Genomic DNA, 114,423 nt, shown 5'->3' with positions numbered 1-114,423 from the left:
GGTCGATTTCGGCCTGATCAACCCGGAGGACGATCCGCGCTACCGCCACTATGTCGACCTCCTGATCGAACTCGCCGGCCGCCGCGGCGTGACGACGGAGGCCGCACGCACCATGGTGCGCACCGACAACACGGTGATCGCCGCACTTGCGCTGAAGCGCGGCGATGCCGACGCCATGGTCTGCGGCCTCGAAGGCCGTTTCGAGCGGCATCTGCGCAATGTGACGCTGATCATTGGGCCGCGCACCGGCATCAAGGACCGAGACCTGTCGACGCTATCCATGCTGATCTCGCAACGCGGCATCATCTTCCTCACCGACACCCACGTCTCCGTCGACCCGACGGCCGACGAGATCGCCGAGATGACCGTGCTGGCGGCGGAAGAAATCCAGCGTTTCGGCATCGAGCCGAAGGCGGCGCTCTTGTCGCATTCGGATTTCGGCTCGCGCGATTCGCCGAGCGCCCTGAAGATGCGTCAGGCCGCGGCGATCCTGGCGCGCATCGCGCCGGAGCTGCAATGCGACGGCGAAATGCACGCCGATTCCGCTTTGTCGGAGCATCTGCGCCAGCGCGTCTATCCGCATTCGCGCCTGAAGGGCGAAGCCAATCTCCTGGTGTTCCCGAACCTCGATTCGGCCAACATCACGCTGACGGCGCTGCGGGCCATGATGGATGCCTTGCATGTCGGCCCCATCCTGCTCGGCACCGACAAGCCGGCGCACATATTGACTCCCTCGGTGACCTCGCGCGGTGTGGTCAACATGACGGCGCTGGCGGTGGTCGAAGCCGCGCATAAGGCCCAGGCGATCGCCAATCTGGACTGAACCGGCGGTCGCGATCGGATTGATCCGGCCCCGATTGAGGTGTGGTGGCGACGCGCCACGGACCGCATTGGCGGGATCGAGTGTTGCGAACCGACAACTCTTAACCGAGTAATCCGGCATCGGACGAATGCGGATTTCTCGGACCGGGTCAATTTGATATGGTCACACCGTCTGATCGGGCGGTGAAAATGTCATGAGAGCCCTGTTGCTCGCTTCGGCAATGCTGACTGTGATTGGCGGACAGGCGTTCGCCGCCGACGCCATCGGGCTGGGCCCGGCCGCGCATGACTGGTCCGGCGTCTATGTCGGCGGGCATCTCGGCTATGGTTTCGGCAAAACCGACGCGACCTACAACCTGCCAAATACGCCAGCGATCCGCGGCACGCAGGACTACGACATCGACGGCTTTCTGGGCGGTGTCCAGATCGGCTACAATTACCAGGTCCATTCCGCGGTTCTGGGGATCGAGGCCGATATTTCGGGCGCCGATATCAAGGGGCATTCCGACGAGGTCAATGTCGGCGGAGGCGATGTCTACGACACCAAGGTGGATTGGTTCGGATCGATCAGCGCCAGGGCAGGCTATGCGTTCGGCAGCACCCTTGTCTACGGGACCGGCGGCCTCGCTATAGGAGGTGTCGAGAACCGGTATCTCGATGGCCCCGCCGACAGCTATTCCGAAAAGAACACCAAAATTGGCTGGACGATTGGCGCCGGGCTGGAGCAGGCAATCACCGATCATTGGTCGGCAAATGCCGAATACCGATATGTCGACCTGCGGGATCAGACGATCAACTACGCGCCCAACTCCAATACGACTTTCGACAACACGTTCAGTACCGTCAGGATCGGGATGAACTACAAGTTCTGATGGCCCACCCGGCCATTGCCGGACTGATGGGCACACCGAATGCGCGCGGCTTTTTTCAGCCGGCAACTAAGCAACTTCCGAAATAGACGCTTAACCGCGAACGGGGTAGCCTTGGCGACCACAGGCAAGCGGGATCGAGGCGGATGGCGAGCGGAGGTTTGAAGCAGGCGCATGCTGCCGTGCTGCTTGGCCTTCTGCTGTCCGGCGCCGTGGTCAGCGAGCCGCAGGCCGCTTCGCGGGTCTGCCGTCGACTGGAGGCCGAGCTCGCCGCGGCTTCGCGTGGCGGCGGCGGTCCGACATTGGTCCGGAAATACGATGCCGCGATCGAGAGGCAGCGCCAACAGATCTCGAAAGCTCGCGGTCAGGCGAGCGGCGCCGGTTGCGGGTTTTCACTGTTTTCCCGCAACATCAACCAGTGTGCCGGGCTGAACGCCACCATCGAGCGCATGAGCGCCAATCTCGACAGTCTGCAAGCCAAGCGCGCCCAACTCGCCGGCGGCAGTTCACGCCGCGACCGGGGCCGTATCCTGGCGGCGCTCGATGCCAATGACTGTCGTGACGATGCGGTTGCGCCGCGCCGCGAGCCTCCGCTGGAAGCGAATCGTGAAGATGGAGGCAATGCCAATCTCTTCGACCAGCTTTTCGGCGGCGACGACCGCCAGATCGATACATTGGACCAGCCTGACGATTCCGGGGAGGAACGCGATGTCGGCCGCGTCCTGAACCAGCCCGGCAGTCCGGACGTTGCGAGCAGCGGCGGCGAGTTCCACACCAGTTGCGTGCGCACTTGCGACGGCTATTTCTTCCCCATGTCGAATGCCGCCTCGGCCGGCGATTTCGAGCGCGACCAGAAGAATTGCGAATCGGCCTGCCCCGGCACCGAGATGCAGGTCTTCTATTCGCGCGGCATGGACGACGATTCGGCATCGATGATGTCATCGGTCACCGGCAGGCCCTACGGCGAATTGCCGACCGCCTATCTCTACAAGCAGCCCGACATGTCGCGGCCGCCCGCGTGCGGCTGCAACGCCGCGCAGAATTTCCAGATCATTGGCGGCAACTCGCCAAGCCCCCAACAGTCACAGCCCGAACCGGAAGCGGCACCGCTCGTTCCGGTGCCGGCCTTAAAGCCCGATCCGGGTGCCGACCCGGAGACCCTGGCCAACAGGGACGGCGGGCTCGACCGTGAGGCCATCAAGCGCCTCTCGGCCAAGCCTGTGACATCGCCGGTTTCTGCCGTGCCTCCGGACCAGCGCAAGGTCAGGGTCGTCGGGCCAACGTTCCTTCCCGACCCATCAGGGGCAATAGATCTGCAAGCTCCGGCCCCGAAGGCAGTCCAGTAAGGGCAAGCCTGAGCGGCATGAACAGCGCCTTGCCCTTGCGGCCGGTCGCTTCCCTGATCTTGCCGGTCCAATCCTTCCAGACCGTCCCGTTCCACGGCTCCTCAGGCAGGAGATCGAGCGCCTGGTGCAGAAAATCGCGGTCGTCGTCGGAAAAGTCGGGCTTCTCCCGCGGCCCTTCGCGCAGGACGCGCCACCAGGCAACCGCATCGGCCAGTCGGTCGAGATTGCCGCGCACCGCCAGCCAGAATGGTTCGGCCTGTTCGCCGGAAATGCCCAGCACCATCAGCCGGTCCCGCGCCTCGTCGAACGGCATGTGATGCAGCAGCACCCGGTTGAGCACGAACAATTCGGCCGGATCGAACTTGGAGGACGATTTCGAGGTCGCGGCCGGGTCGAAATGGCCGGCGAGTTCGGTCAGGTCATGCGCGGCCGCGACATTCTCCGACGTGCCGACCAGTACGGCCAGCGAAGCGACGGCCATCGGCTCGATGCCGTCTTCACGCAGGCTCTCGATGGAAAGTGCGCCGGTGCGCTTCGACAGCCCCTCGCCCGAGACGGTGGTCAGGAGATTGTGGTGGCCGAAGACGGGCGGCTCGGCACCCAGCGCCTTGAACAGGGCGATTTGCACGCCGGTGTTCGTGACATGATCGTCGCCGCGGATGACATGGCTGACACCCATCTCCATGTCGTCGACGACGGAGGGCAGCGTGTAGAGATAGGTGCCGTCCTCACGCACCAGCACCGGATCGGACAGCGAGGCCAGATCCACCATCTCCTCGCCACGCACCAAATCGTCCCAGCGGATCTCGGTGCGCTCCGGCTGCAGCGGATCGCCGGAGAAATTGGGCAGCAGGAAACGCCAGTGGGGCCGGCGTCCATCGGCCTGATATTCGGCCACCTGCTCTGTCGTCAGCGCCAATGCCTCGCGGCCATAGACCGGCGGCAGGCCCCGCGTGCGGCGCACCTTGCGCCTGAGATCGAGTTCTTCCGGCGTTTCGTAGCAGGCGTAAAGAACGCCCGCCGCCTTCAGCCGCTCCACCGCCGCGTCATAGATTTCGAAGCGCCGCGACTGATACTCGGTGGCATCCGGGAAAATGCCCAGCCAGTGCAGGTCGTAAAGGATGGCGTCGGCGAATTCCTGCTTCGAGCGGGCAATGTCGGTGTCGTCGAAGCGCTGGATGAAGCGGCCCTTGTTGTTGAGGGCAAACAGCCAGTTGAACAGAGCGGTGCGCGCATTGCCGATATGGATGCGGCCGGTCGGTGACGGGGCGAAACGAACGGTAACTGTCATGAGCGGGGCGTACCGGATGCCTTTATGATTGACAAGATGCGCCCCCGCGCCGTGCCGCAGACATAGAACATGGCGGCTGGAATGAAAAGACCGGGCCGGCACGCCTCAGCTGGCGCAAGACCCCGCCGTGAGAGGGCAAGCGGCCAGCGGAGCCGACGAACAGGTGGTTGACGACGATCAGCGGCCGAAGTCGTCTGAACTCAGGCGGGTCCAGCGGTCGCCCATCAAGCCGCCGATAGCGATGTCGCCGGAACGGACCGCTTGCGTGACCTCGGCGATTCGCGAGCGAACCATCGTCCCGCCGGCATAGCGGAAGAAGACATTCCTGTAGCCGAAAAGGTGAGGCATGAACTTGTCCTGGGTCTGCCCGGTGATGCCTGCGCAGCCCATATCCCGCGCTGCCGCGACGAGGCCGTCCAGCGTCGCGCCCCAGTGGTGTCCGGAAGCCTGGATTTGCAGCAGGACCGCCATGTCTCCGACCCGGCCGTAAAAGGCATAGCAACCGAGCATTTTGCCTGTCTCATCGTAAGTCCCGCCGAAATGAAGTGGTCCGTCGGCCCGCTTCTCGGCCGCCAGCGCGAGCAGCCGCGGCAGTTCGCCGTCCTTCCAACTCGGCCGAAGAGCGTAATCGGAGAGAAGGGTCGGCAGCCGCTCGGCAAACTGCGCGGCATTGATCGGCTCGGCATGGACCCGATGCGACGATGAAGCCTGGAAAGGCGATCCGAACCTTCGCTTCGCGACAGCGTCGAATGCTCTCGCACAGGGATCGAGTGCCAAGCGAGGCAGGCCGGGCCATTTACGGTGCAGCGCGGCGGCGGCCATCGCGGCTGGCCGGAAGATGCAGGTCCATCCCAGGCAATGGACCGGCAGGAGCTGGTATTTCATCGGTCGCGCGAAGGCCAGGGAGACCCGGTTGGCCGAATCCGTCAGTTGCAGATCGAATTCGCCTTGGTGCAAGGCGCGCAGCAATTGCGGTCCTGCCGAGCCATCGTCGGCGCCAGTGTCGGCCATGAACGGACCGATGATCGCCGCATTCAATCCAGCGCCGTTGAACTCGTAACGGGCTTTCAGGACGCCGAGGAACCCGCCCAGATCCCCCTGCCGGTTGATCTGGACAAGAGCGCTCGCACCGGGCTGGCCGGCGGGGTCAAGATAGATCTTTCTCATGTATTCGGCCGTCTCCTCGATAGCGCGATCGAGGAGGTGACGCCGGCGGCGGCGAAACTTCGTCAGGAAGAGTGCCGCGACGCGCTCGAGATCTTCGGCGGCGAGTGGCCGAACCGAGCCGTGCTGGGAGTCCAGCACCGACGGGGCCGTCACCTTTTGCGCGCCGGCATTTGCGGAAACGAGATGCATCGTAAACACCGAACAGGTTGCTTTTACAGAGTACAGCAACCAAAAGTGGAAACAACGAATCTCGGCCGGTAACGTAAACAGACGTCCCGCACTCGGGACTTTGGCTTCGCGCTGCGATTGCGAGCGCCATATGGCTCGCCGGCTTATGGCAACCGATAGAGGTGGCCCCCGGCAGGAGCCGGAGGCCACCTCGGATCACATCACGAGGCCCTTGGTAAGTTCCAGCGCCTGGCGCTCGAACAGGCGGCGGTAGATACCGCCCTTCAGCCGGATCAACTCGTCATGCGAGCCTTCCTCGGCGATCTTGCCGCGATCGAAGACCAGCAGCCTGTCGAGCGCCCGCACCGTCGAAAGCCGATGCGCGATGACCAGTGTCGTGCGGCCGACCATCAGCCGTTCCATCGCCTGCTGGATGAGCACCTCCGATTCCGAATCGAGGCTCGACGTCGCCTCGTCCAGGATCAGGATCCGCGCATCGGCCAGGAAAGCGCGGGCGATCGCCACGCGCTGGCGCTCGCCGCCCGACAGTTTCACGCCACGTTCGCCGACCAGCGTGCCATAGCCCTTCGGCAGGCTGGTGATGAAGTCGTGCGCGCTCGCCAGCCTGGCGGCATGCTCGATCTCCCCCTGCGTCGCGCTTGGCCTGGCATAGGCGATGTTTTCGGCCAGCGACCGGTGGAACAGGATCGGTTCCTGCTGAACGATGGCGATCTGGCCGCGCAGCGACGCCTGGGCGACCTGTGAGATATCCTGGCCATCGATCACGATCTTTCCCGCATTCACGTCATAGAGCCGCTGGATGAGCTTGACGAATGTGGTCTTGCCCGAACCCGAGTGACCGACGAGCCCGACACGCTCGCCCGGCGCGATATCCACCGAAAAGTCACGGTAGAGCGGCGACCGGTGATTGCCGTAGTGAAAGGTGACGTTGTCGAAGGCGATGTGGCCCTGCGTGATGGCAATCGGTTCGGCGCCGGGCCTGTCTTCGATGCCGAGCGGTTCGGACTGGAAATCGACCAGTTCCTCCATGTCGTTGATCGAACGCTGCAAATTGCGGATATGCGTGCCGATATCGCGCAAATAGCCTTGCAGCACGAAGAACGAGGTCAGCACGAAAGCGACATCGCCGGCGCTCGCCTGCCCCCACGACCACAGCATCAGCGCCAGGCCGATCACGGCGGCCCGCATGACCAGCAGCAGCGCCCCTTGGGTGGTGCCGTTGATGGTGCCGCGCACCCAGGTGCGCCGCGTGCGCTCGCGCCATTTGGCGACCACCCTGGCCAGGCGGCGCTCTTCGCGCGTCTCGGCGCCAAAGCCCTTGACCACGGCATTGCAGCTGACCGCGTCGGCCAGCGAGCCGCCGAGGCGCGTGTCCCAGGTGTTCGCAAGCCTTGCCGCGGGCGCGACATAGCCAAGCGACAACATGGCCGTCACCGTGATGAACAGCAGGGAGCCGGCCGCGACGACCACGCCCATCAGCGGCCAGAACCAGCCGAGCAGCAGCGTCGAGCCGGCGAGCATGACCACCGACGGCAGCAGCGCGATCAGGATCGTGTCGTTGAGCAGGTCGAGCGCCCACATGCCGCGCGTCACCTTGCGCACCGTCGAGCCGGCAAACGAGTTGGCATGCCAGTCGGTCGAAAAGCGCTGAACGCGATGGAAGGCGTCGGCCGCGATGTCGGCCATCATCTTGAGTGTCAGCTCCACGATGCCCATGAAGGCAAGATTGCGCAACACGACGCCAGTCAGCGCCAGCGCCATCAAGAAGAAAAATGCCGTCATCGCGGCGTTCCAGGCAATGGCATCCGCTCCGGCGCTGCTGGCGACAGCATCGACCAGCCGACCGGAGTAGAGCGGCGTCAGCACGTCGGCCAGCGTCGACAGCAGGAAACCGCCAATGATGAGCGAGAGCCGCCAAGGCTGACGCCGCCAATGGGTAAGTGTGAAGCCAAGAACGCTGCGAAAGGCGCTCGCGCGCAAATCGATCTTGAAACGAGCCATGATGTCATTCGGGCGCAAAACGAGCCCGATCCCAAATAAAGGTCGAAGGTTGAAAAACCGCGCCGGGGCGAATTGCCCATGAATGCGGAGGTTCGGCGTTGGTCGCCTGCCCATGGGCGGCGACCGGCAGCGGCAAATGCCTTTTCTACGCCCGGTATGGTTCCGATACTTCGGAACACCGGCGCAGACCTAGGCCTCGCGGCCTCGCATAACGATGTCAAATCCTGGCATTCGGTCCTCCCTGAAGGGAATCGCGGAAAGGCTCTTATAGGGGTGCTTCGATTGCGCGCCAAGGCAAGCCATGGCCAAAAGCATCTCTGGCCCAGCCGATGAGGCGATTTTGCAACAGTCGCTATCCCTGCCTATCGCCGTCGCACGTCGTTCACCCGGCATGCGGCGCACGATCGAGGCGCATGTATCGCCCATCCATCGATGCCTTGAAACCCAGCTTTTCATAGACCCCATGCGCGTCGCTGGTCGACAGGCTCCAATGCGAGACGGTGCTGAGTTCAGGATGGTCGATGAGTGCCCGCACCAGCCGCAAGCCGACGCCCTGCCCGCGATGCACGGGCCAGACGATGATATCCGCGAGATAGGCGAATACCGTGCGGTCGGTGATCGCCCTGCCGAAACCGACCTGTTTGCCAGCGATGTAGGCGGCGGCGCAGAACGAGTTGGCAAAGGCCCGCCGATGGAACTCGTCGCTGCGTCCAGCTCCCCAGTAGCTTTCCATCAACAGGTCGGAGGTCGCACGAAAGTCGATCCGTGAGAGGTCGAAGCTGATTTCACAGTCGGGCATGCTGGTATCCCTATCCCGCCATGCCGCGTATTTTCGTCCAGCAGACGAACTGCGCTTCAGCCACGATCCCTGAAACGATTGGTGATGGGATAGCGGCGGTCGCGGCCAAAATTCTTCCTGGTGATCTTCACACCCGGTGCCGCCTGCCTGCGCTTGTACTCGGCGATGTAGAGCAGGTGTTCGATGCGCGCCACCGTCGCCCGGTCATGGCCGCGCGAGACGATGTCGTCGACGCCCATCTCGTTCTCGACCAGGCATTCGAGGATGTCGTCCAGCACCGGATAGGGCGGCAGCGAATCCTGGTCGGTCTGGTTCTCGCGCAATTCGGCCGATGGCGCCTTGTCGATGATGTTCTTCGGGATCACCTCGCCCGAAGGCCCGAGCGCACCCGGCGGCACATGGCTGTTGCGCCAGCGCGAGAGCGCGTAGACCTGCATCTTGTAAAGGTCCTTGATCGGATTGAAGCCGCCATTCATGTCGCCGTAGAGGGTGGCGTAGCCGACCGACATCTCGCTCTTGTTGCCCGTAGTGACGACCATCGAGCCGAATTTGTTGGAGATTGCCATCAAGATGGTGCCGCGCGCGCGGCTCTGCAAATTCTCCTCGGTGATGCCTTCCTTGGTGCCTTCGAACAATTGCGTCAGCGCATGCAAAAAGCCTTCGACGGGCTCGAAGATCGGCACGATGTCATAGCGGCAGCCGAGGGCGCGGGCGCAGTCCTCGGCGTCCTTGAGGGAATCCTTCGAAGTGTAGCGATAAGGCATCATGACGGCACGCAGCCGTTCCTCGCCCAGCGCATCGACGGCCAATGCGGCACAGATCGCGGAATCGATGCCGCCGGAAAGGCCAAGCACCACATTCTTGAAGCCGTTCTTGTTGACGTAATCGCGCAGGCCGAGCATGCAGGCGCGGTAGTCGGCCTCCTCCTTGTCCGGGATTTTCGACATCGGTCCTTCCGAACAGACCCAGCCATCATCGGTACGTTTCCAGGTGGTGACGTCGACCGCATCCTCGAACTGACTCATCTGGAAGGCGAGCGTCTTGTCCGCCCCGATGGCGAAGGAGGCGCCGTCGAAGATCAGCTCGTCCTGGCCGCCGAGCTGGTTGGCATAGATCATCGGCAGGCCGCATTCGATGACTTGCTTGATCACGACCTGGTGGCGAACGTCGATCTTGGCGCGATAATAGGGCGACCCGTTCGGCACCAGCAGGATTTCCGCGCCGCTTTCGGCCAGCGTCTCGCAGACCGCGACGTCGCCCCAGATGTCCTCGCAGATCGGTATGCCGATGCGCACGCCGCGGAAGTTGACCGGTCCCTGGATCTCGGGCCCGGCCTGGAAGACGCGCTTCTCGTCGAATTCGCCGTAATTGGGCAGGTCGAGCTTGTAGCGTTCGGCGATGATCTTGCCGCCATCGGCGAAGACGATGGAATTATGCGTGCCGCTCTTGCGCTTCAGCGGCGTGCCGATGATGACGCCGGGACCGCCATCGGCGGTGTCCGCGGCAAAATCCTGTGCTGCCCGCTCGCATGCCTTGAGGAAGGCCGGCTTGAGCACCAGATCCTCCGGCGGATAGCCGGCGAGGAAAAGCTCGGTATAGAGCACGAGATCGGCGCCCTGGCGGGCGGCATCCGCCCTCGCCTCGCGCGCCTTGGCGAGGTTGCCGGCGACGTCGCCGACAGTCGGGTTGAGCTGGGCGATGGCGATACGCAGTATGTCGAGCTTCTTGGTCATGCTGCTGACTTAGCGCGGCGGAATTCACCTCGCAATGGCGTTCGTTTGGACCAATTCAGCCCGTCAATCGTCGCCCATATACTCGCGCAGCGATTGCGGAGAGTGGTTTTCGCCGATCGACATGGCCAGGATGCGCGAGAGATGCCGGCGCGGCAGCCCTGTCTCGTCGGCCCATCGGTTGATCTGGACCTGGATCTTGTCGAGGTCCTTCTTCGATGTCGGGTTGTCCGCGATGTCGAGGCCCGCGTCGCGAAGGGCTGCCGCCATGTCGGCCGAAATGACGAAAGCATCCCAGCCCAGCCAGCGCAAAAAATACTGGCCGGTGTTGCCGCCGAGCCGGCTGCCATGCCTGCCGAGATAGGCCATCAGCCCGACCTGGTCATCGGCGGGCCATTCGGCGAGAAAATTGCCGAAGCCGCCATGTTCCCGGGACACGCGCTCGACGAAGGCGGCGTTGTCGCGAACGGACCTGATCTTCTGCGGATTGCGCACGATGCGCTGGTCCGAGGCCAGATCGTGCCAGAAATCGTCGGGCTGGAACAAAAGCCGCTTCGGCTCGAAGCGCAGGAACGCTTCCTCGAAACCGGGCCATTTCTGCTCGATGACGCGCCAGACGAAACCGGCGGCAAAGACGCGCTCGGCCATGGTCGAAAGGATGCGGGCGTCGGCAATGTCGGCGACGGCGGCATTGTCGGGTATCGGACCCAACAGCGAGGTCAGTTCCGCCTCACCGCCCTTGCGATTTGCCGCCCGAGCGCGAATTTTCTTGAAGTCGGCCATCGGTCCCCTCGGTTCGCCTCAATCTAGCACTTCCCGCCCGGGCCGGCAGCCTCTACCTCTAATGCATGTCGCCCAAAAGTGACCTCGGTTTTGGGAAGACGACATGCATAAAAGCAAAAACCTAAAGCGCGTCGCCTCAATCCGCTTCGACGCGACGCGCTTTAGCGCAGCAAAGCGCTTGGAGACGGCCATGAACAAGACCATCGACGACCTGGCGAACCGTTGGCTGAAGCGGAAGCCGGATGGGCTGAGCCAGTTGGAAAACCGGGTGCTGCAAAGCACCATCGAGCGTACCACCATCACCAGGGACACCAACAAGGCCGTCGCTTTCCACCAGACTTTTGGCGACCGCCTTGCCGATACGATCGCCCGCATCGGCGGCTCCTGGTCGTTCATCCTGACCTTCATCGCCTTCCTGATCGTGTGGACATCAGCCAATGTCTGGCTGTTGTCGCGCGATGCATTCGACCCCTACCCCTTCATCTTCCTCAACCTCGTCCTGTCGATGGTCGCCGCATTGCAGGCGCCGGTGATCATGATGGCGCAGAACCGCCAGACCGAACGCGACCGCATCGATGCCGCCCATGATTACGAGGTCAATCTGAAGGCCGAGATCGAGATCATGGCGCTGCATGAGAAGCTGGACGAACTGCGCCACAGCCAGATCATCGGCATGCGCGACGAAATCGTGCGGCTGGCCGAACTGGTCAAGCGGATCGACGAAAGACTGTCACAGCAGTCGGCCTCATGACCGAAGCGATCCACCATTTCATCGAGCAATACGGGTTGCTGGCGGTTTTTCTCGGCTGCGTGGCCGAAGGCGAAAGTGCCGCGATCCTGGGAGGCTTCTTCGCCCACCAGCATGTTTTCGTGCTGTGGCATGCCTTTGTCGCGGCAGCGCTGGGCGCCTTCGCTGGCGACACCTTTTTCTTCATCCTCGGCAGGAGTTTCGCCGATAATCGCCATGTCGTCAGGCTGCGCCGGCGGTCCGGCTTTCGCCGCGCCTACCGTCTGCTCAACACTCATCCCAACATCTTCGTGCTGTCGAACCGCTATGTCTACGGCATGCGCCTGGTCGGCGGCATCGCGGCCGGCCTTTCGACCATAGCGGCACCGCGCTTCGTCATCCTCAACGCCATTTCCTCGGTCATCTGGGCGGTCCTGTTCAGCACGATCGGCTATGTCTTCGGATTGGGAGCCGAGCAGTTGATTGGCCAGGCGGTGATCCAGCACGAGCGGCTGTTCGTCGGGCTCGGCATCGGCCTTGCCGTGGCCGTGCTTGCCTGGTTTGTCGCCCGCCATGTCGCCAAGCGGGAGCGCGACAAGGAGTTTTGACCGTCAGTCGATGCCGAGCGCCTGGTCCCCCCGATCGAGGATGAGCGGGATGATCAGGTCCTCCTCATCGGCCAGATGCCGGGTCAGCATCGCGATCAGACGGTTGTTTTCGTCGGCATAGGCATCGGCGGCGAAGCGCTGCTTGTCCTCACTCTCCTGAAGTGTACGGATGAACGCGTTCGCCGCCTCGGCGTTGCGCTCCAATCCTACATGGATGGTGTGGTGGTCGGCATCGAGAATCTCGAAACCGCGCTTCAGACGGGGCTCCGCCTTGGTGAAGGCTGGGAAATACTGGTAGTCCTCGACATTGTGGTGGCCGTCGAGATGCCCGAGAAAATGGTTGAGGCGCGGCGCGAACCAGCGCGCGAAATCGGGGGCCGTCAGTCTGCCTTCGCGATAGTTGCCAATGCCGCCGGTGAGCATGCCGCCGAGTTCGCGGAACATGTCGTGCCGCTGCAGCCACATATTGGCCATGCCGTGAATGTTGGCGTGAGCCTGCCAGTTTTCGCGGGGATATTTGTCGGCCAGCCAGCGCAGGTCGTCCGGCAGGCCCAGGCGTTCGAGAAGCGATGAATTCGTGACCTCTGCCATGACGGTCTCCTTTGGTGACCGTCATAAGGCATCAAAGCTTCAGATCGGCACCCCCGTTATGCGCTCGATGAGAGCGATGCCCCAGACGCCGCCGGCAATCACCACAGAAATCAGCACCGCCAGCGAGCCACAATCCTTGGCGAGCTGGATATCGATATGGAATTCACGAGAAATTGCGTCGCACGCCGCCTCGATGCCCGTGTTCAGCACTTCGACCATGATCAAGAGGAGCACCGCGCCGATCAGCAGCGCGTAACCGCGCCACGACACCGAAACGAACCAGCCAGCGGGCAAGGCCAGCACCAGCAGCATCAGTTCCTGCTGGAAAGCCTTCTCGCTAACCGCAAGCTTGCGAAATGCCCGCACCGAATTGATAAAAGCATCGATCAGCCGCTGCATGCCAAGGCCCCTCTCGGAATCACCGGCCCGGGATAAAGCAATGCCCCGATCAATGGAATAAGGCGGATCGTCCAAATTTCATTCGGCTACCGGTATGGCCGGTGTCGACTTTTCAAACTGCGGCAGCCCATCGTCGATCGAATAATAGTCGCCCTTGTCGCCGACGAAGATATGACATTCGCCCTCGAGCGCTGTCGGCTTGTCGAACGATCCCGCCATGACCGAGATATGGTCTTGGTCCATTGCCTTCCAGAACAGCAGCGACCCGCATGTCTTGCAAAAGCCGCGCCTGGCGAAGCCGGACGCTTCATACCAGGTGATGCTTTCCGTGCCTTCGATCACGATGTCGGTATCGGCAACATTGGTCGCGGCATAGAAATGCCCGCTCTGTTTGCGGCATTGCGAACAATGGCAGTAGACGACGCCACGCAGTGCCCCACTTGTCCGGAAGCGGACCGCTCCGCACAGGCATGATCCCTGGTGACTCTCCCGCACTGGGTTTCTCCCCTAAACTGTAGTCTGGCGAAGGCACCAGCATTCCAGCTTTGCGGCCGTCATGCGTAAGCAATTGCGACATCTGTTGTTGTGGAAAATCCGAAGTTCAGTTTCGCTCAGCCGCGAATTTGCATGCAACGCCGCCAATCAGCGCTGCCTGGAGGTTGATAGTCTGGTTGGACGCATGCAGCCTGATGTAGCGAAAAGGCGTGAGTTCTGCCGATTAAGGAAACTTTAGCGCTACTGCATCTATGGTGATCTCCATCGAAGGTCGCGTGTGGGGACGCGCCTTTTCGTGTGTCGGCTTCGAATGGGTGGCGTCCCCGCGTCAGCGATGATGGATATGCGTCAAGTTCAGGCGCGTTCCCAAGGGAAGAGCGAACAACCATGCAGCCGGCGGCCACCCAGACCGAACGAAACACTGAGATCGCAAGCACCGTCGTGGCGACCATGCGCCAGCTTGGCGTGCTCGGCCTGCCGCGCAACTATGAGATTTTCTATGAGGCCTTGAGCGGCACCAACCGCGAGCTCGGTCTTGCCGTCTTGTCGCTGAGCAGCCGGCCGACGCAGGATGAGCTGGATCAGATCGGGCGCGCCTTCTTTGCCCATAATCATGGCCCCGGCATCATCGAGCATGCCCGGGACGTCATCGCCAAGGAGCTTGAGGAGGTCGCGTCGCTTCTGCGCAGCGAGCGCAGCCATATCGAAAAATACGGCAGGATCCTCGACGAGACATCCAGCGGCCTGAGCAACCGCAGCCTTCTCTCCCAGGATCTTCTGCAAAAGATCGCCAACGCAATGACGATCGCGACCAATTCGACGATCGATCACGGCCGGCAGGTCGCCTCGACGCTTAGCGACAAGACGGCGGAGCTTGAGAGCGTCAAGTCGAAGCTCGAGGAATACAAGCGGCTGGCCCATACGGATCCGTTGACCCAGATCTGGAATCGTCGCGCTTTCGACAAGGAAATCACCAGGATCTACAACAGCAACAAGGGTATTCTGTTCAATGCCCTTGTCCTTGTCGACATCGACCGGTTCAAGGACATCAATGACCGCTATGGCCATCCTGTCGGCGACAAGATCATCCAGATCATCGCCGAGATTTTCCAGACCAGCATTCGCGGAGACATGTTCGTCGCCCGAACCGGCGGCGAGGAGTTCGCGCTGATCATCGAGGGCGCCAGCGAGGACGCAACCTACGAGATCGCGGAACGCATTCGCGCCCTGATCGAGCAGACGCCGTTCACCAGCAGCCAGACCGGCATGAATTACGGGACCGTGACGGTATCGATGGGCATCTGCATGGCATCAGAGGCTGAAGGCCCCGAAGACCTCTACACCAAGGCGGATCGGGCGCTCTACCGCTCCAAGGTCAGCGGGCGCAACCGCGTCAGCAGGCATTCAGCCATGGCAGGGCGCGCCGGCAAAAGCTGGCTGCTCTACAAGAAAGACTGACAACCGACGGGATGGGGTTTCAGGCGCGCTTTCCTGATAGCCCGACCTCTCGGCGGGCTCCCGTCATCAGCGATACTGGCCCTCTTCGAAACGCGGCGGCCCAATGTCTTTTTCGGATATTTGGTCCGATTTGAAGATCAGCTCCGCGCCTTGTGCGGTGTGCAGCAATTGTTGCAGGTCGGGCGCGACCAGCGGCGCGTCTTCGTCGAGAAACAAGGATCCGGTGTCGACCAGATAGGTGGCCAGCCCCGCGGGTCCCACGCCATGAACCAGCAATTCGCCGCCGCCATTGTCGCCATAGGGCATCGCCCCGGGGATTGCCGCCGACACGCCATAGGCCTGGTCCATCACCACGACTTGCTCGGGACCCCAGAGGCGCAATTCGCCGTGGCGGTTCCACAGCAGGACCAAGTTGGTCATTTCCTTGACCATCTCAAAATAGCCGGCGGGAATGTCCGGATAGATCTGGCACAGCCGCTTTATATCGTCCGGCCGGGCCGGCAGGCCATAGGAATAGACCTGAAAGACGGTCGCTAGGTCCATGGCGCCCCCGGCTGCGCGGCTGCTCTTCAATTTGGCAAGGCCGTGGCGGATCAGCCGTTGACCGCTTGCTTGTGCTGCACCGGATGGCTCTTCTTCAAGAGGTCCGAGACCAGGAAGGCCAGTTCGATCGCCTGGTCGGCATTGAGGCGCGGATCGCAATGGGTGTGGTAGCGGTCCTGCAACTCCTCGGCGGTGATGGCACGGGCGCCACCGGTGCATTCGGTGACGTTCTTGCCGGTCATCTCGACATGGATGCCGCCGGGATGCGTGCCTTCGGCGCGGTGCACCTCGAAGAAGGTCTGAACTTCCTTCAGGATGCGGTCGAAGGGCCGTGTCTTGTAGCCGGCGGCCTCGATCGTGTTGCCATGCATCGGATCCGAGGACCAGACCACGCTGCGGCCTTCCTTCTGCACAGCGCGCACCAGCTTCGGCAGATGGTCGGCAACCTTGTCCGAACCGAAGCGGGCGATCAGCGTCAGCCGGCCCGGCTCGTTCTCGGGGTTCAGCAGGTCGATCAGTTCCAGGAGGCCGTCCGGCGTCAGCGACGGACCGCATTTCAGGCCGAGCGGGTTCTTGATGCCGCGGCAATATTCGACATGGGCATGGTCAGGTTGACGCGTGCGGTCGCCGATCCAGATCATGTGACCCGACGTGGCGTACCAGTCGCCGGAGGTGGAATCGACACGCGTCAGCGCCTCCTCATAGCCGAGCAGCAGGGCCTCGTGGCTGGTGTAGAAGTCGGTTTCGCGCAGCGCGAAATTGGTTTCGGACGTAATGCCGACCGCGCGCATGAAATCCATCGTCTCGGTGATGCGGTTGGCAAGCGACTCGTATTTCTCGCCCTGCGGGCTGTCGGAGACGAAGCCGAGCATCCAGCGATGCACATTCTCCAGGCTGGCATAACCGCCCTGCGCGAAGGCACGCAGGAGGTTGAGCGTGGCCGCCGACTGGCGGTAGGCCATTTCCTGGCGGGCGGGATCGGGAATGCGCGACTTCTGGTCGAACTCGATGCCGTTGATGATGTCGCCGCGATAGCTCGGCAGCGTCACTTCGCCCTTGGTCTCGTTGTCGGACGAGCGCGGCTTGGCGAACTGGCCGGCGACACGGCCAACCTTCACCACCGGCTGCGCACCGGCGAAGGTCAGCACCACGGACATCTGCAGGAAAACGCGGAAGAAGTCGCGGATGTTGTCGGCGCCATGCTCGGCAAAACTCTCCGCGCAATCACCACCCTGGAGCAGGAAGGCTTCGCCGGCGGCAACCGCCGCCAACTGCTTCTTCAGCTTGCGCGCTTCGCCGGCAAAGACCAGCGGCGGGAAGGTGGCGAGTTGGGCTTCCGTATTCTTCAGCGCGGCAAGGTCCGGATAGGCGGGAACTTGCTTGATCGGCTTTGCTCTCCACGAATTCGGCGACCATTTCGTCATCGCTGCACCCAACGCTCTTTCCGGCGGACACCCTCGCCCGCCATTTCCCGCCCCAAACTGGGGTGGCGGCTCCATACACGAAGCCGATTTCCTATTCTAGACCGGAATTTCGGTGCTGGCGAATGGCTGACGCGCCCAGGACGGCCCGAAAGGCGAGATCAGGCTGCCTTCTCCACCAGTCGCGCCAGCTGCGTCATGACCACAGCCGAGCCCGCCAGACGCTTCTCCGCCGTCGGCCAGTCGCGGATGAAGACCACGCTATGGTCGGCCCTGATCTTGGCCAGCGAACCCTGCTCGCCAATATACTTGACCAGCCCGATCGGGTTCGAGAACTCGCGCTTGCGGAAATGGATGACGATACCCTTCGGCCCGGCATCGAGCTTCTCGACATTGGCCTTGCGGCACAGCGCCTTGATGAAGACGATCTTGAGGAGATGTTTCACTTCCTCCGGCAACGGGCCGAAACGGTCGATCAGTTCGGCGCCGAAAGCGTCGATCTCCTCGGTGTTTTCGAGATCGCCGAGGCGGCGGTAAAGCGCCAGCCTGAGCTGCAGGTCCGGCACGTAGCCTTCCGGGATCATCACCGCCGTGCCGACGGCGATCTGCGGCGACCAGCCGCCATCCTGCACCTCGCCGAAATCCTTCACCTCAGCGACCGCTTCCTCCAGCATCTGCTGGTAGAGCTCGAAACCGACCTCCTTGATGTGCCCGGACTGCTCCTCCCCCAGCAGGTTGCCGGCGCCCCTGATATCCAGGTCATGGCTGGCGAGCTGGAAGCCGGCGCCGAGCGTGTCGAGCGACTGCAGTACCTTCAGACGGCGCTCGGCAGTGTCGGTGAGCTTGCGGTTGGCCGGCAGTGTGAACAGCGCATAGGCGCGCACCTTCGAGCGCCCGACGCGGCCGCGCAACTGGTAGAGCTGCGACAGGCCGAACATGTCGGCGCGGTGGATGATCAGCGTGTTTGCGGTCGGGATGTCGAGTCCGGATTCGACGATGGTCGTCGACAAAAGCACATCATACTGGCCGTCATAGAACGCGTTCATGATGTCGTCGAGTTCGCCCGGTGGCATCTGCCCATGCGCCACCGCTACCTTCAGCTCAGGAACTGATTCCTTCAGGAAATCATGGATTTCCGCCAGATCGCTGATACGCGGAACGACATAGAAGGAATGGCCCCCTCGGTAGCGCTCGCGCAACAACGTCTCGCGAATGACCAGCGGGTCGAAGGGCGAGATGAAGGTGCGCACCGCCATGCGGTCGACCGGTGGCGTGGCGATCAGCGACAGTTCGCGCACGCCCGTCAGCGCCAGTTGCAGCGTGCGCGGGATCGGCGTCGCCGACAGGGTCAGAACATGGACGTCGGTCTTCAGGTCCTTCAGCCGTTCCTTATGCTTGACGCCAAAATGCTGCTCCTCGTCGATGATCAGCAGGCCGAGATTCTTGAACGAAATCGCGGAGCCCAGCAGCGCATGGGTGCCGATAACGATATCGACCTGCCCTTCGGCAATGCCCTTCTTGGTCTCCGCTAATTCCTTTGAGCCCACCAGCCGTGACGCCTGGGCGACACGGATGGGAAGCCCTGAGAAACGCTGCGAGAATGTCTTGAAATGCTGACGCGACAACAGGGTCGTCGGCACCACCACCGCGACCTGAAACCCTTCCATCGCCGCGATAAAGGCGGCGCGCAGCGCCACTTCGGTCTTGCCGAAGCCGACATCGCCGCAGATCAGCCGGTCCATTGGCCTACCCGCGCCGAGATCGTCACGTACCGAGTCGATGGCCGTCTGCTGGTCGTCGGTTTCCTCGTATGGGAACCGGGCGGCGAACTCGTCATAGAGGCCTTCGACCGGCACCAGGGCCGGTGCGGCCCGCATCTGCCGCTCGGCGGCGATGCGGATCAGTTGTCCGGCCATGTCGAGCAGGCGCCGCTTCAGCTTCGCCTTGCGCGACTGCCAGGCACCGCCGCCCAGCTTGTCCAGCGTCGCTTCGGCCGTGTCGGAGCCGTAGCGCGACAGCAGCTCGATGTTTTCCACCGGCAGGAACAGCCGGTCGTCGCCGGCATAGTGGATTTCCAGGCAGTCATGCGGCGCGCCGACCGCCTCAATGGTGCGCAGGCCGATGAAACGGCCAATTCCATGGTCGGCATGGACGACAATATCGCCGGCCGACAAGGCCGAGGCTTCGGCAATGAAGTCGGACGCGCGCTTCTTGCGCTTCGAACGGCGGATCAGCCGGTCGCCCAGAATGTCCTGTTCCGCGACGACGACCAGCTTTTCAGTCTCAAAACCGGATTCCAGCGGCAAAACCGCCAATGCGGCCTGTCCCGGCTCGAGCTGTTCGGCCTCCGCCAACGTCTCGACCTGCTTGAGATTGCCGAGATGGTGCTCGGCCAGGATCTGGCCAAGGCGGTCGAGCGAGCCCTCGGTCCAGCCAGCGATGACGACCCGGCGGCGCGCCGCGCGCTCGTCGGCTATGTGCCGGACGACCACATCGAAGACATTGACGTTCGGATCGGCTCGCTCCTCGACGAAGCTGCGGCCATGGCGCGAGCCGGCGTGGAAGACTTTCTTGCTCCCCAGGTCCGGCGCGTCGAACACGGTAAAGTCAATGTCTTCGCGCTCGCCAAGCGAAGCCTTCAGATTCTCCGGCGAGAGATAGAGCAGATCCGGCGCCACCGGCTTGTAGGGGACCGCATCCTTGAGCGCCGCGTCAGCCTGCTTTTTGCGCGCCTCGTAGTGATCGAGGATCAGCGTATGGCGCTCGGCCAGCGCCTCATGTGCCAGATGGTCGAAAACCACGGGTGCGTCGGGCAGGTAATCGAACACCGTCTCCAGCCGCTCGTAGAAGAACGGCAGCCAATGCTCCATGCCCGCGAAACGCCGGCCTTCGCTGACCGCCGCATAGAGGCCGTCGTCACGCTGGGGTGCGCCGAAAGCCTCGATATAGGAGCGGCGGAAGCGGCTGATGGTTTCGGGCGTCAGCGCCACCTCGCTCATCGCCTGAAGCGCCATCGACTTGCGCTGGCCGGTGGTGCGCTGCGTGGCGGCATCGAAGACGCGGATCGATTCCAGCGTGTCGCCGAAGAAATCAAGCCTTAGCGCCTCGCTCCAGCCGGGTGCAAAGAGGTCGAGAATGCCGCCGCGCACCGCGAATTCGCCGATGCCGCGCACGGTCGGCACCCGCTCGAATCCCGACGTCTCCAGCCGCGCGATCAGCGCATTCATGTCGATCTGGTTGCCGGGCCTGGCGTGGAAGGTTTGGGCTTCGACAAGCTCCGCGGGCGGAATGCGCTGCAGCAGCGCATTGGCGGTGGTGAGAATGACGGCACGGTGCGGTTTCTTCGCCAGTGCGATCATGGCGGTCAGCGCATCGAGGCGCTTGGCGGCGGCATCCGAACCAGGCGAGACACGGTCGTATGGCAGGCAGTCCCAGGCAGGCAGTTCCAGCACAGGCAGGCCCGGCGCGACGAAGGACAGCGCCTCGATGATCGAAGGCAGGCGCTGGCCGTCGCGGGCCACGAACAGCACCGGCTTGTCGGGCGCGATCTCGAGCGCCGTCTGCACCAGTGCGAAAGCCTCGTAGCCGTCGGCGACACCGTCGACGATGAACTGGCCGGCGCGGCCCTTCGGCAAGCCAATGGTGGGAATGAGAGCCATCAAATCACGGTCTTGTTTGTCGCAATTCCCATGGGAAAACGCTTCGCACTTTTCCTGGAATTGCTTGTGTTCAGAAAGTCATGGTCCGGCGGGACGCCAGGATTTTTTGCAGGACGGCACAGTCGATCTCCGCCGGCACCGGGCGTTCGCCCGTGACCAGCGGCAGGAATTCCGTGTCGACAATATCGAGGAGCCTCTCATATTGGTCGATTTCGTCGGCGGTCAAGGTGCCGATCTCGGCATCGGCGAAGGTGCCGAGGATGAGATCCATCTCGCGCATGCCGCGATGCCAGGAACGGAACAACAGCTTGCGGCGATGGGCGTCCAGCCCCTCGCTTGATCGTTTCGTTCCGGTCATTGTGCCGCATCCTCGCTTCAAGCGGCGCATATAGCGTGGATAGTGGGCGCTGTCAGCCTTGCGCTGCGGCCGTCGCGACATAAGCTGACATCATGCGTCCTTCCATCCTCGATCCCCTATTTGTCCCGATCACCTCGCTTGCCGGCGTCGGGCCGAAGGTTGGCGCGCTGATCGAGAAGGTCGTTGCCGCCGATCTCGGCGACCGCGCCGCACGCGCCGGCGACCTCCTGTTCGTGCTGCCGCACACCGTCATCGACCGCCGAAACCGGCCGGGCATCGCACTCGCGGCCGAAGGCGCCATCGTCACGCTTGAGCTGCGCATAGACCGTCACCAGCCGCCACCGCGCGGCAACAGGTCGGTGCCCTACCGGGTCTACGCCCATGACGACACGGGCGAAATCGGCCTGACCTTCTTCCATGCCCATGCCGCCTATCTCGAAAAGGCAATGCCTGTGGGCGAGCATGTCGTGGTGTCAGGCCGGATGGAATGGTTCAACGGCCGCCCGACCATGGTCCACCCCGACCATATCGCGCTCGCCAGCGAAGCGGAAAACCTGCCGCTGGTCGAACCGGTCTATCCGCTGACCGCCGGCCTCTCGGGCAAGGTGCTGCGCCGGACGATCGGCCAGGCGCTCGGCCGCCTGCCGGAGCTGCCGGAATGGCAGGATGATGCCTTCATGCGCCGCCAGAGCTTTGCGTCCTTCGGCGACGCGCTGACCCGCATCCATTATCCCGCTGATCCGATCGATGTCGCGGTCGAAGGGGCTGCATGGCGCCGCCTCGCCTATGATGAATTGCTCGCCGGCCAGGTCTCGCTGGCTCTGGTGCGGGCAAAGGTGCGGCGCCTGTCAGGCCGCCCTCTCGTCGGCGATGGGCGCATCGTCGAGAAGCTGCGTACAGCCCTTCCCTATTCGCTTACGCCCTCGCAGGAATTCGCGCTCGCCGAAATCAACGCTGATCTCGCCGATCCGGAGCGCATGCTGCGGCTGCTGCAAGGTGACGTCGGCTCGGGCAAGACGGTGGTGGCGCTGCTTGCCATGGCACGCGCTGTCGAGGCCGGCGGCCAGGCGGCGCTGATGGCGCCGACCGAAATCCTCGCGCGCCAGCATCTGGCGACGATCACCCCGCTTGCCGCCAAGGTCGGCTTGCGCATCGCCATCCTGACCGGCCGTGAAAAGGGTCGCGAGCGAGCCGAAACGCTGGCGGGTCTTGCCAGCGGCGAGATCGACATCGTCGTCGGCACCCATGCGCTGTTTCAGGAAACGGTCAGCTTCCACGACCTGGTCCTGGCCGTCATCGATGAGCAGCATCGCTTCGGCGTCCACCAGCGGCTTGCCATCACCGCCAAGGGCGACGCCCCCGACATGCTGGTCATGACCGCGACCCCCATCCCGCGCACGCTGGTGCTGACCGCCTTCGGCGACATGGACGTGTCGAAGCTGACGGAAAAACCCGCCGGCCGCCAGCCGATCCGCACCGTCACGCTGCCGCTGGAGCGGCTCGACGAGCTGGTCGGCCGCATGCTCGATGCCGTCGCGGATGGCCAGAAGATCTACTGGATTTGCCCGCTGGTCGAGGAATCCGAAGAAATAAAACTGATGTCGGCCGAGGATCGCTTTGCCTCGCTGAAGCCGCTGTTCGGCGATCGCATCGGCCTTGTCCACGGCCGCATGAAGGGTGTCGAGAAGGACGAGGCGATGCGCGCCTTCAAGCAAGGCGAGACGCGCATCCTGATCGCCACCACGGTGATCGAGGTCGGCGTCGACGTTCCTGACGCCACGATCATGGTCATCGAGCATGCCGAACGCTTCGGCCTCGCTCAGTTGCACCAGCTGCGCGGCCGGGTCGGACGCGGCGACAAGCCCTCGTCCTGCGTGCTGCTGTACAAGGATCCGCTTGGCGAGACCGCAAAACGCCGGCTGTCGGTGATGCGCGAGACCGAGGACGGTTTCCTGATCGCCGAGGAGGACCTGAAATTGCGCGGCGAAGGCGAACTGCTGGGCACCCGCCAGTCCGGCACGCCGGGTTTCCAGGTGGCGCGCATCGAGGTGCATGCCGACCTACTGGAGGCCGCCCGTGACGACGCCAGGCTGATCCTGTCGCGCGACCCAGAACTGCAATCGGACCGCGGCGAGGCGCTGCGGCTCCTGCTCTACTTGTTCGGCCGCGACGAGGCCGTGCGGCTCCTGCGCGCCGGGTGAGGCCCTAGCGGCGGATTGGCCAGGGTTCCGTTGATCGGCTCGCCGTTCAGCGTCACCAGTTTCGTCTTCACCTCGGGAGCCACCAGCCCGGCTGATACGATCAGCTTGGCACCGTCCTCGATCGTCATGTCGAGCGGCACGATGTCCGACTTCAGCACATACATCAGGAAACCGGTCGTCGGGTTCGGCGTGCACGGCATGAACACGGCAATCAGCGGATCACCTTCCTGGTCGAGCTTCTGGTTGATCTCGGTTTCCTTTTCGCTGGCGACGAACACCAGCGACCACACGCCCTTGCGTGGATATTCGACCAGCCCAACCTGGCGGAACATGTCGCCCTTGTTCGACAGCACGGTCTCGAAAATCTGCTTCAGCGAGCCGTATATGCCGCGCACCAGCGGCATGCGGCCAAGCAAGCGCTCGCCAAAGCCGACTATGGCGCGGCCGACAATGTTGGCGGTCAGAAAACCGATCAGCGTGATCAGGATGAGCGCAACGATGAGCCCGAACCCTGGAACCGGAAACGGCAGATAGGTGTCGGGGCTGTAGCGCGCCGGAATATACGGTTTCACCCAGGAATCGACCCAGCCGATGAACGACCAGGCGATATAGGCGGTGATCGCCAGCGGCGCGCAGACGATGAAGCCCGTGAGGAAATAGTTCCTCAGCCGTGTCATGCCGGAAGTCTTGGGAGCGTCTGACATGGTTCACCGGAGGCGCTATTGCGACGCGACATTAGTGAACCGGAAGACGCTTTGGAACTGCGAAGTTTTTAAAGGCGCCTGTTTACAAGAGCCTATTCCACCGTCACCGACTTCGCCAGATTGCGCGGCTGGTCGACGTCGGTGCCCATGAACACGGCGGCGAAATAGGCGAGCATCTGGATCGGCAGCGCATAGATGATCGGCGAGATGATTTCCGGCACATCCGGCAGCACGATCGTCTCCATCGTCTTCAGGCTCACCTGTGCCGCGCCCTTGGCGTCGGTGATCAGGATGATCTTGCCGCCACGCGCCGCCACTTCCTGCATGTTGGACACGGTCTTTTCGAAGATGCGGTCGTGCGGCGCGATCACGATCACCGGCATGTTCTCGTCGATCAGCGCGATCGGCCCATGCTTCAGCTCTCCGGCGGCATAGCCTTCGGCGTGGATGTAGGAAATCTCCTTCAGCTTCAGCGCGCCTTCCATGGCGAGCGGGAAATTGGTGTCCCGTCCGAGATAGAGCACGTCCTTGTAACGCGACAGTTCCCGCGCGATCCGTTCGATCTGCTCTTCGAGCTTCAGCACCTGGTTGGCATAGCGCGGCGCTTCCGAAAGCGCTCGCACCAGCGTTTTCTCTTGCTCATTCGAGATCGCTCCGCGCGCCACGCCAGCGCGCACGGCAAGCGACGCGAGCACGGACAGCTGGCAGGTGAAAGCCTTGGTCGAAGCGACGCCAATCTCTGGCCCGGCCAGCGTCGGCAGCACGACGTCGGATTCGCGCGCCATGGTCGATTCCCGCACGTTGACGACGGCGCCGATCTTCATCCCGGCCTTGCGGCAATAGCGCAACGAGGCCAGTGTATCGGCGGTCTCGCCCGATTGCGAGATGAAGAAGGCGGCGTCGTTGGCCGACAACGGCATCTCGCGGTAACGGAATTCCGACGCGACATCGATATCGACCGGGAGCCGCGCATAGCGCTCGAACCAGTATTTGCCGATCAGGCCGGCGAGATAGGCGGTGCCACAGGCGGAGATCGCCAGCCGGCCGATCTTGGCAAAGTCGAATGGCAGATCGAGCGGCTTGGAGACGCCGGAGACGAAATCCACATAATGAGCTAGCGTGTGCGAGATCACCTCGGGCTGCTCATGGATCTCCTTCTCCATGAAATGGCGGCGGTTGCCCTTGTCGACCATGAAGCTGGTCGAGAGCGACTGCTGGCGCTTGCGGTCGACTTTTTTGCCGTCGATGTCGAAGATGGCGACGCCGTCGCGACGCACCACCGCCCAGTCGCCGTCCTCGAGATAGGTGATCGAATTGGTGAACGGAGCGAGCGCGATGGCGTCGGACCCCAAAAACATCTCGCCGTCGCCATGGCCAACGGCCAAAGGCGGGCCATTGCGCGCGCCGACGATCAGGTCCTCGTCACCCTTGAACATGATGGCTAGCGCAAAGGCGCCTTCCAGCCGCTTCAGCGCCTTATGCGCGGCTTCGACCGGCTTTAGCCCCCTGGCGAGTTCGCGCGCCACCAGATGCGCCACGACCTCGGTGTCGGTCTGCGACGAGAAGGAATAGCCGTCGCGGATCAGCTCCTCGCGCAGTTCGGCGAAATTCTCGATGATGCCGTTGTGGACGATGGCGACGCCGTCCGAAAAATGCGGGTGCGCATTGGTCTCGTTGGGCACGCCGTGGGTTGCCCAGCGCGTATGGCCGATACCGATCCTGCCGTCGAGCGGCTCATCCTTGAGCCGGCGTTCGAGGTTGACCAGCTTGCCCTCGGCACGGCGGCGGCCCAGCTCGCCCTTCTCAATGGTGGCGACGCCGGCGGAGTCATAGCCGCGATATTCGAGCCGCTTCAGTGCGTCGACGATGAGCGGCGCAACCTGCGAGTGGCCGACGATTCCAACGATACCGCACATGCAGACAGTCCCCGATTGCCCACGGAAAACCAGCGATATTTAGGCGTGGCCGGCCTGCCGCGAAAGTCACATTGCATTTCGTCCGCTGTAACGGACGCTTCAGCAGGCATGCACCATGACAGCCCGCTCTTGCAATCCGGTTACGGCAATCGTTCGGTTTTTTCGATTGCTTCGGCGAAAAAGCAGACCGTCGACCAATCGCTAGTGGTCGGCGCCAGCCGCTTTCTTCTTCGCGGCCGCCGCGGAAGCAAAGCGTTCGCGCAATTCCTTGCCCTTGCCGGGGATCGTCTTCTGGCGAGCCCGGCCGAAGGCCAGCGCATCGTCGGGCACGCTTTCGGTGATGACACTGCCCGAGGCGATATAGCCGCCATTGCCGATGGTGACCGGCGCCACGAGCGAGGAATTGGAGCCGATGAAGGCACCCTCGCCGATGTCCGTGAAGAACTTTGAGTAGCCGTCGTAGTTGCAGGTGATGGTGCCCGCCCCGATATTGGCGCCCGCGCCGACACGCGCGTCGCCAATATAGGTCAAATGGTTGACCTTGGCGCCGTCCTCGATAACGGCTTGCTTGACCTCGCAGAAATTGCCGACCTTGGCCTTGTTCCTGAGATCGGCGCCTGGCCGCAGCCGGGCGAACGGCCCGACATCGCAATTGGAAGCGATGGTGGCGCCCTCGACGTGGCTGAAGGCGTGGATTTTGGCGCCGCTGGCGATCCTCACGCCCGGACCAAACCAGACGTTGGGTTCGACGATGGTGTCGGCGCCAATTTCGGTGTCGTGCGAGAAAAACACGGTTTCCGGGGCGATCAGAGTCACGCCCGACAGCATCGCGTCATGGCGCCGGCGCTGTTGCCAGATGGCTTCGGCTTGCGCCAATTCGGCGCGATTGTTGATGCCGAGCGCGCTTTCGAAGCTGGCTTCGGTGGCAACGACATCGAGATTTTGTGCACTGGCGATCTCGACGATATCGGTCAGATAATACTCGCCCTTGGCATTCTCGTTGCCGACCGCGTCGAGCAGTTTCAGCGCGTGCGCGCCGGCCACCGCCATCATGCCGGCATTGCAGAAGCCGATTTTCTTCTCCTCTTCGGAGCAGTCTTTTTCCTCGCGGATAGCTGTGAGCTTGCCATCCCTTTCGATCAACCGGCCATAGCCGGCCGGATTGGGTGGGCGGAATCCGATCACCACGACGGCAGCACCTTCCGCCAATCTCCGCCGCGCCACCGTGAGCGCATCCGCATCGATCAGTGGCGTGTCGCCAAACATCACGAGGACGTCGTCATAACCCCTTGATATCGCTGCGCGGGCAGCGATAACGGCATGCGCCGTACCCAAGCGCTTTTCCTGCTCGAAGGTTTCCGCCTTCGGTGCAAACTTCGCCGCCGCCTTGCGCATCTCGTCGGCGCCATGGCCAATCACCAGCGCCAGCCCGCTCGCACCCGCGGCTTCGGCCGCCTTGACCACATGGGCCACCATCGGCAACCCGGCGATCTGATGCAGCACCTTCGGCTGCGCGCTCTTCATGCGCGTGCCTTCGCCGGCTGCGAGGATGACGGACAGGCAGGATCTCTGGCTCATGGACGGGCAACCGTATGAAAGGGTTGGGAATCAATACAGGATAGCAGTGGCGCCATGCTGCACCAATGCGGTTAAATTCCGGTGAGATGATAGAGCAGCTGACTCTTAATCAACGGGTCCTCAGTTGAGTCCCATAGCTCGCCCCAAGTCGACAATCGTCAGCCCAGCCGCCCCAGCACCGGGAAATTCTCCAGCAGCCAGTACGACACCGTCTGCACGCCGCCGGTGAGGAAAAACACGCCGGCGACCACCAGCAACGCGCCGATCGCCTTTTCGACGCGGCCGAGATGGACGCGGAATTTGCCGAGGAAGCGCATGAAAGCGCCGGAGAACAGCGCCGCGATCAGGAACGGGATGCCGAGGCCGAGCGAATAGGCGGCGAGCAGAAGGGCCCCCTCGCCGACCGTCTCGCGGCCACCGGCCAGCGTCAGGATCGGCCCCAGCACCGGGCCGATGCAGGGCGTCCAGCCGAAGGCGAACGCAAGGCCCATGACATAGGCGGCGACGGCACTGGCCGGCTTGCCCTGCGACTGGAAGCGGGCCTCGCGTGACAGAAGCGGGATGCGCAGGATGCCCAAAAAGTTCAGGCCCATCAGGATGATCAGCACGCCGGCGCCCATCGCCAGCGGCTCCTGCCAGACGCGCAGCAGCCGGCCGATGGTCGACGCGCCGGCGCCCAGCGCGACGAACACGGTGGAAAAACCGAGCACGAAGGCGATCGAGGAATAGAGCAGCGCGCCGCGCGCGCCCTCGCGTGCCGTCGCACCTGCATTGCCGCGGAAATCGTCGACGGAGACGCCGGCCATGTAGCAGAGATAAGGCGGCACCAGCGGCAGCACGCATGGCGACAGGAAGGAGATGGCCCCCGCCCCGACCGCGCTGACATAGCCGATATCCAATGCCATTCCAAAACTCCAACCTTTGGCGTCCGATATAGCGGCACGCCGGTTTGTCCGCCAATCACCATCGTGTGGCAAGTCATCGCGGGCGGGGAAGAAAGCATCGGCGCAAGGCGTTGACACGACGAGGCCGCGATTTGCCGCGCGCCTTCGAATATCAGCCACGGAGATTTCCATGAAAACGATAACCGCAGCGCTGGCCGCGCTCCTGCTCAGCACCGCCGCATCCTTTGCCGCCGAAGCGTGGAAGGAAGCCGAGGTCAATGGCACCAAGATCTACACCGACGCCAATGGCATGACGCTCTACACCTATGACAAGGACCAGAAGGGCAAGACCAACTGCTACGACAAGTGCGCCACCAACTGGCCGCCGCTGAAGGCCAAGGCCGGCGCCAAGGCGGACGATGAATGGAGCGTCGTCGACCGTACCGACGGCACCAAGATGTGGGCCTATGACGGCAAGCCGGTCTACACCTTCATCAAGGACAAGAAGGCCGGCGACGTGACCGGTGATGGCGTCGCCGGCGTCTGGCACGTCGTCAAGGCGGACTGATTTCCCCATCGGGAGGTCCGCCAAACGGGACTTCTCACCGGCCGCCGGGCATCCCTCCAAGTCCGGCGGCCGGGCCGTCGCGGACTCGACCTGACCCATTCCAGGCCGGTTGGACCAGCAACAAATTGAACCTCTCCCAATCTTCCGAGGCTTGCGCCCACTCATTCTAAAATATGTGATGTTCTCCATACACTCTTAGAGTGTATTGCTGTCGGCGGCCCCGCAATTTGGGCGCTTGCCCTTGACCGGATGCAAAAGCGCGGCCATGTGAGCGACGAACAGAACCGAGATTTCGTCGCGCGCAGCGGAATTCTTCTGCCGCATCACAGCTGATATGAGACCTCATGGACGTCGTCGTCGTCGAATCGCCGGCCAAGGCAAAAACAATCAACAAATATCTGGGCAGGAACTACAAGGTTCTGGCCTCGTTCGGCCATGTCCGCGATTTGCCGGCCAAGGATGGCTCGGTGCGCCCGGATGAGGATTTTGCCATGTCCTGGGCGGTCGACACCGCCTCCGGCAAGCGGCTCGCCGACATCGCCAAGGCAGTCAAGGACGCCGACGGCCTGATCCTCGCCACCGACCCGGATCGCGAAGGTGAAGCCATCTCCTGGCACGTTCTGGAAGTGCTCAAGCAGAAGCGCGCGCTGAAGGACAAGCCGGTCAGCCGCGTCGTCTTCAACGCCATCACCAAATCGTCGGTGCTGGAGGCGATGGCCAATCCGCGCCAGATCGATGCGCCGCTGGTCGACGCTTATCTGGCCCGCCGCGCGCTCGACTATCTCGTCGGCTTCACCCTGTCGCCTGTCCTGTGGCGCAAATTGCCGGGCGCCCGCTCCGCCGGCCGCGTCCAGTCGGTAGCGCTGCGCCTGGTCTGCGACCGCGAATCCGAGATCGAGCGCTTCATCCGCGAGGAATACTGGCAGATATCAGCTCTCCTCGGCACACCGCGCAACGAGACCTTCGAAGCCCGCCTCACCGCCTTCGAACGCAAGAAGCTGCAAAAGCTCGACATTGCCAACAAGGCACAGGCCGACGACATCAAGGCGATGCTCGAAGGCGCCACCTTCAAGGCGCTGTCCGTCGAAGCCAAGCCGACCAAGCGCAACCCCGGCCCGCCCTTCACCACCTCGACATTGCAGCAGGCTGCTTCATCGGGCCTCGGCTTCTCGGCCACGCGCACGATGCAGGTGGCCCAGCGGCTCTATGAGGGCATGGAGATCGGCGGCGAGACCACCGGCCTGATCACCTATATGCGAACCGACGGCGTGCAGATGGCCCCCGAGGCGATCGACGCCGCGCGCGATGCCATCGCCAAGGAATTCGGCCCGAAATACCTGCCGGAGAAGCCGCGCCAATACACCGCCAAGGCCAAGAACGCGCAGGAAGCGCACGAGGCCATCCGGCCGACGGATTTCATGCGCACCCCTGCATCGGTCAGGCAATATCTCGATTCCGACCAGATGCGGCTTTATGAACTGATCTGGAAGCGCGCCATCGCAAGCCAGATGCAGTCGGCCGAGATCGAACGTACCACAGTCGAGATCGAGGCGCTGAATGGCGCCCGCACCGCGGAACTTCGCGCTGTCGGCTCGGTCGTTCGCTTCGACGGCTTCATCGCCGCCTACACCGATCAGAAGGAGGACGACGCCGAAGACGAGGAAAACCGCCGTCTGCCGGAGATCCGCTCCGGCGAGCAGCTTGCCCGCCGCGCGATCAATGCCACCCAGCACACGACCGAGCCGCCGCCGCGCTACTCCGAGGCGTCGCTGATCAAGAAGCTGGAAGAACTCGGCATCGGCCGCCCCTCGACCTACACCGCGATCCTGAAGACGCTCGAGGACCGAGACTACGTCACCATCGACAAGCGCCGGCTGGTGCCGCAGGCCAAGGGCCGCCTGCTGTCGGCCTTCCTGGAAAGCTTCTTCGAGCGCTATGTAGAGTATGACTTCACGGCATCGCTGGAAGAAAAGCTCGACGAGATCTCCGACGGCAAGCTCGCCTGGAAGGACGTGCTGCGCGATTTCTGGAAGGATTTTTCGGGCGCCGTCGCCGACATCAAGGAGCTGCGCGTCACCGATGTGCTCGATGCGCTGAACGAGGAACTGGCGCCGCTGGTTTTTCCCGCCCGCGAGGACGGTTCCAACCCGCGCATCTGCCCCAAATGCGGCACCGGTAATCTGTCGCTGAAGCTCGGCAAGTTCGGCGCTTTCGTCGGCTGCTCGAATTATCCTGAATGCTCCTTCACCCGCCAGCTCGGCGACGCCGCCAATCCCAATGGCGAGAATGGCGGCGGCGAGGACGGCACCAAGGTGCTGGGCAAGGATCCTTACACGGCCGAGGAAATCACGCTGCGCTCCGGCCGCTTCGGCCCCTACATCCAGCGCGGCGACGGCAAGGAGGCAAAACGTTCGAGCCTGCCCAAGGGCTGGACGCCTGATTCCATCGACCATGAGAAGGCGCTCGCCTTGCTGGGGCTGCCGCGCGACGTGGGCAAACATCCCGAATCCGGCAAGATGATCTCGGCCGGCCTCGGCCGTTACGGGCCGTTCGTGCTGCACGATGGCACCTACGCCAATCTCGACAGCATCGAGGATGTGTTTTCCATTGGCCTCAACCGTGCCGTCACGGTGATTGCCGAGAAGCAGTCCAAGGGCAAGGGTGGCCGCAATGGTGGCACGGCTGCGGCTCTGAAGGAGCTTGGCGACCATCCGGATGGCGGCGGCAAGATCGTCGTGCGCGACGGCAAGTACGGCCCCTACGTCAATTTCGGCAAGGTCAACGCCACGCTGCCCAAGGGCAAGGATCCGCAATCGGTGACGATCGAGGATGCGCTGGCGCTGATCGCCGAAAAGGAAGCCAAGGGCGGCGGTGGCAAGAAGCCGTTCCGCAAGGCGGCGGCAACCAAAGCCCCCGCCGCCAAGAAAACAGCGGCCAAGAAGCCGGCCGCGAAGAAAAAAGGGTAGAACGGCGTGGCGCGCAGGATCACCGGAAGAAGTCACGGCGATCCCCGCACCGCCGACACCCGGGCCAAGGTCAAGGACGATTATCGGCCCTCGCGCGACGAAATCCTGCGCTATATCGCCGAAAACCCAGATCGCGCCGGAAAGCGCGACATCGCCAAGGCGTTCGCGCTGCGCGGCGACGACCGCATCTGGCTGAAGGATCTCCTGCGCGACCTGCAGGACGAAGGCGTTCTGACCAAGGAGCGCAAGCGGTTAGCCTGGGTCGGCGCCCTACCCCATGTCGCCGTGCTCGACATCTTTGGCCGCGACGGCGATGGCATCTTGCTGGCGCACCCGGCCGAGGCAGTCGGTCCGGGCGAGCCTCCCGTGGTCTCGATCCGTGTTTCGCGCAGCGGCAATGGTCCCGCGCCAGGCATCGGCGACCGCGTGCTGGCCAAAACCTTCCCGACCGACGATCCGTCAGGGCCCGCCTATACCGGCCGGGTGATCAAGATCTTTGAGAAGCGCACGGACGCCGTTCTCGGTGTCTTTCGCGTGCTTCAGGACGGCAGCTTCCGCATCGAGCCGGTGGAACGGCGCCAGCCCGAGCTGATCGTCGACAAGGAATTCCAGAACGGCGCCAAAAACGGCGATCTTGTCGAAGTCGAGCCAGCGCGAGCCTCCCGCTTTGGGTTGCCCCGCGCCAAGGTGCTGAATGTGCTGGGTTCGCTGACCAGCGAAAAGGCGGTTTCGATGATCGCCATCCACGCGCACGACATTCCCCACATTTTCCCGGCCGACGTCATTGCCGAATCCGAGGCGGTGAAGCCCGCGACGCTTGACCATCGCGAGGACTGGCGCGACCTGCCGCTGGTTACCATCGATCCGGCCGACGCCAAGGACCATGACGACGCGGTCTTCGCCACCCCTGATCTCGACGAGAAGAATCCCGGCGGCGTCATCGCGACGGTCGCCATCGCGGATGTCGCGGCCTATGTCCGCCATGGCACGGCGCTCGACCGCGAAGCGCTGAAGCGCGGCAATTCGGTTTATTTCCCAGATCGCGTCGTGCCGATGCTGCCCGAGCGCATCTCCAACGATCTCTGTTCGCTGCGCGAGGGTCAGGATCGCCCGGCACTCGCGGTGCGCATGACTTTCTCCGCCGAGGGCAGAAAGATCAGGCACTCCTTCCACCGCGTCATGATGAAGTCGGCGGCCAAGCTGGCCTATAGCCAGGCCCAGGCCGCGATCGACGGTGTACCGGACGACAAGACCGGCCCGATCCTCGACACTGTGCTGAGGCCGCTGTGGGAGGCCTATGCGATCCTCAAGCGCGGCCGCGACGGCCGCCAGCCGCTGGAACTCGACCTGCCGGAGCGCAAGATCCTGCTCAAGCCGGATGGCACGGTCGACCGCGTCATCGTGCCGGAGCGGCTCGACGCCCACAAGCTGATCGAAGAGTTCATGATCCAGGCCAATGTCGCCGCGGCCGAAACGCTGGAAGGCAAGAAGCAGGCGCTGGTCTATCGAGTTCATGACGCGCCGTCGCTGGCCAAGCAGGAATCGCTGCGCGAATTCCTGCAGACGCTTAGCTTGTCATTGGCACGCGGCGCCCAGATGCGGCCCAGCCAGTTCAACGGCATTCTTGAGCGTGTGCGCGGCGCCGACAATGAGGCGCTGGTCAACGAAGTGGTGCTGCGCTCGCAGAGCCAGGCCGAATATTCGCCCAAGAACATCGGCCACTTCGGCCTCAACCTCAGCCGTTACGCCCATTTTACCTCGCCGATCCGCCGCTACGCCGACCTGATCGTGCATCGCGGACTTATTGCCGCGCTCGGTCTCGGCCCCGGCGGGCTGACGCAGGATGAGGAGGCCCGCCTCGAAGATGTTGCGGTGCTGATCTCCGGCACCGAGCGGCGCGCGATGGCTGCCGAGCGCGACACGGTCGACCGGCTGATCTCGGCCTACCTCGCCGAGCGCATCGACGACCGCTTCGACGCCCGCATCTCCGGCGTTACCAAATCAGGACTTTTTGTCCAATTGCCGCAGTATGGCGCCGATGGTTTCATCCCGGTGTCAACTTTGGGCGGCGATTACTATATATACGACGAAACGGCACGCTCCCTGTTCGGAGAACGCTCGGGCAAAGGCTACCAGCTCGCGGACCGCGTCGAGGTCCGGCTCGTCGAGGTGGCGCCAATGGCCGGCGCGATGCGCTTCGAGATGTTGACCGACCCAAAGCCCCTGCCAGGCTCCAGCAGGTCGTTTCACAAGGCTAAGGGCCGCGCCCGTGCGTCGCAAACGCGACCGGGGCCGCGCGGCAGGAGACGATGATGGAACAACAGATTTTTGGCGGCGAACATCACTCTGGCCGGGTTGCCCGCCCATTGTGGACGGCGATGAGGCGGGGCTTCTTGGGCCGCTGCCCCAACTGTGGCGAAGGCAAGCTGTTCCGCGGCTTCACCAAGACTGTCGAAACCTGCAGCGTCTGCGGCGAGGAGATCCATCACCATCGCGCCGACGATCTGCCGGCCTACCTGGTCATCGTCATCGTCGGCCATATCGTTCTCGGTGCCTTCATGGGCGTGGAAGCGACCTCGACGCTCTCCACCTGGCAGCACATTGCCATATGGGTGCCTTTGACCATCCTGCTCTCCATCGCGCTGCTGCAACCGGTCAAGGGTGCCGTCATCGGACTGCAATGGGCGTTCTATATGCACGGGTTCGGTGGCGAAAAGGATGGGACGGAGTCCCACCACGGCGCCTAAGGCGCCGCTGGCGCAACACGCCAATCGTCAAGGCCACTTTCGCATGCAAGAAGTTTCCGCTAGGTCCCTGCGCATGGAAGCATTGACCAAGGCGGATGCCGACAAGCTCGACAAGGGTCTTGCCACTCATGGCGGCGGGCGCCTGCGTCCGCGTGACGCCGCGACGCTCATTCTCCTCGACCGCAAGGGCGACGACGTCCTGGTGTTGATGGGACGCCGCCACGCCGCACACGCTTTCATGCCAGGCAAGTTCGTGTTCCCCGGCGGTCGAACCGACCCTGCCGACAGCCGCATACCGACAGCAACGGCACTCGACCAGCACGAAGAAGCCAAGCTGACGGCCGGCCCCGGCCGCACCAGCCACGCCCGCGCCCGCGCCATTGCTTTGTCGGCGGTCCGCGAGACCTACGAGGAAGCCGGCCTGCTGATCGGCCGCAAAGGCGCCTTTGCCACGACCAGGCGCGATTGGCAGGGTTTCGTCGAACATGGCGTGGCACCGTCGCTGGAGGCATTGCGCTTCGTCGCGCGCGCCATCACTCCGCCGAACCGGGTGCGCCGCTTCGACACCCGCTTCTTCAGCGCCTGGCGTGGCGACGTCGCCGTCGAACTGCCCGATGGCGGTCCGACCAACGAATTGGAGGAACTGGTCTGGCTGCCGCTCGCCAAGGCCAAGCAGGCCGACATACCCGACATCACCCGCATGATCCTGGACGAGCTGGAAAAGCGGCTCGCCGACGATCCGCCGCTTCGGCCGGGCGGACCTGTCCCTTTCTACCGACTTGTCCGCAACCGCTTCACCCGCGAACTTCTCTAAAGCAATTCCAGGAAAACTGTGCCGCGGTTTCCCACGGGAATTGCGCAAGATCAAAAAGACAGAGTATTCAGCATCCCATGACGGTCGATACCCAACCACAGGGCGACGAACGCGTACACTGGCTGCCGATGGTGGCGGCCATTTCGTCGATCAGCGTCGTCGGCATCGCCATTGGCCTCGGCATGCCCTTGCTCAGCGTCATCCTGGAAACACGCGGTCATTCGGCCTCGATGATCGGCCTGAACACGGCTGTCGCCGGCCTGGCCTCGATCGCCGGGGCGCCGCTGGCCACGCCGCTCGCCATGCGCTTCGGCGTCGCCTGGACCATGATCGCCATGATCGTCACCGGCGCGCTCGCCTTCGTCGGTTTCCATTTCGCGCCCGATTTCTGGATGTGGTTTCCGCTGCGCGTCGTTCTGCACGTCGCGCTGACCGTGCTGTTCATCCTGTCGGAATTCTGGATCAGCACCTCGGCGCCGCCACACCGGCGCGGCCTTGTGCTTGGCATCTATGCCACCGTCCTGTCGCTCGGCTTTGCCGCCGGGCCGTGGCTGTTCGCCCATCTCGGCAGCTCCGGCTTCAGGCCGTTCGGCGTCATCATTGCCCTGGTGACGCTGGCTGCCATACCGGTGCTCGCCGCGCGCAACGAAAGCCCGACCATCGTGGCCGACAGCGAAACCAGCCACTTCCTGCGTTATATCTGGCTGGTGCCGACCGCGACTTTCGCCGTGCTCGTGTTCGGCGCGGTTGAGACAGGCGGCTTCGCGCTGTTCCCGGTCTACGGCAACCGCATCGGTTATTCCGAGGCCGACGCGGCGCTGCTGCTGACCATGATCGGCCTCGGCAATGTGCTGTTGCAGATTCCGATCGGCATGATCAGCGACCGCGTCTCCGACCGGCGTTATCTCTTGCTCGCCTGCGCCACGGTCGGCCTCGTCGGCACGATATTCATGCCGTTCTTTGCCGCGAACTGGCATTTGATGGCCGCGCTACTCTTCGTCTGGGGCGGTGTCGTCGCCGCCATGTACACGATCGGCCTCGCCCATCTCGGCTCGCAGCTCTCCGGCCACGAACTGGCCTCCGCCAACGCCGCCTTCGTGCTCTGCTACGGCGTCGGCATGGTGCTTGGCCCGCAGGCGATCGGCATCGGAATGGACAGTTTCGGGCCTTCCGGATTCGGCTGGTCACTCGGCCTGTTCTTCGGCGCCTACATCGCCCTGGTCTGCTTCAGGCTCGTGCGCAAGCTCCTGCTGTAACGCTGTGCCGTCGAGTGCCCTTATCCGCCGCGCCGCGGCGGATGCTGACAGAACCGTGTCAGGAGCGTCCGGTTAAAAGAGTGTCCCCTGATACCCGAAGTTGAGGACACTGCCATGATCGACAGCGGCTTTGAGACCACATCACTGCGAATGACGCTTCTGCTGCTTGTAACCTTCCAGGCTCCAGCTGCCGATGTTGACCGCATCATGGACGCGGTTGTCGCGATCGCACCGCTCGCCATGGGCAAATATGACCGCAACGCGTATCAGTCGGCACACGGCATCGAGCGCTACAGGCCGCTTGAAGGGGCCGCGGCCGGCGCCGAGACCGAATTGCGCCGCCGCCCGGGCACGGTCGAGGTTTCGTTCGAACTGCCCGACGACCAGACGCTGGCGGCCCGCGTCGTCGAAGCGATCTTCCAGGCGCATTCCTATCAGGAACCGGTGATCCGCATCCAGCCGATCCTTGCCAGCCGCTCCAAGGGGCTGGACGACCGTGCCAATCCGAATCGCTGGTGGAACACGACCGGAGACTGGAAGAAGGTTGCGGTATCCGAGGCGGAAACCGCCTGATTTATGCATTCTGGGCAGCTTGGGCTGGCCACATCAGGTTGGCCGGGCTTGACTTTCCAGGCACGTTCTTTATGTGTCGCGCCAAGTTTCCCGCGTCCGGGTGTTTTCCCGTGCTCCAGCGGCCAAAACCCCACGAACATAACGGACTGAGATCATGGCCAAAGCCGCAAACATCAAGATCAAGCTTCTGTCGACCGCCGACACCGGTTTCTTCTACGTCACCAGCAAGAACAGCCGTACCAAGACCGACAAGCTGTCGTTCCGCAAGTACGACCCGGTCGCCAAGAAGCACGTCGAATTCAAGGAAACCAAGATCAAGTAATCTGGTTTTTCCTCTGGAATGCCAAACGCCGCCCATCGGGCGGCGTTTTCGTTTGGGCGGGCGGCTGAAGTCCGTCAGCCCGGCTGAGCGCCTTAGAGTCTTTCATGTTTTGATGGCAGCGTATCCAGCATTCGCGAAGTAGTTGCCGCATTCTTCAGGCTCGATCGTTGCGACGAGGTGGCCGATGTGGCGCCACGTGTCCTCGACGGTTCGTTTCTGCGCTTGGCGCATCCAGTGTTTGATCTTGGCGAAGGCCTGCTCGATGGGATTGAGATCCGGGGAGTAGGGCGGCAGGTACCAAAGCCTTGCGCCTGCAGCCTTGATCATCTGCCTGATGGCCGCCGACTTATGGCTTCCAAGATTGTCCATGATGACGATATCGCCGGGCTTGAGCACACTGATGAGTTGCTGCTCGACATAGGCGCGGAAGCATTGGCCGTTGATCGGTCCGTCGAAGACGCAAGGTGCCGCGAGCCGATCCCAGCGCAGCGCACCGAGGAAAGTCAGCGTGCGCCAGTGGCCATGCGGAGCCAGGCCGCGCAGTCGCTTGCCCTTGGCCCCCCAACCGCGCAGCGGGGCCATGTTGGTCTTGATCCAGGTCTCGTCGATGAAGACGAGGCACTGCGGATCCAGGCCAGGCTGCCAGGCTCGCCACCGCTGTCGCCTGCGGGCAACATCAGCGCGCGCCTGCTCAAGAGCGAACAGCGTTTTTTTTGAAGCTCAGCCCCTCGCGGCACAGGAACTGCCACACTGCGTTGTGCGAAACCGTGACCCCGCGACCGGCCAGTTCATCCTTAAGGCCGTGCAACGTCAGATGCGGCGTCTCACGCATGCGCGCCTCGATGAAGGCACGGTGTGGCTCCAGCACTCTCTTGCGATGTCCACCCATCTTGCCAGGCGCTATCGAACCGGTCGCCTGATGGCGCTGCAACAACTTCACTGCCGTCGAATTCGCGATACTGAACCGCTTGGCGGCCGACCGGCGGCTCTCGCCACTCAAAACCGCCGCCACAACCCGCTCGCGAAGATCCTCGGAAAGAGGTCGAACCATCTGATGCTGGCCTCCAATCCAGCCAGCATCTTGAATCACAAATCCAACCGAGCGGGAATCCCTTCCGATTCTATCAAGCGATGAACCGCTCTAGAGCCGGATGATTTCAGGTCGAGTCGACCTGAAATCTGAATCCGTCTCTAAATCAAAGAGATAGAGCATGATGTCGTCCGAAAACCGCTTCACACTTTTCGGCATCATGCTCTAGCCGATGCGGTCGCCGCTCTTCCCGTCGAACAAATGCAGCGATGCCGGATCGGCCGACAGGCGCACCATGTCGCCAGGCTTCACGGCCGCGCGCCCCATCGCAAAGACGCAAAGCTGCTGGCCGGCCAGCTTGACGTAGAACTGCGTCGACAGGCCGAGCGGCTCCACCACTCCTACTTCGCCTTGCAGCGTGCCGTCGTCAGCCAGCCGGATATGCTCGGGCCGCAGGCCGACGGTGATGACGTCACCGTCCCTGAGCGGCAGGCCGTCCGGCAGCCGAAGCTTCTGGCCATCGGACAACACGGCGTTCACCTTGCCGCCCTTCTCCACCGTGGCCGGCAGGAAATTCATTCCAGGCGAGCCAATGAAGCCGGCGACGAACATATTGGCCGGCCGGTCATAGAGATCGAGCGGCGCCCCCACCTGCTGGATCAGCCCGTCATGCATGACGACGATGCGGTCGGCCATGGTCATCGCCTCGATCTGGTCGTGGGTGACGTAGACCGAAGTGGTCTTCAACTGCTGGTGCAGCGCCTTGATCTCGGCGCGCATATGAACGCGCAGCTTGGCATCGAGGTTCGACAGCGGCTCGTCGAAGAGAAAAACCTTGGGATCGCGCACGATGGCGCGGCCCATGGCGACGCGCTGGCGCTGGCCACCAGACAATTGCCTGGGCAGGCGTTGCAGGAACGTATCGAGCCCCAGCCGCTTGGCGGCACCATCGACGCGCGCATCGATCGCCGGCTTCTCGGCCTTTCGCAGCATCAGGCTGAAGCCCATGTTCTTCGAGACGTCCATATGCGGATAGAGCGCATAGGACTGGAACACCATGGCGATGTCGCGGTCCTTGGGCGCCACGTCATTGACCAGCCGCTCGCCGATGCGGATCTCGCCGCCCGAGGCTTCCTCGAGCCCGGCGATCATGCGCAACAGCGTGGACTTGCCGCAGCCGGACGGTCCGACCAGCACGACGAACTCGCCATCGGCGATTTCGAGATCGACCCCGTGCAGGACGCGCACGGCGCCATAATCCTTGCGGACCTTTTCGAGCGTGACAGAGGCCATCGGTCTATCCTTTGACGGCGCCGGCGGTCAGGCCGGTGACGAGATAGCGTTGCAGGAAAGCGAAGAAGATGCAGACCGGGATCAGCGCCAGGATCGACGCCGCCATCATCTGTCCCCAGTCGACGGCGAACTTGCCGATGAAGGTGAGCAGGCCGACGGCGAAGGTTTTCTGGTCGTCGCTGGAAATCAGCATCAGCGCGAACAGCAGCTCGCTCCAGGCGGCGGTAAAGACGAAGCCAAGTGTCGCGCCCATGCCGGGCAGCGTCAGCGGCACGATCACCTTGCGCATCGCCTGCGCGCGCGTGCAGCCGTCGATCATCGCCGCCTCCTCCAGGTCCTTGGGGATGCCGTCGAAGAAGGACTGCATCAGGAAGGTGGCGAAGGCGGTGTTGAAGGCGGTGTAGATGATGATCAGCCCGGTCAGGCTGTTGATCAGGCCGATCTGCCCCATCACGCGGTAGATAGGCGGAATGACCATCACCAGCGGAAAGGTCTGGGTCAGCAGCAACATGAGAGCCAGTGCGGCCTTGCCGCGAAAGGTGAAACGCGACATGGCGTAGCCGGCAAGCGTGGCGATGACCGTGACCAGTGCCGCAGTGGACACCGAGACGATGACGCTGTTGAGGAAATAGCGCGGGAAATCGGTGGCTTCGAGCACGGTCACGAAATTCTGCAATGTCATGTTCGACGGCCAGAAAGTGATGCCTTCGGAATAGAGCAGCCGCTCCGGCGTGACCGAGATCTTCAGCGTCCAGTAGATCGGGAACAGAGCGAAGACGACGTAGGCGGCGATCGCGGCGTAAAGGCCGATGCCACCGAAGAAGCGCTGTGAAGCTGAGCGTCCGGCAATCATCAGACGTGCCTCACCAGCGAGCGGCGGATGGCGATCAGCACGATCGCGTAGGCGATGAGCAGCACCAGCAGCAGCACGGCCACAGCCGAGGCATAGCCTTTGTCCAGCGACTTGAAGGCGCTGACATAGATGTAGACCGGCACCGTGTTGGTCGACCCGGCCGGCCCGCCCTCGGTCATGACGAAGATCAGGTCGGCGAAGGTGGCGATCCAGATCGTGCGCAACATCACCGTGATGGCGATGGTCGGGGCCAGGAAAGGCAGCGTCACCTTGGTGAAACGTTGCCACGGCGAAGCGCCGTCGATCGCCGCCGCTTCATGCAGTTCCGAGGGAATGGACTTCAGCGCCGCCAGCAGCGTTATGGCGAAGAACGGAATGCCGAACCAGACATTGGCGATGATCGGCCCCCACATGGCGGTGGAGGGATCGGACAGGACGTTGGTCGGTTCGGCTTTCAGCCCCAAGGCGAACAGCCAGTGCGGCAGCGGACCGACGATCGGGTTGAACAGCCAGGCCCAGGTCAGGCCCGACAGGAAGGACGGCACCGCCCAGGGCAGGAACACCAGCGCCTGCACCGCCTTGCGGCCTGGAAAAGGCTTGTCGAGCAGCAGCGCCAGGCCAAGGCCGAGGAAGAACTGGAAGAACAGGCTGGCCGCCGTCCACCACAACGTGTTGATCAGCGCCTGGCCCAGCACCTGGTCCGACAGCATCGCCTGATACTGCCCGAGCCCGACATACTCGGACTTGAAAGCCGAAAATTTGCGGAAGGAATAGCTGATGCCGATGACCAGCGGCACGAGCAGCACCACGACCAGCAGGATGATCGCCGGGCTGAGGTAGAGCCAAGGCTCGATCGTCGCGTAGGAGAGCCGCTTTTTTCGCGGCGCCGCTGCGGATCGAATTTCGGATACGGCATAGGTCATTTGGCTGAGAAATGGCTCCCTGGAGCGGCTGGATGGACAATGAGCGTCCTTCTCCCCGTTCACGGGGAGAAGGGAAGAAAAGCTACTTCTTGTTCTTCGCCAGCCAGTCCTGCTGTTCCTTGGTCAGGAAGGCAGCCCACTGGTCGGCGACCTCCTTGGCCGTCTTCTGGCCGAGCAGCACTTCCTGGAAGTTCTTGATCGCGACCTGGTCGACGAAATTGCCGAGGTTTTCCAGATGCGTCGGCGGCGTCACCATTTCATATTTGGAGCTGTCGCTGAGTTCCGTGAACCAGCCCTTGAACTGCTCGGTCTTGAAATGGGGATCCTGGTCGGCACCGTTGTGGATCGGCACGACGCCGACTTCCTTGGCCCATTCCAGATTGTCCTTCGGCGACAGAAGCGTCGCCATCAGCTTCCAGGCATCATCCTTGTGCTGCGAGTTGGCGAACATCGCCCAGCCGGCATAGCCGAGCGTCGGATAGGACTTTCCGCTTGGTCCGACCGGCAGCGGCGCCACGGCGAAGTCGTCGGCGCTCATCTTGTCGGCGATGCCGAGAAGCGCGTCCGGATCCTGATTGAGCATGGCGCAAGTGCCGGAGTAGAAACCGGTGACGGTTTCGTTGAAGCCCCAGCTTACGGAATCCTTCGGCGCGAGACCATTCTTGTACATGTCGGCCAGCATCTGCAGGCCCTTGACCGAGCCCTCTTCATTGATGGTCGAGGTGCCGTCCTCGTTGAAATAGCCGCCCTTGCCCTGAGCGATGTTCATGAACATGTGCATGCCGTTGAAGGCGCCCGGCCCGCCGCGCAGGCAGTAGCCGTATTTTCCGGGAATGGCCGAGATCTTCTTGGAATCGGCGACAAACTCGTCGAGCGTCGCTGGCGGGCCGTCGAGACCAGCCTCCTTGAACAGCTTCTTGTTCCAGAACAGCGCGTTCACATAGTAGCCATAGGGGATCATGAACTGGGTGTTGTTGACGGTCGAGCCGAACTGTTTGGCACGGTCGCCGAGCGTCTTGGCGTCGTCCCACTTGGCCATATAGGGGCCGAGATCCTCGAGCTGGGCATTGTTGGCGTAAAGCCCCATCCAGCGTTCCGGCATCTCGACCACATCGGGCGTGTCACCGGCCTGCACCATGGTCAGGAATTTCTCGAAAGCCTGGCCCCAGGGCAGCGAGACCAGTTCGACCTTGACGCCTGGATTGGCCGCCTCGAACTCGGCGATCTGCTTCTTGAGGAATTCGGTGCGTGGCGGGCTGGTGATCACCTCGACCATTTTCAGGGTTGAATCGGCGAGGGCGCCACCGGCGGAAATCGCCAGCCCCGCGACGGTGGCAAGCAAGACGGTCAGTTTTTTCATGTTCAAGACTCCCATTTTGAACCCGCTTGTTATTTTCTGGCTTTTTCGAGGGCCTGGGCGACATCCGCCCAGAGATCCTCGACACTTTCCAATCCGACATTGAAGCGGATGGTTCGGGGGCTGACGCCGAAGCGCGCCATCGAATTCAGTCCTGGCGTCTGCTCCAGCGACGCCTTGGCCGGTACGACCAGGCTCTCATGCCCACCCCAGCTGACGCCGATGCGGAAATATTTCAGCGCGTCGACGAAGGCGGGAATGTCGATGTCCTCGGTAACCTCGAACGAGAACAACCCGCCATAGCCGGCAAGCGTCGCCTTGCCCGGATGGTTCGAATAGGCCGGATGGTTCACCCGCTCGACATCGCCATGCGCCTTCAGCCGCTCGGCGATGGCAAGCCCGCTCTTCATATGGTGCGGCAGGCGCAGCGGCAGCGTGCGCAGGCCGCGCAGCAAAAGCCAGGCCTCGAACGGCGACAGCTTGCCGCCGAGATAGGAATAGGTCTGCTCGTTGATCTGCTTGATATGCGCTGCCGAGCCAGCCACCACGCCGGCGACCGTGTCGCTGTGGCCGCCGAGATATTTCGAGGCCGAGTGCAGCACGAGGTCGACGCCGTGCGAGATCGGCTTCTGGAACACCGGCGTCGCCCAGGAATTGTCGATGGTGGTGACGATGCCCTGCTCTTTTGCCAGCCGGGTCAGATGCGGCAGGTCCTGGAGCTCGAACACCATCGAGGTCGGGCTTTCCAGATAGAGCAGCTTGGCGCCGGGAAGCGCCGCCGCGACCGCGTCCGGGTCGGAACCATCGACATAGTCGACCTTGATGTTGAGCCGCGGCAGGAGCCGCTCGAACAGCCGGTAGGCATCGCCATAGCAGTTGCGTACAGCAACGATGCGCTCGCCCGCCCCGACGAAGGCAAGCACGGTGGCGCTGATCGCCGCCATGCCGCTGGAGAAGCCGCGTGCGGCCTCTGCACCCTCGAGCGCGGCGACACGAGCCTCGAACTCCATGACCGTCGGATTGTCGCCGCGGGAATAGATCGGCTGCTTTCGTTTGCCGGCAAAGGTATCCGCCATTTCCGCATAATTGGCGAAAGTGAACAACGAGGTCTGGTAGATCGGCGGCACGACGGCGCCGCCGGGAAACGGTTCGTCATGCGCCAAAAGCGTCGCCGCCTCGGCGAGATAATCGTGGTCGAAACCGTCTGGATGCCCGTTCATTTCAGGTCCGAAAGCTTGAGTTTGGCCGCACCGCGCTTGAGGTCGTCCTCGACGGTGGCGATGAGCTTGAGCGCCTCGTCGCGGGCGCCCTGCGGATCCCGCGCGGCGATACGTTCGTAGATGGTGCGGTGATAGGGAAAGCTGGCATGGCCGAAATCGCGCACACCGAGCGGATGCTCCCAGAAGCGATGGAACAGTTCGTGCATGGCCGCGATGATCTGTTCGAACAGTGGATTGCCGGAAACCCGGTAGATCGCCTGGTGGAATTCCCAGTCCTCTTCCGACGACATGCCATCAAGGGTGCGAAACGCCTGCTCCATGATATCGAGCTTGCCCTCGATCTCGGCAATGTCGGCCGGGCTTGCCCGCTCGGCGCACAGTGCCGCTGCTTCCGCCTCCAGCGCGCGGCGTATTTCCAGCGTCTGCATCAGGCTGGTGAAGTCATTGCCGCCCGCCAGCGTCAGCGGCAAATGCAGCATGTCGGGCGAGACGGCCACCTTGAGAAACGTGCCGCTGCCTTGCCGGCGTTCGACCAGGCCCAATCCTTCCCACCGCGTCAGCGCCTCGCGCACCGTGTTGCGGCTGACCTTGAGCCGTTCGGCTAGAATGCGCTCGGTCGGCAGTCGCTCGCCAGGCCGCAAGGCCTCGGCGCGGACGAAGCCCACCAATGCCTTCAGCACGGCGTCGTCACGCGCCGTCGTCTGGATGGGTGGCAGGCTGTTCTGGTCCACATTTCCTCCAAGTGGTCCAATGGTCCAACCAATTTCTGCATAGATGGAACCTCCTGTCAATCGCTTGTCAGGAGGCAGCCGGCCTTTCAGGCCGTGAAGGTGACGCGCTGCGTTCGGAGGGGCGCCCGGCTCCGGCATCCGGTCCGAACCATCTGGTCAGCGCATCGGCCAATCCCTGTCCATCCTCAACGCCAACCCAGGCCACGTATCCATCGGGCCGGATCAAGACCGCGTCGGGTGCGGCGACCGTTCCGAGTACGGGAAGCTCCCAGGCACCGGCATACGATGCGTCGATCTGCCGGATCCGGTCGGCCCAAGGCGCAATGTCCAGCCTGCCTGGCTCACCGAAATTGAGGAGCAGCGGCCGCGCGTCGTGGAGCAACGTGAACAGTCGCAACGGCCCATCAGCGGTGGAGAGATCGAGGTCGGGAATTCGTCGCCCAAGCAGCGCGTGCCCCTCCCCGAGATCGTAGTGGACACCCAGGCCAGACATCTCCGCGGCGATCCGTTTGCGTGGCCCATCCATGGCGAGCAGTTCGGCGAATGTGTCGCTCAAGGCCTTGGTGCGAGCATCCATCCGGCGAAGCGCGACCTGCGCCATCGCGTTGCGCAGCACGCGGGCGGCGACCGGATGGCGTTCGGCATGGTAGCTGTCGAGCAGGCCTTCCAGTGACATCCGCTTGACCACCTGGGCCAGCTTCCACCCCAGGTTCACCGCGTCCTGCACGCCGATATTGAGGCCCTGTCCGCCCATTGGGGGATGGATATGCGCGGCGTCACCGGCCAGCAGAACACGTCTGTCGCGGTAAGCGGCAGCCTGCCGCGTCATGTCGGTGAACCGGGAAATCCAGGTCGGACTGTGGACCCCGTAATCGGTGCCGTAGACACCGACAAGCGCCTCGCTGAGATCGCGCAGTGTCGGTTCGCCACCAATGGTCAGTTGTCGCTCGGTCAGCACGATACCCACCCGGCCGTCTTCCTCAATCTTGCCGATCGCATGGATACCATGGGCGTCACTGCGAAAGCCCAATGCTGGTTCCTCCGCCGTCTCGACCTCGGCGATCATCCAGCTCATCGTCGGATCCCATCCTTCGAACGCGATCCCCGCGGCCTTGCGGATCATGCTGCGTCCTCCGTCGCAGCCGACGAGATACTGCGTCCGCAGCCGCTGGCCGCCAGACAGATCGATGTCGACGCCACCATCATCCTGTGCGAAGCCCGTGACGTCCTGCCGGCGATAGATCGGCACGCCGAACTCGCTGATCCAGTCGGCCAATATCCGCTCGATGTGGTTTTGCCGCAGTGCCAGCAGATAGTTGTGCCGCGTGGGAAAGTCGCTGATGTCCAATCGGATCATGTGGAAGCCCACCGACGGCGATGTCTGTCCCTGCGAGAGGAACCGGTCGGCAATTCCGCGCTGGTCGAGCACCTCGATGGTGCGTGCGTGCAGGCCGCCCGCGCGCAAACCGACGAGTTCCTGGTTTGGCCGCCGCTCGACAACGGCCACATCGACGCCCGCCAATGCGAGTTCGCCAGCCAGCATCAACCCGGTCGGACCGCCTCCGGCGATCACCACCGCATGATCCCGACGCACTCGGCCTCCTGGCAACAATTCCGGCATTTCGCCACTCCCGTTTCCTGGGTCGTGGTTCTACGGGAACAGCCGGGTCTTGCCGCAAGCCCCTTGCGCGCCATATGTATGAAATGGAGGGGGCTGGCTCCTCTTCTCCACTTATGCATATGGCGGCGAAAAAGTCGCGGTGTTGCCAAGCAATAGCACGCGAGGGTGCAACCGAAGCCGTTACAGTCCAGAAAAGCGGGACCTGCCGCAAAAAAGCCCCGGTTCTTCCGGGGCTTGACGCAGATTCCTGATGTCATATCGGGCAAAGGGGGCCGGTCGGCGTTTGGCAGCGGTACGAGGAGGCCACTATGTGCCAGCGCCGGCCGGCCGACCCCACGGACCCAGGAGATGCGGCGGACCTGAGCATCATGGGGTATTCGAGGATCGAGCCGGCTGTCTACCTCGTGCCGGCTTCGTCTTGGCCTTCACATTTGCGCAAGAGCTTATGGAAATCAACAGTTTCTTAACCAAGGCTCGCGAATCGCTTGGATTAAGGTAAATGGGTAACCCTGTTGGGGTTGACCGGATTATCGGGGCCGGAGCGTCAAGCTGCCTTGGCAACGACGCGGTTGCGGCCGCCGCTCTTGGCTTCGTAGAGCGCGAGATCGGCGCGTTTCATCAATGCCGCCACCGTGTCCACGCCCTTCAGCACCGATGACACGCCAACACTGACGGTGACCTCGATCGTCTTGCCCTCGGCGCCGATGGCGAACGGCATCTGGGCGATTTCGGCACGAATGCGCTCGGCCACCTTCTCGGCCACTGCGCCGTCGGTATCGGGCATTACCACCACGAACTCCTCGCCGCCGAACCGGCAGGCAAGGTCGATACCCCGGACGTTCTTGCGCAGCCGCCGCGCGAATTCGCGCAGCACCTCGTCGCCGCCGTCATGCCCATGCGCATCATTGATGGACTTGAAGCGGTCGAGATCGGTGATCATTACCGACAGCGGCCGGCGCCGCGCCACGGCGCGATCGAACAGCGTCTGCAGATGGCTGTCTAGATAGCGGCGATTGTGCAGCCCGGTGAGGCCGTCGGTCACGGCCATTTCGATGGTCTGGGTGACACTGGCGCGCAATTGGTCATTGTAGCGCTTGCGGCGCACCTGGGTACGCAGCCGCGCCGTCAGTTCCTGCTGGTCGATCGGCCGCATCAGATAGTCGTTGATGCCGAGTTCGAGCCCTCGGATGATGCGCTCCTCCTCGCCCTCCTCCGCCAGCAGGATGATCGGCACGAAACGGGTGCGGTCGAGCGAGCGCAGTTGCGAGCAGAGCCTGAGCGGATCGAAATCGGCGAAAGCCGTCGAGATCATCACGCATTCATAGGGCGTCTCCGCGGCCTGGAAGAACCCGGCATGCGGATCGCCGGTGACGTCGAGGTCGGCACGGTCGCGCAGCATCTTCTGGATGCGCTCGACCGACGATTTGCGCTCGTCGATCAAAAGCACCTTCGGCGTCTTGTCCTCGGACGCGAAATTGCGGCTCAAAAGTTCTTCGATGCCGATGTTGCGCGTGGTCGAGGCGCGCAGCCGAAGCTCGTCGGTCAACGACTTCAGGCGAACCAAGCTCTTGACGCGCGTCATCAGCTGCAAGTCGTTGACCGGCTTGGTCAGGAAATCGTCGGCGCCGGCCTCGAGCCCGCGCACGCGGTCGGTGACCTGATCGAGCGCGGTGATCATCACCACCGGAATGTGCGACGTCGCCGGATCGCTCTTCAATCGCCGGCAGACCTCGAACCCGTCCATGTCGGGCATCATCACGTCGAGCAGCACGACATCGACCTTGCCGTTCTCGCAGGTCTCGATCGCATCGGACCCATTGGTGGCGGTCAGAACCTCGAAATACTCGGCCAGCAGCCGGACTTCCAGCAGCCTCACATTGGCAGGGATGTCGTCGACGACGAGGATCCGCGCAGTCATTTCACAACGCTCCGGCTCGGCTGGAAGGGTACATCAGGCATCGCCCAGATAAGATTTGATGGTTTCGATGAAACGCGGCACCGAGATCGGCTTCGAAATATACGCCTCGCAGCCGCCTTGGCGGATGCGTTCCTCGTCGCCTTTCATCGCAAAGGCAGTCACCGCAATCACCGGGATGACGTGCAGATCGTCGTCCTCTTTCAGCCATTTGGTCACTTCCAGTCCCGACACTTCGGGCAGCTGGATGTCCATCAGGATGAGGTCCGGCCGGTGCTGGCGCGCCAGGTCGAGCGCCTCCAGACCGTTGCGGGTGCGCACCGTCTCGTAACCGCTTGCTTCGATGAGGTCCCGAAAGAGCTTCATATTGAGCTCATTGTCCTCGACGATCATCACCTTCTTAGGCATCGGCATCCCGTCCCGGCCGTCCTCCACCCGGGGGTGGCCGTCATGCGCTCTTTCCTTGAACGCACCAAACCCTGCTGCACTATACGGCAATATGATTGACGAAACGGAAACCCGAAGCCTGCAAAGCAGCACGAATTCCGCCTCGCCTCCCTGCGCGTCCAAAAGGCGCGCCACGCGCTAATGGCTTGCCGCAAGCAATTCTTGCCATTACTGCGGGAGAGACTCATTCCACGCACCGAAGGTAGTGATGGCAAACGCAGCGTCAATGCGCGAAGAGGCGGAAACCATTGCCGTCAAGGCACTGGGCTTCGTTGCCACCGATCCGGAGCTTTTACCGCGCTTTCTGGCAATCACGGGAATAGAGGCGCATTCGATCCGCCGGGCGGCCGGCGAGCCGGGTTTCCTGGCCGGCGTCCTGCAGTTCATTCTTGCCCACGAGCCGACCTTGATGCGCTTCGCCGAGGAAACCGGCACGCCACCAGCGGCTGTCGGCAAGGCGTTGCGCGCCTTGCCGCTCGGCGATGACAATCACGAGCACTCCACATGAGCGATGATCCCGAAACCGCGCGCCAGATCGAGGAACTGGCGGCTGACGACCGACCGCTGCTGGTGCTCGATGTCGACGACGTGGTGCTCGAATTCATCCGGCCCTTCCCGCATTTCCTCAAGGCGCGCGGCTATGGCCTGACGCTGGCGTCCTTCCGGCTGACCGGCAACATTGCCGAGACAGCCAGCGGCCGCCTGATCGAACAACCCGAAGTTACCGCACTCCTGGGGGATTTCTTCGACGCGCAAGCCGATTGGCAAGGCATCACCGATGGCGCCGCGGAAGCCCTGACCGGGCTTGGAGACCGTGCCGAAATCATATTGCTGACAGCCATGCCGCACCGGCATCGCGCCGTGCGACGCGCCCATCTCGATGCACTGGGGCTGGCCTATCCGCTGCTGACCACCGAAATGGCCAAGGGGCCGGCGGTAGCCAAACTGCGCGGCAGGAGCGGGCGGCCGGTGGTCTTCGTCGACGATCAGCCAGCCAATCTGGCGTCGGTGCGTGACTCGGTCGCCGACGCAAACCTATTCCATCTGATGGCCGACAATTCGCTGCGTACGTTCCTGCCATCGGTCCCGGACGATGTCATCGTCGTCCAGGATTGGCACGAAGCCGCGCCTAAGATCGCTGGCGCGCTGGGGTTCTAATCCAGGCGTTTTGGTGCGATCCCGGACGAAAAAACCGGTTCGCACTGTTCCGGATTTGCTCAAGGGCAGAACACTCAAGGATTGAGCTTCGCCCCTGCCCCGCCGTTAGCGCCGCCGCCGTTATCGCTACCGCCATTATCGCCGCCGCTCTCATCGTCCGAACCGTCACCGTCGTCGACGCTATCGTCCACCGCCGGGTCGGCGGGCTTCAGCATGACGCCGTTGACGGTGACCGAGCCGTCGGCCTTGGTGTTGATAGCCCATTCCAGCTTGCCGTCCGGCAGCGTCTTGGCAAAACCCTTCGCCATGAGAGCGACAGGCACGTACTGCCCGACTTCCGGCTCCGCCTTCGCCGCTTCCTGCAGATGCTCCATGATCTTGTCGAAGCCAGCGACGTCGACAGTGAGATTTGCGTCGGGTTTCTGGCCGAAGCTTGTCATCTCGCCTTCCAGTGCGATCTCCATGTCCTTGTTCTTCACGGTACTGTGGCCGATGACGACCTTCGGCGTCTTGGCCAGGAATTCGGCTTTGAGCTGGTCGCCGAACTCGGCCGGCAGCGGCGGATCCTGGTTGAGATCAAAGGCTTCGATGGCCTTCTTTGCCATGCTGTCGAGATCGATGTTGGCGCCGCCGAAATTCAGGTCGATATCGGTGGGCAGCAGCGCCACGCTCCAGCTCGGCAAAAGCTGCTGCGGCACGGTCAGCCCCGAAGCCTTGATGCCATAGCTGACCTTTCCGTTCTGGGCGACGCCGTCGGAACCGAACGCTATGCCGAACTGGGTTGCTCCGAACGTGCCGATAGGGCTGTCGACCGCGAAGTCCTTGAAGCCATAGGTTCCGTCGATACGCTCCCACACCGGAAGCGCTGCAAGCAGAAGCGACTTGAGCTGCGCCTGGTTTGCCTTCAGCGTCTTCTCGTCCTCATTGGCCACGGCAAACGCCAGGAGATCGAGCAGAGGCTTGGTCTGCACGCCCTTGCCGCTGGCCTCCACGGAAAATTCCGGCGACTTCACGGTGACGGGAAAATTCAGCCCGCTCTCGGCATCGTTGAATTTTATCGCTTCCACGAAGTTCGAAATCTTTTGCGACGTCGTGAAATCAACGCCGCCATTGGTCGCCTTGGTCGCGGAAAGCGTCACGGTGCCGGCACCGGCGGTCACATCCATCTTTTGCTTGGCGTCCTGCGACGACATCGTCATCCCGGCCATCGAGCTCGTGGCGCTGGTGAAGGCCGCCAACTTGGGGTCGTAGACGCCGTTGCCCTTGCCATCCTTGATCGAGAACTGCGTGCTCTGCTTTCCCTGAGGGCCGTTGAATTCAAAGGAGGCGCTCTGCGAAAAATCCATCGAGACATCCCAGGACCCGTCGCTGCGCGGCTTGACCAGCAGGGCATAGGGCGCAAAGTCGAATTTCACCAGCTTCTCGTCGGGAAAGCTGCTGGCCAGCGCCTTGAAATCGACCACGATCTTGTAGGCGGCGCCTTCGGCCGAAACCTTCAGGATGCCCTTGTCGAGCGCCTGTTTGCCGACATAGCGCGACAGATCATCGGACAACTGCTTGGCGCCCTGACTGTCGACGGTCTGGCCGAAAGCAGGCGCGCTCAGCAGGAACGCGGTAAAGGCAATAGGCAGCATACGGTTCACGGGAATTCTCCGTTCGTCAAAAAGGCAAAAATGGTTTCGTATCTCTGGTAGGGAAATACCATCGCGACCGCAAGACGATGACAGTCAGGCAATCGGCTTCAACACCAGCCGCATCAGCGGCCGACCGGCCTTGCGCTCCACAAGCCTTTCGAACCCGGCTTTCTCGAACACCCCCGATGACCCGACAAACAGGCCGATCGAACGCGAATCGCGCGACAGGTCGATCGGGCAGGCCTCTACGAGTCGCGCCCCGTTCCTGCGGGCGAACTCGATGCCGCCTTCGACGAGGCGGTGGGTGATGCCCCTGCCGCGCGCCTTGGCGCGGATGAAAAAGCACGAGATCGCCCAAACGGCCGGATCGGACGCGTCGGCGGGATCGATCGGCGCCGAGCCCCTGCCCTTGTTGTTCCACTCGGGCACGTCGGCGCGTGGCCCGATCTGCATCCAGCCGACCGCCTTATCGTCCTCGAAAGCCAGCAGGCCGGGCGGCGGGCCGGCCTCGATGCGCGCCTTGATGTGATCCTTGTTGCGTTCACGGCTGCTCTCGCGCCGCGCCGCCGGCGCCAGCCGGAAATGCGTACACCAGCAGCCGTAGCAGGCGCCCTGCTTGCCGAAAAGGTCCTCGAATTCAGGCCAGAGCTCTGGCGCCAGCGGCACTACGGTCGTGCTCATGCGTTCTCCCCAGGCCAGGCTTGTCGCTGGCCTTGCGCTGTCGTACCATTGGTTTTGTTCTCTTTATGTTCGCAGTGATGGCGGCCCCTGTCAACAATCCCGACCACGGTTTTTGTCGTGACTGCCTGACCTTTCAGCGCAGTGAAACGCGCCGTTGCGAACGCTGCGGCAGCCCTCGCCTTGCGCGCCATCCCGAGCTTTATCGGCTGCACCTCGCCCATATCGATTGCGACGCCTTCTACGCGGCCATCGAAAAGCGCGACAACCCTGCGCTCAAGGACAAGCCGCTGATCATCGGCGGCGGCAAGCGCGGTGTCGTCTCCACCGCCTGCTACATCGCTCGCATCCGCGGCGTGCGCTCCGCCATGCCGATGTTCAAGGCGCTCGAGGCCTGCCCGGAGGCGGTCGTGATCGCGCCCAACATGGAAAAGTACGTGGCCGTCGGCCGCGAGGTGCGCGCCATGATGCAGGCTTTGACACCGCTGGTCGAGCCGTTGTCGATCGATGAGGCCTTCCTCGACCTCGCCGGCACCGAGCGCCTGCACGGACTGCCACCGGCCGTGGTGCTGGCGCGCTTTTCGCTGGCGGTGGAGAAGGAGATCGGCATCACCGTTTCATCAGGCCTGTCCTATTGCAAATTCCTCGCCAAGATAGCGTCCGATTTCCGCAAACCGCGCGGCTTTTCCGTCATCGGCGAGGCGGAGGCGGTCGGCTTTCTGGCCACGCAGCCGGTGACCATGATCTGGGGCGTCGGCAAGGCGTTCAATGCCACGCTGGAACAGGATGGCATCCGCACCATCGGCCAGCTCCAGAAGATGGAGCGTGGCGACCTGATGCGCCGCTATGGGGTGATGGGCGAACGGCTCTACCGGCTTTCGCGCGGTGAGGATGTCCGCCGCGTCGACCCCGACCAGGACGCAAAGAGCGTATCGGCCGAAACCACTTTCGACACCGATATCGCCTCACTGGACGAGCTTGTCTCGGTGCTGAGGGGCCTTTCGGAAAAAGTCTCGGCGAGGCTGAAGAAATCAGGCATCGCCGGGCGCACCGTGGTGCTGAAGCTGAAGACCCAGGACTTCAGGCTGCGCACGCGCAACCGTCAGCTCGGCGACCCGACCCGGCTCGCCGACCGCATCTTTTCGACCGGCGTGGAACTTCTTCGCAAGGAGACCGACGGAACGAAATTCCGATTGCTCGGCATCGGCGTCAGCGACCTCTCCGACGACGACAAGGCCGACCCGCCGGATTTGGTCGATGTGCAGTCGCGCAAGCGCGCCATGGCCGAAGGCGCCATCGATGCGCTACGCGACAAGTTCGGCCGCAAGGCGGTGCAAACCGGCTACACCTTCGGCAAGGGCCGCGACGCCCATCCGCCGGAGCCGCTGGAAGATTGAACCCGATCAGCTGCGTCGAAGATCGATGCGGCTGGTCACCACGCTCTTGCCGGTCTTGGGATCGCGGTCGACCACGGTCAAGACTATGCCGTCCGCACCGTTTTTCTGCACGGTAAGCTGCGCGGCGCGGTCGCCATTGACCTCCTTGGCCCAGCGGATGGCGAGGTTTATCGCATTGCCGGAACGGCTTCCGTTCAACTGCGCCGGTCCGGTGCGCGATCCCACATAGACACCGCTGTATTTGGCGCCGCTGGTCTTCAGGCGAGCACTGATGGCGCGTGTCACCAGGATCAGGCCGCGGCAGTTGCCGTCGAGGGACAGCGAAGACGATGTCGCATTCGATTTGAACGTGCAGGAAACGCTGACCGTTGGCGCCTGCGTCGTCACCTGAACGGTTCCCTTGCCGGCGAAATTGCCCTTGAAGGATTGGAGAAATTTGCTCTCGTCCGCATGCGCGGCTGTGGCCGCGACGGCCAGGCACCCGGCAAGCACAAACCGCGTGAGTAATGTCATCGAAGGTCTCCTTGTGACGGGTGGAACGGCGATCGGTGATGCTCAAGCGGACATCGCGACTCAACGCGGCTTGCCATGTCAGGTTCCGCCCGCGACAGGGCTGTTTTGCAACGTCGCGCCAATATCTCTGGCCCAGTCAAATGCGGCGGCTAGTGGTTGCGGCAAAAACCCCGGCTTGCGAGATAGCTGACATGGCACCTACCCCCTCGATCCCCAAGGCCGCTTTCTGGATGGCGCTGTCGATCGCCTCGTTCCTGGCGATGTCGGTCGCCGGCCGCGCCACGACCGCCGAGCTCAACGTCTTCCAGGTGCTGGAACTGCGCTCGGTCATCGGGTTCTTCATTCTGCTGCCGCTGGTGATGATGAGCGGCGGCTTCGCGGCGATGCGCACGCAGCGGCCCGTCGCTCATATCGCCAGAAACGTCATCCACTATACCGGGCAGGCGGCATGGCTCTACGCATTGACCTTGATTCCGTTGGCCGTGCTGATTTCGATCGAATTCACCACACCGATCTGGACGGCTATCCTGGCGGTGACCTTTCTTGGTGAAAGGTTGTCCCGGCCAAAGCTTGCCGCGATCGTGCTGGGCCTGATCGGGGTGGTAATCATCGTTCGCCCCGGTGTGGGCTCGGTCGATCCGGGCCATCTCATCGTGCTCGGCGCCGCGGTTTGCTTCGGCATCTCGGTGGTCCTGGTCAAGTCGCTGACGCGGACGGACAGCGTCGTGCGCATTATCTTCTGGATGCTGATCATCCAGTCGGTGGTCGGCCTCGTTCCAGCCCTTTACGAGTGGCGCAACCCGCCGCTGGAACTGTGGCCATGGATCGTGCTGATCGCCTTCACCGGCATGTCGTCGCATTTTTGCATGGCCCGTGCGCTTGGCTATGCCGACGCCACCGTCATTTCGCCGATGGATTTCCTGCGTGTACCGTTGTCGGCGCTCATCGGCTGGCTGCTTTACAGCGAGCAGATCGACGCCTTCACCGCTGGCGGTGCATTGCTGATCCTGATGGGCAATCTGCTCAACTTGCAGCGCAAGGCAGTCAAGCCGGCAGAAGTCGCGGCGTCATAGCGTTGCCAGTCAGTTCCCTTCGTCTGGAATGTTGAGCACGTGTCCGCACGCCTTGCAGTGTACGGCGTCCGGCTCGTGACGCTGCAACCCGCATTGCGGACAGGGAAAGAACACCTTGGCCGGCCGAAAGATCGCCTGCGCCAGCCTGACGAACAGCGATATGCCGATGATCATGGTTACGATCGCCGTCAGCTTGCCGGCGATGCCCGGCAGCACGATGTCTCCGAAGCCTGTCGTCGTCACGGTCGCGACGGTGAAGTAAAGCGCGTCGATGTAGTTTTCCAGTCCGGCTCCGTTGCGAAAAAAGAACGTGTAGACGAAGCCCGTGATGACAAAGAGAAAGGTCAAAAGGTTGATCACCGCGTGGCTTGCCTCGCGCCAGGGCCGCAGGCCACGCATCTCGAAATGCCGCCAGATCGAACCGCTGCGCGACAGCGACCATAGCCGCAGGATGCGCAGAAAGCCGAGGCTCGCGAGAGCCGTCGGCATCAGCAGCGTCAGAAGGATGAAGGCATCCACCCAAAAGGTCGGCTGCTTCGTCAGGCGCAGCATGTCGTTGGAGGCGAGCAGCCTGGCAATCAGATCGGCGGCGACGAGAGCCGCCACGGCATAGTCTAGCCACAGAAACGAGGGCGACTGCTGGATGACCGGGGTGGCGATGAAAAAAGCGATGATGGCGAGGTCGATGATGACAGCCACCAGTTGGAACCGGAACGCGGCCGGCGAGCGTCCGTGATAGAGCCTGCGCAGCCTGTCGCGTAATCGCGCCGTCGCGGAAAGGTTCTGCGATGGACGCCTCTCCTTGGCCTTCATGCTGGCATGAGCAGCCGGTGCCGGCCCGCGGAGTGCCGCCTGGTAAGCGCGCAGATCACACCAGTTCCACTTCAATCACGCCCGGCACGGCGCGCATTGCCGAGGCGATCTGTGGCGAGACGCGATAGCCGCCTTGCAGAGCGATCTCGACCTCGCCCTGCGCCTCTTCCTTGATCACGATGATGCTCACCTGGCTTTCACCCCGCTGCGTGAGTTGGGATTGGATCATCGAGGCAGGTCCATCGTTCCTGACGAAGATGCGCAGCGCCTTCTGGATGCGGCTTGCCTCGTCCTCCAGCGATTGCACGGAGTTGATGCGCAGGTTGACGCCCTCGGGCCTGTCCTCCGCCGCGACAGTGATGACAACCGAGCGGCCGGCTTCGAGGAGGTCGCGATACTGGGCCAAACCTTCTGAAAACAATACGGCCTCGTATTGGCCGGAGGTGTCCGAAAAGGCCACCACGCCCATCTTGTTGCCGGTGCGCGTCTTGCGCTCCTGCTTGCTGGTAACGGTGCCGGCAAGCCGGCCGGCGGAAGCACCGCGCTTGACGGCGGCGGAGAACTCCGCCCAGTTCTGCACCCGCATCTTCTGCAGCGCCGCCTTGTACTCGTCGAGCGGATGCGCCGAGAGATAGAAGCCGACGACCTGGAACTCGCGGTGCAGGCGGTCGGCAGCGAGCCACGGATCGGTCGCCGGCAGATTGAGCGCCTGCGACTGTGCGCCGAGCGAGGCGCCGAAGATGTCGGCCTGACCCGAAACGGCGTTCTGCTGGGCGAGCGACGCCAGCCCCATCATCCGCTCGACGCCGGCCAACATCTGGGCGCGGTCGTGGCCGAAGCAGTCGAGCGCGCCGGCCATGATCAGGCTTTCGAAAACCCGTTTGCCGACGATCTTCGGGTCGACCCTCTCGCAGAAATCGGCCAGGCTCTTGAACGGCTTTTCGCCGCGAACGGCGACGATGTGCTCCACCGCGGCATCGCCGACGCCCTTCAGCGCGGCCATCGAATAATAGATCCGGTTCTCCCCGACCTCGAAGGCACGGAAACTCGTCATCACCGAGGGCGCCAGGACTTCGATGCCGAGGCGCAGCGCATCCTGGCGGAAGTCGGCGAGCTTGTCGGTGTTGCCCATGTCGAGCGTCATCGACGCTGCCAGGAACTCGACCGGATAATGCGCCTTGAGATAGGCGGTCTGGTAGGAGACGACAGCGTAGGCGGCCGCATGAGACTTGTTGAAACCGTAGTCGGCGAACTTTGCCAGCAGGTCGAAAATGAAGTCGGCTTGCGGCTTTGCGACGCCGCGCTCGACCGCGCCGGAGACAAAGCGTTCGCGCTGCTTGTCCATCTCGGCGCGGATCTTCTTGCCCATGGCGCGCCGCAGAAGGTCGGCTTCGCCAAGCGAATAGCCGGACAGCTCCTGCGCGATCTGCATCACCTGTTCCTGGTAGACGATGACGCCTTGCGTCTCCTTCACAAGATGGTCGATCTTGGGATGGATCGAGGCCATCTCCTCCTCGCCATGCTTTCTGGCGTTGTAGGTCGGGATGTTCTCCATCGGTCCCGGCCGGTAGAGGGCAACCAGCGCGATGATGTCCTCGATGCAGTCGGGCCGCATGCCGATCAGCGCCTTGCGCATGCCGGCACTTTCCACCTGGAACACGCCGACCACCTCGCCGCGCGACAGCATCGCATAGGTCTCGGGGTCGTCGAGCGGGATGGTCGCCAGATCGATGTCGATGCCGCGCCGGCGGATCAACTTGACGGCCGTCTCCAGCACCGTCAGCGTCTTCAGGCCGAGGAAGTCGAACTTCACTAACCCCGCCTGCTCGACATATTTCATGTTGAACTGGGTGACAGGCATGTCCGAACGCGGATCGCGGTACATCGGCACCAGTTCCGACAACGGTCTGTCGCCAATGACGATGCCGGCGGCGTGCGTCGAGGCGTGGCGGTAGAGGCCCTCCAGTTTCTGCGCCATGTCGAGCAGCGTCTGCACGATCGGCTCTTTCTCGGCCTCCTCGGCAAAGCGCGGCTCGTTGGCGATGGCATCGGCGAGCTTGACCGGATTGGCCGGGTTCTGCGGCACCATTTTCGACAGCTTGTCGACCTGGCCGTACGGCATCTGCAGCACGCGGCCGACGTCGCGCAGCACGGCGCGCGCCTGCAGCGTACCGAAAGTGATGATCTGGCCGACCTGGTCGCGGCCGTATTTCTGCTGGACGTAGCGGATCACCTCCTCGCGGCGGTCCTGGCAGAAATCGATGTCGAAATCGGGCATCGACACGCGGTCCGGATTGAGGAAGCGTTCGAACAGCAGCGAGAAACGCAGCGGGTCGATGTCGGTGATGGTGGTCGAATAGGCAACCAGCGAACCGGCGCCCGAACCACGCCCCGGCCCGACCGGAATGCCTTGCGCCTTGGCCCATTTGATGAAGTCGGCAACGATCAGGAAGTAGCCGGGGAATTTCATCTTCTCGATGATGCCAAGCTCGAATTCGAGCCTCTCACGATACTGCTCGACCGTGTAGCCCGGTGTCGGTCCGTGCAAGGCGAGCCGTGCATCAAGCCCCTCGCGCGCCTGACGGGCCAGTTCCTCGGCCTCGGCCTTTTCGGCGGCGTCCTTGTCGGAGGTATCGCCGCCCGTGAAACGCGGCAGGATCGGACTGCGGGTTTTTGGATAGTAGGAGCAGCGCAGCGCGATCTCGACAGTGTTGTCGATGGCTTCAGGCAGGTCGGCGAACAATTTCGCCATATCGGCCTGACTGCGCAGGAAATTGTCCGGCGACAGCCGGCGGCGGGTGTCGACGGCGACAACCGACCCCTCGGCGATGGCGATCAACGCATCATGCGCCTCATACTCGTCGCGCGACGAGAAGAAGGCCTCGTTGGTGGCAACCAGCGGCAATTCATGGGCATAGGCGAGATCGATCGAGGATTTCTCGATCATCCGGTCGTACCCCGAAACCCGGTCCAGCTCGACATAGAGCCGGTCGCCGAACATCGCCTTGAGCGTTACCAGCCGCGCTTCGGCAAGATCGCGGCGATCTTCCTTCAGGGCCATGCCGATCGGGCCGCGCGGCCCGCCACTAAGACAAATCAGGCCGTCACATTGGCCGTCCATCATTTCGGTGGTCAGGTGCACCGCCTCGCCGGGCGGTGTTTCAAGGTAAACACGGCTGACCAGCCGGACCAGATTGGAATAGCCGGCTTCGGTCGCCGCGATCAGCACGACGGGCCGCATATCGGGACCTTGCCGGCGGCGGTCACGCTGGCCGTCGCTGTTTTCGCCGGAAAAGGCGAGCGCGATCTGGCAGCCGATGATCGGCTGGATGCCATCCTTCACCGCCTTCTGGGCGAACTCCAAGGCGCCGAACAAATTGTTGGTGTCGGTCACCGCGATCGCTGGCGCTTCGTCCTTGACGGCATGGCCGACGATCTTGCCGAGTTGCAGCGCGCCTTCCAGCAGCGAATAGGCCGAGTGCACGCGCAGATGGACGAACGGCCGCGCCGGCACCTCCGGCCGCGCGGCCGCGATCGCGGCCTCGCGCTTCAGGGGATCGCGTGGAAGTCTCTCATCCGCCATGGTTTCTCGCGCTGTCCGTAAGACTTGAGTCGATGGAGATGTATTGTCCGGGACCGGGCGATACCAGTCCAGCACAAACGACTACCGACCCACAGGCTTCCAGCCGTTCAGGCGAATTCCATGATCACCGCGTCGACGGCAAGGCTGTCGCCCGGCTTGGCGTTGAGTTTCGCCACGACGAGGTCGCGCTCGGCGCGCAGAACGTTTTCCATCTTCATCGCCTCGACCACGGCCAGCGTCTCGCCCGCCTTGACCTCCTGGCCTTCGACAACGGCGATCGACACGACGAGGCCCGGCATCGGGCAGAGCAGCAGTTTCGACGTGTCCGGCGCTATTTTCTCCGGCATCAGCCTTTCCAATTCGGCGGTGCGCGGCAGCATGGCGCGCGCGGTCACCGACATGCCTTTCCAGGCGATGCGGAGGCCATTGGCGACAGAACGGATCTGGGCGGCAACCCTGCGCTTGCCGACAGTGCCGCGCCAGATGAGATCGCCGGGCCGCCAATCGGACGAAACGGTCAGCGCCTTGCCGCCATCGATGGACAGGTCCATTTCCATCGGGATGAAAATCATGCCTTCGAGGATCGACGCCGACAAATACTCTTCGCCGATCTTCACCACCCAGTCGCGCTTGAGCGCTCCCGAATGCGGCGCCAGCCGCCCGCCCAGCCGGTCGAGACGGTCGCGGCGCAGCAGTTCCACGGCCGTGACGATCGATGCCAGAACGGCTTTTTCCTCGCTGTTCGGCACGACGGGGGCAAAACCGTCGGGATATTCCTCCGCGATGAAGCCGGTCGATATCGCCCCTTCCCGCCAGCGTGGATGCTGCATCAGCGCCGCCAGGAACGGTATGTTGTGCTCGATGCCGTCGACGACAAAGCTGTCCAGCGCTTCCGACATGGCGTCGATGGCCTCGAGCCGAGTCGGCGCCCAGGTGCACAGCTTGGCCAGCATCGGATCGTAGAACATGGAGATTTCCGAGCCTTCGGTGACACCGGTGTCGTTGCGGATGACGACATCGCCGAAGCGGCCTTCCTCGGGTGGCCGGTAGCGTGTCAGCCGGCCGATCGAGGGCAGGAAATTGCGATAGGGATCCTCGGCGTAGAGCCGGCTTTCCACCGCCCAGCCGTTCAGCTTGATGTCGCTCTGCTTGATGGCGAGCTCTTCGCCGGCGGCGACGCGGATCATCTGCTCGACCAGATCGATGCCGGTGACGAGTTCGGTCACCGGATGCTCAACCTGCAATCGTGTATTCATTTCAAGGAAATAGAAGTTCTTGTCCTTGTCGACGATGAACTCGACGGTGCCGGCGCTCTGGTAGTCGACAGCCCTGGCCAACGCCACCGACTGCTCGCCCATCGCCTTGCGCGTCCTGGCATCGAGGAAGGGCGATGGCGCCTCTTCCGCCACCTTCTGGTTGCGGCGCTGGATCGAGCATTCGCGTTCGCCAAGATAGAGCGCGTTGCCATGCCCGTCGGCCAGCACCTGGATTTCGACGTGACGCGGGTCGACCACGAACTTTTCGATGAAGACACGGTCGTCGCCGAACGAACTCTTGGCTTCCGAGCGCGCCCGGTCAAATCCGTCGCGTACTTCCGACTGGTCCCAGGCGATGCGCATGCCTTTGCCACCGCCACCGGCCGAGGCCTTGATCATCACGGGATAGCCGATCTCGCCGGCGATCTTTTCGGCGTGATCGGCATTCTCGATGACGCCGAGCCAACCCGGAACCGTCGAAACCTCGGCGGCGTTGGCGAATTTCTTCGACTCGATCTTGTCGCCCATCGCCTTGATGGCCTTGGGCTTCGGCCCGATGAAGACGATGCCTTCCGCTTCCAGGGCTTCGCAGAACGCGGCTCGCTCGGACAGGAAGCCATAGCCGGGGTGCACGGCCTGAGCGCCCGTCGCCTTGCAGGCCGCGATGATCTTTTCAGGAACGAGGTAGCTCTGCGCGGCAGGCGACGGCCCGATATGCACCGCCTCGTCGGCCATTTCGACATGCACGGCATCGCGATCGGCGTCGGAATAGACGGCGACCGTGGCAATGCCCATCTTGCGCGCCGTCCTGATGACGCGGCAGGCGATCTCGCCACGATTGGCGATCAGGATCTTGGTGAACATGCGGGCAGAATTCCCCTCCGGCAGATGGTTCAGTTCTATGGACTATGTCGCCAGGTCTCAAGTGCCGCAGCGGACGACATGACGGGCGTCCCTCCCAATGCTTCCGTCGCACTCCCCTGCCGAGCCGGGCTGGTTGTCGACGGTGTGCTATCTGCGTCAAGAAAGCCAAGATTTCGTCTCATCTGAGAGTTGATGAGCAGCTCAAAACCTGAAACCTTGGCTCAAAATCGCCTTTGGAGGAATTGCCCGATGAAAACCCGCGCCGCTGTCGCTGTCGCCGCCGGAAAGCCGCTGGAGATCATGGAGGTCGACCTTGATGGACCGCGCGATGGCGAGGTGCTGGTCGAGATCAAGGCGACCGGCATCTGCCACACCGACGAATTCACGCTGTCGGGCGCCGATCCCGAAGGCCTGTTTCCCGCCATCCTCGGCCATGAGGGCGCCGGCATCGTCGTCGATGTCGGGAAGGGCGTCACCTCGGTCAGGAAGGGCGACCATGTCATCCCGCTCTATACGCCCGAATGCCGTCAGTGCCCGTCGTGTTTGTCGAGGAAGACCAATCTGTGCACCGCCATCCGTGCCACCCAGGGGCAAGGGTTGATGCCGGACGGCTCGTCGCGCTTCTCGATCGGCAAGGACAAGATCTTCCACTACATGGGCTGCTCGACCTTCTCCAACTTCACCGTGCTGCCGGAGATCGCGGTGGCCAAGGTCAACCCCGACGCCCCCTTCGACAAGATCTGCTACATCGGCTGCGGCGTCACCACCGGCATTGGTGCGGTCATCAACACCGCCAAGGTCGAGCAAGGCGCCACCGCCGTCGTCTTCGGCCTCGGCGGCATCGGCCTCAACGTCATCCAGGGCCTGAAGCTTGCCGGCGCCGACATGATCATCGGTGTCGACCTGAACAACGACAAGAAGGAATGGGGCGAGCGATTCGGCATGACGCATTTCGTCAATCCGAAGGAGATCGACGGCGACATCGTGCCTTATCTCGTCAACATGACCAAGCGCGGAGCCGACCAGATCGGCGGCGCCGACTACACATTCGACTGCACCGGCAACACCAAGGTCATGCGCCAGGCACTCGAGGCCTCACATCGCGGCTGGGGCAAGTCGGTCGTCATCGGCGTCGCCGGTGCTGGCCAGGAGATTTCGACCCGGCCGTTCCAACTGGTCACCGGGCGCAGCTGGATGGGCACCGCCTTCGGCGGCGCGCGCGGCCGCACCGACGTGCCGAAGATCGTCGACTGGTACATGGACGGCAAGATCCAGATCGACCCGATGATCACCCACACGCTGAAGCTCGAGGACATCAACAGGGGATTCGACCTCATGCATGAGGGCAAATCGATCCGGAGTGTCGTGGTTTACTAAAAGACAGCCACACGCCGCCGGCCATCCGGCCAGCGACCCCTGTGGTGAAACATGGGAGGAGAGAAAAAATGGCGGAGAAACTGCATCCAAAGATCGACAATGGGCTGCCCAGGGAGAGCGCCAGCTTTGCCGGCGGCACGCTGGTCTGCGCCTGCACCAGCAAGCCGGTCAAGGTGAAGGTCAAGGGCCAGATCGCCCACAACCATGCCTGCGGCTGCACCAAATGCTGGAAGCCGGACGGTGCTGTATTCTCGGTGGTCGCCGTCGCCGGCACCGGCGATGTCACCGTCACCGAGAACGGCGACAAGCTCAAGGTGGTCGACCCCTCGGCGCTGATCCAGCGTCATGCCTGCACCGGCTGCGGCGTCCACATGCACGGACCGGTCGAGCGCGACCATCCGTTCAAGGGCCTGTCCTTCATCCATCCCGAGCGCTTCGAGGAAGACGGCTGGTCGCCTCCGGGCTTCACCGCCTTCGTCTCCTCGATCATTGAATCCGGTGTCGACCCAAGCCGCATGGACGGTATTCGCACCCAGCTGAAGACAATCGGGCTGGAACCCTATGACTGCCTCAATCCGGGCCTGATGGATTATATCGCCACCTGGACGGCCAAGAAGTCCGGCGCCCTGCCGGCCTGACGACCGAGAGATTTCAGGCAGGGGCCGGATATGTTTCCGGCCCCTGCTCGTTTCCGGAGAGACAATGCCCGCACCCGCCATCTACGTCGACGCCGACGCCTGCCCGGTCAAGGCGGAGGTAGAAAAGGTCGCCGAGCGCCATGGCGTCATCGTCACCTATGTCTCCAATGGCGGTCTGCGCCCCTCCCGCGACCCGATGATCCGCAATGTCGTGGTCTCCAAGAGTGCCGATGCCGCCGACGACTGGATCGTCGAGAACACCAAGCCCAACGACATCGTGGTGACGGCGGACATTCCGCTCGCCGCCCGCACGGTGGCGCTCGGCGCGCATGTGCTTGGACCGACCGGGCGGCCGTTCACGCCCGAGACGATCGGCATGGCGGTGGCGATGCGGGACCTCAAACAGCATTTGCGCGAAACCGGCGAGAGCAAGGGCTACAATGCCAGCTTCGCGCCGCAGGATCGTTCCCGGTTCCTGGGTGAACTTGACCGCATCTTGCGGCGCGCGCTGAAATCCGCCACACCGGGCTAGCAACAAAGCGCCATCCAGGTGGAGACCGCCATGGCCGCCGAAACCCCGATCGAGAAACCGATGCAGCGCCACATGCTGTTCGCGGTGTCGGCCTGTATCGGTGCGTTTGCGCTGCTTGTGGCGCTGCTGCTGCACGCCCCACTCGCCTATTCGATCGGCGCCAACATATTTTTTGCCGCTTACGTCCTTCTTGTCGTCAGCCAGATGCCCAAATTCACCGGCAAGTACCTGAGCAAGAATGCACGCGCCACCGATCAGCCGGTGCTGGTGATCTTCGCGGTCACGCTCGTTGTCGTCGGCGTTGCCCTTGTCTCCCTGTTCCTGCTGATCAATCGCAAGGATGGGGATCACCCGATCGAACTCGGCTTCGCACTGCTGTCGATCCCGCTCGGCTGGTTCACCATCCATGCCATGGCAGCGCTCCACTATGCCCATGTCTACTGGATGGACGGCGACGCGGTCGACGCCGGCACCAATAAGAAGATTCCGGTCGGCGGCCTGCTGTTCCCGGGCGACAAACGCCCCGAAGGCTGGGATTTCCTCTATTTCTCTACCGTCATCGGCATGACGGCGCAGACCGCCGACACCAACATCTCGACGACGCACATGCGCTGCGTCGTGCTTGTCCACTCGGTCCTGTCGTTCTTCTTCAACACGGTCATCGTCGCCGCCGCCGTCAATCTCGCCGTCAGCCTGGGCGGTCCGTAATAAATCCGTGATCGCATGAAACATCGGTTTGGATCGCGACGTATCAAGAGGACAATGAACGCTTAGGACAAGCCGCAAGGCCGGGAGACCAGACAACATGGAATCGGTTGCCAGAAGCCAATCCGAAATTGGACCGGGCGCCCCCGCGTCAAAAGAGAAAACATTGATCTACCGGCAGTCGCGCTGGACGCGGCTGACACACTGGCTCTGGGCCATCTCGTTGTTTTTCATGCTGCTGTCCGGCCTGCAGATCTTCAATGCCCGGCCGCAGCTCTACATCGGCAAGCAATCCGGCTTCGACTACAACAACACCATTTTCGCCATAGGCGCCGAAAACACCAATGCCGGGCCGCGCGGCTACACCGAAATCTTCGGCCACCGCTTCGACACGACAGGCGTCCTTGGCTGGTCGGGCCCGACCGGTAACGAGACGGCGCGCGGTTTCCCGTCCTGGGCGACGATCCCGTCCTACTATGACCTCGGCACCGCCCGCGTGATCCATTTCTTCTTCGCCTGGATATTGACGACGACCTTGATCGTCTGGCTCGTCGCCAGCCTGATCAACGGCCACATCCGCCGCGATCTGGCGCCTCGCCTGGATGACCTCAAACGCTTGCCCCGGGACATCGCCAACCACGCCAGGCTGAAATTCCACCACACGCGCGAATACAACACGCTGCAGAAGATGGCCTATGGCGGCGTGCTGTTCGTGCTCTTGCCACTGATGATCATCACCGGCCTTGCAATGTCGCCGAGCATGAATTCGGTGCTGCCCTTCCTCAATGAATTGACCGGTGGCCGGCAGACGGCACGCACCATCCATTTCACCGTCATGGTGCTGCTGGTCGCCTTCTTCGTCATTCACATCCTGATGATCCTCGCCGCCGGCCCGATCAACGAACTGCGCTCGATCATTACCGGCTGGTACCGCACTGATCCTCCCGTGCATGACGACAAAACGTCCGAGAGGAGTGCCTGAGATGGCGAAATTTGAGATAAGCCGCCGAAAGTTCCTCACCGCCGCCGGCCTCGGCGCGTCCGGCATCATGCTGTCGGGCTGCGACGCCTTCGACAGCCAGCTCAGCATCGGCAGCGGCCTGCGCAGCTTCCTCGAAAACGCCAATGGCCTGACCCACAAGGCACAACGGTTGCTCGGCGGCGGCAATTCGCTGGCGCCCGAATTCACCGAGGCTGATATCCGTCAGCCAATGCGGCCGAACGGCGTGACCGCGCCGGACGACGACGCTTACAAGGCCCTGCTCGCCAACAACTTCGCCGATTGGCGACTGGAGGTGTCAGGCCTCGTGGAAAAGCCGCTGTCACTCACCCGCGAGCAGCTCATGAACATGCCGAGCCGCACCCAGATCACCCGACACGATTGCGTCGAAGGCTGGAGTTGCATCGCCAAATGGACCGGCACGCCACTGGCGCTGCTGCTCGACCAGGCGGTGGTCAAGCCACAGGCCCGCTATGTCATGTTCCATTGCCTCGACACGATCGACCGCAGCCTGTCAGGCGACATCAAATATTACGGCACGATCGACCTCATCGATGCGCGCCATCCGCAAACGATCCTTGCCTACGGCCTGAACGGCAAGCCGCTGCCGGTCGAGAACGGCGCGCCGCTGCGTGTCCGCGTCGAGCGCCAGCTCGGCTACAAAATGCCGAAATATCTCTACAAGATCGAACTGGTCGATGGCTTCGCCACTATCGGCGGCGGCCGGGGCGGCTATTGGGAAGACAACGGCTATGACTGGTATGGCGGGATTTGACGGTCCCTCGCATACGGGCCGAGCACGACTTGTCCCCCATGGAATTGAGTTCGCTCGAGGATCGTCTCAACCGCGATAACCGACGTATGATCGACCGCGATGATGACCGAGGGCTGACCTTTGTCATCCGCGATGGTGCGGGACACGCGGTCGGAGTAGCCGCCGGCTATTCCTGGGCGGGCACGTCCGAACTGACCTTGATGTGGATAGACGAGGCTCACCGAGGTCGCGGCTACGCAAGGCAGTTGCTAGACGCCTTTGTCGCGGAGGCCGCCGATCGCGGTGTCAGGAAAATCTGGGTCTCCAGCCACGACTTCCAGGCACCAGATCTCTATGAAAAGGCTGGCTTCGAGCGTATGGCCGAATTCTCGGGATGGCCCGAAGGCCATTCCAATATCATTCTTTGCAAAACGATAGCAGCGGACGGCGGGGCTTAGGCAACCTTGTCGAGCAACGGCTTCAGCGCCGGATGAATTTCCGGCGAGGCATGCTTGATCAGGGTCAGCAGCGCACGCTCATTCTCGTAAAGAGGCCGGTTCACCCCGATATGTCCGACCAGCCACTTTGCCTCACAGGCATCGATCGTCTCGGCACGGCGGGCCAGCGCCTCGGCGGCCCTGTTCTTGGCCTCCCATTCGGTCTCTATGTCGTCAGGAGAGCGGTAGGCCTCGATGACACCGGCAAGACCGCCGGAGACCATGCGGCTGAAGAAGCCGCCGATTTCCGGATCGGCATGATCGAGGAAAGTTTCCTGGCGCAGCGCCACCTCGCGGGTGGGCGCCTCATAACCGGCCGAGCACATGACGAAATTGGCGATCGCCTTGACGAACAGGTCGTTCCACGACGGATCGTTATTGGCCTGGGCGGTCCGCTCGTTGATCCTGAACAGCACCTCGGCCTCGGCCTGGGTGATGGCGATGTTGCCGTCGCCACCATGGGCATGGAGGATGCGGCGCAAAAGCTCGACTTCGGCCCCGGCGATCAGTCCGGGCACCAGCGCGCCGCCGAGCATCAGCGGTCCCTTACCGTCGACGACGGCGTGGGCGACCTGCTCCAGCGCGTAGACGCAAAGCCGGCTCGGCGAGGATTTCGCCTCTTCCAGCACATGGACCAGCAATTCGAGTTCGGTCCGGCTGTCGACCATGCCGTCGCGCGAAATCGTGCGGACCAGCCAGTCGGCATTCTCCCCCGAAATGTAGCCCAAGGGCTTTTCCTGATGAACGATGTAGTCGGTGACCGCCTCGACGAAGAACGGCGCCCATTCCGCGCATTTGTCCCGCGCCGTCTGGTTGAGCGCGAACAAGGCCTCGGCTTCGCCCCGGCTCACCACGCCGTCGGCGAACACGTCGCGGCGCAGCATCACGACGTCCTCTGAAGCAATGCGGTTCTTCGAAGTCAGCCCCGCCACCGGAGCACTCATGATCAACTCGCCCATCTGTCGTCCCCGTCCGCCCCAACGCGTCACATCGGTCAGCTTTATCAGGAGTGTCTTGAAAAACCGGCAAACGGCGTGGTTAGCGAAGACTTGTCAGAACAATGTCGCTGGGAGGTGACAAGGTGTCGTCGACGGGCTATGGATGGCGCGTCGAGGGCTCAGGGTTCTGAGTCCTACCTGTTTGCGGGAGAGAGCAGCGAGAGCTGCCGCCGAAGGGGAAATCGCCCGAAATCTCTCAGGCAAAAGAACCGTAGACGGGAAAGACACTCTGGAAAGTCGGGGCTTGCCCCCGCGCCGAAGGTGTAAGCGCCGCTGACAGAGTTCCGGCTGCGCGAGTCTCTCAGGCTTCAGACAGAGGGGCACGGACTGGTCGCCATCAGCGGCCGATTGCGTGCGACTCTGGAGGCGACATGACGGGCGACGACGACAAACACCTTCCCCTCGAAGATATTCATGCGGCTGCCGGAGCGCGCTTCGGCGCCTTTGCCGGCTGGTCGATGCCACTGACCTATCCGGCCGGCGTCATGAAAGAGCATCTTCACACCCGCGAGCATGCGGGGTTGTTCGACATCTCGCATATGAAACTGTTCGAGGTCAGTGGCCCGGAAGCGGTTGCGCTGTTGAACCGCGCCTGCCCGCTGGACGCCGGCGCGCTCGAAATCTCGCAGTCAAAGCTATCCTTTTTCCTGAACGAAGCAGGCGGCATTCTCGACGACCTGATCGTCACCCGACTCGGCGACACCAGGTTCATGGTGGTCGCCAATGCCGGCAATGCCGTCGCCGACGAAAAGCATTTGCGCGCCCTGGCGACCGATTTCGAGGTGAAGGTCGAGCCGCTCGACCGCGTCTTCCTGGCGATCCAGGGTCCCGAAGCCTGGGCTGCACTCTCCCGCGCCGGCATCCAGACCGGCTCGCTGCTGTTCATGCATGGGGTCGAGCCGCGAAAAAACTGGTTCATGAGCCGGTCCGGCTACACCGGCGAGGACGGTTTCGAGATCGGCCTGCCGGAAGCCGATGCGCGTGACCTTGTCACCAAGCTGCTGGAGGATGAACGCGTGCTTTGGATCGGCCTTGCCGCGCGCGACAGCCTGCGGCTGGAGGCCGGCCTCTGCCTGCACGGCCAGGACATCACGCCCGAGACCGACCCGGCCGCGGCGGCGCTGATGTGGGCGATCCCGAAAGAAATCCGTGCCTCCGGCACCTTCATTGGCGCCGACGCCTTGCGCGCCGCCGTGGAACGTGGTCCGGCGCAGAAGCGCGTCGGGCTGAAACCGGAGGGTCGCCAGCCGGTGCGCGCCGGTGCCGCGCTGTTCGAAGCCGACGGCAATCCTGCCGGCCATGTCACATCGGGCGGCTTCGGCCCTTCCGCCGGCCATCCGGTCGCCATGGGTTATGTCTCCACGCCGCTGGCAAAGCCCGGAACGCGGATTTTCGCCGACGTGCGCGGCACGAAGATCCCAGTCGATGTCAGTTCTCTGCCCTTCACCCCTCATCGCTACCGCAAAGGATGAATTCCATGGCAACAACCTATTTCACATCGGATCACGAGTGGCTCAGCGTCGAGGGCGGCATCGCCACCGTCGGCATCACCGACTACGCGCAGGAGCAGCTCGGCGACCTCGTCTTCGTGGAACTGCCGGAAACGGGAAAGAAGCTCGCCAAGGGCGACACCGCCGTCGTGGTCGAATCCGTCAAGGCAGCCTCGGACGTTTATGCGCCGGTCGATGGCGAGATCACCGAAGCCAATGGCATGCTGTCGTCCGACCCCTCGCTGGTCAACTCGGCGGCAACCGGGGCCGGATGGCTGTGGAAGATGAAGCTCGCCGACGAAAGTCAGCTCGCCAGCCTCATGGATGAGGCCGCCTACAAAGCCCATATCGCCTGACATCGGGACGTATTGACATGACCGCCGCTCCCTACCCCTTCTCGGCCCGCCACATTGGACCCGGCCTTGCCGACGTCAGAGCCATGCTCGCCGTCATCGGTGTTCCCTCCGTCGAGACACTGATCAGCCAGGCCGTGCCGAGATCGATCCGCCTCGACCAGCCGCTGGACCTCCCCGCGCCGGCCAGCGAAGCCGAAGCTCTCGCCGAATTGTCGGTGATCATGGCAAGAAATACGGTGCTGAAAAGCTTTATCGGCGCCGGTTACCACGGCGTCCACGTGCCGCCGGTCATCCAGCGCAATCTGTTCGAGAATCCGGCCTGGTACACCGCCTACACGCCCTATCAGGCCGAGATCAGCCAGGGCCGGCTCGAAATGCTGTTCAACTTCCAGACGCTGGTCACCGAACTGACCGGCCTGCCGGTGGCATCGGCTTCACTGCTCGACGAGGCGACCGCCGTCGCCGAAGCGGTTGGCATTGCGCTGCGCCACCACCGCGACAAGCGCACCAAGGTGGCGCTTGCGGGCACGCCGCACCCGCAGACGCTGGACGTCGTGCGCACCCGCGCCGAGCCGCTCGGCATCGAGATCGACGGCGAGACGATCGACGACAACACCGCCGCCCTGCTCGTCTCCTGGCCTGACACCTTTGGCGTCTATGGCGACCACAAGGCGGCGATCGAAAAAGCGCGCGCCACCGGCGCCATTGTCGTCTTCATCGCCGACCCGCTTGGTCTGACGCTGACCGACGCGCCGGCGAAACTCGGCGCCGACATCGCGGTCGGCCCGATGCAGCGCTTTGGCGTGCCGATGGGCTTTGGCGGCCCGCATGCGGCCTATTGCGCGGTCTCCGACAAGCTGACGCGGCTGATGCCCGGCCGCCTGGTCGGTCAGTCGACCGACAGCAAGGGCCGTCCCGGCTACCGCCTCGCCTTGCAGACGCGCGAGCAGCATATCCGCCGCGACAAGGCAACGTCCAACATCTGCACCGCACAGGCCCTGCTTGCCAATATGGCCACCGCCTATGCCATCTGGCACGGCCCGGTCGGCCTGCAGGCGATCGCCGGGCGCATACACGCGCTGGCCAACCGCTTGGCAAGCGGCCTCGAGGCGGCGGGCGTATCGGTGCTCGGCTCCAGCCGCTTCGACACGGTGACGGTGGAGACCAACGGCAAGGCCGCCCAGATCGCGGTCGCCGCCGAAAAGACCGGCCGGCTGCTGCGTGTGCTCGATGCCGACCATGTCGGCATCAGTTTCGACGAGACCTCGACCGACACCGATCTCGACGCGATCGCGGCCTTGTTCGATGCCAAGGCTGTCGCTTCCGCCGGCAGCACGGTGCCCGGCAAGCCACGTGGCAAGGAGTTTTTGACCCAGCCGGTCTTTCACGAGAACAAGTCGGAAACCGAGATAATGCGCTTTCTGCGCCGGCTGGCCGACAAGGACCTGGCGCTCGACCGCGCCATGATCCCGCTGGGCTCCTGCACCATGAAGCTCAACGCCGCGGCGGAAATGATGCCGGTGAGTTGGCCAAGCATCGCCAATTTGCATCCCTTCGCGCCGGCAAGCCATTCGGCCGGCTACCGCGCCATGATCGGCGAACTGGAAGGCTGGCTGTCGGAAATCACCGGTTTCGACGCCGTGACCTTGCAGCCCAATGCCGGCAGCCAGGGCGAATATGCCGGGCTGCTCGCCATTCGCGCCTATCACCGCTCGCGCGGCGAGGGCCATCGTACCGTCTGCCTGATCCCGTCTTCCGCGCATGGCACCAATCCGGCGAGTGCCGCGATGGCCGGCATGAGCGTCGTCGTCGTGCGCTGCCTGGAAGACGGCAACATCGACATGGACGATATGCGCGCCAAGGCCAACGAGCATTCCAAGAATCTCGCGGCGCTGATGTTCACCTATCCCTCCACCCATGGCGTTTACGAGGAAGGCGCCCGCCACCTCTGCGCCCTCATCCACGAGCATGGCGGCCAGGTCTATTTCGATGGCGCCAACCTCAACGCGCTGGTCGGCCTTGCTCGGCCAGGCGACATCGGCGCCGACGTCTGTCACATGAACCTGCACAAGACCTTCTGCATCCCGCATGGCGGCGGTGGCCCGGGTGTCGGTCCGATCGGTGTCAGGGCGCATCTGAAGCCCTATCTGCCCGGCCATGTCAGCGAAGGCTCGGCTCATGCCGTGGCCGCCGCTCCCTTCGGCAGCGCTTCCATCCTGCCGATCACCTGGATGTACATCCGCATGATGGGCGCTTCCGGCCTGAAGCAGGCGACCGAGACAGCGATCGTTTCGGCCAACTATGTGGCGACGAGGCTCGCCCCGCATTTCCCGCTGCTTTACAAGGGCAGGAGCGATCGCGTCGCCCACGAATGCATCCTCGACACCCGCGTGCTCAAGGAGAGCGCCGGCATCAGTGTCGAGGACATCGCCAAGCGCCTGATCGATTATGGTTTCCACGCGCCGACGATGTCGTTTCCGGTCGCCGGCACGCTGATGGTGGAGCCGACCGAGTCCGAACCCAAGCGCGAGTTGGATCGCTTCTGCGAGGCCATGATCGCCATTGCCGGCGAAGCGGCGAAAGTGGCCAAAGGCGAATGGCCCTTGGCCGACAATCCGCTGGTCAACGCACCGCACACATCGGCCGAGGCGCTGGCCGGTCAATGGACCCATCCGTATTCGCGTCTGGAGGCGGCCTATCCCGCCGGCGATGCCGACACGGCGACGAAGTACTGGCCGCCGGTGTCGCGCATCGACAATGTCGCCGGCGACCGTAATCTGGTCTGCTCCTGCCCGCCGCTGTCGGATTACCTCGGCGCGGCCGAATAGCTACGCGGAACGCAAGGCCGGCTCGGCCGCGTCGGCCTTGCCCGTCCTTTTGCGGCCGATGACGCAATTTCGCCCCGCACGCTTGGCGGCATAGAGCATGGCGTCGGCCCTGGCCAGCACCTCGTCGAGGGTGCTGCCGTCGGCCTCGCCGAAGCCAATCCCGCCGCTGACCGTGCTGCGCAAGGGCCCGAGCGCAGTGGGCACGACTTCCGTGCCGAAAGCGACGCCGATCTTGCTGGCGAGGTCATAGGCCCGCTCTTCCGTCACGCGCGACATGACGATTGCGAACTCCTCGCCGCCCAGGCGAAAGGCGTCGACCCCGGTTCTGGCATATCTCCTGATGACGGCGGCGAAGCGGCACAGGACCTGGTCCCCGACCGGGTGTCCATAGATGTCGTTCGTCCGCTTGAAATGATCGAGATCGAACATGACGATCGCCATGAACGGGCCGAAGGTGCGCTCGCCATAAAGCGACGCTAGCCCCCGACGGTTCATCAGTCCGGTCAACGGGTCGGTCATGGTCTCGGCCTTGAGCTCGATCTGCGCCTGCAGATGGTGGAGCGAAAGCGTCAACGCGCCAAGGCCTGTCATACAGGCCACCGCCACGACCGAGTTAAGGCGTTCGGCCCAATTGTCGGGCGCGACGCCGAGCGTCCACTGGCCTTTGGCCATCAGAACCACGCCGCAAAGGGCAAACGACAGCGCACAGGTGCCGCTCAGGACCGATACCACCAGGAGAATACGGCGATCGTGACTGCCATTGATCCAGAACATGGCCCCGATCGTCGAGAGCAGCGCGGTAACCGTCGCGTAGGTGATCACGAAGCCGACCCCGTCAAGGCCCATGAAAGTCACGGCCGCGCAGACAGCCATGGCGGCAAATGTCGGCGCGATTGCACGCCTGTGCTCGCGCACGCCGAGATACTGCATGGCCGAAATGCAGATGATGAGAAAACCCAGGCTGAGTAGCGCCAGCGCGATCTGGCAAAGCAGCGGATCGGGCTCCCTGGTATAGCGCCAGAACAGGATCACATGCGCGACGAGCACGATAATGCCGCACGCCACTGTCAGCACGAAGCCCGCCCGCGGCGCCGTGAGCCAGATCGCAACCATGGTAGCGGCTAGACAGGTACCCGACAGCGCGGCTGCGAGCAGGAGCGAACTGAAATCCAGCATATCAGGCGGAGGCCTCTCGAGCGTCGGCGGTTGCGCCGCATTCTAGGTCAGCGGCAGCCCTCGGACATGGTTTTCGGGCGATCTCTCGACCCAAGCTGCGGATAGGGTTTACAAAGCGTCGATGCCACCTGTACCAAAATCGCACCCCTTGACGGGGCGACCATCAACCGGCATCAGCCCTTGTTCAGCAAGGCGAGGTTGGCGTCGACAACGGTGGGATCGGTCATGCCGGCCTTCGCCTCGAGCAGCAGCGCCCGGGCCTTCTTCTTGTTGCCGCGCAACAGTTGCGAATAACCCATATTGTTGACGATCTGCGGCTTGCGGCCGGCAACCTTCAGGAGCTGGCCGTAGGCGCGGTCGGCGAAGTCGAAGCGGCCAAGTTCGTCATAGGAAGCCGCAAGCCCCATCCAGGCCTCGGCATTGTCGGCCTTCAGTTCGACGGCCTTGCGGAAATGCGCTTCGGCAAGACCATAATTGGCATCGCGAAACTGTGCCTTGCCTTCCGCCAGGTCGGATGTGGCGACACCCTTCCCTGCAGGCTGGATCGCAGTGGTCTTGGTCGTGTCGACGTTATTGTTCGTCGTACACCCGCTGATCACTAGGACGGCTGCCATCATGGCCATCGCCGCAAATTTTATCTGACGCATGCCCTGCCCCGTCGCCCGATTTGCCGGGTCGTTCTTCGGGAAAGAGACTACAGAAGAGCGATTAAGCTTCGGTGCCGAAATGCAGCTAACTTTCAGTTTCCGGAATAGCAATCATTAACCACCGGGCGTGCCATCTCACTCCAAAGTAGAGCTAATGGGCCGTCATTTTGACGATGATGGGAATGACCGCGATCATCAGCACCACCGGCAAGATGCAGACCACGACCGGCACGGACATCTTGGCCGGCAAGGCATGGGCCTTCTCCTCGGCCAGCGACATGCGCTTGTGGCGCATTTCGTCTGAAAACACCCTGAGCGCGCCCGACAGGCTGGTGCCGAGTTCCTTCGACTGCTGCAGGAGCGTGGCGAAGGAGCGTACCTCGTCCAGGCTGAGGCGATCGGCGAGCGCCTTCAGCGCGTCGTCAAGGCTGCGTCCCGCCCGAAGTTCCAAGCACACGAGCTGCAGGTTCTGGCTGAGCGACGGATAGCTCTTGGCGAGTTCTTTCGAAACGCGCTCGACGCCGGCTTCCATGCTCATGCCGGCGTCCGAACAGACGATCATCAGGTCCATGAAATCGGGGAAGCCGTTGCGGTATTCGCGCATCTTCTCGCGCACCTTCTGGGTCAGCACGAGACCCGGCAAAAAATAGCCGGCGGCCCCCGACAGGATGATGAAGGTCCACCGGCTGGTCATGGTCGCGTCGGGACTGGCCATCCACCGGTTGAGCACGAAGACCGCGAACGTCGTGCCGATCATTGCCGTGAACCGGATGAGGAAGAACATGCCGACGGCGCGCGGCTCCATGTAGCCCGCCTGGATGAGCTTCAAGCGCAGGCGAGCGACATTTTCCGGGTCGCTCTTGGCATAGAATTCCTGCGCCCTCTTTACCGCTTGCTCGCGCACGACGCCGCTATTCTTCTTCTGCACCGGTTCGGGTCTGGCGGCCACCGGACCCTGGTCGACCTTGAGCCGGCGCTTGACGTCGTTGCGGTCGCCCTTCGCCACCACCATCGGCCAGGCGACAGCGGCCGCTCCCGCGGCAAGCAGGAGGACGGCCACCGGCATCAGCGAGGTCGGCGCGAGGGAAGCGAGGAATTCAATGACGCTTTGCATGTCAGAACTTGAAATTCGACATTTTGAACATGATCAGATTGCCCAGCATCAGCCAGCTGACCGAGCCGCCGATCATGTACCATGTCTTCGGCACGCCCCAGACGTCGCTGTAATATCCCGGCATCATGGCCATGATGGCGGTGAACAGCAGCGCCGGTACGGCCGTCAAAATGTAGGCCGAGAGGCGGCCCTCCGTCGAAATGGCGCGCACCTTGCGTCGCAGCTTGCCGCGTTCACGGATCGTCGTCGACAACCCATCAAGGATCTCGCGCAGATTGCCGCCCGAACTGGTCTGGATCGACACGGCGGTGATGAACAGCGGCAGATCCTCGTGGCCGACCCGGTCGAACAGTGCATTCAGCGCCGTGACCAGGTCGGAACCATAAGTGACTTCGTCGGCAATGACGCCGAATTCCGTGCCGATCGGATCGGGCATCTCGCGCGACACCATGGCGATGGCCACCGGCACCGGATGACCGGCCTTGAGGCCGCGCGTGATCAGCTCCAGCGCTTCCGGCAGTTGCATGCCGAAACGCTTCAGCCGGCGCTTGCGCATGGAGCGCATCGCCATGACCGGCAGCAACGGCACCAGCACGACGAACAGGATGAGCCCCATCAGCAGCGGCAGCCCGCGCCAGATCGCGGCCAGGGCAACGGCCGTCGCCACACCGCAGGTGATCGTCAGGAATTTCGAAAGCGGCATCACCATGCCCGACTGCGTGCGCAGGGCACGGAACCGGTCGGGCGAAAACAGCGACGTTCCCGCGTCGAGACCGCGCTCCTTGCGCAGCTGGATCAGAACCTGTTCCTGGCTGATCTTGTTTTCCTGCAGTTTCATGCGCCGGTTGATGGCGGTGCGCTTGTCGCTGCGTCCGGCATAGAGCAGGTAAATCGCCTCGGCCACCATGATGCCGGTCAGTGCGGCTCCGGCATAGACGACATATATCGCGCTGAACCCGTCGAACACGCCGGCTACTCCTGCGGCCGGCCGGGTTCGAAATAACGTCCGGGAAAGTCGATGCCCATGGCGCGCAGGTCTTCCAGGAAACGCGGTCGAATGCCGGTCGCCTCGTAGTAGCCAAGGATCTTGCCATCGGCCTCCATGCCGGTGCGCACGAAGCGGAAGATCTCCTGCATCTGGATGACATCGCCTTCCATGCCGGTCACCTCGGCGACGCTCGTCACCTTGCGCTTGCCGTCGGAAAGTCGGGTCAGCTGGACGATGATGTCGATGGCGCTGGCGATCTGGCTGCGGATCGACTGCACCGTCATCGGCATGCCGGTCATGCCCAGCATCTGCTCGAGGCGCGAAATGCAGTCGCGCGGCGTATTGGCGTGGATGGTCGCCATCGAGCCTTCGTGGCCGGTGTTCATGGCCTGCAGCATGTCGAAGGCTTCCTCGCCGCGGCACTCGCCGAGGATGACGCGGTCGGGACGCATGCGCAGCGCGTTCTTGACTAGGTCGCGCTGTTTGAGCTCGCCATGGCCTTCGATGTTGGCGGGACGCGTCTCCATGCGTGCGACATGCGGCTGCTGCAATTGAAGTTCCGCCGCGTCCTCGATGGTGATCAGCCGCTCGTCTTCCGGAATGAACGCCGACAGCGCGTTGAGCATCGTCGTCTTGCCTGTGCCGGTGCCGCCCGAAATGATCGTCGTCTTGCGGGCGTGGACGGCCGCGGCCAGCACTTCGGCCATGTTCTGTGTGATGGCGCCGAATTCGACCAGCCTGTGCAGGCCAAGCTTGTTCTTGGAGAACTTGCGGATCGACACCAGCGGGCCGTCGACGGCCACCGGGCGGATGGCTGCGTTGAACCGCGAGCCGTCCAGCATGCGAGCGTCGACCATCGGTTGCGATTCATCGACGCGGCGGCCGACGGCGGCCACGATCTTGTTGACGATTCTGAGCAGATGCGCCTCGTCCTTGAACGGGATATGGACCTGCTGCAGCTTGCCTTTCTTTTCGACGAAGCAGTTCTGATGGCCGTTGATCAGGATATCGTTGATTTCGGGATCCTTGAGCAGCGGCTCGAGCGGGCCGAGGCCGACCATCTCGTCGACGATGTCGTCAACCAGCGCGTCGAGTTCGGCGGTGTTGATCGCCATCCGCTCCTGGCGGGTCTTTTCCGATACGAAATCATGCACTTGCCTGCGCATCTCCTCCTTGGGCAAGCGCTCCAGCGCGACGAGATTGATCTCCTCGAGCAGCATCCGGTGGATGCGCACGCGGGCATCGAGCACCTTGTTGGCATTCTTTGCCGGCGCCGCCTCCGCCTTCGCCGGCAAAGCCTTCCGGCTGGTCGGGATGACGACTGCATGATGCGCGACCGGCGTCGATTCTGCCGGGCGGGGACGCGCGTCACGGTTCTGCAGGGTGGAAAAACGGCTGGTCATCCAGCTTTCCTTTTCAAGAGGCCCCTGCCGAAGCCGAACAGCGACTTCGACTTGCTCGCGGTTGCCACCGCCTCTTCCGGAAGAATGATCTTCTTCAGGTCGTTGACGACATTGGCGTTGGGATCGATCTCGTGCAGCGGCACGCCGCGGTCGACCGCCTCGCGCACCAGCCGGTAGTTGTTGGCGATGCCGCCGACAAAATGCTCGCCAAGGATTTCCTGGACGTCCGCCTGCTTGATGCCGTTGTCGAACATCTTCTGCTCGAAACGGTTGACGATCACGTTCGGCTTCACTTCCTTGCCGGCGGTCTCGTAGACGGCCTGGATCAGCCGCTGCGTATGGCGCAGGCACGGCACCGTCATTTCGGCAACGATGTAAAGCTTGTTGGAACCGAGCAGCACAGTTTCCGTCCACGGAAACCAGGTGCGCGGCATGTCGATGACGACATTGTCGAAATAGGCCGAAACGAGGTCCAGCATGCGCACCACGACATCGGTCTTGAATGAGCGCATTTCGGACGGATGCGTCGGCGCCGCCAGCACACACAGTCCGCTGGCGTGCTTGGACAGCATCACATCGAGCAGTTGCCGGTCGAGGCGCTCAGGCTGGTTCTCGATTTCGGTGATGTCGAAACGCGGCTCGAGATCGAGATATTCGGCGCAGGCACCTTGCTGGAAATTGAGGTCGACCACGCAGGTCGAGGCGCCGCGCGTCACCGAATGATGCAGCTGGAACGCGGTCTGCAGTGCCAACGTCGTGGTGCCGACGCCGCCGGCGGCGGGCATGAAGGTATAGATCTGCGACTCGGTGTTTTCCTCGCGCCCGGGCCCCTGTAGAGCCCGCACGACCGAACGCACCAGATCGGCCGTGGTGATTGGCTTGACCAGGAAATCGGCGACCTTGAGCTGCACCAGGATGCGCACGGCCGCGGCGTTGAACTCCTGGGTGACCACGACCACCGGTGCCTTGCCCTCGAGCCGGCGCATGACGCGCTGCAGGGACTCGATCTCCTCGAGTTTCGCTGCATCCATGTCGACGATGACGACGCCGAACTCGGCCTCCTGGACCTCGCCGCGCAGCTCGGTAACGTTCTTCTCCACCGTCATGAGCTGGATGATCTCGGAGGCGGCAAAGGCCGTCTTCGTGTCCTGCGCGAAGGCCCGGTCTGTCGAGACGAGCAGGATTTTCTTGGTGCTGTTTGCCATTCTCGCCGCCTGTGAGATCGATCGCCGTCTGGATCAGTTGTCGGTGGTCGTTTGCGCTGCCTTGGCACCGGCCGCCTGATCGGGCGTGACGGGTCCGGCACTGCCACGCTTGGCAGGCACGAGAAGTCTCGTGTTCTGGACGCCGTACTTCCACGGGTCGACCATCTGCATGACGGTGTTGGCGGCCTGCGCCTCGCCGGCGCCGGACGTCACCCCTTCGCTGCGCACGTAGTCGTCGCTGGTGCAGCCGCTTGCCAGGCCGGCAAGAAGCAGGCCGATGCACGATCTCAGGATCAGACGCATGGCTCAGTCCTTCGGCAGGTCGAGGAAATGACCGACTTTGGTGGCAGGAGCGGCCCGTGCGGCACTGCCGTCGGCCAGCGCCAGCGCGCGGCCCGTATCCGGCGCCTTCACCTCCTCGGTGTTGTTGAGGAAATAGTCGACATTGCTGGCTGGCTGCGTGCCATCGGTCGGCTCAGCCATTTTCTTCGACGGATCGACCGGCTTGACCAGATAGGGCGTGACGATGATGACCAGGTCGGTCTCGCGCCGCTGATAGGATTTCGACGAAAACAGCGCTCCAAGCACCGGCATCTTGCCAAGGCCGGGAATGCGAGACGTGGTAATGTCGTTCTGGGACTGCAAAAGCCCGGCGATCATGAAGCTCTGGCCGTTCTTCAGGTCGACCGAGGTCTTGGCGCGGCGCACGATGAAGCCGGGCACGGAAATGTTGCCGATATTGTAGGACGCCGACGCATCGATCGAGGAGACTTCCGGCGCGATGTCGAGGCTGACCAACCCGTCCTTGAGTACGGTCGGCTTGAAATCCAGGCTAACGCCATATTTCTTGTAGCTGACCGAAATCTTGCCGTTGTCCTCCGAAACCGGGATCGGAAATTCGCCGCCGGCCAGGAAGCTCGCTGTCTCCCCTGAACGCGCGATCAGGTTCGGCTCAGCCAGCCGACGGGCAAGGCCGCGCTCTTCCAGCGCCTTAATGGCAATGTCGATCGAGACGCCGTTCGACAGCAGTCGGCCGATGATCTCGCCGGTCCCCGCCGCTGGGACCGTGCCCGGATCCAGTGAAATGTCGCGACCGCCGAAGCCGTAGGCGAAATTGGCGCTGTATTTCGCGCCCAGGTCCTGCCCTGCCTGACGGTTGATCTCGACGAACCGGACATTGAGCTGAACCTGCTGCGACGAAGAGATATTGACCGAGTTGATCACTTCCTCATTGCCGGAAAAGCGGCTGGCGATCTTGCTTGCCTTATCCGCTGCAACCGCGTCATCCGCCTCACCCGACAGCACGACACGGCCGTTGGCCGAGCCGACCTTGATCTTGGCGTCCGGCACACTGGCACGGATAGTGTTCGCCAATTGGTCGGTGTCGAGCGTCACCTCGATGTCCACGGTGCCGACGAGCTGCTTGTTCTGGTCGAACAGCGCAATGCCGGTGGTGCCGAGATTGTTGCCCAGCACATAGAAGGATTTGTCGGTCAGCGGGTTGACGTTGGCGATCTCCGGATCACCGATGACGATCTGGTAGAAGGCCGCGCTCGTCATGATCGTCTTGGGCTTGCCCTTGGCAACCTTGATCGACGCATTCTTGGTCGACGAGACATAGACGATGTCGTTGTCCGCCTTCGCCGCTCCGGGCAAGGCAAGCACGCCGCTCGCAGCCAGGGTAAACGCCATTGCCAGGGCGCGCACCAAGCGCGACCGAGCCGTCATTCGATATAGGGTACGCATCAACATTGTCCCGTCCCGCCCGGTCCCCACCGGTCTTTACTTCTGGTCCCGCGTTGGAACCTGATATTCCTCGGCCTGCGTGCCGCGCGTCACGATGATCGTCTTGAATTTCGGCTTCTCCGGCTCCTTCGCTATGGCATCGAACAAGGAGCCGGCCACGGCCTGCGTCTTGGAAGCGACGGATCCGCCGAAGGAAGAGATGGTGGTGACGCCGTTCTTGCCATCGCCGCCTTCGCTGGCGGAGCGAAGCGACAGCGACAGCGTTCCGACGGTGCGGGCAAGCGCCACTTTCTGCGCGCCGTCGCTCGTCACCTCGAGGGTCACGGAATTGGCCACCTGCGGCGTCGTCTGGCGCTCGTCGGCGCCCTGCCCGACGCTGAGCACCTTGGCGTCGGCAACGACGATCTCCGAGGTGATGGTCGAACCGGCAGCCCCTTGCGCGTTCTTGGCGACTTCCTGGATTTCGCCGGCATCGCGCGTCAGCACGACATCGACCCGGTCGCCCGGCGTCACGAAGCCACCGACGCCGGCGATCTCGTCGGTGCGGATGGTGACCGCCCGCATTCCGGGCGTCAGCATGTTGGACAGCGTCGCGCGGCCGTTCGGTCCCGACAGCTTGGCGAGCAGCACCGGCTCGTTGATCTCGATCGGCGACAGCGCGACCCGGCCGCCTTCGCCGAGCAATCCATCGATGGTGGCAAAGGCGCCCTGCGGAAGGGAATCCTGCGGCCACGGGATTTCGCTGAGCTTGGCGCGGTCGAGCTCCATGCCGTAGCGCAACGGCGCGTTCGCCACCACGATGGTCTTGAACTCGATCCTGGGCGCGGCCGGAGCGGCGATCGAGGCCGTTTTCTCCTGGGCATCGGCCTTCGCTTGGCTCTTGACCCAGAAATCCGCGGCAAAGATCGAGATCGCGCCGAAAACGGCGGCGATGCCGATCATCGTTATGGCCTTGCCCCTCACGCCGAAAACCCCTGATGCCCGTCGTTTCTTGTTATGTTGGGCTCACGCTAGGCGGCATTGTTAAAGAATCAGGAATATTGCGCGGCGGCATTTGACCTATTTCCGCCCGCTTGGTTATCGAATGGTTTTAGGGTAAGAGCAGTTAAATCCCCGAACGTAACAGGAACCTCCGTCGCTTGGCGCTGAAAAGCGTGGCAGTATCGACGGGGTGATTCGCAGCTTGGACTCTATGGCAGGCATGGACGACAACAACGATCTTTTCGGCAATCTGGAAAAACAGCCGCAGCCGGTTCGCACGCCGGCGCGCCCGGCGGATCCGCTGGTACAGGCGGCCGCCAGGCGTCCAGCCGCAACCAAGGATGGCAGCGAGGGCTACAGCGCCGCCGACATCGAGGTGCTTGAGGGCCTTGAGCCGGTGCGCCGCCGGCCAGGCATGTATATTGGCGGCACTGACGACAAGGCGATGCACCATCTGTTCGCCGAGGTCATCGACAATTCGATGGACGAAGCGGTTGCCGGCCACGCCACCTTCATCGATGTCGAACTCTCCGCCGACGGCCATCTCACGGTTACCGACAATGGCCGCGGCATTCCGGTCGACATGCACCCAAAATTCAAGAAGCCGGCGCTCGAAGTCATCATGACGACGCTGCATTCGGGCGGCAAGTTCGACTCCAAGGTCTACGAAACATCCGGCGGCCTGCACGGCGTTGGCGTCTCCGTCGTCAACGCCCTGTCGGATCATCTCGAGGTCGAGGTGGCACGTGGGCGCCAGCTTTATCGCCAGCGCTTTTCGCGCGGCGTCCCGGTGACCGGACTGGAGCAGCTCGGCGAAGTCCACAACCGTCGCGGCACAAAAATCCGCTTCCACCCCGACGAACAGATTTTCGGCAAGGGCGCGGCCTTCGAGCCGGCGCGTCTCTACCGCATGACGCGTTCGAAGGCTTACCTGTTTGGCGGCGTCGAGATCCGCTGGACCTGCGATCCCTCCCTGATCAGGGAAAAGGATCAGACACCGGCCAAGGCGGAATTCCATTTCCCAGGCGGCCTCAAGGATTATCTGAAGGCGTCGCTCGGCGATGAATTCCAGGTGACGCGCGAAATCTTCGCCGGCAAGAGCGATAAGCAAGGCGGCCATGGCTCGCTCGAATGGGCGGTGACCTGGTTCGGTGGCGACGGCTTCATCAATTCCTACTGCAACACCATCCCGACCGGTGAAGGCGGCACCCACGAAGCCGGCTTCCGAAACGTGCTGACGCGCGGCCTGCGCGCCTATGCCGACCTCGTCGGCAACAAGCGCGCCTCGATCGTCACCTCGGAAGACGTCATGATCTCGGCCGCCGGCATGCTGTCGGTGTTCATTCGCGAGCCGGAATTCGTCGGCCAGACCAAGGACAGGCTGGCGACGATCGAGGCGATACGCATCGTCGAGACCGCGATCCGCGACCCGTTCGACCACTGGCTGGCCGACAATCCGCAGGAAGCCTCGAAGCTGCTCGACTGGGTGATCGCGCGCGCCGACGAACGGGTGCGCCGCCGCCAGGAAAAGGAAGTGTCGCGCAAGAGCGCGGTGCGCAAGCTGCGCTTGCCGGGCAAGCTCGCCGACTGCACGCAGAACGCGGCGGCGGGTGCCGAACTCTTCATCGTCGAAGGCGATTCCGCCGGCGGCTCGGCCAAGCAGGCGCGCGATCGTGCCAGCCAGGCTGTCTTGCCGCTGCGCGGAAAAATCCTCAACGTCGCCAGCGCCGGCAATGACAAGCTGGCCGCCAACCAGCAGATATCGGACCTGATCCAGGCGCTCGGCTGCGGCACGCGGTCAAAATACCGTGACGAGGATTTGCGCTACGACCGCGTCATCATCATGACCGACGCCGACGTCGACGGCGCACACATCGCTTCGCTGCTGATCACCTTCTTCTACCAGGAGATGCCGGCGCTGGTGCGCGGCGGCCATCTCTATCTGGCGGTGCCGCCGCTTTACTCGATCAGGCAAGGCGGCAAGGTCGCCTATGCCCGCGACGACGCCCACAAGGACGAGCTTCTGCGCACCGAATTCACCGGGCGCGGCAAGGTCGAGCTTGGCCGCTTCAAGGGCCTGGGCGAAATGATGGCCGCGCAGCTCAAGGAAACCACCATGGATCCAAGGAAGCGCACCTTGCTCAGGGTCGATGTGAACGAAGTCGATTCCGCCACCAAGGACAGGGTCGACGAGCTGATGGGCACCAAACCCGAAGCCCGCTTCCGCTTCATCCAGGAACGCGCCGAATTCGCCGAGACGGAAGTGCTGGATATCTAGCCGCTGGCGCGTTTAGCTTGCGTTCCTGACATGGAGACCAGCATGTGACCTGGGCGCGGCTGAAAACCTATTTCGAGACGAGCCTGGCCGGGCTGACGCAACCGACACGCTCGGACTGGATTTTCGCGCTGCGCACCGTTTCGGCCGGCATGATCGCATTGCTGGCCGCTTACGCGCTGAAGCTCGACCATCCGCAATGGGCGATGATGACGGTGTTCATCGTCGCCCAGCCGGTTGCCGGCATGGTGCTGGCGAAAGGCTTCTACCGCCTGCTCGGCACGCTGGCCGGCGGTGTCGCGGCAATCGGCATCACCACGGCATTCGGCACCGGCCCCTGGATTCTGGTGACGGTGCTTGCTGTCTGGATTGGCATTTGCACCTTCGTCTCGTCGCTGCTGCGCAATCCCGAAGCCTATGGCGCGGCTCTTGCAGGCTACACCGCAATGATCATCGGCCTGCCCGCTTTCGGACAACCGCATCTGGTCGTAGACCTCGCGGTCGCGCGTTGTGCCGAGATCGTGCTCGGCATCGTCTGCGCCGGCCTGACCAGCCGACTGATCCTGCCAAAACTGGCCAGCGACGCCATCGTCTCGCGGCTGAAACGCTGCATTCTCGACCTCGCCACCTATGCCGGCGGTGCGTTTTCAGGCGGCGACCGGGCAACGCTGATCGGCCTGCACCGGAAGCTTGTCGCCGATACCCAGACGCTTGGCGAGATGCGCGCCTATGCCAGGCTCGAAGCGTCGAGCTTCGCGCCGCGCGCGCATCCGGTGCGGCGCACTATCGGACAACTGCTTTCGGCACTTTCGGCGGCGCGCGCGCTCTATTCGCATGCCGCTCCCAAAAACGCCGCCCTCATCCCGGTGCGCTCGGAACTGCAGGCCCTTGTCAGCGAACTGGCAGCCAAGCCGGGAGCGCTGGACGATACCTCATCCTGGGTGGCGCGGCTCGACGCGATCTCGATCAGGGCCAGGCAAATGCCCGACGCCTCGATAGAGCCGGGTGAGGACAGGGTCGGCACCATTACCCGCCTTACCATAGCGGCCGATTTCGCCGAGGCGCTGAAACAGGTGCTGCGTGGCCTCGACGCCTTGCGCGCGCCGGTCACGCGCCGTCCAGGTCCCGGCAGCCAGCAGCCGGCCCTGGTGGTGCATCGCGACTATCCCGGTGCAGCGCGCAACGCCATCCGCGCGGCCGTTGCCACGCTGCTGGTGGCGGCTTTCTGGCTGACGACGAAGTGGTCGGAGGCGGCCGGCACCGTCATCCTCGTTGCCGTCGTGTCGAGCCTGTTTGCCGCTCGCCCCGACCCCGTGCAGGTATCCTGGGGGTTCTTCAAGGGAACGCTGCTCGCTTTGCCTTTTGCCTTTCTCGTCGGCCAGGTTGCGCTCCCCGCTCTGCCCGGCTTCGGCTGGTTCATGCTGTTCGTCGTGCCCATCATGGTGCCGGCGGCACTCGCCATGGCCAATCCGCGCTATGTCGGCGTGGCGACGGCCTTCGCCATCAACTTCCTGGCCTTCCTCAGCCCACATCAGGCGATGACCTACGATCCCGGCCCCTTCTTCGCCGGCTCGGCATCGATCCTGGTCGGCATCCTCTTGGCCATCGGCGTCTTCATGGTCGTATTGCCGGCCGATCCATGGCTCGCAGCCGACCGCATCGTGCGGGCCATGCGCGAGGATCTGGCGCGGCTTTGCCTGCATGGGCGCGTGCCGAGGCGCTCGGCCTTCGAGAGCCTCGCTTACGACCGGGTCAATCAGTTGATGCCGCTGGTGCAGAATTCCGGCAGGAAGGGCGAGGCGGTGCTGGGCGGCGGCGTCGCTTCCGTCACGGTCGGCCTGGAAATCCTGCGGCTGCGCACTGCCAGCCAAAACCATGCCCTCCCATCGGAAACGACGCTTTCAATCGCCACCTTCCTGAGGGGACTGGCGCGCGAGCTGCTTTTCCGAGCCCCTGGGGATCCGCAAACAGCGACCATTGCCGTCGCCCGGCAGTATGCGGCAGGCATCGCCCAGCGAAACGCCACCAGCGACATGCTGCAGATCGCAGCGTCCCTGCGCATCATCGCCGCGGCGATGGAAGATTTCCCGGATTTCTTCGCGAGGGAGAAAACCTAAGCCGCGGCGATCGCCAGTGCATGGCCGCGTGCGTTCTCACGCAGGGCGTCCAGGTGGATCGCTTTGACCAATGCGGCAAGATCGCCTTCGGCGGATTGCCCGCCTAATTCCTTGAGCATCAGCCAACTGACTTCCTGCACGCCAGCAACGCGCTTGCCGTTGGCGACCTCGCGCCAGATCTTCAGGGCGCGCAGGATGACGGCATGCGTGGCGGCAGCCATGCCGGCGCTGCGGAACAGCGCCTGCAGGGCCACGTCGTGCCCGCCGGCCAGCAGCGCCCTCACCCGTGGTTCGGACTGCTGGCTGAGCGCCACCAGCGCCGAGCCGAAGAAATCGACCTTGCCGTGCGCGATGGTGCGGATCAGGAAGCTCGCGGTCAGATCGCCGCGCAGCCTGAGATGCTCGATCAGCGCCGCGTGCTCTTCTTGGCGCGTGCCCTCGATCAGCGTCACCGAGGCCTTGACGCAAGCATCGCGCATGACCCTGTCGGCACGCGCGGCTCCCATCAATGCCATGACCAGCGGCGATGTCTTCAATGTCTCGCCGAGCTTGACGAGCAGCATATGCCGGCAATCGGCAGGCAGCCTGATATCCGATATCAGCGCCTCGCGCACCAGAGGCAGATGCCCGTGGCGTTCCGCCATGCGCCTGAAGCTGAGTGACGCGATGTCGGCGCCGCTATTGGCCAAAAGCACGGCGCAGGCCTCCGCCTCGCCGACCTCGGCGATGGCCGCCGAAAGCGCCATCGAGACTACAGGCCGGTCGGCGATCAGCTTCTGCGTTGCCTTCTGGCTCGCCGCCACACGGTTGATCAGGTCGGCGTCGGTGAGCAGCGGCGAGCGCGCCAGCACGACACCGGCGACCTCCGGCTGGTCGGCGGCAAGCGCACTTATGATCTGCAACGGCGCGTGATGGCTCATCGAGAACGCTTCCGCCATCGCCAGCCGCACTTTCGACGAGGCGTCGTCGAGCAGCAGCGTCAGCGCGGCCTCGGCGGCACAGCGGTCCTCGAACGGCAATTCGCAATTGACATAGGCTCGGGCCAGCGCATGAGCGGCGGCGGCGCGCTCCGAAACCCTGGCCGTGTAGATCCATTTCAGGAAATGCGAAACAACTACCATGCCCGTCTGCTTACGCCCCATGCCGGAAGGTTTCCGGCCCCGTGAGAAGGGTAGGCAGAAATGGTTTACGAACGGTTCACCATGTTCATTAACTGGCTTGCGAGCGCCTGAAGCAGCGCCTATCAACCGTCAGACAGCGCAGGAGGCGGAAGATGGCTGGGCTATATCTGGAGGAGTTTGTCGTCGGCCATGTCTTCCAGCACACGCTGCGCAAGACTGTCACCGAGAGCGACAACATGCTGTTTTCGGTGATGACGCTGAACCCGCAGCCGCTGCATATCGACTTCGATTTCGCCGCTAGGAGCGAATGGGGCAAGCCGCTGGTCAACTCGCTGTTCACGCTCGGCCTGATGATCGGCATTTCGGTCAGCGACATCACGGTCGGCACGACGGTCGCCAATCTGGGCATGAAGGAAACCGTGTTTCCTCACCCGGTCTTCCACGGCGACACCATCCGCGTCGAAACATCTGTCGTCTCGGTGCGCGAATCCAGGTCGAAGCCCGATCGCGGCATTGTCGAATTCGAGCACCGCGCCTACAACCAGCATGGCGATCTGGTCGCGAAATGCATCAGGCAAGCGATGATGCTGAAGAAGGCAGACTGATGCGCTCGCTGCTGTTCGTTCCAGGCGATTCCGAACGGAAGCTGGAGAAGGGATTTGGCGCCGGCGCCGACGTGGTCATCGTCGATCTCGAGGACTCCGTGGCGCCGCAGAACAAGGCGCGGGCGCGCGAGATCGCGGCGCGCTTTATCCTCGAACGCAGGGGGCAAACCAACTCGGCGCTTTATGTCAGGGTCAACGACCTCTCGACCGGAATGACGGACGATGATCTTGCCAAGCTCGTTCCGGCAAGACCGGACGGCATCATGCTGCCTAAATCGAACAGCGGCCAGGATGTGCAGCAGCTCGCGGCCAAGCTCAGGGTTTGGGAAGCCGAAAACGGCCTGCCCGACGGGTCGATAAAAATCCTGCCGATCATCACCGAAACTCCGGCGGGCGTGCTCGCCGCCGCCACCTATGCGGGGACAAGCGCACGGCTCGCCGGTCTCACCTGGGGCGCGGAAGACCTTTCGGCCGCGATCGGCGCACGCTCTGCCCGCGACGAGCACGGCCGCTACACCGATCTCTTCCGTCACGCCCGCCTGACGACCATTCTCGCGGCCGGAGCCGCGGAAGTCGCCGCGATCGACACCGTATTTCCTGGCTTTCGCGACATGGTGGCCTTCGCCGCGGAATGTGCCGACGCCGAGCGTGACGGTTTCACCGGCAAAATGGCGATCCACCCCGATCAGGTGCCCGTCATCAACACCGCCTTCACGCCCTCTGCCGAGGCGGTGAGACAATCGGCGGCTATCGTGGCGGCCTTCGAGGCGGCCGGAAATCCGGGCGTCGTCGGCATCGACGGCAAGATGTTCGACCGTCCGCATCTGCGGCTGGCCGAACGCCTTCTGGCCCGCGCGAAAGCGGCCGGGATATCCGCCTGACGGCTACTCCTTGCCCCAGCGTGGCCGCCGCATCGAAAAGACCTCGTCGACGCTGGCGTAATCCATGTAACCGAGACGCGCGACATTGCCGGCCTTGGTGATGTCGAACAGGCCGTCTTTCAGGAAAGCATCGTCGATGTGAACGCCGATCACCTCACCGGCGACGACAAAGGCACTCGTCGGTGATCCGTCCAGCGCCTTCGGGCGAAACACTTCCGTCACCCGGCATTCGAGCGCCGCTGGTGCAGCCGCCACGCGCGGCGGCTTGACGAGACGCGAGGGCGCCATGGCGAGATCGGCATAGACGAACTCGTTGACGCCACGCGGTGCATCGACGGATGTGTAGTTCATCTTGTCCGCAAGATCGCGGCTGACCAGATTGGCGACGAACTCGCCGGTTTCCTGGGCAAACGAGGCGCTGTCCTTCTCACCCTCCGAGGAAAACCAGACAATGAAAGGTCGCGTCGAAAAGGCGTTGAAGAAGGAGTATGGCGCCAGATTGACCTCGCCGGCCTGGTTCAGCGTCGATATCCAGCCTATCGGGCGCGGCGCGACGATCGCCTTCGAAGGATCGTGCGGCAGGCCATGCCCCTTGGACGGCTCGTAGAACATTCAGCCCGCCCAAGGTCCGGCGTAATCGGTGTAGAGCTTGGCCGGATCGGGCCGTGGCCGCTCCGGCGCCGGACCGGCGTAGGAGCCGATATGGACGAAACCGACGACGCGCTCCTGCGGCGCCAGTCCGAGAATCGCCCTGCCCTCCGGCACGTCGGAATACCAGTTGCTGATCATGTTCGTGCCGTAGCCCAGCGCATTGGCCGCGATCATCAGGTTCATCGCCGCCATGCCTCCGGACAGGAACATCTCCCATTGGGGGATTTTTGGGTTCTCCCTCGGAATGGATACGACACCGATCACCAGCGGGGCGCGCGAGAACCGCGCCAGTTCCTGGTTGCGACGGCCTTCCGGCAACGGCCCCTCGCGCTGTTCGGCCAAGGCCGCTAGTTTTTTGCCGATCTCGATGCGGGCTTCGCCGCGATAAAGGATGAAGCGCCAGGGTTCGAGCCGTCCATGGTCGGGCACGCGTGTGGCGGCGGTGATCATCGTGGCGATATCGGCGTCGCTGGGCGCCGGTTCCCTGAGGTCGGGTATCGGCGCTGAATTTCGGGTCAATAGAAAGTCGATGATCGGCGACGCCATGGGCGCAAGTCTCCTGAAACACTCTGTTTTGAGCTGAAGCGCACCATCGGGAATTCGGGCGGCTCGGGCAAAGGCGCGCAAACGCCGGGCTGAGGAGTCCCGGATCGGACTCTTAAGCCTTGAAATTGCCACCGCCATGGGCTTCAACGCAAGGCATGTTTGAGGGGCGACTGCGTCTTTTCCTGGTTCGGCTCTGCGCCGCGCTGTTCCTGCTGCCGGTCTCCATGGCTGTCGCGCAGGAAAAGGACGGCGTCGGCGACCTGAAACTTCCCGGAATTTCGAGCTATGCAACGCCGAAGAGCGAGACCCCGCTGGCGCTTGGCGGCGGTGGCGCCATCACGCTCTCGGCCCAGTTGACCGACAAGGGCACCGACATCACCCGTGGACTCGTCTGGCGTGTCTTCAAGCCCGAAGCGGTGAACGGCAAATTGCCGATGGTCGCCTCCTCCCATGGCGGCAGCGCCGTCTTCCAGCTCGAGCCCGGCAGTTACCTGGTCCACGCTTCCTATGGCCGCGCCGGCGCCACCAAGCGCATCACCGTCGGCAAGGAAGCCAAGCGAGAAAGCCTCGTGCTCGATGCCGGCGGCCTGAAGCTGGACGCGGTTCTGTCCGGCGGCGTGCGCATACCGCCGAAGAAACTGCGCTTTTCGATCTATGAGGGCACCGCCGAGGCCAATGGCGACCGCGCGCTGATCATTCCCGATGTCGAACCCAACAGCGTCGTGCGGCTCAATGCCGGCATCTATCATGTCGTCTCGACTTACGGCGCGGTCAACGCCGTCATCCGATCCGACATCCGCGTCGAGGCGGGCAAGCTGACGGAAGCCACCGTCGAGCATCACGCCGCTGAAATCACCATGAAGCTGGTACGCGAGACGGGCGGCGAAGCGATTGCCGACACCTCGTGGTCGCTGCTCAACGAATCCGGCGATCCGATCAAGGAAACCGTCGGCGCCTTCGCCTCGATGGTGCTGGCCGAAGGCGACTACACCATCATCGCCAAGAACCGCGACCGCATCTACCAGAAGGATTTCACGGTCGTTGGCGGGCAGAACCAGGAAATCGAGGTTCTCGCCACCGAAGCAGCGGCGATGGATCCCGAGGAAGGCGCCGATTAGCCTTCAGGCGGCGAGCTTGGTTCGCGCCGGGAGGAACGGAATGCGACGGCGCGGCAGGCTCGGCGCCAGATCGAATACACCGCGATAGAGACGGTCGAGCAATGTTTTGCGGTCGCGCAACGGCTCCAGTTCGCTCCAGCTCAGCACGTTGCCAACGCGCACGTCGATCGCCCTGCCGGACAGCCGCGCGAATTCACGAATGAGCAGCGAGGTGCGCAAGGTCAGCGAGGCCTTGCCGACGAATTTGGCCACACGCCCGTCGCGCTCTGCCATGTTCATCGGCCCGCTGACGAGATGGAAAAGCCTGCCGTTCTGGCCGGAGAAATGCATCGGGATGACCGATGCCTTGGCCTCCTGGACGAGACGGGCCGGAAACATCTTCCACGGCAGGTCGCGCGCGCGGCCAAAACCCTTGGGCGCAGTGGCCACGCCGCCGGCCGGAAACACCACAATGGTGACACCTTCCCTGAGCAGCCGGACCGCCTCATGGCGCACCGCCATGTTGTTCTTCACCGCGTCCTTGGTCTCGGAAAAGTCGATCGGCAGCGAATAGGGCTCCATCTCGCGGATCCTGAGCAGGTCCTTGTGGATCATCACCCGGAAAGGCCGGCCGAGTTGCTCTGCCAGCGATAGCACGGCAATGCCGTCGCCGATGCCGAAGGGATGGTTGGCGACGATTACCAGTGGCGTGTCGGGCAATTGCTCGGGCGGCCATTGGTCGGGAATTCGGACGCCCACGTCAATGAGGTCCAGCATGCGGCTGAACACACGCTCGCCCGTCGGCACCACCTGGCGGCGCCAGAAATCATAAAGCGCGGCAAAGCGATCGCGGCCCGACAGGCCTTCGACCGAATGGATGAACCAGCGCGCCAGCGCCGGCTGGTGCGGATTGGCGTAGGAAAGCTCTGGGAACGGTCGTTCGCGCGATTTCAGCTTGAGCATAGGGGCTCGTTACAACGTTGCCGTGACAGGGATATGAAAATGGCGGTGGATCGCTCCACCGCCATTCGATCGAAAAACACTCCGATTCAAGCAGCGCGCTTGCGTCGGCGGTCAGGTGTAATCGCCTCTTCGGTCAGCCGTTCGATTGCTTCGGCAAGACCAAGCGATTCCTGATCGCGCGAGCCGAGCCGGCGGATGTTGACCGTCTGCTCCTCCGCCTCGCGCTTGCCGCAGACGAGGATGACCGGCACCTTGGCCAGGCTGTGCTCACGGACTTTGTAGTTGATCTTCTCGTTGCGCAGATCGGCTTCCGCCAACAGCCCGGCGGTCTTCAGCTTTGCCACGACCTCGGTCGCATAGCTGTCGGCGTCCGAAGTGATCGTCGCCACCACCACCTGCAGCGGAGCGAACCATAGCGGGAAATGGCCGGAATAGTTCTCGATCAGGATGCCGAGGAAACGCTCCATCGAACCGCATATGGCGCGGTGCACCATGACCGGCTGCTTCTTCTCCGAATCCGAGCCGATGTAGAAAGCGCCAAAACGCTCCGGCAGGTTGAAGTCGACCTGCGTCGTCCCGCATTGCCATTCGCGGCCGATGGCATCCTTCAACACATATTCGAACTTCGGCCCGTAGAAGGCGCCCTCACCCGGATTGATCGAGGTCTTGATCCGGTTGCCGGACCTTGTCCTGATCGTCTCCAGCACGCCGCCCATGATCGCCTCGGCATGATCCCAGGCCTCGTCCGTGCCGACACGCTTTTCGGGCCGTGTCGACAGTTTGACGCTGATTTCGTCGAAACCGAAATCGGCATAGGTCGACAGGATCAGGTCATTGATGCGCAGGCACTCGGCCGCCAGCTGTTCCTCGGTGCAGAAGATATGCGCATCGTCTTGCGTGAAGCCGCGCACGCGCATCAGCCCGTGCAGCGCGCCCGACGGCTCGTAACGATGCACATTACCGAACTCCGCCAGCTTCACCGGCAGATCGCGATAGGATTTCAGCCCATGCTTGAAAATCTGCACGTGGCCCGGGCAGTTCATCGGCTTCAGCGCAAAGATGCGGTCATCGTCGGTTTCATCGCCGGCGACCGTCACCTTGAACATGGCGTCGCGGTACCAGCCCCAGTGGCCCGACGTCTCCCACAGGCTCTTGTCGAGCACCTGCGGGGCGTTGACCTCCTGGTAGCCCTGCTCGTCGAGCCGGCGCCGCATGTAGTTCACCAGGTTCTGGAACATCTTCCAGCCCTTGGCGTGCCAGAAGACCACGCCGGGCCCCTCTTCCTGGAAATGGAAAAGGTCCATTTCGCGGCCGAGCTTGCGGTGGTCGCGCTTCTCGGCCTCTTCCAGCATCGTTTGGTAGGCTTCGAGCTGCGCCTGGTCGGCCCAGGCCGTGCCGTAGATGCGCGTCAGCATCGGATTGTTGGAATCGCCGCGCCAATAGGCACCGGCCACCTTCATCAACTTGAAGGCGTTGCCGATCTGGCCGGTCGAGGCCATGTGCGGACCGCGGCAGAGATCGAACCAGTCGCCCTGCGCATAGATCTTGAGATCCTGGTCCTCGGGAATGGCATCGATCAGCTCGAGCTTGTAGCGCTCGCCCTTGTCGGCAAAGACCTTTTTTGCCTTGTCGCGCGACCAGACCTCCTTGGTGAACGGCTTGTTGCGCGCGATGATCTCGCGCATCTTCTTCTCGATCACCGGGAAATCGTCCGGGGTGAACGGCTCGTTGCGGGCAAAGTCGTAATAAAATCCGTTCTCGATCACCGGTCCGATGGTCACCTGCGTTCCCGGCCATATCTCCTGCACGGCTTCCGCCAGCACATGCGCGGTGTCATGGCGGATGAGTTCCAGCGCGCGCGGATCTTCGCGGGTGATGATCTCCACCTTGCCGGATTTTCCGAGCGGGTCCGAGAGATCGCGCACGGTGCCATCGATGGCATAGGCCACGGCCTTCTTGGCCAGCGACTTCGAGATCGATTCGGCGAGACCCGCACCGGTCATCGCCGCGTCGTAGTCGCGCACGGAGCCATCGGGAAATGTCAAGGAAACGGAATTCAGCATATGGTTCTCCTATCCAGTCCCGCAAACGAGCGCGGGTGGTAAATGCAGATCATCAGCGGTTCGGGGCTGCGACCTGCCAGGGTGCCGGATGCGTCCGGCGGCGGCAGTCTTTTATGAGCAGATGCCGCCGCCGTAAAGCCCGGCTCACTTAATCAGCCGTGGCAGGTCCTTCAGGAACGCGGCCCGTGTCGCCAACCCCTTCGGCATGTCGGTGCGTTTCGTATCGACGACGAGCCGGGCGAACACGATCTGGCGGCCGTCTTTCCCAGCCCAGCCGACAAACCATCCGAGCGAGCGCTTGTCCTTGCCGCCCGCGCCCAGCCTGGTCGTGCCGGTCTTGCCCTGAACGGCCCAGTCCCCAGCCTTGAAGTTCGGCATGATGGCGCGTGTCATTTCATGCGCCTTGGCCGACACCGGCATTGTGCCGGCGAGCAGTTGCCGCAGGAAGGCAACCTGTTCGACTGGCGTGATCTTAAGCGAGGAGTTGACCCAGGAATGGGTGAGCCCGTCATCCTTGCCAGGATTGCCGGAAACGTCACCATTGCCATAGTTGAACTTCGATACGTAGCCGGCAAATTTCTGAGTTCCGAGCTTGCGGGTGATCTCGCGCGAGAACCAGATGATGGAATCGCGTTCCCAGATCGTCGGATCGACGGTTTTCTGGTCGCGTTTCACCGCGTTGAACTCAGGCTTGTAGTCCCATGCCGGGGTATGTTCATCGGCAAGGATGCCTGCGTCGTAGCCGATCAGCGAAAGCGGCACCTTGAACGTCGAGGCCGGGCTGAAGCGCTGGTCGCAGGTACCGTCCTGGTAAAGCGTCTTGCCGCTCTGGGCATCGGCGATCAGCGTGCACTGCACATCCGCTAGCGGCGCGGACTGCGCGCGCATCGGAAATCCCAGCAGCCAGGCGAGCAGGAACAGGACACCAGCCATGATAAAGGGAAGACGATCGACATTGCGCATTTTCTGCTCGCTCCAGAAGGGGGTTCGCGAGCGGGCTTAGCGGGGTCTCTTGTCTCGATTTTGTCTCAAATGCGCAGTTGTTGTGCAGGCTTGCGTTAACCCTACCGGAGCGTAAACAGCGCGGCGTGACCAGCCACCCTAGCCCTGCGCTTCGCCGCGCTTGCGGCCGACCCGCCAATAACGCCAGGGCATGAACCAGACGTAACGGTCCGCCAGCGCTTCCGGAACCAGATCGATGCCATGCGTGCCGAATGGGCCGCAGCGCAGCACGCGGAACAACCCCATCCAGCCGCCGGCCCAAAGGCCATGGCGGGCGATCGCCTCATGCGCGTATTCTGAACAGGTCGGCAGATGGCGGCAGGAATTGCCGACAAAGCCGGACAGCGTCAGCTGGTAAAACCGCACGACCGAGGTGCCGAGCAAGCGGCCCGGCGTCTTGCGCCAGGGGCCGGGCCAGTTGCGGCCGCGCCTCGACGCTCCGGCTGTATGCGCATGCCTGTGCTGGTCGCCCACTGCGATCTCCGCGTTTTCCAGCTGATAGATGTGCGCTTGCACCGGAGAACGCAATCCCGATCGCCGTGCGGTCACGGGCGGGAACGGCGAAATGGCCGTCGGTCGGCTGGCGGCGCCCAGCGGCCAGGATGAGACCATTCTTCGTGATGCCTTGTAGCGCGTCTTTCGTCGCGCCATTGAAACGTCGCGATCCGTATGACGTCGCCAAGGATCTCAAGCAACTGCATCATGGCGGCATCTCCTTGAAGACGATTAGACCGCCGCTGGCCTTCGCCTTCAAACGAGTATAATTTCCGTTTCGGATAATCTTGGGTTATGCGAAATGAAGCGTGGACGCTTGCCCCTTACGGCGTTGAGGAGCTTCGAGGCGGCGGGGCGGCATTTGAGCTTCAGCAACGCCGCCGAGGAGCTTTTCGTCTCGCAGGCGGCGATCAGCCGGCAGATCCGCGAACTCGAAACCTTCCTGCGCCAACCGCTTTTCGAACGGCACCATCGCCGCGTCGAACTGACGGATGCAGGCCGTCGGCTGCTTGCTCAACTGGTCAAAAGTTTCGACGACATCGACAAACTACTCTCGGAACTGGTCGCGGTTCCCGCGCAGGCCGTGGTTCGTGTCAGCGTCGAGCCGTCGATTGCATCCGTCTGGCTGGTACCCCGGCTCAACCGGTTTCGCCAGTTGCGGCCCGATATCGACGTCTCCCTCGAAGTGGACCCAAGGCTGATCGAGTTCCGCAGCGACCAGCCCGAACTTGCCTTACGTTTCAGCTCGAACGCGACGTCATGGCCCCGCAGCGAAGCCGAGCGGCTGGCCTCGACAGTCGATTCGCCGGTTCTGTCGCCGGCGCTGCTTTCATCGAGCCCAGCCCTCGATAAGCCGGCCGATCTTGCTCGCTTCACGCTTTTGCACGAGGAAAACCGCCAGGGTTGGACGCGCTGGTTCGAGGCGGCGGGCGTACCCGCCAACGCCATGCCCACGCGCGGGCCGATGCTTGCGGACGCCTCACTCTCCAAGCAGGCCGCGCTGCTCGGCCACGGCGTGGCGCTCGGCGATCTCCTGCAGATTGGAGAAGAATTGGAGACCGGGGCACTGGTCAAACCGTTCGACATCGATGTCGCATCCGGGGCCTATTGGCTGGTGGCCAGGAGTTTGCACAGTCTCTCCGAACCGGCCGCGGCCTTCGCCGACTGGCTAAGAAGCGAATTCAGCGAAAGCAGGCGAGCGCTGAAAGCTCCGGCCTGAGCCGTGCGCTGGCCGGAGCCGGCTACTTTACCTTCTTGTATTTTCCGAGAAGTTTATCGAGGTCGTTGATGTCCATGGACGGATGTCCCGCCGCCGGGTCGACTGCTGGGTAGAATGTGACGACGATGTCGCGCCACAAATCATAGTCGGCGCCGTAGGACGCCAGCCCGGGAAACGGCGCGCAACGCGTGATCGCGCGAATGGCGGCTTCGGCAACCTTATGCCTTGCCGATGTCACGGGGCCGACGATTTTTGGCGGGCCGGCGAGCGATCCGTCCTTGTTCAGGCTGATCCGGACGCGTGCAGTACTTGTGGCATTTGCGGGCACGTTCCAATAGGGCTGGACGGCCCTCATGAGATAGTCGCCGATATCGCGCTGGACTGCTGGTTCCGCCCCGCTTGAGCCACCGGCCGACACAAGTGAAGCGGCAAGAGTACCGGCGAACACAAAGCCATGGCATGAACGACCGCTCTGGCGGGATCCGCTCACCGTAAGCTCGAAGACCACTCTCAGGCCGCTTCGTCGGCGCGCTTCTTCTCGATCTGGCCGATGGCGTCGACCACGGCGTCGAAAGTCAGCATGGTCGACGCATGACGCGCCTTGTAGTCGCGCACCGGCTCCAGATAGCCGAGGTCGGCGAAGCGGCCTTCCGGCGGCGCGCCGTTCTCCTTCAGCATCTTCAGCATGGTCTCGCGCACCGCGCGCAATTCCTCGGCGCTGGCGCCGACGACATGTTGCGCCATGATCGAGGACGATGCCTGGCCGAGCGCACAGGCCTTCACGTCGTGGGCGAAGTCGGTGACCACGCCGTCCTCCATCTTGAGGTCGACGGTAACGGTCGACCCGCACAGCTTGGAATGCGCCTTCGCAGTCGCGTCGGGATGATCGAGCCGGCCGATGCGGGCAATATTTCCGGCAAAACCGAGAATTTTCGCGTTGTAGACGTCGTTGATCATTATTTTCCAATCCGTCGCCGCCAAGCGAACAGCGATTGCCGTTGTTGCGTCTTTCATTCGCTCGGCACGACCATATATAATGCTGGCAGTCCGGTATCGACAAGGCGGCGAACGCCACTGTCCTTGCCGGGAAGTTCACGCCGCTTACGGGGCTGGAAACGGGGCGAGTTTCCGACACCGAAAGGTCGTGGTCCGTTCAACTCGTTCCTCCTCAGAGAGGAACTACGGGAGACGCCTTTTATGGATGCCGTCATCAAGAAACTAATGCCCCAGTCCGCCTATATGGAAAAGCCGGTCACCGACCGCCCGAGCGAGGCCGAAGTCGAGGCCGCCGTACGCACCTTGCTGCGCTGGACCGGCGACAATCCGGATCGCGAGGGTTTGATCGACACGCCCAAGCGCGTGACCAAGGCCTATCGCGAAATGTTCGGCGGCTACGACATGTGCCCGGCCGAGGAGCTTGGCCGTACTTTCGAGGAGGTCGCCGGCTACGATGACCTGGTCATCGTCAAGGACATCCAGTTCCATTCGCATTGCGAACATCACATGGTGCCGATCATCGGCAAGGCGCATGTCGGCTACCTGCCCGATGGCAAGGTCGTCGGCCTGTCCAAGATCGCGCGCGTCGTCGATATCTTTGCCCATCGGCTGCAGACACAGGAAGCCCTGACCGCCCAGATTGCCGGCGTCATCCAAGACGTGCTCAACCCGCGCGGCGTTGCCGTCATGATCGAGGCCGAGCACATGTGCATGGCCATGCGCGGCATCCGCAAGCAAGGTTCCACCACGCTGACCTCCACCTTCACAGGCGTCTTCAAGGATACGCCCGAAGAGCAGGTTCGTTTTGTCACCATGGTGCGCGGCGGCAGGGCGTAAGCCCTTTGCCGACGTCGCGGTCAACAGGAAGATAGACCGGCAATGTCGGCACTGGAATTTCCGGAAGCTCCCTCGGACAAGAAAGCCTTGGAGGAAGGCGCGGTGTTTTCGCCGCGCTTTGATGCCGCCGGTCTTGTCACCGTCGTCGTCACCGATGCCGCCGACGGCATGCTGCTGATGGTCGCGCATATGAATGCACGGGCGCTGGCTCTGACGCTGGAAACAGGCATTGCCCACTACTGGTCGCGCTCGCGCAACAGGCTCTGGAAGAAGGGCGAAACCTCGGGCAATTTCCAGCATGTTGTCGAGATGCTCACGGATTGTGACCAGGATGCGGTGTGGCTTCGCGTGAAAGTGTTGGGCCACGACGCAACCTGTCACACCGGCCGGCGTTCATGCTTTTATCGGACGGTGGGGCTGATCGACGGCAAGGGGACGCTTGCCGACGACGGCAGCAAGCCGCTGTTCGATGCGGAAAACACGTATCGGAAGCCATCAGCTTGAACCTTCTGCCTGACACCGACCACATAGATTCATCATTTCGATACGGCCCGTCCGTATACTAGCCTGGGACAAGGGAGATCATGATGCTCGAATGGGCGTCATTGCGTAACAGACCAGATGTCAGGGAGGCCAACGGCCTGTCCTCGGCAGGCGGCGCATCCGAAACAACCTCCCCCAAAAAAACAGGTATTTCGCTCGCGCTCGGTGGCGGTTGCGCCAGAGGCTGGGCTCATATCGGCGTGCTGCGCGCGCTCGATGAAGCCGGCATCGAAGTCTCGATGATCGCTGGCACCTCGATCGGCGCCCTGGTCGGAGGCTGTTATCTGGCCGGCAAACTGGATGAGCTGGAAGAGTTCGCCCGCAGCCTCACCAGACGACGTATCTTCGGCCTGCTCGATCTCAACCTGCGCGGCAGCGGCCTCTTCGGCGGGATGAAGCTGGACGCGCGCCTGCGCGAGCACGTGGCCGGCATCCGCTTCGACGATCTGCCCAAGCCATTTGTCTGCGTCGCGTCGGAAATCCGCACCGGCCACGAGATCTGGCTGTCGAGCGGATCGCTGATCACCGCCATGCGCGCGTCCTACGCGCTGCCTGGCGTGTTCGAGCCTGTCGATTGCAACGGCCGCGTGCTGGTGGACGGAGCGCTGGTCAACCCGGTGCCCGTTTCGGTCTGCCGCGCCTACGAGCAGCCGCTCGTCGTGGCGGTCAACCTCCACTACGACCTGTTCGGCCGCGCCGCCGTGATCAAGCACAGCGCTGGCGAGCTGGTTATCGAAAAGGATGCGCCAAGGCCCGGCCAGGTCGACGCCCAACACCAATCGCACCAGACGCGTTTGGGCATCACCGGCGTGATGGTCGAAGCCTTCAACATCATCCAGGACCGTATTTCACGGGCGAGACTTGCCGGCGATCCGCCTGACATGTCGCTGCAACCCAAGCTCAGCCATATCGGCCTTACCGAATTCCACCGGGCCGACGAGGCGATCCAGCTCGGCTACCAGGCGACGATGGCGCAGATCGGCGAACTGACGCGGCTGCAGACGGTTCTCGCCTAGACCGTTCCTCAAGTTGTATTGGCCTCAGGACAAACTGATTGCAAAACGCAATTGGTTATGGTGATCTGCGTCGATCGAGGCGGAGGTGCCGATGGCCAGGATTGTCTATTCCATGCTGACGTCGTTGGACGGCTATATCGCCCGATCGAACGGGGACATCGGCTTGCCAGTGCCCGAGGCGGAACTGCACCAGCACTTCAACGACATGATGAGGCAGGCTTCCGCCGTGCTCGCCGGACGGCGCATGTACGAAACCATGCGCTTCTGGGACAGCCCTGAACGCGAGACCGGCGCCACCGAGGTCGAGCGGAATTTTGCCCATGGCGCGAAACGCCGAAGATCGTCTTCTCGACCACGCTTCGGCAAGTCGGGCTCAATGCCCGGCTGATGGATGGCGATGCGGAGGATGCGGTACGATCTCTCAAGGCGCAGGCCGATGGCCTCGTCATCCTTGGCGGCGCCGATCTTGCCGCCTCTCTGGCACGAGCCGGCCTCATCGACGAATACCGGCTCTATATGCATCCCGTGGTGCTGGGTGGCGGCAAGCCATATTTTCAATCCGGCCTGTCGCTGGCGCTGACCCCGCTCGGCACGCAAAGTCTCCCCCAGGGCGTGACGTTGCTGCGTTATGCGCCGGCCGGCTGAATTGCGCGGGTTTCCGGCGCGCCCTACGCCCGCGCGGCGTCGATGATGCGAAACTGCACCGTACGGTTGCCGTTCCAGTAATTGCCCGACAGCGAGCCGGCGACATGCACCGTCTTGCCGCGGTTCTTGGACAGGAACTCGCCAAGCACCGTATCGACGGCGCGAAAGGCGATCGCCTGGATGCGGCCGCCGCTCTCCGACTGTAAATCGGCGCGAATATGGTTGGTGCCGACCGGCCTGATGTCGGCCAGCCGATGGCGCGGCAGCACGAAAACAGGCGCGACATGCCCGGCACCGAAGGGCCCCGCCTTTTCCAACGCATCGAGCAGGCCGAGCGTCGCGCCTTCGGCGGCAAGCGCGCCGTCTATCGCCAGGCTTTCCTCATCCTGCAACCTGAAAACGTCGGCGGCTGCCCGCTCCTCGAAGAAGGCCCTGAGCTCACCCAGTCTTGCCCGCTCGACGGTGATGCCGGCAGCCATGCCATGGCCGCCGCCCTTGACGATGAGCCCGGCATTGGCGGCTTCGCGCACCAGCCGGCCAAGGTCGAAACCCGACACCGAACGGCCCGAGCCCGTGCCGGTGCCGTTGGCGTTGAAGGCGATGGCAAAGGCCGGCCGCCGTGCGTGATCCTTCAGTCGTGAGGCAAGCAGGCCTACGATGCCGGGGTGCCAGCTGTTGCTGGCGGTGACGACGATCGCCGGGCCGCTGCCGCCCGCGAGCTCGGCATCGGCCTCGGCGCGCGCGGCGGCGAGCATCTCCTGCTCCATCAACTGCCGCTCCTGGTTCAGCCGGTCGAGCGTCTCGGCGATGGTCTGCGCCTCGACCGGATCGTCCGTTGCAAGCAGCCGGCTGCCGAGTGCTGCATCGCCTATGCGCCCACCGGCATTGATACGCGGACCGATCAGGTAGGCGAGATGGAAGGTGCTGATCGGCTCGCCAACGCGTGACACCCGTGCCAGCGCGGCCATGCCTTCATTCTTCTGCTGCCGCGCCACTTGCAAACCCTTGACGACGAAGGCGCGATTGACGCCCGTGAGCGGCACCACGTCGCAGACGGTGGCAAGCGCCACGAGATCGAGCAGGGAAAGCAGGTCGGGCGGCGTGACATCGCTCAGGCCACGCAGCACCTTTGCGGTGTGTACCAAGGCGAGGAACACGACACCGGCGGCACAGAGATGGCCCTGTCCGGAAAGGTCGTCGTCGCGATTTGGATTGACGACGGCAATTGCCGCAGGCAAGACGCCGCCGACCTGGTGGTGGTCGAGCACCACGACATCGGCGCCGGCGGCATTGGCCGCGTCGATCGAAACGGCGCTGTTGGTGCCGCAATCGACTGTGACGATCAGCGTCGCGCCGCGCGATACCAGTTCGCGCATGGCATCGGGATTGGGACCGTAGCCCTCGAAAATACGATCCGGGATATAGATTTCCGACGGCACCGAGAAATGCGTGAGAAACCGCTTCAGCAAGGCCGACGAGGCCGCGCCATCGACGTCGTAATCGCCGAAGATCGCAATTTTCTCCCGCGCCATGACGGCGGCGGCGATGCGGATGGCGGCCTTGTCCATATCGGTCAGCGAGGCCGGGTTCGGCAACAGGTCGCGGATCGTCGGGTCGAGAAACCGCTCGGTCTCATCGGCGGCCACGCCGCGTCCGGCAAGAACGCGCGCGACGATGTCGGGCACGCCATGACCCTGCGCGATGGCGAGCGCGATCATGTCCTGCCGTTCGGTCAGCCGGTGCTCCCAGGAGAGACCGGTTGCCGACTGCCTGACATCGAGGAAGAGGCGCCTTTCGCCCATCATGCGCTTTGCCAACTCATGGTTGGCGGCAGGATAAGCCAAACGCCGCGGGAGACTTCAAGAAAAACTACGCTTTCCGCCTTTCAGCCGTGCACCCACCGTTCGCTGGCCGCCCGAGACATCAGAGGCCGCATGCCGGTCGGGCGGTGTCATCGTTAAACCCTTGCCGCCATCGGAGGCAGCCAGATGGCTAACAACTGCGGCCCGGCTTCGCAAGCGGGTCTAGAACTTATCCATATCCTGGTGCCTGGCCTTGATCTCGCGCACGGTCCGCGATGACGATCGCAGCACGATCGTGTGGGTGGTGATGTATGTGCGGCCGAACTTGACGCCAGCCAGCATGTTGCCATCGGTGACACCGGTGGCCGCGAACAGCACGTCGCCGCGCGCCATGTCTTCCGCTTGATAGATCCGCTTCGGATTGGAAATGCCCATCTTTGCGGCACGTGCGACCTTTTCCGGCGTATCGAGGATCAGCCTGCCTTGCATCTGGCCGCCGGTGCAGCGCAACGCCGCCGCGGCCAGCACGCCTTCCGGCGCGCCCCCGGTGCCGAGATAGATATCGATGCCGGTTTCTTCCGCGTCCGTGGTGTGGATGACGCCGGCGACGTCGCCGTCGCCGATCAGCCGGATCGCGGCGCCCGTGGCGCGCACGGCATCGATCAGCTTGGCGTGGCGCGGACGGTCGAGAATGCAGGCCGTGATGTCGGACACAGCAACGCCCTTCGCTCGCGCAAGGCTGGCGACGTTTTCGGCCGGCGAGGCGTCGATATCGATGACCCCGTCGGCGTAACCGGGACCGACCGCGATCTTGTCCATGTAGACGTCGGGCGCGAACAGCAGGCTGCCCTTCTCGGCGATCGCGATCACGGCGAGCGCGTTCGGCAGGTTCTTGGCGCAGATCGTCGTGCCTTCGAGCGGATCAAGCGCGATATCGACCGCGGGCCCTTTGCCGGTCCCGACCTCCTCGCCGATATAGAGCATCGGCGCCTCGTCCCGCTCGCCCTCGCCGATCACCACCGTGCCCTTGATCGCGAGGCGGTTGAGCTCCTCACGCATGGCATCGACGGCGACCTGGTCGGCAGCCTTTTCGTCGCCGCGGCCGCGCAGCCTGGCGGCCGCGACCGCGGCCCGTTCGGTGACGCGCACCAGTTCCATGGTGAGTATCCGGTCAAGGCCGGCGACGATGTTCTGGGCCACATTCATTCGGCAAATCCTCGTTTGATGCCGCCTCCCGCCAGAGGCGTGCTTGTTTTGTCAAACGACCATGACAACGGCAAGACCTGCCGGATGGTTTATCGAAAGGATAGCAATATCAATCGATTGAACCGAATTTTTGAAAACAATGCCGGCCCGGTTTGAGATGAACCGAGCCGGCACGAAACAGAAATTGCCGTCTTCGTGGTCCTAGAAAACCGCGAGGTATTTGAGCAGCGAAATAATGCCGATGATGATGACGATGACCTGGACGATCTGCCTCATCCTGGCATCAAGCGGCAGCCGCTGCACCAGGTAGAGAACGAGAATGATGACGAGAAATGTGATCAGGATGCCGATTAACACGGACGAAGCCATAGTGCCCTCCCTAAATGACTTGCTGAAACGGAGAAATGAGCCGGCATTGCCGGCTCAATATCGGCGCGGTCAATACCAGCGGCGCGAGGTGTCGTTCATCGACTGGCCGACGGCAATCCCGGCCAGAAACCCGAGCAGGCCGATCACGCCAACCACGGCGGTCGTCGTGCCCGGATTTTCACGCGCGACTTCCGAAACGGACTGGGCCTGGCTGCGCAACTGCTGCGCTGTCCGCGAGGCGCGAGAAGCGGCAATATCGTAGAAATCCGATGCTTGCTCACTGGCATCATCGAGCATTTCCGCGCTGCGCTGCGAAATGCTCTTGTTGATCTTGGTGATCTCCTTGCGCAGGTCGGCGATCTGCTTTTCCAGCGTCTTCTGGATGTCGCCGATGTCAGGGGCGTCGGATTTGTTGGTATCGGCCATGAAGCGGCTCCCTTGGTTGCTGACCAAGAGAACGGTACCGACGCCAATTCGTTCCGGCGGCAGCTGGATGTCCTCACCGAACCGAGATACACCGCCGATGGTTATGCCCACGGCAACGAGGCTGCCTGCTACCCTGCCCGCTCGATGCGGATGACCTGTGGCTTGTCGGTCAGATGTCCGTCCTTGGTGATGCCGTCGACAGCCTTGCGCACGGCGGCCTCGGTGGTCTCGTGGGTAACGAGGATCACCGTCTTCTGCGCCGCCGCCTCGCCGCTGACCGCATGCTGGACAATCGATTCCAGCGAAATATCGTTGTCGGCCATGCGCTTGGCGATCGCCGCGAACACGCCGATGCGGTCGTGCACGGTCAGCCGGATGAAGTAGCCGCCGGCATGGCTGCGCATCTGCGCCTTCTTATACGGTCTCAGCTCCTTCGCCGGCCGGCCGAAGACGGGACCATGCTGGAAGCCGGGCCGGCTCTTGGCGATGTCGGCGATGTCGCCGATGACCGCCGAGGCGGTGGCATTGCCGCCGGCGCCGGGGCCCGAGAGCAGCAACTCGCCCAGGATATCGGTCTCGATCGCCACCGCGTTGGTGACACCATGCACCTGCGCGATGACCGAAGCAGTCGGCACCATGGTTGGGTGCACACGCTGCTCGATGCCGCTTTCGGTGCGCTGGGCGACACCGAGCAGCTTGATCCGGTAGCCGAGATCGCCGGCGGCACGGATGTCGGCCTGGGTAATGTTAGAAATGCCTTCCATGTAGATGTCGTTGGCGGCGATTTTGGTGCCGAAGGCAAGGCTGGTCAGGATCGACAGCTTGTGCGCGGTGTCATGGCCCTCGATGTCGAAGGTCGGGTCGGCTTCGGCATAACCCAGCCGCTGCGCGTCCTTCAGCACGACGTCGAAGGAAACGCCCTCGGCCTCCATGCGGGTCAGGATATAGTTGCAGGTGCCGTTGAGGATGCCGAAGACACGAGTGACGGAATTGCCGGCCATCGCCTCGCGCATCGTCTTGATGACCGGGATGCCGCCTGCCACCGCGGCCTCGTAATTGAGCAGCACGCCCTTCTTCTCGGCGATTTCGGCAAGCGCCACGCCATGCTTGGCAAGCAGCGCCTTGTTGGCGGTGACGACATGGCGGCCGGCTTCGAGCGCGGCCTTCACCGAGGCGCGCGCCGACCCCTCATCGCCGCCGATCAGCTCGACGAACACGTCGATCTCGGCGGTCTGCGCCATCTTGACCGGATCGTCGAACCAATTCGCGGAGCTCAGATCGATGCCACGCTCGCGTTTCCGGTCGCGTGCGGAAATCGCCGACACGATGATGTCGCGCCCGCATTGGCGGGTCAGTTCCGCCGCCTTGTCGCGCAACACGCGCGCCACCGATGCACCGACCGTGCCAAGTCCAGCAATTCCAACACGCAGTGCTTCAGCCATGGAAGGCGACGCCCCTCAAATAAGATCGAATTTGTATTTACCGGTGGGCGGACAGCGGCACCACATTGTTGGGCTGCTTGGCGCTGGCCGACAGGAAGCGCTTGATGTTGCGTGCCGCCTGGCGAATCCGGTGTTCGTTCTCGACCAGTGCTACGCGCACGAAATCGTCGCCATGTTCGCCGAAGCCGACACCGGGCGCCACCGCCACATCGGCGTGCTCGATGAGCAGCTTGGAGAATTCGAGCGAGCCCAGATGACGGAACGGCTCAGGGATCGGCGCCCAGGCAAACATCGAGGCCGCGGGGGCCGGAATGGTCCATCCCGCGCGGCCGAACGCATCGACCATCACGTCGCGGCGTTTGTGATAGATGTCGCGCACCTCGGCGATATCGGCGCCGTCGCCATTGAGCGCGTGCGCCGCCGCCACCTGGATCGGCGTGAAGGCACCGTAGTCGAGATAGGATTTGACCCGGGTCAGCGCCGAGATCAGCCGTTCGTTTCCGACGGCGAAGCCCATGCGCCAGCCGGGCATGGAGAAGGTCTTCGACATCGAGGTGAACTCGACGCAGACGTCGATGGCGCCCGGCACCTGCAGCACGGAAGGCGGCGGATTGCCGTCGAAGTAGATTTCCGAATAGGCGAGGTCGGACAGGATGATGATGTCGTTCTTCTTGGCGAAGGCCACCACGTCCTTGTAGAAATCGAGCGAGGCGACCAGTGCCGTCGGATTCGATGGATAGTTGAGGATCAGCGCCAGCGGCTTCGGGATCGAATGGCGGACGCCGCGCTCGAGCGCCGGAATGAAGCCGTCATCGGGCTCGACTTGCAGCGAGCGGATGACCCCACCCGACATGATGAAGCCGAAGGCATGGATCGGATAGGTCGGGTTGGGGCACAGGATCACGTCGCCGGGCGCGGTGATCGCCTGCGCCATGTTGGCGAAGCCTTCCTTCGAACCGAGCGTGGCCACCACCTGGGTGTCGGGGTTGAGCTTCACGCCGAAGCGGCGGGCATAGTAGTTTGCCTGGGCGCGGCGCAAACCGGGAATCCCGCGCGACGAGGAATAGCGGTGCGTGCGCGGATCGCGCACGACCTCGCACAATTTGTCGACGATGGCCTTGGGCGTCGGCAGGTCCGGGTTGCCCATGCCGAGGTCGACGATGTCGGCGCCCCGCGAACGGGCGCTCGCCTTGAGCCGGTTGACCTGCTCGAACACGTAAGGCGGAAGCCGGCGGACCTTGTGAAATTCTTCCATGGCAGTTCCAGACAGCAAGGGAGCGTTGGGCGCGCGCTATATACTCATTTGCAGGTAGGGTCGAGGGCGGGGTCGCATTTGCCTTCGATCTGCTTCAGGGTCTGCGGACCATGTTTCTTGGCGAGATCGGTCAGCGCCGCCTGGTTGGTGACGGCCGCGCCGCCGCCCTTGGCGCCCTGCCCGTTCTCGTCGGCCTTCAACTGGGCGAGCTTGGCTTTCTTCTCGGCCTCGGTGAATTGTTTCGCCGCCACCTGCGGCGGGATGTTGAGGTTCGGAAAGGTGCCGGTGTCCTTCGGGCCCGCGTCGGTGGCCATCGGCACCGGACCGCTGGTATTCGTGCTCGAGCATCCGGCAACGGCCAGGAGCATGAGGGCCGCGCTGATGCGGCAAAAGTGGCCGGCACCGAAAAAAACAGTCTCGCCAAACTTAATCGTCATATTGTTTCCTTGGCAGCCGGGGTAGAGCGAGATTGGACCCTGTCGGATGTCCCATGTTAATATGTCAAGAAAACGCTTCCGGAGGAACCCCGCGAACCATGTCCAAAACACCCGATTCGGGCAAAGCGGAAGATGGCGGACCTTCGACGGTCGAGCAATATCTGGTGAAGGACCCGGAACGCTTCGCGCTGAACATGGCGCGGATGATCGAGCAGGCTGGCAAGGCGGCTTCCGCGTGGGCCGAACCGCGCGAAAAAGGTGAGGTGCGCGACCAAGTCGCCGAGCCGGTGGTCGACATGGTCAAGACCTTCTCCAAGCTCAGCGAATACTGGCTCGCCGATCCGCAGCGGGCGCTCGAAGCGCAGACGCGGCTGTTCGCCGGCTACATGACGGTTTGGGCGAACGCCATCCAGCGCGTCAGCCCCAATGCCGAAGGCGCCGACGATGCCGTCAAGCCGGAGCGCGGCGACAAGCGGTTCCAGGACCCGGAATGGGGCCGCAACGCCTTCTTCGACTTCTTGAAACAGGCCTATCTGGTCACCTCGCGCTGGGCGTCCGAACTGGTCGACCATGCCGAAGGCCTGGACGAGCATACCCGCCACAAGGCGAGCTTCTACGTCAAGCAAGTATCCAACGCCATCTCGCCGTCCAATTTCATCCTGACCAATCCCGAACTGTTTCGCGAAACCGTCGCCTCCAACGGCGAAAACCTGGTGCGCGGCATGAAGATGCTGGCTGAGGACATCGCCGCCGGCAAGGGCGACCTCAAACTGCGTCAGGCTGACTATTCACCCTTCGAGATCGGCAGGAACATCGCCACCACGCCCGGCAAGGTGGTCGGCCGCAGCGATGTCGCCGAGATCATCCAGTATGATGCGGCGACCGAGACGGTGCTGAAGCGCCCGCTGCTGATCTGCCCGCCTTGGATCAACAAGTTCTACATACTCGACCTCAACCCGCAGAAATCCTTCATCCGCTGGGCGATCGAGCAAGGCCACACCGTTTTCGTCATCTCCTGGATCAATCCGGATGAACGCCACGGCGCCAAGAACTGGGAAGCGTATATCAGGGAAGGCCTGCAATACGGCCTCGACACGATCGAGAAGGCGACCGGCGAGCGCGACGTCAATGCTATAGGCTACTGCGTCGGTGGCACGTTGCTGGCGGCGGCCTTGGCGCTGATGGCTGGGGAAGGCGACGACCGCATCAAGTCGGCGACCTTCTTCACCACACAGGTCGACTTCACCCATGCCGGCGATCTGAAAGTGTTCGTCGACGAGGAACAGGTCGCGGCGGTGGAAAAGTCGATGAACGAAAAAGGCTATCTCGACGGCACCAAGATGGCGACCGCCTTCAACATGCTGCGCTCGGGTGACCTGATCTGGCCCTATGTTGTCAACAACTACATGCGCGGCAAGGACCCTTTGCCCTTCGACCTGCTCTACTGGAACGCCGATTCGACCCGCATGGCGGCGGCCAACCACTCCTTCTACCTGCGCAACTGCTATCTCGAGAACAACCTCTCGCGCGGCACGATGGAACTGGCGGGCCACACGATCTCGCTCGGCGATGTCACCATTCCGGTCTACAATCTCGCCTCCCGGGAAGATCACATCGCGCCGGCTCTGTCCGTCTTCCTTGGCTCGAAATATTTCGGCGGCCCGGTCGAGTACGTGATGGCGGGATCGGGCCATATAGCTGGCGTCGTCAATCCGCCCGCATCCAACAAATATCAGTACTGGACCGGCGGTCCGCCGAAGGGCGACTTCGACCAGTGGATAGCCTCCGCCACCGACCATCCGGGATCCTGGTGGCCGCACTGGCAAGGCTGGATAGAGGCCAAGGACAACACCCGTGTGCCTGCCCGCAAACCCGGCAAGCATATGAAAACCTTGGGCGATGCTCCCGGGACCTATGTCAAGGTGCGTGTGTAACGGACTGTAATGTCTGGTGAGTTGACGCCCCCGCAAAAGCGGGCGAAATGGTGTCGTCAACCATCAAGCGGCCGCAATTCGGCAATCGCTGCAAAAATACTTACAGGCTTGCTGATTTGACACAGGTCTCGTTTCCGGATCGGAGACAAAGGTCCACCTGACGCGGACATACCAGTCGGCGCCAGGTATATACCGATCGGACACCGAGGGGGAATTTGACTTTGAAATCAGCAGGATGGAGCCTCGCAAAGGGAGAACGCCGCGCCATTGTGGCAGCGCTCTGCTCCATACTTCTGGCCTCCTGCACATCGGCTGGCGATCCGACAATGTCGGTTGGAATGCCCGGCTATAATGCTTCCGAATCGGACCTCCACGCCGCCTCTGCGGGCAAGCCTCTCGCCGCTGATTCGTCGTCGCAAGTGGCGACAGAGCAGACGACCGTGATGAGCGAAAGCGACACGGCACTCCCCGAAAAGGTTGCATACGTACCGATTGCCAAGCCTGGGGCCACTTTCCCGCTCACCATACCGGCCGGCGCGGAAACGATCGCGGGACAGACACCGCAGTCCTTGCAGCAGCCGGTACAGACGGCGCGGCAGACAGACGCGGTCGCCCAGAAGATCGCCGCCGCCGATGCCGCCGCCACCGCGCCGACGCCAGCCGCGGCACCGGTGATGAACAATCCGGTGTACGTGACCGCCGGCGAGGCGCCGCAAGCCGACGCGCCGAAGAAAAAAGGCTTCCTGGCGTCGATGTTTGGCGCCATCCCGGCTTCGGCCACGCCTGCTCCGCTGGTCAACACCCGATCGGGCGAACAGCCTGCCGTGCAGCCCAAGCCTGCTCCGCCCGCGGCAAAACCGATCATCACTTTGGCCTCTGCTGATTCCACGCAGAAGCCACTGCAACTGGCTTCACTTGGCGGCGATGCCGGTCACATCACCGGCAGCGACGCCTTGCCCGGCGTGCGCCAGACGGCCCTGTTCGAGATCAAGCGCAAATCCGGCCTCGACGATGAAAGCGACGTCGACCTCAACGAGGACGAAGGCTCGGGCGGCTCCTATCAGGTTGCCTCCGCCGCCGGCATGGCTCGGCTCGCGCCCAACGGTCTCTTGAAGCAGAATGAGAGCGTCGACGTGGCTTGCCTGAAGCCGTCCCTTGTGCGCGTGCTGAAGACGATCGAAGGCCATTACGGCCGCAAGATGATGGTAACCTCGGGCTATCGCGATCCGGCCCGCAACCGTCGCGCCAACGGCGCCAAGAATTCGCTGCACATGTATTGCGCCGCCGCCGACATCCAGGTGCCCGGCGTCTCCAAGTGGGAGCTTGCGAATTACATCAGGACCATGCCCGGCCGCGGCGGCGTCGGCACCTACTGCCACACCGAATCGGTTCATGTCGACGTCGGCCCCGAGCGTGACTGGAACTGGCGCTGCCGCCGGCGCAGCGGCGGTGACGACGGCTAGCGGCGATTTGTCGGGCTGGAGCCTGCCAGCGGAAGTCCCCGACTTCGTCATCCACCGGCAGAGCAGGAGCGAAGCTCCATCGCGGACACCCGAGGATGCCGGGGCGCCTGACGTCACCGCGAATCGCAAGCTCTTCCGCCCCCGCGAAAACGCTGATTTGGCAGGTCGGAAAAAAGTTGTCCAAGGCGGCACCTAACGGGTTGCCGGTTGCACACAACGCCAGTATAAGCCGCTTCGTCTGAGCGCGCCCATCGTCTAGCGGTTAGGACACCGCCCTTTCACGGCGGTAACAGGGGTTCGATTCCCCTTGGGCGTACCAGAATTTTCAGACCTCGGTCTCTCCTTCCCGATTCTACACAGCGAATACCCGGCAGATTTGGCAGGCGGCACCGAATCGATAATTTGAGGATCACGGCGTCCGTTGCGGCCGATGCTCAAGCCTGTTGCGGTGACCGCTCGGATTCTCGACCTTGTCGAGCAAACGGGCCGGTGGTTAAATGGACCGTAAGGGAGCGCTCACATGGCAGTTCACCTTTCGGCGGATACACGCGCTCCTGCGGCAACGCCTCCAAAATATCTCTTTGGTCCGCTCGCGGACTTTCTGATGCTTGGCGGCAGCGCATTCCTGATTTTGCCGATGCTGTATTTCGTGCCGCTGAGATACGAAGGGCTCGTTGCGGCGACGATGCTTTTCCTGGCTTATCTGATCAACTATCCGCACTTCGCCCACTCCTACCAGCTCTTCTACCGCAATTTTGGGCGGAAGCTGCGCGGCGACGGGTATGACAGGAACCTGCAGATCCGCTACATTTTCGCCGGCATCGTCGTTCCCCTGCTCATGGGCGCATTTTTCGCTTATGGCTCGATAACGGCTAACGCCCGGCTCTTGGGGAATGCAACCAACGCGATGTTCTTTTTCGTGGGTTGGCACTACGTCAAGCAAGGCTACGGCATGTTGATGGTGGATGCCGTCCTGAAGCGCCGGTTCTTCACCGATCCGGACAAGAAAATCCTGCTGGTCAACAGCTATGCCGTTTGGCTGTTCGCGTGGCTTCAGACGAACACGGCGGTCAGCCAGGGAAAATACCTGGGGCTGGAATATTACACGTTTGCCACCCCTGCATGGCTCAATGCGATTGCACTCTCGGCCGCGGCCGCTTCCACGGCTGCCACGGTTGTGATGCTGATCAATCGCTGGACCAGGAATGGCGGCAGCCTGCCATATAACGGCATCATCGCCTACAGCGCGTCGCTATATCTTTGGATTCTGATCGTAAGGACAAATCCGCTCTGGCTGCTCGTAGTGCCGGCGCTCCATTCCTTGCAGTACCTGGCGGTGGTCTGGCGCTATCAGAGCAATGTCGAGCGTGATGCGCGCGATGCCGAAAAAATTCCGCAATCCAGAATCCTGTCGATTCTTGGTCCGGCCTACAGAGTGCGACTCCTGGAGTTCATCAGTGCTGGCCTCCTCCTTGGCGGTCTGGGTTTCTGGCTGATTCCGACCGCGCTGACCGCCATTGTCCCCTATGACCGGGAGGTCCTTGGATCGTCGCTGTTCTTCTTCATCGTGTTGATTTTCATCAACGTACACCACTACTTCCTCGATAACGTGATGTGGCGCCGCGGCAACCCCGAGGTGTCGAGATATCTGTTCCGTTAGAGCTTTTTGCACCCAAGCGGAACCGCTTAGCGTAATGCGGAATGGACCAGGGATGGGCTCCAATCCTGTCCCGGTCGACAATCCAGCCGCATCGGGATTTTGGAGGCCTCGCCTCGGAATCGAACCGAGGCTTCCGAGATTTGCAGTCTCTAGCGTAGCCGCTCCGCCACGAGGCCATACGTGCTTTCGTAAAGGGCAGGAGTTTAAAGATTCTTGATATCTTGGGTAAAAATTTCGGCAATCCCGCCCTGGCAAAAGAGCCTGTTACTGGGCGGAATGGAACCGTTCCAAACGTCCTTCGCCGACACGGCAGGGACAGCCCACGTCTAGCTGCCGACCAGCGGCACGGTAACGGTCGTCGCATAATTGATCGGAAAGGCACTGAAGTACGGGAAGTCTATGACGAACGCATAGGCAGCGGTCAGGTGCGCCATGCGAAAGCCGCCGCTCACGGGGTCGATGGCGATCGTGACGTTGACATCCTTCAGACCCAGCGCAAGCAGTTTCTGCGTCGCGATCGCCTGGATGTCGGCCTGAGTCAGCGTGTTGTTAAGCTGCAGGGACCGTGCGGACGCCTCCAGCGTGTACCGAACGCTTGAGGCCGAATTCATCGACCAGCCGAAGGCGAAGATTCCGAATAGCAGCATGATGAGGAACGGTGCGATCAGCGCGAATTCGAGCGCGGCTCCGCCCGATCGATCGGCCCTGAAGCCCCTCGCATTACCGAACACGGATCACCTCCAGGTGGCCGATGGTACTGGAGGCGGAAAAGACGCCG

At 63.0% G+C, this 114,423-nt stretch carries 104 protein-coding genes, 2 tRNA genes and 1 riboswitch (2 of these 107 running past the window's edge); of the genes, 44 read left to right on the top strand and 62 right to left on the bottom strand.

The features are described from left to right. From FJ936_RS14105 to FJ936_RS14095, 3 genes are all read left to right on the top strand, one after another. Positions 1-823: the 3' end of an NADP-dependent malic enzyme gene (locus tag FJ936_RS14105; protein WP_140616250.1), read on the top strand. 1,502 nt of this gene lie to the left of the window's left edge; the window shows 823 of its 2,325 coding nt (coding positions 1,503-2,325); its start codon lies off the left edge, out of view; the stop codon is at positions 821-823. 193 nt (positions 824-1,016) lie between these two features. Continuing rightward, positions 1,017-1,694 (top strand): outer membrane protein, encoded by a 678-nt coding sequence (locus FJ936_RS14100; protein ID WP_140793173.1) that lies wholly within the window; start codon positions 1,017-1,019, stop codon positions 1,692-1,694. Between the two features lie 143 nt (positions 1,695-1,837). Beyond that, positions 1,838-3,037, top strand: a complete 1,200-nt coding sequence (locus FJ936_RS14095) for a DUF2865 domain-containing protein (RefSeq protein WP_140793171.1) — start codon at positions 1,838-1,840, stop codon at positions 3,035-3,037. On the opposite strand, the gene FJ936_RS14090 is transcribed toward FJ936_RS14095, so the two are convergent. From FJ936_RS14090 to FJ936_RS14065, 6 genes are all read right to left on the bottom strand, one after another. Beyond that, on the bottom strand, positions 2,955-4,328 hold the full coding sequence (locus FJ936_RS14090; protein WP_015317657.1) for a glutamate--tRNA ligase: 1,374 nt from the start codon (positions 4,326-4,328) through the stop codon (positions 2,955-2,957). The two genes, FJ936_RS14095 and FJ936_RS14090, sit on opposite strands and share 83 nt — an antisense overlap. Before the next feature lie 177 nt (positions 4,329-4,505). Next, entirely contained in the window at positions 4,506-5,873 is a 1,368-nt protein-coding gene (locus tag FJ936_RS14085; protein ID WP_246680467.1) for a hypothetical protein, read from the bottom strand. Positions 5,874-5,879: 6 nt separating this feature from the next. Continuing rightward, on the bottom strand, positions 5,880-7,685 hold the full coding sequence (locus FJ936_RS14080; protein ID WP_140793169.1) for an ABC transporter ATP-binding protein: 1,806 nt from the start codon (positions 7,683-7,685) through the stop codon (positions 5,880-5,882). Positions 7,686-8,067: 382 nt separating this feature from the next. Then, a complete protein-coding gene (locus tag FJ936_RS14075; RefSeq protein ID WP_015317654.1) occupies positions 8,068-8,484 on the bottom strand; it encodes a GNAT family N-acetyltransferase in 417 nt (138 codons plus the stop codon). 56 nt (positions 8,485-8,540) lie between these two features. After that, positions 8,541-10,217 (bottom strand): NAD+ synthase, encoded by a 1,677-nt coding sequence (locus tag FJ936_RS14070; RefSeq protein ID WP_015317653.1) that lies wholly within the window; start codon positions 10,215-10,217, stop codon positions 8,541-8,543. A gap of 63 nt (positions 10,218-10,280) precedes the next feature. Beyond that, positions 10,281-10,997, bottom strand: coding sequence for a DNA-3-methyladenine glycosylase I (locus tag FJ936_RS14065; RefSeq protein WP_140793167.1), 717 nt, complete (start codon positions 10,995-10,997; stop codon positions 10,281-10,283). 190 nt (positions 10,998-11,187) lie between these two features. Here FJ936_RS14065 and FJ936_RS14060 point away from each other — a divergent pair, with 190 nt between their 5' ends. Beyond that, positions 11,188-11,748, top strand: coding sequence for a DUF1003 domain-containing protein (locus tag FJ936_RS14060; protein WP_015317651.1), 561 nt, complete (start codon positions 11,188-11,190; stop codon positions 11,746-11,748). Continuing rightward, a complete protein-coding gene (locus tag FJ936_RS14055) occupies positions 11,745-12,332 on the top strand; it encodes a DedA family protein (protein ID WP_140793166.1) in 588 nt (195 codons plus the stop codon). The genes FJ936_RS14060 and FJ936_RS14055 overlap by 4 nt, the downstream gene beginning before the upstream one ends. Positions 12,333-12,335: 3 nt before the next feature. On the opposite strand, the gene FJ936_RS14050 is transcribed toward FJ936_RS14055, so the two are convergent. The 3 genes from FJ936_RS14050 to FJ936_RS14040 form a co-directional block, all read right to left on the bottom strand. Beyond that, the gene (locus FJ936_RS14050; RefSeq protein WP_140793164.1) at positions 12,336-12,923 is read right to left on the bottom strand and encodes a hemerythrin domain-containing protein; all 588 of its coding nucleotides are present in this window, start codon (positions 12,921-12,923) and stop codon (positions 12,336-12,338) included. A gap of 39 nt (positions 12,924-12,962) precedes the next feature. Further along, positions 12,963-13,322: a diacylglycerol kinase gene (locus FJ936_RS14045; protein ID WP_015317648.1), complete on the bottom strand. Its 360-nt coding sequence runs from the start codon at positions 13,320-13,322 to the stop codon at positions 12,963-12,965. A 78-nt stretch (positions 13,323-13,400) separates the two neighbouring features. Further along, positions 13,401-13,817: a GFA family protein gene (locus tag FJ936_RS14040; protein ID WP_015317647.1), complete on the bottom strand. Its 417-nt coding sequence runs from the start codon at positions 13,815-13,817 to the stop codon at positions 13,401-13,403. Positions 13,818-14,204: 387 nt separating this feature from the next. Here FJ936_RS14040 and FJ936_RS14035 point away from each other — a divergent pair, with 387 nt between their 5' ends. Continuing rightward, complete coding sequence (locus tag FJ936_RS14035) at positions 14,205-15,275, top strand: diguanylate cyclase (RefSeq protein ID WP_140793162.1); 1,071 nt, start codon at positions 14,205-14,207, stop codon at positions 15,273-15,275. A 66-nt stretch (positions 15,276-15,341) separates the two neighbouring features. Here the strand turns inward: FJ936_RS14035 and FJ936_RS14030 are convergent, their stop codons facing one another. The 4 genes from FJ936_RS14030 to FJ936_RS14015 form a co-directional block, all read right to left on the bottom strand. Beyond that, positions 15,342-15,818: a hypothetical protein gene (locus FJ936_RS14030; protein WP_141906686.1), complete on the bottom strand. Its 477-nt coding sequence runs from the start codon at positions 15,816-15,818 to the stop codon at positions 15,342-15,344. A gap of 50 nt (positions 15,819-15,868) precedes the next feature. After that, positions 15,869-17,242 carry a 3-deoxy-7-phosphoheptulonate synthase class II gene (locus FJ936_RS14025; protein WP_140616228.1) on the bottom strand — a complete coding sequence of 458 codons (1,374 nt, stop codon included), beginning with the start codon at positions 17,240-17,242 and terminating at the stop codon, positions 15,869-15,871. A gap of 158 nt (positions 17,243-17,400) precedes the next feature. Further along, positions 17,401-20,898, bottom strand: a complete 3,498-nt coding sequence (gene mfd / locus FJ936_RS14020) for a transcription-repair coupling factor (RefSeq protein ID WP_141906685.1) — start codon at positions 20,896-20,898, stop codon at positions 17,401-17,403. Positions 20,899-20,968: 70 nt separating this feature from the next. After that, the gene (locus tag FJ936_RS14015; protein ID WP_015317643.1) at positions 20,969-21,256 is read right to left on the bottom strand and encodes a succinate dehydrogenase assembly factor 2; all 288 of its coding nucleotides are present in this window, start codon (positions 21,254-21,256) and stop codon (positions 20,969-20,971) included. Positions 21,257-21,348: 92 nt separating this feature from the next. Between FJ936_RS14015 and recG the strand changes: the two genes are divergently transcribed. After that, positions 21,349-23,457, top strand: coding sequence for an ATP-dependent DNA helicase RecG (gene recG, locus FJ936_RS14010; protein ID WP_140793156.1), 2,109 nt, complete (start codon positions 21,349-21,351; stop codon positions 23,455-23,457). Here recG and FJ936_RS14005 read toward each other — a convergent pair. From FJ936_RS14005 to FJ936_RS13990, 4 genes are all read right to left on the bottom strand, one after another. Continuing rightward, a complete protein-coding gene (locus FJ936_RS14005) occupies positions 23,409-24,161 on the bottom strand; it encodes a DUF502 domain-containing protein (RefSeq protein WP_031240956.1) in 753 nt (250 codons plus the stop codon). The two genes, recG and FJ936_RS14005, sit on opposite strands and share 49 nt — an antisense overlap. Before the next feature lie 92 nt (positions 24,162-24,253). Beyond that, entirely contained in the window at positions 24,254-26,077 is a 1,824-nt protein-coding gene (gene glmS / locus FJ936_RS14000) for a glutamine--fructose-6-phosphate transaminase (isomerizing) (RefSeq protein ID WP_140793154.1), read from the bottom strand. Between the two features lie 201 nt (positions 26,078-26,278). Next, entirely contained in the window at positions 26,279-27,655 is a 1,377-nt protein-coding gene (gene glmU, locus FJ936_RS13995; protein WP_140793152.1) for a bifunctional UDP-N-acetylglucosamine diphosphorylase/glucosamine-1-phosphate N-acetyltransferase GlmU, read from the bottom strand. A gap of 158 nt (positions 27,656-27,813) precedes the next feature. After that, positions 27,814-28,560 carry a cytochrome c biogenesis CcdA family protein gene (locus FJ936_RS13990; protein WP_015317638.1) on the bottom strand — a complete coding sequence of 249 codons (747 nt, stop codon included), beginning with the start codon at positions 28,558-28,560 and terminating at the stop codon, positions 27,814-27,816. A gap of 169 nt (positions 28,561-28,729) precedes the next feature. Here FJ936_RS13990 and FJ936_RS13985 point away from each other — a divergent pair, with 169 nt between their 5' ends. The 8 genes from FJ936_RS13985 to rpmG all read left to right on the top strand — a co-directional run bounded on the left by FJ936_RS13985 (position 28,730) and on the right by rpmG (position 37,785). Further along, positions 28,730-29,107, top strand: coding sequence for a hypothetical protein (locus FJ936_RS13985; protein ID WP_140616213.1), 378 nt, complete (start codon positions 28,730-28,732; stop codon positions 29,105-29,107). A 344-nt stretch (positions 29,108-29,451) separates the two neighbouring features. After that, positions 29,452-32,073, top strand: coding sequence for a type I DNA topoisomerase (gene topA, locus FJ936_RS13980; protein WP_015317636.1), 2,622 nt, complete (start codon positions 29,452-29,454; stop codon positions 32,071-32,073). Between the two features lie 6 nt (positions 32,074-32,079). Further along, entirely contained in the window at positions 32,080-34,386 is a 2,307-nt protein-coding gene (gene rnr, locus FJ936_RS13975) for a ribonuclease R (protein WP_140794099.1), read from the top strand. Then, entirely contained in the window at positions 34,386-34,820 is a 435-nt protein-coding gene (locus FJ936_RS13970; protein ID WP_181171542.1) for a DUF983 domain-containing protein, read from the top strand. The genes rnr and FJ936_RS13970 overlap by 1 nt, the downstream gene beginning before the upstream one ends. 73 nt (positions 34,821-34,893) lie before the next feature. After that, positions 34,894-35,634 carry an NUDIX hydrolase gene (locus FJ936_RS13965; protein WP_140794103.1) on the top strand — a complete coding sequence of 247 codons (741 nt, stop codon included), beginning with the start codon at positions 34,894-34,896 and terminating at the stop codon, positions 35,632-35,634. A 77-nt stretch (positions 35,635-35,711) separates the two neighbouring features. After that, positions 35,712-36,890, top strand: coding sequence for an MFS transporter (locus tag FJ936_RS13960; RefSeq protein ID WP_140794105.1), 1,179 nt, complete (start codon positions 35,712-35,714; stop codon positions 36,888-36,890). Between the two features lie 114 nt (positions 36,891-37,004). Beyond that, on the top strand, positions 37,005-37,463 hold the full coding sequence (locus tag FJ936_RS13955) for a hypothetical protein (protein ID WP_140723513.1): 459 nt from the start codon (positions 37,005-37,007) through the stop codon (positions 37,461-37,463). A 154-nt stretch (positions 37,464-37,617) separates the two neighbouring features. Further along, positions 37,618-37,785, top strand: coding sequence for a 50S ribosomal protein L33 (gene rpmG, locus FJ936_RS13950; protein ID WP_006201775.1), 168 nt, complete (start codon positions 37,618-37,620; stop codon positions 37,783-37,785). Positions 37,786-37,887: 102 nt separating this feature from the next. Here rpmG and FJ936_RS13945 read toward each other — a convergent pair. From FJ936_RS13945 to FJ936_RS13895, 10 genes are all read right to left on the bottom strand, one after another. Further along, positions 37,888-38,836 (bottom strand): IS630 family transposase gene (locus FJ936_RS13945; RefSeq protein ID WP_141906684.1). Its coding sequence is split into 2 segments (ribosomal slippage): positions 37,888-38,499 and positions 38,501-38,836, totalling 948 coding nucleotides; the frame shifts between segments, so codons are not numbered across the junction. A gap of 204 nt (positions 38,837-39,040) precedes the next feature. Beyond that, positions 39,041-40,108, bottom strand: coding sequence for a sn-glycerol-3-phosphate ABC transporter ATP-binding protein UgpC (ugpC, locus tag FJ936_RS13940; RefSeq protein WP_141906683.1), 1,068 nt, complete (start codon positions 40,106-40,108; stop codon positions 39,041-39,043). Positions 40,109-40,112: 4 nt separating this feature from the next. Next, the gene (locus FJ936_RS13935) at positions 40,113-40,961 is read right to left on the bottom strand and encodes a carbohydrate ABC transporter permease (protein ID WP_140793357.1); all 849 of its coding nucleotides are present in this window, start codon (positions 40,959-40,961) and stop codon (positions 40,113-40,115) included. Next, a complete protein-coding gene (locus tag FJ936_RS13930; protein WP_015317627.1) occupies positions 40,961-41,884 on the bottom strand; it encodes a sugar ABC transporter permease in 924 nt (307 codons plus the stop codon). Before FJ936_RS13930 ends, FJ936_RS13935 begins: the two co-directional genes overlap by 1 nt. A gap of 82 nt (positions 41,885-41,966) precedes the next feature. Beyond that, positions 41,967-43,244, bottom strand: a complete 1,278-nt coding sequence (locus tag FJ936_RS13925; RefSeq protein WP_140616197.1) for a sugar ABC transporter substrate-binding protein — start codon at positions 43,242-43,244, stop codon at positions 41,967-41,969. Positions 43,245-43,273: 29 nt separating this feature from the next. After that, positions 43,274-44,461 (bottom strand): PLP-dependent transferase, encoded by a 1,188-nt coding sequence (locus FJ936_RS13920; protein ID WP_140616195.1) that lies wholly within the window; start codon positions 44,459-44,461, stop codon positions 43,274-43,276. After that, the gene (locus tag FJ936_RS13915; RefSeq protein ID WP_140793359.1) at positions 44,458-45,192 is read right to left on the bottom strand and encodes a FadR/GntR family transcriptional regulator; all 735 of its coding nucleotides are present in this window, start codon (positions 45,190-45,192) and stop codon (positions 44,458-44,460) included. Before FJ936_RS13915 ends, FJ936_RS13920 begins: the two co-directional genes overlap by 4 nt. A gap of 67 nt (positions 45,193-45,259) precedes the next feature. Beyond that, positions 45,260-46,813: an FAD-dependent monooxygenase gene (locus FJ936_RS13910; RefSeq protein WP_181171505.1), complete on the bottom strand. Its 1,554-nt coding sequence runs from the start codon at positions 46,811-46,813 to the stop codon at positions 45,260-45,262. Between the two features lie 544 nt (positions 46,814-47,357). Beyond that, positions 47,358-48,731: a PleD family two-component system response regulator gene (locus tag FJ936_RS13900; RefSeq protein ID WP_141906682.1), complete on the bottom strand. Its 1,374-nt coding sequence runs from the start codon at positions 48,729-48,731 to the stop codon at positions 47,358-47,360. Between the two features lie 33 nt (positions 48,732-48,764). Continuing rightward, positions 48,765-49,121 (bottom strand): response regulator, encoded by a 357-nt coding sequence (locus tag FJ936_RS13895; RefSeq protein ID WP_280110242.1) that lies wholly within the window; start codon positions 49,119-49,121, stop codon positions 48,765-48,767. A gap of 262 nt (positions 49,122-49,383) precedes the next feature. On the opposite strand from FJ936_RS13895, the gene FJ936_RS13890 reads away from it, so the two are divergent. Both FJ936_RS13890 and FJ936_RS13885 read left to right on the top strand, forming a co-directional pair. After that, on the top strand, positions 49,384-49,683 hold the full coding sequence (locus FJ936_RS13890; protein WP_140793364.1) for a DUF3572 domain-containing protein: 300 nt from the start codon (positions 49,384-49,386) through the stop codon (positions 49,681-49,683). Beyond that, on the top strand, positions 49,680-50,333 hold the full coding sequence (locus tag FJ936_RS13885; protein WP_140793366.1) for a hypothetical protein: 654 nt from the start codon (positions 49,680-49,682) through the stop codon (positions 50,331-50,333). The genes FJ936_RS13890 and FJ936_RS13885 overlap by 4 nt, the downstream gene beginning before the upstream one ends. Before the next feature lie 74 nt (positions 50,334-50,407). On the opposite strand, the gene FJ936_RS13880 is transcribed toward FJ936_RS13885, so the two are convergent. Further along, a complete protein-coding gene (locus tag FJ936_RS13880) occupies positions 50,408-51,967 on the bottom strand; it encodes a hypothetical protein (RefSeq protein WP_140793382.1) in 1,560 nt (519 codons plus the stop codon). A 93-nt stretch (positions 51,968-52,060) separates the two neighbouring features. Next, positions 52,061-52,648 carry a GNAT family N-acetyltransferase gene (locus FJ936_RS13875; protein WP_140793369.1) on the bottom strand — a complete coding sequence of 196 codons (588 nt, stop codon included), beginning with the start codon at positions 52,646-52,648 and terminating at the stop codon, positions 52,061-52,063. A 65-nt stretch (positions 52,649-52,713) separates the two neighbouring features. Between FJ936_RS13875 and FJ936_RS13870 the strand changes: the two genes are divergently transcribed. Next, positions 52,714-54,042 carry a DNA polymerase IV gene (locus FJ936_RS13870; RefSeq protein ID WP_140793371.1) on the top strand — a complete coding sequence of 443 codons (1,329 nt, stop codon included), beginning with the start codon at positions 52,714-52,716 and terminating at the stop codon, positions 54,040-54,042. 6 nt (positions 54,043-54,048) lie between these two features. Here FJ936_RS13870 and FJ936_RS13865 read toward each other — a convergent pair whose 3' ends face one another. Continuing rightward, entirely contained in the window at positions 54,049-54,555 is a 507-nt protein-coding gene (locus FJ936_RS13865) for a hypothetical protein (protein WP_015317615.1), read from the bottom strand. Positions 54,556-54,746: 191 nt separating this feature from the next. Between FJ936_RS13865 and FJ936_RS13860 the strand changes: the two genes are divergently transcribed. Beyond that, positions 54,747-55,628, top strand: coding sequence for a DMT family transporter (locus FJ936_RS13860; protein ID WP_140661175.1), 882 nt, complete (start codon positions 54,747-54,749; stop codon positions 55,626-55,628). A 9-nt stretch (positions 55,629-55,637) separates the two neighbouring features. Here the strand turns inward: FJ936_RS13860 and FJ936_RS13855 are convergent, their stop codons facing one another. The 3 genes from FJ936_RS13855 to FJ936_RS13845 form a co-directional block, all read right to left on the bottom strand. Further along, the gene (locus FJ936_RS13855) at positions 55,638-56,441 is read right to left on the bottom strand and encodes a potassium channel family protein (RefSeq protein ID WP_140661174.1); all 804 of its coding nucleotides are present in this window, start codon (positions 56,439-56,441) and stop codon (positions 55,638-55,640) included. A gap of 55 nt (positions 56,442-56,496) precedes the next feature. Beyond that, positions 56,497-60,024, bottom strand: coding sequence for a DNA polymerase III subunit alpha (gene dnaE / locus FJ936_RS13850; protein ID WP_140793373.1), 3,528 nt, complete (start codon positions 60,022-60,024; stop codon positions 56,497-56,499). 107 nt (positions 60,025-60,131) lie between these two features. After that, positions 60,132-62,144, bottom strand: a complete 2,013-nt coding sequence (locus tag FJ936_RS13845) for an acetyl/propionyl/methylcrotonyl-CoA carboxylase subunit alpha (RefSeq protein ID WP_140793375.1) — start codon at positions 62,142-62,144, stop codon at positions 60,132-60,134. A 249-nt stretch (positions 62,145-62,393) separates the two neighbouring features. Here FJ936_RS13845 and FJ936_RS13840 point away from each other — a divergent pair, with 249 nt between their 5' ends. The 7 genes from FJ936_RS13840 (at position 62,394) to FJ936_RS13810 (ending at position 67,608) form a co-directional block, all read left to right on the top strand. Then, entirely contained in the window at positions 62,394-63,521 is a 1,128-nt protein-coding gene (locus tag FJ936_RS13840) for an S-(hydroxymethyl)glutathione dehydrogenase/class III alcohol dehydrogenase (protein ID WP_140793377.1), read from the top strand. A 68-nt stretch (positions 63,522-63,589) separates the two neighbouring features. After that, the gene (gene gfa, locus FJ936_RS13835; RefSeq protein WP_140873690.1) at positions 63,590-64,159 is read left to right on the top strand and encodes an S-(hydroxymethyl)glutathione synthase; all 570 of its coding nucleotides are present in this window, start codon (positions 63,590-63,592) and stop codon (positions 64,157-64,159) included. Between the two features lie 64 nt (positions 64,160-64,223). Beyond that, entirely contained in the window at positions 64,224-64,691 is a 468-nt protein-coding gene (locus FJ936_RS13830) for a YaiI/YqxD family protein (RefSeq protein ID WP_140790992.1), read from the top strand. A 30-nt stretch (positions 64,692-64,721) separates the two neighbouring features. Next, on the top strand, positions 64,722-65,399 hold the full coding sequence (locus FJ936_RS13825; protein ID WP_140723599.1) for a DUF1345 domain-containing protein: 678 nt from the start codon (positions 64,722-64,724) through the stop codon (positions 65,397-65,399). 97 nt (positions 65,400-65,496) lie between these two features. Beyond that, complete coding sequence (locus FJ936_RS13820; RefSeq protein ID WP_015317607.1) at positions 65,497-66,378, top strand: cytochrome b/b6 domain-containing protein; 882 nt, start codon at positions 65,497-65,499, stop codon at positions 66,376-66,378. Between the two features lies 1 nt (position 66,379). Then, positions 66,380-67,171: a molybdopterin-binding protein gene (locus tag FJ936_RS13815; RefSeq protein ID WP_140616171.1), complete on the top strand. Its 792-nt coding sequence runs from the start codon at positions 66,380-66,382 to the stop codon at positions 67,169-67,171. A gap of 38 nt (positions 67,172-67,209) precedes the next feature. Next, positions 67,210-67,608: a GNAT family N-acetyltransferase gene (locus FJ936_RS13810; protein ID WP_015317605.1), complete on the top strand. Its 399-nt coding sequence runs from the start codon at positions 67,210-67,212 to the stop codon at positions 67,606-67,608. Here FJ936_RS13810 and FJ936_RS13805 read toward each other — a convergent pair. Then, positions 67,605-68,606, bottom strand: coding sequence for a hypothetical protein (locus tag FJ936_RS13805; RefSeq protein ID WP_140790995.1), 1,002 nt, complete (start codon positions 68,604-68,606; stop codon positions 67,605-67,607). The two genes, FJ936_RS13810 and FJ936_RS13805, sit on opposite strands and share 4 nt — an antisense overlap. A gap of 174 nt (positions 68,607-68,780) precedes the next feature. Then, a riboswitch (glycine riboswitch) is annotated at positions 68,781-68,867 on the top strand. A 149-nt stretch (positions 68,868-69,016) separates the two neighbouring features. Between FJ936_RS13805 and gcvT the strand changes: the two genes are divergently transcribed. Genes gcvT through gcvP form a run of 3 tightly spaced genes read left to right on the top strand, consistent with a single transcriptional unit; the run spans position 69,017 to position 73,319 of the window. Further along, positions 69,017-70,117: a glycine cleavage system aminomethyltransferase GcvT gene (gene gcvT, locus FJ936_RS13800; protein ID WP_141906681.1), complete on the top strand. Its 1,101-nt coding sequence runs from the start codon at positions 69,017-69,019 to the stop codon at positions 70,115-70,117. Between the two features lie 5 nt (positions 70,118-70,122). Beyond that, complete coding sequence (gene gcvH, locus FJ936_RS13795; protein ID WP_141906680.1) at positions 70,123-70,491, top strand: glycine cleavage system protein GcvH; 369 nt, start codon at positions 70,123-70,125, stop codon at positions 70,489-70,491. Between the two features lie 17 nt (positions 70,492-70,508). Further along, on the top strand, positions 70,509-73,319 hold the full coding sequence (gene gcvP, locus FJ936_RS13790) for an aminomethyl-transferring glycine dehydrogenase (protein ID WP_141906679.1): 2,811 nt from the start codon (positions 70,509-70,511) through the stop codon (positions 73,317-73,319). Here gcvP and FJ936_RS13785 read toward each other — a convergent pair whose 3' ends face one another. The 9 genes from FJ936_RS13785 to cpaB all read right to left on the bottom strand — a co-directional run bounded on the left by FJ936_RS13785 (position 73,320) and on the right by cpaB (position 82,561). Then, complete coding sequence (locus FJ936_RS13785) at positions 73,320-74,495, bottom strand: GGDEF domain-containing protein (protein ID WP_140723611.1); 1,176 nt, start codon at positions 74,493-74,495, stop codon at positions 73,320-73,322. Between the two features lie 173 nt (positions 74,496-74,668). Next, the gene (locus FJ936_RS13780) at positions 74,669-75,142 is read right to left on the bottom strand and encodes a tetratricopeptide repeat protein (RefSeq protein WP_141906678.1); all 474 of its coding nucleotides are present in this window, start codon (positions 75,140-75,142) and stop codon (positions 74,669-74,671) included. A gap of 151 nt (positions 75,143-75,293) precedes the next feature. Beyond that, positions 75,294-76,256 (bottom strand): type II secretion system F family protein, encoded by a 963-nt coding sequence (locus FJ936_RS13775; RefSeq protein ID WP_015317598.1) that lies wholly within the window; start codon positions 76,254-76,256, stop codon positions 75,294-75,296. Position 76,257: 1 nt separating this feature from the next. Then, entirely contained in the window at positions 76,258-77,223 is a 966-nt protein-coding gene (locus FJ936_RS13770) for a type II secretion system F family protein (protein ID WP_140616157.1), read from the bottom strand. Positions 77,224-77,228: 5 nt separating this feature from the next. Next, positions 77,229-78,647 carry a CpaF family protein gene (locus FJ936_RS13765; RefSeq protein WP_141906677.1) on the bottom strand — a complete coding sequence of 473 codons (1,419 nt, stop codon included), beginning with the start codon at positions 78,645-78,647 and terminating at the stop codon, positions 77,229-77,231. Beyond that, positions 78,644-79,852 (bottom strand): response regulator, encoded by a 1,209-nt coding sequence (locus FJ936_RS13760; protein WP_141906676.1) that lies wholly within the window; start codon positions 79,850-79,852, stop codon positions 78,644-78,646. Before FJ936_RS13760 ends, FJ936_RS13765 begins: the two co-directional genes overlap by 4 nt. Positions 79,853-79,885: 33 nt before the next feature. After that, complete coding sequence (locus FJ936_RS13755; RefSeq protein ID WP_015317594.1) at positions 79,886-80,155, bottom strand: hypothetical protein; 270 nt, start codon at positions 80,153-80,155, stop codon at positions 79,886-79,888. Between the two features lie 3 nt (positions 80,156-80,158). Beyond that, the gene (locus FJ936_RS13750) at positions 80,159-81,544 is read right to left on the bottom strand and encodes a type II and III secretion system protein family protein (protein ID WP_224682692.1); all 1,386 of its coding nucleotides are present in this window, start codon (positions 81,542-81,544) and stop codon (positions 80,159-80,161) included. 90 nt (positions 81,545-81,634) lie between these two features. Beyond that, positions 81,635-82,561, bottom strand: coding sequence for a Flp pilus assembly protein CpaB (gene cpaB / locus FJ936_RS13745; RefSeq protein ID WP_245262879.1), 927 nt, complete (start codon positions 82,559-82,561; stop codon positions 81,635-81,637). Between the two features lie 238 nt (positions 82,562-82,799). Here cpaB and parE point away from each other — a divergent pair, with 238 nt between their 5' ends. Together parE and FJ936_RS13735 are read left to right on the top strand one after the other, a co-directional pair. Continuing rightward, complete coding sequence (gene parE / locus FJ936_RS13740) at positions 82,800-84,857, top strand: DNA topoisomerase IV subunit B (protein ID WP_140723623.1); 2,058 nt, start codon at positions 82,800-82,802, stop codon at positions 84,855-84,857. Between the two features lie 44 nt (positions 84,858-84,901). After that, positions 84,902-86,971 (top strand): FUSC family protein, encoded by a 2,070-nt coding sequence (locus tag FJ936_RS13735; RefSeq protein WP_141906675.1) that lies wholly within the window; start codon positions 84,902-84,904, stop codon positions 86,969-86,971. On the opposite strand, the gene FJ936_RS13730 is transcribed toward FJ936_RS13735, so the two are convergent. Further along, entirely contained in the window at positions 86,968-88,092 is a 1,125-nt protein-coding gene (locus tag FJ936_RS13730) for a DUF2336 domain-containing protein (protein WP_141906674.1), read from the bottom strand. The two genes, FJ936_RS13735 and FJ936_RS13730, sit on opposite strands and share 4 nt — an antisense overlap. 152 nt (positions 88,093-88,244) lie before the next feature. Between FJ936_RS13730 and FJ936_RS13725 the strand changes: the two genes are divergently transcribed. After that, a complete protein-coding gene (locus FJ936_RS13725) occupies positions 88,245-88,697 on the top strand; it encodes a MaoC family dehydratase (protein WP_141906673.1) in 453 nt (150 codons plus the stop codon). Further along, positions 88,697-89,578, top strand: coding sequence for a CoA ester lyase (locus tag FJ936_RS13720; protein WP_140616141.1), 882 nt, complete (start codon positions 88,697-88,699; stop codon positions 89,576-89,578). Before FJ936_RS13725 ends, FJ936_RS13720 begins: the two co-directional genes overlap by 1 nt. A 3-nt stretch (positions 89,579-89,581) precedes the next feature. Here FJ936_RS13720 and FJ936_RS13715 read toward each other — a convergent pair whose 3' ends face one another. Both FJ936_RS13715 and FJ936_RS13710 read right to left on the bottom strand, forming a co-directional pair. Further along, on the bottom strand, positions 89,582-90,190 hold the full coding sequence (locus FJ936_RS13715; protein WP_140661155.1) for a flavin reductase family protein: 609 nt from the start codon (positions 90,188-90,190) through the stop codon (positions 89,582-89,584). Next, a complete protein-coding gene (locus FJ936_RS13710) occupies positions 90,191-90,775 on the bottom strand; it encodes a nitroreductase (protein WP_140723635.1) in 585 nt (194 codons plus the stop codon). Positions 90,776-90,930: 155 nt separating this feature from the next. Between FJ936_RS13710 and FJ936_RS13705 the strand changes: the two genes are divergently transcribed. After that, positions 90,931-91,893: a hypothetical protein gene (locus FJ936_RS13705; protein ID WP_140616135.1), complete on the top strand. Its 963-nt coding sequence runs from the start codon at positions 90,931-90,933 to the stop codon at positions 91,891-91,893. 3 nt (positions 91,894-91,896) lie between these two features. Here FJ936_RS13705 and FJ936_RS13700 read toward each other — a convergent pair whose 3' ends face one another. From FJ936_RS13700 to yidD, 4 genes are all read right to left on the bottom strand, one after another. Next, entirely contained in the window at positions 91,897-92,835 is a 939-nt protein-coding gene (locus tag FJ936_RS13700) for a GNAT family N-acetyltransferase (RefSeq protein ID WP_141906672.1), read from the bottom strand. A gap of 86 nt (positions 92,836-92,921) precedes the next feature. Next, positions 92,922-94,898, bottom strand: coding sequence for a threonine--tRNA ligase (gene thrS / locus FJ936_RS13695; RefSeq protein WP_141906671.1), 1,977 nt, complete (start codon positions 94,896-94,898; stop codon positions 92,922-92,924). Between the two features lie 144 nt (positions 94,899-95,042). Continuing rightward, the gene (gene blaOXA / locus FJ936_RS13690; RefSeq protein ID WP_141906670.1) at positions 95,043-95,861 is read right to left on the bottom strand and encodes a class D beta-lactamase; all 819 of its coding nucleotides are present in this window, start codon (positions 95,859-95,861) and stop codon (positions 95,043-95,045) included. Between the two features lie 138 nt (positions 95,862-95,999). Continuing rightward, the gene (gene yidD, locus FJ936_RS13685; RefSeq protein ID WP_141906735.1) at positions 96,000-96,374 is read right to left on the bottom strand and encodes a membrane protein insertion efficiency factor YidD; all 375 of its coding nucleotides are present in this window, start codon (positions 96,372-96,374) and stop codon (positions 96,000-96,002) included. Positions 96,375-96,696: 322 nt separating this feature from the next. On the opposite strand from yidD, the gene FJ936_RS13680 reads away from it, so the two are divergent. Then, positions 96,697-97,614 carry a LysR substrate-binding domain-containing protein gene (locus FJ936_RS13680; RefSeq protein ID WP_141906669.1) on the top strand — a complete coding sequence of 306 codons (918 nt, stop codon included), beginning with the start codon at positions 96,697-96,699 and terminating at the stop codon, positions 97,612-97,614. 22 nt (positions 97,615-97,636) lie between these two features. Here FJ936_RS13680 and FJ936_RS13675 read toward each other — a convergent pair whose 3' ends face one another. Together FJ936_RS13675 and FJ936_RS13670 are read right to left on the bottom strand one after the other, a co-directional pair. Continuing rightward, on the bottom strand, positions 97,637-98,104 hold the full coding sequence (locus FJ936_RS13675; protein ID WP_141906668.1) for a cell envelope integrity protein TolA: 468 nt from the start codon (positions 98,102-98,104) through the stop codon (positions 97,637-97,639). Positions 98,105-98,124: 20 nt separating this feature from the next. Next, positions 98,125-98,571 carry an iron-sulfur cluster assembly scaffold protein gene (locus tag FJ936_RS13670; RefSeq protein WP_015317578.1) on the bottom strand — a complete coding sequence of 149 codons (447 nt, stop codon included), beginning with the start codon at positions 98,569-98,571 and terminating at the stop codon, positions 98,125-98,127. Positions 98,572-98,811: 240 nt separating this feature from the next. On the opposite strand from FJ936_RS13670, the gene folE reads away from it, so the two are divergent. From folE to FJ936_RS31265, 5 genes are all read left to right on the top strand, one after another. Further along, on the top strand, positions 98,812-99,447 hold the full coding sequence (gene folE / locus FJ936_RS13665) for a GTP cyclohydrolase I FolE (protein ID WP_015317577.1): 636 nt from the start codon (positions 98,812-98,814) through the stop codon (positions 99,445-99,447). A gap of 42 nt (positions 99,448-99,489) precedes the next feature. Further along, positions 99,490-99,951, top strand: a complete 462-nt coding sequence (gene hisI / locus FJ936_RS13660; RefSeq protein ID WP_141906667.1) for a phosphoribosyl-AMP cyclohydrolase — start codon at positions 99,490-99,492, stop codon at positions 99,949-99,951. Positions 99,952-100,034: 83 nt separating this feature from the next. Further along, positions 100,035-101,006 (top strand): patatin family protein, encoded by a 972-nt coding sequence (locus tag FJ936_RS13655; RefSeq protein ID WP_015317575.1) that lies wholly within the window; start codon positions 100,035-100,037, stop codon positions 101,004-101,006. Between the two features lie 91 nt (positions 101,007-101,097). Beyond that, a complete protein-coding gene (locus FJ936_RS31270; protein ID WP_348643158.1) occupies positions 101,098-101,394 on the top strand; it encodes a dihydrofolate reductase family protein in 297 nt (98 codons plus the stop codon). Beyond that, positions 101,346-101,651 (top strand): dihydrofolate reductase family protein, encoded by a 306-nt coding sequence (locus tag FJ936_RS31265; RefSeq protein ID WP_348643159.1) that lies wholly within the window; start codon positions 101,346-101,348, stop codon positions 101,649-101,651. The genes FJ936_RS31270 and FJ936_RS31265 overlap by 49 nt, the downstream gene beginning before the upstream one ends. A 23-nt stretch (positions 101,652-101,674) precedes the next feature. Here FJ936_RS31265 and recJ read toward each other — a convergent pair whose 3' ends face one another. The 7 genes from recJ to FJ936_RS13615 form a co-directional block, all read right to left on the bottom strand. After that, on the bottom strand, positions 101,675-103,456 hold the full coding sequence (gene recJ, locus FJ936_RS13645; RefSeq protein WP_141906666.1) for a single-stranded-DNA-specific exonuclease RecJ: 1,782 nt from the start codon (positions 103,454-103,456) through the stop codon (positions 101,675-101,677). Between the two features lie 219 nt (positions 103,457-103,675). Next, positions 103,676-104,659, bottom strand: coding sequence for a class II fructose-bisphosphatase (gene glpX, locus FJ936_RS13640; RefSeq protein ID WP_015317572.1), 984 nt, complete (start codon positions 104,657-104,659; stop codon positions 103,676-103,678). A gap of 201 nt (positions 104,660-104,860) precedes the next feature. Then, complete coding sequence (locus FJ936_RS13635) at positions 104,861-105,028, bottom strand: Thivi_2564 family membrane protein (protein ID WP_015317571.1); 168 nt, start codon at positions 105,026-105,028, stop codon at positions 104,861-104,863. Between the two features lie 69 nt (positions 105,029-105,097). Next, a complete protein-coding gene (locus FJ936_RS13630; RefSeq protein WP_141906665.1) occupies positions 105,098-105,454 on the bottom strand; it encodes a hypothetical protein in 357 nt (118 codons plus the stop codon). A 128-nt stretch (positions 105,455-105,582) separates the two neighbouring features. Further along, entirely contained in the window at positions 105,583-106,896 is a 1,314-nt protein-coding gene (locus tag FJ936_RS13625; protein ID WP_015317569.1) for a homoserine dehydrogenase, read from the bottom strand. Between the two features lie 37 nt (positions 106,897-106,933). After that, positions 106,934-108,151, bottom strand: a complete 1,218-nt coding sequence (locus tag FJ936_RS13620) for an LL-diaminopimelate aminotransferase (RefSeq protein WP_015317568.1) — start codon at positions 108,149-108,151, stop codon at positions 106,934-106,936. 44 nt (positions 108,152-108,195) lie between these two features. Then, on the bottom strand, positions 108,196-108,588 hold the full coding sequence (locus FJ936_RS13615) for a hypothetical protein (RefSeq protein ID WP_015317567.1): 393 nt from the start codon (positions 108,586-108,588) through the stop codon (positions 108,196-108,198). Between the two features lie 98 nt (positions 108,589-108,686). Between FJ936_RS13615 and phaC the strand changes: the two genes are divergently transcribed. The 4 genes from phaC (at position 108,687) to FJ936_RS13595 (ending at position 113,645) form a co-directional block, all read left to right on the top strand. Continuing rightward, entirely contained in the window at positions 108,687-110,522 is a 1,836-nt protein-coding gene (phaC, locus tag FJ936_RS13610; protein WP_140716716.1) for a class I poly(R)-hydroxyalkanoic acid synthase, read from the top strand. 215 nt (positions 110,523-110,737) lie between these two features. After that, positions 110,738-111,985 (top strand): YcbK family protein, encoded by a 1,248-nt coding sequence (locus FJ936_RS13605; RefSeq protein ID WP_140791030.1) that lies wholly within the window; start codon positions 110,738-110,740, stop codon positions 111,983-111,985. Positions 111,986-112,229: 244 nt separating this feature from the next. Beyond that, positions 112,230-112,304: transfer RNA gene (locus FJ936_RS13600), tRNA-Glu, on the top strand. A 201-nt stretch (positions 112,305-112,505) separates the two neighbouring features. Continuing rightward, a complete protein-coding gene (locus FJ936_RS13595) occupies positions 112,506-113,645 on the top strand; it encodes a hypothetical protein (RefSeq protein WP_140723664.1) in 1,140 nt (379 codons plus the stop codon). A gap of 100 nt (positions 113,646-113,745) precedes the next feature. Here the strand turns inward: FJ936_RS13595 and FJ936_RS13590 are convergent. The 3 genes from FJ936_RS13590 to FJ936_RS13580 form a co-directional block, all read right to left on the bottom strand. After that, a tRNA-Cys gene (locus FJ936_RS13590) sits at positions 113,746-113,821 on the bottom strand. A 150-nt stretch (positions 113,822-113,971) separates the two neighbouring features. Further along, positions 113,972-114,376: a TadE/TadG family type IV pilus assembly protein gene (locus FJ936_RS13585; RefSeq protein ID WP_140661131.1), complete on the bottom strand. Its 405-nt coding sequence runs from the start codon at positions 114,374-114,376 to the stop codon at positions 113,972-113,974. Next, positions 114,366-114,423, bottom strand: partial view of a TadE/TadG family type IV pilus assembly protein gene (locus FJ936_RS13580; RefSeq protein ID WP_140723667.1) — the 3' end only. 368 nt of this gene lie beyond the right edge of the window; only the last 58 of its 426 coding nucleotides appear in the window; its start codon lies off the right edge, out of view — the gene reads right to left on this strand; it ends in the stop codon at positions 114,366-114,368. Before FJ936_RS13580 ends, FJ936_RS13585 begins: the two co-directional genes overlap by 11 nt.

The organism is Mesorhizobium sp. B2-4-13 (genome assembly GCF_006658535.1).
Classification (GTDB): Bacteria; Pseudomonadota; Alphaproteobacteria; order Rhizobiales; family Rhizobiaceae; genus Mesorhizobium; species Mesorhizobium australicum.
The sequence above is the reverse complement of the archived record's forward strand: the minus strand, read 5'-3'. Positions and strand labels throughout refer to the sequence as shown.

What these genes read in the sequence shown, in the direction of transcription:
- FJ936_RS13955 (WP_140723513.1), top strand. Translation starts at nt 37,005, where the DNA reads ATGATCGACAGCGGCTTTGAGACCACATCACTGCGAATGACGCTTCTG.
- FJ936_RS13820 (WP_015317607.1), top strand. Translation starts at nt 65,497, where the DNA reads ATGGAATCGGTTGCCAGAAGCCAATCCGAAATTGGACCGGGCGCCCCC.
- blaOXA (WP_141906670.1), bottom strand. Translation starts at nt 95,861, where the DNA reads ATGCGCAATGTCGATCGTCTTCCCTTTATCATGGCTGGTGTCCTGTTC.
- ugpC (WP_141906683.1), bottom strand. Translation starts at nt 40,108, where the DNA reads ATGGCCTCTGTCACGCTCGAAAAGGTCCGCAAGGATTATGGCGCCGTG.
- FJ936_RS13840 (WP_140793377.1), top strand. Translation starts at nt 62,394, where the DNA reads ATGAAAACCCGCGCCGCTGTCGCTGTCGCCGCCGGAAAGCCGCTGGAG.
- FJ936_RS13990 (WP_015317638.1), bottom strand. Translation starts at nt 28,560, where the DNA reads ATGGCATTGGATATCGGCTATGTCAGCGCGGTCGGGGCGGGGGCCATC.
- FJ936_RS13935 (WP_140793357.1), bottom strand. Translation starts at nt 40,961, where the DNA reads ATGATTGCCGGACGCTCAGCTTCACAGCGCTTCTTCGGTGGCATCGGC.
- recJ (WP_141906666.1), bottom strand. Translation starts at nt 103,456, where the DNA reads ATGATGGGCGAAAGGCGCCTCTTCCTCGATGTCAGGCAGTCGGCAACC.
- folE (WP_015317577.1), top strand. Translation starts at nt 98,812, where the DNA reads ATGGATGCCGTCATCAAGAAACTAATGCCCCAGTCCGCCTATATGGAA.
- FJ936_RS13815 (WP_140616171.1), top strand. Translation starts at nt 66,380, where the DNA reads ATGGCGAAATTTGAGATAAGCCGCCGAAAGTTCCTCACCGCCGCCGGC.
- FJ936_RS13755 (WP_015317594.1), bottom strand. Translation starts at nt 80,155, where the DNA reads ATGCGTCTGATCCTGAGATCGTGCATCGGCCTGCTTCTTGCCGGCCTG.
- glmS (WP_140793154.1), bottom strand. Translation starts at nt 26,077, where the DNA reads ATGTGCGGTATCGTTGGAATCGTCGGCCACTCGCAGGTTGCGCCGCTC.
- gcvH (WP_141906680.1), top strand. Translation starts at nt 70,123, where the DNA reads ATGGCAACAACCTATTTCACATCGGATCACGAGTGGCTCAGCGTCGAG.
- FJ936_RS13725 (WP_141906673.1), top strand. Translation starts at nt 88,245, where the DNA reads ATGGCTGGGCTATATCTGGAGGAGTTTGTCGTCGGCCATGTCTTCCAG.
- FJ936_RS13825 (WP_140723599.1), top strand. Translation starts at nt 64,722, where the DNA reads ATGGCCGCCGAAACCCCGATCGAGAAACCGATGCAGCGCCACATGCTG.
- FJ936_RS13875 (WP_140793369.1), bottom strand. Translation starts at nt 52,648, where the DNA reads ATGAGCACGACCGTAGTGCCGCTGGCGCCAGAGCTCTGGCCTGAATTC.
- FJ936_RS13810 (WP_015317605.1), top strand. Translation starts at nt 67,210, where the DNA reads ATGGAATTGAGTTCGCTCGAGGATCGTCTCAACCGCGATAACCGACGT.
- FJ936_RS13620 (WP_015317568.1), bottom strand. Translation starts at nt 108,151, where the DNA reads ATGGAAGAATTTCACAAGGTCCGCCGGCTTCCGCCTTACGTGTTCGAG.
- FJ936_RS13910 (WP_181171505.1), bottom strand. Translation starts at nt 46,813, where the DNA reads ATGCCGGAATTGTTGCCAGGAGGCCGAGTGCGTCGGGATCATGCGGTG.
- FJ936_RS13855 (WP_140661174.1), bottom strand. Translation starts at nt 56,441, where the DNA reads ATGAAGGCCAAGGAGAGGCGTCCATCGCAGAACCTTTCCGCGACGGCG.
- FJ936_RS13865 (WP_015317615.1), bottom strand. Translation starts at nt 54,555, where the DNA reads ATGACATTACTCACGCGGTTTGTGCTTGCCGGGTGCCTGGCCGTCGCG.
- dnaE (WP_140793373.1), bottom strand. Translation starts at nt 60,024, where the DNA reads ATGGCGGATGAGAGACTTCCACGCGATCCCCTGAAGCGCGAGGCCGCG.
- FJ936_RS14065 (WP_140793167.1), bottom strand. Translation starts at nt 10,997, where the DNA reads ATGGCCGACTTCAAGAAAATTCGCGCTCGGGCGGCAAATCGCAAGGGC.
- FJ936_RS13680 (WP_141906669.1), top strand. Translation starts at nt 96,697, where the DNA reads ATGAAGCGTGGACGCTTGCCCCTTACGGCGTTGAGGAGCTTCGAGGCG.
- FJ936_RS13965 (WP_140794103.1), top strand. Translation starts at nt 34,894, where the DNA reads ATGGAAGCATTGACCAAGGCGGATGCCGACAAGCTCGACAAGGGTCTT.
- FJ936_RS13925 (WP_140616197.1), bottom strand. Translation starts at nt 43,244, where the DNA reads ATGAAAAAACTGACCGTCTTGCTTGCCACCGTCGCGGGGCTGGCGATT.
- FJ936_RS13970 (WP_181171542.1), top strand. Translation starts at nt 34,386, where the DNA reads ATGGAACAACAGATTTTTGGCGGCGAACATCACTCTGGCCGGGTTGCC.
- glpX (WP_015317572.1), bottom strand. Translation starts at nt 104,659, where the DNA reads ATGAATGTGGCCCAGAACATCGTCGCCGGCCTTGACCGGATACTCACC.
- FJ936_RS13595 (WP_140723664.1), top strand. Translation starts at nt 112,506, where the DNA reads ATGGCAGTTCACCTTTCGGCGGATACACGCGCTCCTGCGGCAACGCCT.
- FJ936_RS13960 (WP_140794105.1), top strand. Translation starts at nt 35,712, where the DNA reads ATGACGGTCGATACCCAACCACAGGGCGACGAACGCGTACACTGGCTG.
- FJ936_RS13780 (WP_141906678.1), bottom strand. Translation starts at nt 75,142, where the DNA reads ATGCGTCAGATAAAATTTGCGGCGATGGCCATGATGGCAGCCGTCCTA.
- FJ936_RS13880 (WP_140793382.1), bottom strand. Translation starts at nt 51,967, where the DNA reads ATGCTGCCTATTGCCTTTACCGCGTTCCTGCTGAGCGCGCCTGCTTTC.
- FJ936_RS13720 (WP_140616141.1), top strand. Translation starts at nt 88,697, where the DNA reads ATGCGCTCGCTGCTGTTCGTTCCAGGCGATTCCGAACGGAAGCTGGAG.
- FJ936_RS13625 (WP_015317569.1), bottom strand. Translation starts at nt 106,896, where the DNA reads ATGGCTGAAGCACTGCGTGTTGGAATTGCTGGACTTGGCACGGTCGGT.
- FJ936_RS13830 (WP_140790992.1), top strand. Translation starts at nt 64,224, where the DNA reads ATGCCCGCACCCGCCATCTACGTCGACGCCGACGCCTGCCCGGTCAAG.
- FJ936_RS14100 (WP_140793173.1), top strand. Translation starts at nt 1,017, where the DNA reads ATGAGAGCCCTGTTGCTCGCTTCGGCAATGCTGACTGTGATTGGCGGA.
- FJ936_RS13730 (WP_141906674.1), bottom strand. Translation starts at nt 88,092, where the DNA reads ATGGTAGTTGTTTCGCATTTCCTGAAATGGATCTACACGGCCAGGGTT.
- FJ936_RS13860 (WP_140661175.1), top strand. Translation starts at nt 54,747, where the DNA reads ATGGCACCTACCCCCTCGATCCCCAAGGCCGCTTTCTGGATGGCGCTG.
- FJ936_RS13785 (WP_140723611.1), bottom strand. Translation starts at nt 74,495, where the DNA reads ATGCTGGATTTCAGTTCGCTCCTGCTCGCAGCCGCGCTGTCGGGTACC.
- FJ936_RS14080 (WP_140793169.1), bottom strand. Translation starts at nt 7,685, where the DNA reads ATGGCTCGTTTCAAGATCGATTTGCGCGCGAGCGCCTTTCGCAGCGTT.
- FJ936_RS14005 (WP_031240956.1), bottom strand. Translation starts at nt 24,161, where the DNA reads ATGTCAGACGCTCCCAAGACTTCCGGCATGACACGGCTGAGGAACTAT.
- thrS (WP_141906671.1), bottom strand. Translation starts at nt 94,898, where the DNA reads ATGCTGAATTCCGTTTCCTTGACATTTCCCGATGGCTCCGTGCGCGAC.
- FJ936_RS13870 (WP_140793371.1), top strand. Translation starts at nt 52,714, where the DNA reads ATGTTCGCAGTGATGGCGGCCCCTGTCAACAATCCCGACCACGGTTTT.
- FJ936_RS13920 (WP_140616195.1), bottom strand. Translation starts at nt 44,461, where the DNA reads ATGAACGGGCATCCAGACGGTTTCGACCACGATTATCTCGCCGAGGCG.
- glmU (WP_140793152.1), bottom strand. Translation starts at nt 27,655, where the DNA reads ATGAGCCAGAGATCCTGCCTGTCCGTCATCCTCGCAGCCGGCGAAGGC.
- FJ936_RS14090 (WP_015317657.1), bottom strand. Translation starts at nt 4,328, where the DNA reads ATGACAGTTACCGTTCGTTTCGCCCCGTCACCGACCGGCCGCATCCAT.
- FJ936_RS13700 (WP_141906672.1), bottom strand. Translation starts at nt 92,835, where the DNA reads ATGCTCAAGCTGAAATCGCGCGAACGACCGTTCCCAGAGCTTTCCTAC.
- gcvT (WP_141906681.1), top strand. Translation starts at nt 69,017, where the DNA reads ATGACGGGCGACGACGACAAACACCTTCCCCTCGAAGATATTCATGCG.
- FJ936_RS13655 (WP_015317575.1), top strand. Translation starts at nt 100,035, where the DNA reads ATGCTCGAATGGGCGTCATTGCGTAACAGACCAGATGTCAGGGAGGCC.
- FJ936_RS14060 (WP_015317651.1), top strand. Translation starts at nt 11,188, where the DNA reads ATGAACAAGACCATCGACGACCTGGCGAACCGTTGGCTGAAGCGGAAG.
- FJ936_RS13845 (WP_140793375.1), bottom strand. Translation starts at nt 62,144, where the DNA reads ATGTTCACCAAGATCCTGATCGCCAATCGTGGCGAGATCGCCTGCCGC.
- FJ936_RS13760 (WP_141906676.1), bottom strand. Translation starts at nt 79,852, where the DNA reads ATGGCAAACAGCACCAAGAAAATCCTGCTCGTCTCGACAGACCGGGCC.
- FJ936_RS13615 (WP_015317567.1), bottom strand. Translation starts at nt 108,588, where the DNA reads ATGACGATTAAGTTTGGCGAGACTGTTTTTTTCGGTGCCGGCCACTTT.
- FJ936_RS13985 (WP_140616213.1), top strand. Translation starts at nt 28,730, where the DNA reads ATGAAAACGATAACCGCAGCGCTGGCCGCGCTCCTGCTCAGCACCGCC.
- FJ936_RS13710 (WP_140723635.1), bottom strand. Translation starts at nt 90,775, where the DNA reads ATGGCGTCGCCGATCATCGACTTTCTATTGACCCGAAATTCAGCGCCG.
- recG (WP_140793156.1), top strand. Translation starts at nt 21,349, where the DNA reads ATGCGTCCTTCCATCCTCGATCCCCTATTTGTCCCGATCACCTCGCTT.
- hisI (WP_141906667.1), top strand. Translation starts at nt 99,490, where the DNA reads ATGTCGGCACTGGAATTTCCGGAAGCTCCCTCGGACAAGAAAGCCTTG.
- FJ936_RS13630 (WP_141906665.1), bottom strand. Translation starts at nt 105,454, where the DNA reads ATGGCCGATACCAACAAATCCGACGCCCCTGACATCGGCGACATCCAG.
- FJ936_RS14070 (WP_015317653.1), bottom strand. Translation starts at nt 10,217, where the DNA reads ATGACCAAGAAGCTCGACATACTGCGTATCGCCATCGCCCAGCTCAAC.
- topA (WP_015317636.1), top strand. Translation starts at nt 29,452, where the DNA reads ATGGACGTCGTCGTCGTCGAATCGCCGGCCAAGGCAAAAACAATCAAC.
- FJ936_RS13765 (WP_141906677.1), bottom strand. Translation starts at nt 78,647, where the DNA reads ATGACCAGCCGTTTTTCCACCCTGCAGAACCGTGACGCGCGTCCCCGC.
- gcvP (WP_141906679.1), top strand. Translation starts at nt 70,509, where the DNA reads ATGACCGCCGCTCCCTACCCCTTCTCGGCCCGCCACATTGGACCCGGC.
- FJ936_RS13715 (WP_140661155.1), bottom strand. Translation starts at nt 90,190, where the DNA reads ATGTTCTACGAGCCGTCCAAGGGGCATGGCCTGCCGCACGATCCTTCG.
- FJ936_RS14050 (WP_140793164.1), bottom strand. Translation starts at nt 12,923, where the DNA reads ATGGCAGAGGTCACGAATTCATCGCTTCTCGAACGCCTGGGCCTGCCG.
- FJ936_RS14055 (WP_140793166.1), top strand. Translation starts at nt 11,745, where the DNA reads ATGACCGAAGCGATCCACCATTTCATCGAGCAATACGGGTTGCTGGCG.
- FJ936_RS13635 (WP_015317571.1), bottom strand. Translation starts at nt 105,028, where the DNA reads ATGGCTTCGTCCGTGTTAATCGGCATCCTGATCACATTTCTCGTCATC.
- FJ936_RS13895 (WP_280110242.1), bottom strand. Translation starts at nt 49,121, where the DNA reads ATGATCGTCGAGGACAATGAGCTCAATATGAAGCTCTTTCGGGACCTC.
- FJ936_RS31270 (WP_348643158.1), top strand. Translation starts at nt 101,098, where the DNA reads ATGGCCAGGATTGTCTATTCCATGCTGACGTCGTTGGACGGCTATATC.
- mfd (WP_141906685.1), bottom strand. Translation starts at nt 20,898, where the DNA reads ATGGCTCTCATTCCCACCATTGGCTTGCCGAAGGGCCGCGCCGGCCAG.
- FJ936_RS14095 (WP_140793171.1), top strand. Translation starts at nt 1,838, where the DNA reads ATGGCGAGCGGAGGTTTGAAGCAGGCGCATGCTGCCGTGCTGCTTGGC.
- gfa (WP_140873690.1), top strand. Translation starts at nt 63,590, where the DNA reads ATGGCGGAGAAACTGCATCCAAAGATCGACAATGGGCTGCCCAGGGAG.
- rpmG (WP_006201775.1), top strand. Translation starts at nt 37,618, where the DNA reads ATGGCCAAAGCCGCAAACATCAAGATCAAGCTTCTGTCGACCGCCGAC.
- FJ936_RS14030 (WP_141906686.1), bottom strand. Translation starts at nt 15,818, where the DNA reads ATGGACCTAGCGACCGTCTTTCAGGTCTATTCCTATGGCCTGCCGGCC.
- FJ936_RS14075 (WP_015317654.1), bottom strand. Translation starts at nt 8,484, where the DNA reads ATGCCCGACTGTGAAATCAGCTTCGACCTCTCACGGATCGACTTTCGT.
- FJ936_RS13885 (WP_140793366.1), top strand. Translation starts at nt 49,680, where the DNA reads ATGAGCGATGATCCCGAAACCGCGCGCCAGATCGAGGAACTGGCGGCT.
- parE (WP_140723623.1), top strand. Translation starts at nt 82,800, where the DNA reads ATGGACGACAACAACGATCTTTTCGGCAATCTGGAAAAACAGCCGCAG.
- FJ936_RS13900 (WP_141906682.1), bottom strand. Translation starts at nt 48,731, where the DNA reads ATGACTGCGCGGATCCTCGTCGTCGACGACATCCCTGCCAATGTGAGG.
- FJ936_RS13930 (WP_015317627.1), bottom strand. Translation starts at nt 41,884, where the DNA reads ATGACCTATGCCGTATCCGAAATTCGATCCGCAGCGGCGCCGCGAAAA.
- phaC (WP_140716716.1), top strand. Translation starts at nt 108,687, where the DNA reads ATGTCCAAAACACCCGATTCGGGCAAAGCGGAAGATGGCGGACCTTCG.
- FJ936_RS14045 (WP_015317648.1), bottom strand. Translation starts at nt 13,322, where the DNA reads ATGCAGCGGCTGATCGATGCTTTTATCAATTCGGTGCGGGCATTTCGC.
- FJ936_RS13890 (WP_140793364.1), top strand. Translation starts at nt 49,384, where the DNA reads ATGGCAAACGCAGCGTCAATGCGCGAAGAGGCGGAAACCATTGCCGTC.
- FJ936_RS13705 (WP_140616135.1), top strand. Translation starts at nt 90,931, where the DNA reads ATGTTTGAGGGGCGACTGCGTCTTTTCCTGGTTCGGCTCTGCGCCGCG.
- FJ936_RS13670 (WP_015317578.1), bottom strand. Translation starts at nt 98,571, where the DNA reads ATGATCAACGACGTCTACAACGCGAAAATTCTCGGTTTTGCCGGAAAT.
- FJ936_RS13775 (WP_015317598.1), bottom strand. Translation starts at nt 76,256, where the DNA reads ATGCAAAGCGTCATTGAATTCCTCGCTTCCCTCGCGCCGACCTCGCTG.
- FJ936_RS14015 (WP_015317643.1), bottom strand. Translation starts at nt 21,256, where the DNA reads ATGACCGGAACGAAACGATCAAGCGAGGGGCTGGACGCCCATCGCCGC.
- FJ936_RS13750 (WP_224682692.1), bottom strand. Translation starts at nt 81,544, where the DNA reads ATGGCGTTTACCCTGGCTGCGAGCGGCGTGCTTGCCTTGCCCGGAGCG.
- FJ936_RS14035 (WP_140793162.1), top strand. Translation starts at nt 14,205, where the DNA reads ATGCAGCCGGCGGCCACCCAGACCGAACGAAACACTGAGATCGCAAGC.
- FJ936_RS13805 (WP_140790995.1), bottom strand. Translation starts at nt 68,606, where the DNA reads ATGGGCGAGTTGATCATGAGTGCTCCGGTGGCGGGGCTGACTTCGAAG.
- FJ936_RS14025 (WP_140616228.1), bottom strand. Translation starts at nt 17,242, where the DNA reads ATGACGAAATGGTCGCCGAATTCGTGGAGAGCAAAGCCGATCAAGCAA.